General features: G+C 55.1%; 103 protein-coding genes and 7 pseudogenes (2 of these 110 only partly in view). 45 read left to right on the top strand and 65 right to left on the bottom strand.

Annotation, left to right across the window (positions count from 1 at the left end; genetic code table 11):
- Positions 1-1,274, bottom strand: the 5' portion of a protein-coding gene (locus HFK74_RS07260) for an MFS family transporter (protein ID WP_180202927.1). 94 nt of this gene lie to the left of the window's left edge; the window shows 1,274 of its 1,368 coding nt (coding positions 1-1,274); it begins with the start codon at positions 1,272-1,274; its stop codon lies beyond the left edge, outside the window.
- A 784-nt stretch (positions 1,275-2,058) separates the two neighbouring features.
- Entirely contained in the window at positions 2,059-2,982 is a 924-nt protein-coding gene (locus tag HFK74_RS07265) for a LysR family transcriptional regulator (RefSeq protein WP_180202928.1), read from the bottom strand.
- A gap of 356 nt (positions 2,983-3,338) precedes the next feature.
- Between HFK74_RS07265 and HFK74_RS07270 the strand changes: the two genes are divergently transcribed.
- A complete protein-coding gene (locus tag HFK74_RS07270) occupies positions 3,339-4,700 on the top strand; it encodes an MFS family transporter (protein WP_180202929.1) in 1,362 nt (453 codons plus the stop codon).
- Positions 4,701-4,783: 83 nt separating this feature from the next.
- On the opposite strand, the gene HFK74_RS07275 is transcribed toward HFK74_RS07270, so the two are convergent.
- The gene (locus HFK74_RS07275) at positions 4,784-5,461 is read right to left on the bottom strand and encodes a nitroreductase (protein WP_180202930.1); all 678 of its coding nucleotides are present in this window, start codon (positions 5,459-5,461) and stop codon (positions 4,784-4,786) included.
- Between the two features lie 99 nt (positions 5,462-5,560).
- On the opposite strand from HFK74_RS07275, the pseudogene HFK74_RS07280 reads away from it, so the two are divergent.
- Positions 5,561-6,455, top strand: a pseudogene (locus HFK74_RS07280) (LysR family transcriptional regulator).
- Between the two features lie 38 nt (positions 6,456-6,493).
- Here HFK74_RS07280 and HFK74_RS07285 read toward each other — a convergent pair.
- On the bottom strand, positions 6,494-7,783 hold the full coding sequence (locus HFK74_RS07285; protein ID WP_180202931.1) for a dicarboxylate/amino acid:cation symporter: 1,290 nt from the start codon (positions 7,781-7,783) through the stop codon (positions 6,494-6,496).
- A gap of 411 nt (positions 7,784-8,194) precedes the next feature.
- Here HFK74_RS07285 and HFK74_RS07290 point away from each other — a divergent pair, with 411 nt between their 5' ends.
- The 9 genes from HFK74_RS07290 to HFK74_RS07330 all read left to right on the top strand — a co-directional run bounded on the left by HFK74_RS07290 (position 8,195) and on the right by HFK74_RS07330 (position 15,991).
- Positions 8,195-8,725 carry a thiamine pyrophosphate-binding protein gene (locus HFK74_RS07290; RefSeq protein WP_027593331.1) on the top strand — a complete coding sequence of 177 codons (531 nt, stop codon included), beginning with the start codon at positions 8,195-8,197 and terminating at the stop codon, positions 8,723-8,725.
- Positions 8,713-9,309, top strand: coding sequence for a thiamine pyrophosphate-dependent enzyme (locus HFK74_RS07295; RefSeq protein WP_180202932.1), 597 nt, complete (start codon positions 8,713-8,715; stop codon positions 9,307-9,309). Before HFK74_RS07290 ends, HFK74_RS07295 begins: the two co-directional genes overlap by 13 nt.
- A gap of 69 nt (positions 9,310-9,378) precedes the next feature.
- Positions 9,379-10,542: an acyl-CoA dehydrogenase family protein gene (locus HFK74_RS07300; RefSeq protein WP_180202933.1), complete on the top strand. Its 1,164-nt coding sequence runs from the start codon at positions 9,379-9,381 to the stop codon at positions 10,540-10,542.
- 61 nt (positions 10,543-10,603) lie between these two features.
- The gene (locus tag HFK74_RS07305) at positions 10,604-11,806 is read left to right on the top strand and encodes a CaiB/BaiF CoA-transferase family protein (RefSeq protein WP_180202934.1); all 1,203 of its coding nucleotides are present in this window, start codon (positions 10,604-10,606) and stop codon (positions 11,804-11,806) included.
- Between the two features lie 49 nt (positions 11,807-11,855).
- The gene (locus HFK74_RS07310; protein ID WP_180202935.1) at positions 11,856-12,605 is read left to right on the top strand and encodes an electron transfer flavoprotein subunit beta/FixA family protein; all 750 of its coding nucleotides are present in this window, start codon (positions 11,856-11,858) and stop codon (positions 12,603-12,605) included.
- On the top strand, positions 12,605-13,534 hold the full coding sequence (locus HFK74_RS07315) for an electron transfer flavoprotein subunit alpha/FixB family protein (protein WP_180202936.1): 930 nt from the start codon (positions 12,605-12,607) through the stop codon (positions 13,532-13,534). Before HFK74_RS07310 ends, HFK74_RS07315 begins: the two co-directional genes overlap by 1 nt.
- 19 nt (positions 13,535-13,553) lie before the next feature.
- Complete coding sequence (locus HFK74_RS07320) at positions 13,554-14,396, top strand: MaoC family dehydratase N-terminal domain-containing protein (RefSeq protein ID WP_180202937.1); 843 nt, start codon at positions 13,554-13,556, stop codon at positions 14,394-14,396.
- Positions 14,393-15,217 (top strand): CoA ester lyase, encoded by an 825-nt coding sequence (locus HFK74_RS07325; protein WP_180202938.1) that lies wholly within the window; start codon positions 14,393-14,395, stop codon positions 15,215-15,217. Before HFK74_RS07320 ends, HFK74_RS07325 begins: the two co-directional genes overlap by 4 nt.
- Positions 15,218-15,382: 165 nt before the next feature.
- Complete coding sequence (locus HFK74_RS07330) at positions 15,383-15,991, top strand: TetR/AcrR family transcriptional regulator (RefSeq protein WP_180202939.1); 609 nt, start codon at positions 15,383-15,385, stop codon at positions 15,989-15,991.
- 359 nt (positions 15,992-16,350) lie between these two features.
- Here HFK74_RS07330 and HFK74_RS07335 read toward each other — a convergent pair whose 3' ends face one another.
- Together HFK74_RS07335 and HFK74_RS07340 are read right to left on the bottom strand one after the other, a co-directional pair.
- Positions 16,351-16,992, bottom strand: a complete 642-nt coding sequence (locus HFK74_RS07335) for an alpha/beta hydrolase (protein WP_180203306.1) — start codon at positions 16,990-16,992, stop codon at positions 16,351-16,353.
- Positions 16,985-18,148, bottom strand: coding sequence for an MFS transporter (locus HFK74_RS07340; RefSeq protein ID WP_180203307.1), 1,164 nt, complete (start codon positions 18,146-18,148; stop codon positions 16,985-16,987). Before HFK74_RS07340 ends, HFK74_RS07335 begins: the two co-directional genes overlap by 8 nt.
- A gap of 252 nt (positions 18,149-18,400) precedes the next feature.
- Between HFK74_RS07340 and HFK74_RS33090 the strand changes: the two are divergent.
- Positions 18,401-18,682 (top strand): annotated as a pseudogene (locus HFK74_RS33090) (hypothetical protein); the annotation flags it as partial.
- Between the two features lie 54 nt (positions 18,683-18,736).
- On the opposite strand, the gene HFK74_RS07345 reads toward HFK74_RS33090, so the two are convergent.
- The 8 genes from HFK74_RS07345 to HFK74_RS07380 all read right to left on the bottom strand — a co-directional run bounded on the left by HFK74_RS07345 (position 18,737) and on the right by HFK74_RS07380 (position 28,749).
- Positions 18,737-19,525, bottom strand: a complete 789-nt coding sequence (locus tag HFK74_RS07345; RefSeq protein ID WP_180202940.1) for a cyclase family protein — start codon at positions 19,523-19,525, stop codon at positions 18,737-18,739.
- Positions 19,526-19,569: 44 nt separating this feature from the next.
- Positions 19,570-20,553 (bottom strand): fumarylacetoacetate hydrolase family protein, encoded by a 984-nt coding sequence (locus HFK74_RS07350; protein ID WP_180202941.1) that lies wholly within the window; start codon positions 20,551-20,553, stop codon positions 19,570-19,572.
- A 39-nt stretch (positions 20,554-20,592) separates the two neighbouring features.
- Positions 20,593-21,798, bottom strand: a complete 1,206-nt coding sequence (locus tag HFK74_RS07355) for a multidrug effflux MFS transporter (RefSeq protein ID WP_180202942.1) — start codon at positions 21,796-21,798, stop codon at positions 20,593-20,595.
- Positions 21,799-21,807: 9 nt separating this feature from the next.
- Positions 21,808-23,154, bottom strand: a complete 1,347-nt coding sequence (locus HFK74_RS07360) for a carbohydrate porin (RefSeq protein ID WP_180202943.1) — start codon at positions 23,152-23,154, stop codon at positions 21,808-21,810.
- A gap of 97 nt (positions 23,155-23,251) precedes the next feature.
- Positions 23,252-24,478, bottom strand: coding sequence for an MFS transporter (locus HFK74_RS07365; protein ID WP_180202944.1), 1,227 nt, complete (start codon positions 24,476-24,478; stop codon positions 23,252-23,254).
- Between the two features lie 80 nt (positions 24,479-24,558).
- Entirely contained in the window at positions 24,559-27,015 is a 2,457-nt protein-coding gene (locus HFK74_RS07370; RefSeq protein WP_180202945.1) for a glycoside hydrolase family 3 protein, read from the bottom strand.
- 1 nt (position 27,016) lies between these two features.
- Entirely contained in the window at positions 27,017-27,634 is a 618-nt protein-coding gene (locus HFK74_RS07375; protein ID WP_180202946.1) for an NADPH-dependent FMN reductase, read from the bottom strand.
- Positions 27,635-27,654: 20 nt separating this feature from the next.
- Entirely contained in the window at positions 27,655-28,749 is a 1,095-nt protein-coding gene (locus HFK74_RS07380; protein ID WP_180202947.1) for an LLM class flavin-dependent oxidoreductase, read from the bottom strand.
- 409 nt (positions 28,750-29,158) lie between these two features.
- Here HFK74_RS07380 and HFK74_RS07385 point away from each other — a divergent pair, with 409 nt between their 5' ends.
- The gene (locus tag HFK74_RS07385; protein ID WP_180202948.1) at positions 29,159-29,797 is read left to right on the top strand and encodes a TetR/AcrR family transcriptional regulator; all 639 of its coding nucleotides are present in this window, start codon (positions 29,159-29,161) and stop codon (positions 29,795-29,797) included.
- Between the two features lie 76 nt (positions 29,798-29,873).
- Here HFK74_RS07385 and HFK74_RS33095 read toward each other — a convergent pair.
- From HFK74_RS33095 to HFK74_RS07400, 4 genes and pseudogenes are all read right to left on the bottom strand, one after another.
- A pseudogene (locus tag HFK74_RS33095) lies at positions 29,874-30,047 on the bottom strand (cyclase family protein); the annotation flags it as partial.
- 50 nt (positions 30,048-30,097) lie between these two features.
- On the bottom strand, positions 30,098-30,418 hold the full coding sequence (locus HFK74_RS07390; RefSeq protein WP_368738155.1) for a Rieske (2Fe-2S) protein: 321 nt from the start codon (positions 30,416-30,418) through the stop codon (positions 30,098-30,100).
- Between the two features lie 17 nt (positions 30,419-30,435).
- On the bottom strand, positions 30,436-31,365 hold the full coding sequence (locus HFK74_RS07395) for a VOC family protein (protein WP_180202949.1): 930 nt from the start codon (positions 31,363-31,365) through the stop codon (positions 30,436-30,438).
- A 27-nt stretch (positions 31,366-31,392) separates the two neighbouring features.
- A complete protein-coding gene (locus HFK74_RS07400; protein WP_180202950.1) occupies positions 31,393-32,550 on the bottom strand; it encodes a S9 family peptidase in 1,158 nt (385 codons plus the stop codon).
- Between the two features lie 686 nt (positions 32,551-33,236).
- Here HFK74_RS07400 and HFK74_RS07405 point away from each other — a divergent pair.
- The 3 genes and pseudogenes from HFK74_RS07405 to HFK74_RS33100 all read left to right on the top strand — a co-directional run.
- The gene (locus tag HFK74_RS07405) at positions 33,237-33,935 is read left to right on the top strand and encodes a pentapeptide repeat-containing protein (protein ID WP_180202951.1); all 699 of its coding nucleotides are present in this window, start codon (positions 33,237-33,239) and stop codon (positions 33,933-33,935) included.
- Positions 33,936-34,276: 341 nt separating this feature from the next.
- Positions 34,277-34,779 (top strand): annotated as a pseudogene (locus tag HFK74_RS07410) (VOC family protein).
- 17 nt (positions 34,780-34,796) lie between these two features.
- Positions 34,797-34,998, top strand: a pseudogene (locus HFK74_RS33100) (deoxyribonuclease I); the annotation flags it as partial.
- Between the two features lie 143 nt (positions 34,999-35,141).
- Here the strand turns inward: HFK74_RS33100 and HFK74_RS07415 are convergent.
- From HFK74_RS07415 to HFK74_RS07425, 3 genes are all read right to left on the bottom strand, one after another.
- A complete protein-coding gene (locus HFK74_RS07415; RefSeq protein ID WP_180202952.1) occupies positions 35,142-36,596 on the bottom strand; it encodes a sodium:alanine symporter family protein in 1,455 nt (484 codons plus the stop codon).
- Positions 36,597-36,754: 158 nt separating this feature from the next.
- Positions 36,755-37,573 (bottom strand): alpha/beta fold hydrolase, encoded by an 819-nt coding sequence (locus HFK74_RS07420; protein WP_180202953.1) that lies wholly within the window; start codon positions 37,571-37,573, stop codon positions 36,755-36,757.
- 155 nt (positions 37,574-37,728) lie between these two features.
- The gene (locus HFK74_RS07425; RefSeq protein WP_180202954.1) at positions 37,729-38,622 is read right to left on the bottom strand and encodes a LysR family transcriptional regulator; all 894 of its coding nucleotides are present in this window, start codon (positions 38,620-38,622) and stop codon (positions 37,729-37,731) included.
- A 105-nt stretch (positions 38,623-38,727) separates the two neighbouring features.
- Between HFK74_RS07425 and HFK74_RS07430 the strand changes: the two genes are divergently transcribed.
- Genes HFK74_RS07430 through HFK74_RS07445 form a run of 4 tightly spaced genes read left to right on the top strand, consistent with a single transcriptional unit; the run spans position 38,728 to position 41,904 of the window.
- A complete protein-coding gene (locus HFK74_RS07430; protein WP_180202955.1) occupies positions 38,728-39,393 on the top strand; it encodes an RraA family protein in 666 nt (221 codons plus the stop codon).
- Positions 39,393-40,058 carry an RraA family protein gene (locus tag HFK74_RS07435; RefSeq protein ID WP_180202956.1) on the top strand — a complete coding sequence of 222 codons (666 nt, stop codon included), beginning with the start codon at positions 39,393-39,395 and terminating at the stop codon, positions 40,056-40,058. Before HFK74_RS07430 ends, HFK74_RS07435 begins: the two co-directional genes overlap by 1 nt.
- A complete protein-coding gene (locus tag HFK74_RS07440) occupies positions 40,055-40,693 on the top strand; it encodes an RraA family protein (protein ID WP_180202957.1) in 639 nt (212 codons plus the stop codon). Before HFK74_RS07435 ends, HFK74_RS07440 begins: the two co-directional genes overlap by 4 nt.
- Positions 40,690-41,904, top strand: coding sequence for a pyridoxal phosphate-dependent aminotransferase (locus HFK74_RS07445; protein ID WP_180202958.1), 1,215 nt, complete (start codon positions 40,690-40,692; stop codon positions 41,902-41,904). The genes HFK74_RS07440 and HFK74_RS07445 overlap by 4 nt, the downstream gene beginning before the upstream one ends.
- A gap of 183 nt (positions 41,905-42,087) precedes the next feature.
- Here HFK74_RS07445 and HFK74_RS07450 read toward each other — a convergent pair whose 3' ends face one another.
- The 3 genes from HFK74_RS07450 to HFK74_RS07460 all read right to left on the bottom strand — a co-directional run bounded on the left by HFK74_RS07450 (position 42,088) and on the right by HFK74_RS07460 (position 43,751).
- A complete protein-coding gene (locus HFK74_RS07450) occupies positions 42,088-42,573 on the bottom strand; it encodes a LysR substrate-binding domain-containing protein (protein WP_180202959.1) in 486 nt (161 codons plus the stop codon).
- A gap of 39 nt (positions 42,574-42,612) precedes the next feature.
- Entirely contained in the window at positions 42,613-43,008 is a 396-nt protein-coding gene (locus HFK74_RS07455) for a hypothetical protein (protein WP_180202960.1), read from the bottom strand.
- 290 nt (positions 43,009-43,298) lie between these two features.
- Positions 43,299-43,751 (bottom strand): Lrp/AsnC family transcriptional regulator, encoded by a 453-nt coding sequence (locus HFK74_RS07460; RefSeq protein ID WP_180203309.1) that lies wholly within the window; start codon positions 43,749-43,751, stop codon positions 43,299-43,301.
- 147 nt (positions 43,752-43,898) lie between these two features.
- Here HFK74_RS07460 and HFK74_RS07465 point away from each other — a divergent pair, with 147 nt between their 5' ends.
- Genes HFK74_RS07465 through HFK74_RS07475 form a run of 3 tightly spaced genes read left to right on the top strand, consistent with a single transcriptional unit; the run spans position 43,899 to position 45,890 of the window.
- Positions 43,899-44,516 (top strand): LysE family translocator, encoded by a 618-nt coding sequence (locus HFK74_RS07465; RefSeq protein ID WP_180202961.1) that lies wholly within the window; start codon positions 43,899-43,901, stop codon positions 44,514-44,516.
- Between the two features lie 24 nt (positions 44,517-44,540).
- On the top strand, positions 44,541-45,374 hold the full coding sequence (panB, locus tag HFK74_RS07470) for a 3-methyl-2-oxobutanoate hydroxymethyltransferase (RefSeq protein ID WP_180202962.1): 834 nt from the start codon (positions 44,541-44,543) through the stop codon (positions 45,372-45,374).
- A gap of 30 nt (positions 45,375-45,404) precedes the next feature.
- Positions 45,405-45,890 (top strand): MaoC family dehydratase, encoded by a 486-nt coding sequence (locus HFK74_RS07475; protein WP_180202963.1) that lies wholly within the window; start codon positions 45,405-45,407, stop codon positions 45,888-45,890.
- Between the two features lie 96 nt (positions 45,891-45,986).
- Here HFK74_RS07475 and HFK74_RS07480 read toward each other — a convergent pair whose 3' ends face one another.
- From HFK74_RS07480 to pyk, 7 genes are all read right to left on the bottom strand, one after another.
- Positions 45,987-46,703 carry a TerC family protein gene (locus HFK74_RS07480; protein WP_180202964.1) on the bottom strand — a complete coding sequence of 239 codons (717 nt, stop codon included), beginning with the start codon at positions 46,701-46,703 and terminating at the stop codon, positions 45,987-45,989.
- Positions 46,704-46,861: 158 nt separating this feature from the next.
- On the bottom strand, positions 46,862-48,385 hold the full coding sequence (gene gpmI, locus HFK74_RS07485; protein ID WP_180202965.1) for a 2,3-bisphosphoglycerate-independent phosphoglycerate mutase: 1,524 nt from the start codon (positions 48,383-48,385) through the stop codon (positions 46,862-46,864).
- Positions 48,386-48,393: 8 nt separating this feature from the next.
- Positions 48,394-50,019, bottom strand: a complete 1,626-nt coding sequence (locus tag HFK74_RS07490; protein WP_180202966.1) for an NADP-dependent glyceraldehyde-3-phosphate dehydrogenase — start codon at positions 50,017-50,019, stop codon at positions 48,394-48,396.
- A 76-nt stretch (positions 50,020-50,095) separates the two neighbouring features.
- Positions 50,096-50,893, bottom strand: a complete 798-nt coding sequence (gene tpiA, locus HFK74_RS07495; protein WP_180202967.1) for a triose-phosphate isomerase — start codon at positions 50,891-50,893, stop codon at positions 50,096-50,098.
- A gap of 3 nt (positions 50,894-50,896) precedes the next feature.
- Complete coding sequence (gene eno, locus HFK74_RS07500) at positions 50,897-52,198, bottom strand: phosphopyruvate hydratase (protein ID WP_180202968.1); 1,302 nt, start codon at positions 52,196-52,198, stop codon at positions 50,897-50,899.
- Positions 52,191-52,361, bottom strand: a complete 171-nt coding sequence (locus tag HFK74_RS07505; RefSeq protein WP_180202969.1) for a hypothetical protein — start codon at positions 52,359-52,361, stop codon at positions 52,191-52,193. Before HFK74_RS07505 ends, eno begins: the two co-directional genes overlap by 8 nt.
- Positions 52,362-52,375: 14 nt before the next feature.
- Positions 52,376-53,824, bottom strand: a complete 1,449-nt coding sequence (gene pyk, locus HFK74_RS07510; protein WP_180202970.1) for a pyruvate kinase — start codon at positions 53,822-53,824, stop codon at positions 52,376-52,378.
- A gap of 318 nt (positions 53,825-54,142) precedes the next feature.
- Between pyk and HFK74_RS07515 the strand changes: the two genes are divergently transcribed.
- From HFK74_RS07515 to HFK74_RS07525, 3 genes are all read left to right on the top strand, one after another.
- Positions 54,143-55,765, top strand: a complete 1,623-nt coding sequence (locus HFK74_RS07515; protein WP_180203310.1) for a methyl-accepting chemotaxis protein — start codon at positions 54,143-54,145, stop codon at positions 55,763-55,765.
- A 155-nt stretch (positions 55,766-55,920) separates the two neighbouring features.
- Positions 55,921-56,886: a GntR family transcriptional regulator gene (locus tag HFK74_RS07520; protein WP_180202971.1), complete on the top strand. Its 966-nt coding sequence runs from the start codon at positions 55,921-55,923 to the stop codon at positions 56,884-56,886.
- Complete coding sequence (locus tag HFK74_RS07525) at positions 56,883-57,521, top strand: aldolase (protein WP_180202972.1); 639 nt, start codon at positions 56,883-56,885, stop codon at positions 57,519-57,521. Before HFK74_RS07520 ends, HFK74_RS07525 begins: the two co-directional genes overlap by 4 nt.
- A gap of 438 nt (positions 57,522-57,959) precedes the next feature.
- On the opposite strand, the gene HFK74_RS07530 is transcribed toward HFK74_RS07525, so the two are convergent.
- The 3 genes from HFK74_RS07530 to acnA all read right to left on the bottom strand — a co-directional run bounded on the left by HFK74_RS07530 (position 57,960) and on the right by acnA (position 63,619).
- Positions 57,960-59,285 (bottom strand): APC family permease, encoded by a 1,326-nt coding sequence (locus HFK74_RS07530; RefSeq protein ID WP_180202973.1) that lies wholly within the window; start codon positions 59,283-59,285, stop codon positions 57,960-57,962.
- 110 nt (positions 59,286-59,395) lie between these two features.
- A complete protein-coding gene (locus tag HFK74_RS07535; protein WP_180202974.1) occupies positions 59,396-60,211 on the bottom strand; it encodes a carbon-nitrogen hydrolase family protein in 816 nt (271 codons plus the stop codon).
- A gap of 723 nt (positions 60,212-60,934) precedes the next feature.
- Positions 60,935-63,619 (bottom strand): aconitate hydratase AcnA, encoded by a 2,685-nt coding sequence (acnA, locus tag HFK74_RS07540; protein WP_180202975.1) that lies wholly within the window; start codon positions 63,617-63,619, stop codon positions 60,935-60,937.
- Positions 63,620-63,835: 216 nt separating this feature from the next.
- Between acnA and HFK74_RS07545 the strand changes: the two genes are divergently transcribed.
- Positions 63,836-64,576, top strand: coding sequence for an ABC transporter substrate-binding protein (locus tag HFK74_RS07545; RefSeq protein ID WP_180202976.1), 741 nt, complete (start codon positions 63,836-63,838; stop codon positions 64,574-64,576).
- Between the two features lie 37 nt (positions 64,577-64,613).
- Here HFK74_RS07545 and HFK74_RS07550 read toward each other — a convergent pair whose 3' ends face one another.
- The 5 genes from HFK74_RS07550 to HFK74_RS07570 all read right to left on the bottom strand — a co-directional run bounded on the left by HFK74_RS07550 (position 64,614) and on the right by HFK74_RS07570 (position 70,084).
- A complete protein-coding gene (locus tag HFK74_RS07550; RefSeq protein ID WP_180202977.1) occupies positions 64,614-65,654 on the bottom strand; it encodes an AbrB family transcriptional regulator in 1,041 nt (346 codons plus the stop codon).
- Entirely contained in the window at positions 65,651-66,715 is a 1,065-nt protein-coding gene (locus HFK74_RS07555) for a lactonase family protein (RefSeq protein WP_180202978.1), read from the bottom strand. Before HFK74_RS07555 ends, HFK74_RS07550 begins: the two co-directional genes overlap by 4 nt.
- A 41-nt stretch (positions 66,716-66,756) precedes the next feature.
- On the bottom strand, positions 66,757-67,638 hold the full coding sequence (locus tag HFK74_RS07560) for a LysR family transcriptional regulator (RefSeq protein WP_180202979.1): 882 nt from the start codon (positions 67,636-67,638) through the stop codon (positions 66,757-66,759).
- Positions 67,628-68,896 carry a 3-oxo-tetronate kinase gene (gene otnK / locus HFK74_RS07565; RefSeq protein WP_180202980.1) on the bottom strand — a complete coding sequence of 423 codons (1,269 nt, stop codon included), beginning with the start codon at positions 68,894-68,896 and terminating at the stop codon, positions 67,628-67,630. The genes HFK74_RS07560 and otnK overlap by 11 nt, the downstream gene beginning before the upstream one ends.
- Positions 68,897-69,013: 117 nt before the next feature.
- Entirely contained in the window at positions 69,014-70,084 is a 1,071-nt protein-coding gene (locus tag HFK74_RS07570; protein ID WP_180202981.1) for an isocitrate/isopropylmalate dehydrogenase family protein, read from the bottom strand.
- Positions 70,085-70,346: 262 nt separating this feature from the next.
- Here HFK74_RS07570 and rraA point away from each other — a divergent pair, with 262 nt between their 5' ends.
- Complete coding sequence (gene rraA / locus HFK74_RS07575) at positions 70,347-70,829, top strand: ribonuclease E activity regulator RraA (protein WP_180202982.1); 483 nt, start codon at positions 70,347-70,349, stop codon at positions 70,827-70,829.
- On the opposite strand, the gene HFK74_RS07580 is transcribed toward rraA, so the two are convergent.
- Positions 70,822-71,760: a GntR family transcriptional regulator gene (locus HFK74_RS07580; protein WP_043302255.1), complete on the bottom strand. Its 939-nt coding sequence runs from the start codon at positions 71,758-71,760 to the stop codon at positions 70,822-70,824. The genes rraA and HFK74_RS07580 overlap by 8 nt on opposite strands.
- A 228-nt stretch (positions 71,761-71,988) precedes the next feature.
- On the opposite strand from HFK74_RS07580, the gene HFK74_RS07585 reads away from it, so the two are divergent.
- The 4 genes from HFK74_RS07585 to HFK74_RS07600 all read left to right on the top strand — a co-directional run bounded on the left by HFK74_RS07585 (position 71,989) and on the right by HFK74_RS07600 (position 75,801).
- Positions 71,989-72,648 carry an aspartate/glutamate racemase family protein gene (locus HFK74_RS07585; RefSeq protein WP_180202983.1) on the top strand — a complete coding sequence of 220 codons (660 nt, stop codon included), beginning with the start codon at positions 71,989-71,991 and terminating at the stop codon, positions 72,646-72,648.
- Positions 72,649-72,678: 30 nt separating this feature from the next.
- Positions 72,679-73,467 (top strand): hydroxypyruvate isomerase family protein, encoded by a 789-nt coding sequence (locus HFK74_RS07590; RefSeq protein WP_180202984.1) that lies wholly within the window; start codon positions 72,679-72,681, stop codon positions 73,465-73,467.
- Between the two features lie 133 nt (positions 73,468-73,600).
- Positions 73,601-74,344: an acetoacetyl-CoA reductase gene (gene phbB / locus HFK74_RS07595; protein ID WP_180202985.1), complete on the top strand. Its 744-nt coding sequence runs from the start codon at positions 73,601-73,603 to the stop codon at positions 74,342-74,344.
- 119 nt (positions 74,345-74,463) lie between these two features.
- Positions 74,464-75,801 (top strand): CitMHS family transporter, encoded by a 1,338-nt coding sequence (locus HFK74_RS07600; RefSeq protein ID WP_180202986.1) that lies wholly within the window; start codon positions 74,464-74,466, stop codon positions 75,799-75,801.
- A 310-nt stretch (positions 75,802-76,111) separates the two neighbouring features.
- On the opposite strand, the gene HFK74_RS07605 is transcribed toward HFK74_RS07600, so the two are convergent.
- The 8 genes from HFK74_RS07605 to HFK74_RS07640 form a co-directional block, all read right to left on the bottom strand.
- Positions 76,112-76,858, bottom strand: a complete 747-nt coding sequence (locus HFK74_RS07605) for a fumarylacetoacetate hydrolase family protein (RefSeq protein WP_180202987.1) — start codon at positions 76,856-76,858, stop codon at positions 76,112-76,114.
- Positions 76,855-78,291, bottom strand: a complete 1,437-nt coding sequence (hydA, locus tag HFK74_RS07610) for a dihydropyrimidinase (protein ID WP_180202988.1) — start codon at positions 78,289-78,291, stop codon at positions 76,855-76,857. The genes HFK74_RS07605 and hydA overlap by 4 nt, the downstream gene beginning before the upstream one ends.
- Before the next feature lie 39 nt (positions 78,292-78,330).
- Positions 78,331-79,227 (bottom strand): allantoinase PuuE, encoded by an 897-nt coding sequence (locus HFK74_RS07615; protein WP_180202989.1) that lies wholly within the window; start codon positions 79,225-79,227, stop codon positions 78,331-78,333.
- 54 nt (positions 79,228-79,281) lie between these two features.
- Entirely contained in the window at positions 79,282-80,160 is an 879-nt protein-coding gene (locus tag HFK74_RS07620; protein WP_180202990.1) for a MurR/RpiR family transcriptional regulator, read from the bottom strand.
- A 36-nt stretch (positions 80,161-80,196) separates the two neighbouring features.
- The gene (locus HFK74_RS07625) at positions 80,197-81,432 is read right to left on the bottom strand and encodes a cysteine desulfurase-like protein (protein WP_180202991.1); all 1,236 of its coding nucleotides are present in this window, start codon (positions 81,430-81,432) and stop codon (positions 80,197-80,199) included.
- A gap of 20 nt (positions 81,433-81,452) precedes the next feature.
- Positions 81,453-82,187, bottom strand: coding sequence for an amino acid ABC transporter ATP-binding protein (locus tag HFK74_RS07630; RefSeq protein ID WP_180202992.1), 735 nt, complete (start codon positions 82,185-82,187; stop codon positions 81,453-81,455).
- Positions 82,184-82,861 carry an amino acid ABC transporter permease gene (locus HFK74_RS07635; protein WP_180202993.1) on the bottom strand — a complete coding sequence of 226 codons (678 nt, stop codon included), beginning with the start codon at positions 82,859-82,861 and terminating at the stop codon, positions 82,184-82,186. Before HFK74_RS07635 ends, HFK74_RS07630 begins: the two co-directional genes overlap by 4 nt.
- 64 nt (positions 82,862-82,925) lie before the next feature.
- Positions 82,926-83,702 carry a transporter substrate-binding domain-containing protein gene (locus tag HFK74_RS07640; protein WP_180202994.1) on the bottom strand — a complete coding sequence of 259 codons (777 nt, stop codon included), beginning with the start codon at positions 83,700-83,702 and terminating at the stop codon, positions 82,926-82,928.
- Between the two features lie 436 nt (positions 83,703-84,138).
- On the opposite strand from HFK74_RS07640, the gene HFK74_RS07645 reads away from it, so the two are divergent.
- The 10 genes and pseudogenes from HFK74_RS07645 to HFK74_RS07690 form a co-directional block, all read left to right on the top strand.
- On the top strand, positions 84,139-84,816 hold the full coding sequence (locus HFK74_RS07645; protein WP_180202995.1) for a GntR family transcriptional regulator: 678 nt from the start codon (positions 84,139-84,141) through the stop codon (positions 84,814-84,816).
- 311 nt (positions 84,817-85,127) lie between these two features.
- Positions 85,128-85,991 carry an ABC transporter substrate-binding protein gene (locus tag HFK74_RS07650; protein WP_180202996.1) on the top strand — a complete coding sequence of 288 codons (864 nt, stop codon included), beginning with the start codon at positions 85,128-85,130 and terminating at the stop codon, positions 85,989-85,991.
- Positions 85,992-86,010: 19 nt separating this feature from the next.
- A complete protein-coding gene (locus HFK74_RS07655; protein WP_110752431.1) occupies positions 86,011-86,730 on the top strand; it encodes an amino acid ABC transporter permease in 720 nt (239 codons plus the stop codon).
- Positions 86,727-87,485 carry an amino acid ABC transporter ATP-binding protein gene (locus tag HFK74_RS07660; protein ID WP_180202997.1) on the top strand — a complete coding sequence of 253 codons (759 nt, stop codon included), beginning with the start codon at positions 86,727-86,729 and terminating at the stop codon, positions 87,483-87,485. Before HFK74_RS07655 ends, HFK74_RS07660 begins: the two co-directional genes overlap by 4 nt.
- A gap of 275 nt (positions 87,486-87,760) precedes the next feature.
- Complete coding sequence (locus HFK74_RS07665) at positions 87,761-89,101, top strand: aspartate aminotransferase family protein (protein WP_180202998.1); 1,341 nt, start codon at positions 87,761-87,763, stop codon at positions 89,099-89,101.
- 236 nt (positions 89,102-89,337) lie between these two features.
- Entirely contained in the window at positions 89,338-90,507 is a 1,170-nt protein-coding gene (locus tag HFK74_RS07670) for an acetyl-CoA acetyltransferase (RefSeq protein ID WP_180203311.1), read from the top strand.
- On the top strand, positions 90,504-92,144 hold the full coding sequence (locus tag HFK74_RS07675; protein WP_218953597.1) for an acyl-CoA synthetase: 1,641 nt from the start codon (positions 90,504-90,506) through the stop codon (positions 92,142-92,144). The genes HFK74_RS07670 and HFK74_RS07675 overlap by 4 nt, the downstream gene beginning before the upstream one ends.
- 287 nt (positions 92,145-92,431) lie before the next feature.
- Complete coding sequence (locus tag HFK74_RS07680; RefSeq protein ID WP_180202999.1) at positions 92,432-93,268, top strand: AraC family transcriptional regulator; 837 nt, start codon at positions 92,432-92,434, stop codon at positions 93,266-93,268.
- Positions 93,269-93,367: 99 nt separating this feature from the next.
- Positions 93,368-93,856 (top strand): helix-turn-helix domain-containing protein, encoded by a 489-nt coding sequence (locus tag HFK74_RS07685; protein WP_180203000.1) that lies wholly within the window; start codon positions 93,368-93,370, stop codon positions 93,854-93,856.
- Positions 93,857-93,909: 53 nt separating this feature from the next.
- A pseudogene (locus HFK74_RS07690) lies at positions 93,910-94,782 on the top strand (transposase); the annotation flags it as partial.
- A gap of 129 nt (positions 94,783-94,911) precedes the next feature.
- On the opposite strand, the gene HFK74_RS07695 reads toward HFK74_RS07690, so the two are convergent.
- The 11 genes and pseudogenes from HFK74_RS07695 to cysK form a co-directional block, all read right to left on the bottom strand.
- The gene (locus tag HFK74_RS07695) at positions 94,912-95,358 is read right to left on the bottom strand and encodes an antitoxin Xre/MbcA/ParS toxin-binding domain-containing protein (RefSeq protein WP_180203001.1); all 447 of its coding nucleotides are present in this window, start codon (positions 95,356-95,358) and stop codon (positions 94,912-94,914) included.
- 798 nt (positions 95,359-96,156) lie between these two features.
- Positions 96,157-97,407 carry a hypothetical protein gene (locus HFK74_RS07700; protein WP_180203002.1) on the bottom strand — a complete coding sequence of 417 codons (1,251 nt, stop codon included), beginning with the start codon at positions 97,405-97,407 and terminating at the stop codon, positions 96,157-96,159.
- Positions 97,391-97,882, bottom strand: coding sequence for a hypothetical protein (locus HFK74_RS07705; protein ID WP_180203003.1), 492 nt, complete (start codon positions 97,880-97,882; stop codon positions 97,391-97,393). Before HFK74_RS07705 ends, HFK74_RS07700 begins: the two co-directional genes overlap by 17 nt.
- Entirely contained in the window at positions 97,879-100,071 is a 2,193-nt protein-coding gene (locus HFK74_RS07710; RefSeq protein WP_180203004.1) for a hypothetical protein, read from the bottom strand. The genes HFK74_RS07705 and HFK74_RS07710 overlap by 4 nt, the downstream gene beginning before the upstream one ends.
- Complete coding sequence (locus HFK74_RS07715) at positions 100,068-101,951, bottom strand: hypothetical protein (RefSeq protein WP_180203005.1); 1,884 nt, start codon at positions 101,949-101,951, stop codon at positions 100,068-100,070. Before HFK74_RS07715 ends, HFK74_RS07710 begins: the two co-directional genes overlap by 4 nt.
- Before the next feature lie 71 nt (positions 101,952-102,022).
- Positions 102,023-102,532, bottom strand: a pseudogene (locus HFK74_RS07720) (EamA family transporter); the annotation flags it as partial.
- Positions 102,533-102,912: 380 nt separating this feature from the next.
- Positions 102,913-103,791 carry a glucose-1-phosphate thymidylyltransferase RfbA gene (rfbA, locus tag HFK74_RS07725; protein ID WP_180203006.1) on the bottom strand — a complete coding sequence of 293 codons (879 nt, stop codon included), beginning with the start codon at positions 103,789-103,791 and terminating at the stop codon, positions 102,913-102,915.
- Positions 103,792-103,793: 2 nt separating this feature from the next.
- A complete protein-coding gene (gene rfbD, locus HFK74_RS07730) occupies positions 103,794-104,690 on the bottom strand; it encodes a dTDP-4-dehydrorhamnose reductase (RefSeq protein WP_257230269.1) in 897 nt (298 codons plus the stop codon).
- On the bottom strand, positions 104,687-105,757 hold the full coding sequence (gene rfbB / locus HFK74_RS07735; RefSeq protein WP_180203008.1) for a dTDP-glucose 4,6-dehydratase: 1,071 nt from the start codon (positions 105,755-105,757) through the stop codon (positions 104,687-104,689). Before rfbB ends, rfbD begins: the two co-directional genes overlap by 4 nt.
- 321 nt (positions 105,758-106,078) lie before the next feature.
- Entirely contained in the window at positions 106,079-107,017 is a 939-nt protein-coding gene (locus tag HFK74_RS07740) for an aspartyl/asparaginyl beta-hydroxylase domain-containing protein (RefSeq protein ID WP_180203009.1), read from the bottom strand.
- 232 nt (positions 107,018-107,249) lie between these two features.
- The gene (gene cysK, locus HFK74_RS07745; protein ID WP_180203010.1) at positions 107,250-108,224 is read right to left on the bottom strand and encodes a cysteine synthase A; all 975 of its coding nucleotides are present in this window, start codon (positions 108,222-108,224) and stop codon (positions 107,250-107,252) included.
- A 129-nt stretch (positions 108,225-108,353) separates the two neighbouring features.
- Between cysK and HFK74_RS07750 the strand changes: the two genes are divergently transcribed.
- Positions 108,354-109,430 carry a DUF748 domain-containing protein gene (locus tag HFK74_RS07750; protein WP_180203011.1) on the top strand — a complete coding sequence of 359 codons (1,077 nt, stop codon included), beginning with the start codon at positions 108,354-108,356 and terminating at the stop codon, positions 109,428-109,430.
- Here the strand turns inward: HFK74_RS07750 and HFK74_RS07755 are convergent.
- Together HFK74_RS07755 and HFK74_RS07760 are read right to left on the bottom strand one after the other, a co-directional pair.
- Positions 109,427-109,927: a DUF2442 domain-containing protein gene (locus tag HFK74_RS07755; RefSeq protein ID WP_180203012.1), complete on the bottom strand. Its 501-nt coding sequence runs from the start codon at positions 109,925-109,927 to the stop codon at positions 109,427-109,429. The genes HFK74_RS07750 and HFK74_RS07755 overlap by 4 nt on opposite strands.
- Positions 109,915-110,145: a DUF4160 domain-containing protein gene (locus HFK74_RS07760; RefSeq protein WP_033047627.1), complete on the bottom strand. Its 231-nt coding sequence runs from the start codon at positions 110,143-110,145 to the stop codon at positions 109,915-109,917. The genes HFK74_RS07755 and HFK74_RS07760 overlap by 13 nt, the downstream gene beginning before the upstream one ends.
- A gap of 218 nt (positions 110,146-110,363) precedes the next feature.
- On the opposite strand from HFK74_RS07760, the gene HFK74_RS07765 reads away from it, so the two are divergent.
- Together HFK74_RS07765 and HFK74_RS07770 are read left to right on the top strand one after the other, a co-directional pair.
- The gene (locus HFK74_RS07765) at positions 110,364-111,209 is read left to right on the top strand and encodes a MoxR family ATPase (protein ID WP_008055443.1); all 846 of its coding nucleotides are present in this window, start codon (positions 110,364-110,366) and stop codon (positions 111,207-111,209) included.
- A gap of 18 nt (positions 111,210-111,227) precedes the next feature.
- Positions 111,228-112,406 (top strand): VWA domain-containing protein, encoded by a 1,179-nt coding sequence (locus tag HFK74_RS07770; RefSeq protein ID WP_046816791.1) that lies wholly within the window; start codon positions 111,228-111,230, stop codon positions 112,404-112,406.
- A 107-nt stretch (positions 112,407-112,513) separates the two neighbouring features.
- On the opposite strand, the gene HFK74_RS07775 is transcribed toward HFK74_RS07770, so the two are convergent.
- From HFK74_RS07775 to HFK74_RS07790, 4 genes are all read right to left on the bottom strand, one after another.
- Positions 112,514-113,440 (bottom strand): biotin-dependent carboxyltransferase family protein, encoded by a 927-nt coding sequence (locus HFK74_RS07775; RefSeq protein ID WP_180203013.1) that lies wholly within the window; start codon positions 113,438-113,440, stop codon positions 112,514-112,516.
- Complete coding sequence (pxpB, locus tag HFK74_RS07780) at positions 113,437-114,141, bottom strand: 5-oxoprolinase subunit PxpB (RefSeq protein WP_180203014.1); 705 nt, start codon at positions 114,139-114,141, stop codon at positions 113,437-113,439. Before pxpB ends, HFK74_RS07775 begins: the two co-directional genes overlap by 4 nt.
- Complete coding sequence (locus tag HFK74_RS07785; RefSeq protein WP_180203015.1) at positions 114,138-114,890, bottom strand: 5-oxoprolinase subunit PxpA; 753 nt, start codon at positions 114,888-114,890, stop codon at positions 114,138-114,140. The genes pxpB and HFK74_RS07785 overlap by 4 nt, the downstream gene beginning before the upstream one ends.
- 73 nt (positions 114,891-114,963) lie before the next feature.
- Positions 114,964-115,343, bottom strand: partial view of an MFS transporter gene (locus HFK74_RS07790; RefSeq protein WP_180203016.1) — the final stretch only. 907 nt of this gene lie beyond the right edge of the window; the window shows 380 of its 1,287 coding nt (coding positions 908-1,287); its start codon lies beyond the right edge, outside the window; it ends in the stop codon at positions 114,964-114,966.

Genomic DNA, 115,343 nt, shown 5'->3' on the forward strand with positions numbered 1-115,343 from the left:
TCGGGCATCAGAACAGCCGCCAGCAGCGTCAATGCGCTCATTACTGCCACATAGTAGTAGAAGTAAGATTCAACACCTGCCCCTCTGAGTATTAGAGCCGCATATTCTGCGGTACCACCGCACAATGCATTACCTATCGCATATGGCAAGCCTACGCCTAATGCCCGAACCGTTGCAGGATAAAGGTCAGCTTTCAATACGCCTGTCACAGGTGTGTAAAACGCAGCAATCAACAGGCCACCCATCACCAATGCGAAAGCTTCGTACGGGCTAGAAACGTTTTTTAGGCCAGTCAGCAGAGGAACGACAAAAATACTGGACAGCAAGCCGAACGCAATCATGCTGTTTCGCGCGCCAATCCGGTCGGCCATCATTCCAAAAACTGGTTGCAGGCACATGAAGACAATCAGGGCTGCCGTCATAATGAAACTCACGGTGGAAGGCTCGAAACCAGCCGACACAACCAGGTACTTTTGCATGTAAGTGGAGAATGTGTAGAAGTGCAGCGAGCACCCAGCAGTGATGGCCATCGTGAGCAGAATGGCCTTCTTGTGGCGCATCAGTGCCTTGATAGAACCCGCTTCTTTGTGCGTGCCGCCTTTAGTGTTCCCGGTTTCTAGCATGGATCGGCGCAGGTACACGACCACCAGCGCACTCACCGCGCCGATCAGGAACGGAATACGCCAGCCCCAAGCGTTAAGATCATCCAGCGGCAGCAGGTTCTGCAGGACAACAATGGTCAACAGCGCCAGGAGCTGCCCGGCGATGATCGTGAAGTACTGGAACGACCCAAAGAAGCACCGCTTACCTTTGCGGGATATTTCACTGATGTAGGTAGCACCAGTACCGTATTCAGCACCGACCGAAAGCCCCTGCATCAAGCGTGCGATCAGCAAGAGCACGGGCGCCGCCATGCCGATGGTTTCGTATGTAGGCAACACGGCGATCATTAATGAGCCACCACACATCAGGAACACAGAGATGATCATCGAAAAACGACGTCCCCGTGTATCTGCGAGATAGCCAAATATCCAACCACCCAAAGGGCGCATGAAGAAGCCGACAGCAAAAATGCCAGCAGTTGCTAATAGCTGTGTTGTTTGATCACCTTTCGGAAAGAATAGCGCAGCGAAATAGATCGATGTATAGGCATAGATAAAGAAGTCATACCACTCAACCAAGTTACCTGAGCAAGCGCCTAGAATGGCACGGATACGTTGGCGATTTGTTAGATTTTGAATATCAGGCGACGCTGTATTGTTCTTAGTATTCACTTCAGACTCCAGTCAATGACAAGCACAAGACAGAAAGTTATGACGATCAGTAGCCTGAAAGTGATAAGAGCAAAAACCACGATCTGAGATCACATGAGGTAATAAAACGAACATCTTTGGACACCTTTGCAGATATATTGTTTTATAAGTCAATCAAGGGAAACCGACTTTTATTCTTTATCTACACTACGCTTCAAGTCCCTACGCACGCTAGAGCGAACAAGCTCTAACTGCTATGCCTGAATTGAATAGCTGTCTTTGCGTAGCATCGCGTCTCATGTGGTACCTTGCAGCCGTCAAGATGCCCTCCCCCCAATTCGTGAGGTACTGGGCTGAAGCAAGCCACCCCATCATTGAGTTCAGTGCGGTGACGACAACAGGAATCTCAATACGGAAATTCAGGTAACCCTGGCCTGCATCAGGAACTCGCCGCCGCGCATGGGCTCGATGGTCGGGTGATTCTGGTACGTCAACCTATTGATCCAGTAGATGCCTCTGGTTACACCGTGCGCGTAGACAGTTGTTAGGCATTTACCGATGCTATCGCGCGCCCCCCCCCTGGAACGAGTGGGGAAGCCCAGCGAAGTCATGTCGTAAACCCTGCTTTCGAACAGCCGAGGCCACTCAGCGTGATTCGATCGGGCGGTGATCAATTCACCTTTGTGAAAAGCTCAAATGCTTACCGGCTGGGTTTCCGAGTTGCGTCAGTTGGAAGGTCTTGGCAACACAGAAGGCCTACATGTCATCGCTCTTGCCTAACATGGTATACGTGGTTATTTCTTGCTCATAGCATATGGCCAGCCCAAATCCCCTGCTCTACCAACTCCGACGCCAAGTCCACAAAGGTTTCACCAACATAGCGCGTGCCCTGGCTGACCTTTCTGTCGGCCGGGGACACCATCACCAACTTCCGCATAGGGGTGGGCTCTACCAAAGGCGCAGCGCAAAGCGTACCGCTCTGAAGATGGCCGTAGATTGACGCCAGTGGCAGCGCGGTTAGGCCAAAGTCATTCCGGACGAGGTCTATCATTGCACCAAAGGAGTCTGCCTCAACGTTGGTAACAAACTTGAAACCGACATCGGCAGCGCAACGGTCCATGATCTTGCGCAAACCGTGCCGCGGGCTAGGCAGCACCATATGCTCATGGGCCAGGGTTGAGAAGTTGACCGCTTGATCCATTTTCAGACCTGCTCTGGGCGGCCCAACCAAGACAAGATTTTCCATCATGACAGGCACGATGCGCAGGGTATGCAAAGGCTCTAAATCGTAGGAAACAGCCAACTCCAGTTCGCCACGCTGAATCCAGTCGAGTAGATAGCCGCTGAATGCAGAAGATACGCGGATTGATAAATCGGGATTTTCTTCTCGAATGCGCTTCACGAGGCGCACCGTCATGATCTCGGCGATGGTAGGCGTGGTACCGATCGCGACTGCCCCACGGAAAGAACCTTGAGCACCGGAGACCGAACTGCGAATCGCATCAAGCTCATCCATGATGCGGGTAGCATGTTGCAAAACCCCACTTCCTGCTTCCGTGATGATCATGCCGCGACCATGACGTTCAAACAGATAAACGCCCAGTTCCTTTTCCAACTGACGTATTTGGCGACTCAGTGCCGGTTGGGCGATATGCAGGCGATCAGAGGCCTTGCTGAGACTGCCGAGCTCAGCAACATGAATGAGTGTTTTGAGCTGTACGACGTCCATAGGCTGACCATAATGAATGAGAGGTGGGAAGCTGTAGGCAGTCTAAAGAGCCCACTCGCGACCAGCTATAGCATTTCAGCATATCAGATAGACGCCAATAGCCCTTATTGAAGTGCTCAGTCTGGAGTAGCTTGAAAGCTAGGCCGCATCTCTTATGCGACTCCTCACAAAAATAAGACTAGAGGACTTCATCATGCTACTCGCCTTCCCACCCCCTCTTGGCAACACGCGATCTCAATCTTAGTAGCCCAAGTGATATCAGCGGCTTCGCTGAGTCTCTGACCCCCCCCCTATCGCCGTGCACGGAGCGCAGTTTCGCTTCGTGATGTCTCTCGCTTTGCCAGAGGTAGACTGCCATGCCAATTCCAGCTCACGTCGACACCGCTCTGAATGATGCCAACTCCAAGCAACCTAATCGCGTCAGGGCGATCATGGGCGCTTGCTCGGGCAACCTCGTTGAGTGGTACGATTTCTTCATTTATGCGTACACCGCGATCTACTTCGCTGCTTCGTTTTTCCCCAAGGGAGACACTACGACCCAGTTGCTGGCAACCGCCGGAGTATTTGCCGTTGGCTTCTTCATGCGCCCGCTGGGAGGATGGATCTTTGGCTGGCTGGCTGACACTCGCGGCCGCAAGTTCTCAATGATCATTTCTGTGTTCATGATGTGCGGCGGGTCGCTGTTGATTGCGGTGATGCCCACCTATGAAACGGTGGGCATTGCTGCACCGATCATGCTGGTCGCAGCACGCTTGATTCAGGGATTGTCCGTAGGTGCCGAATACGGTACCGGCGCCACCTACATCAGCGAAATCGCAACACCCGGACGGCGCTGCTTCTATGGCTCGTTCCAGTATTTCACGATTATCGCAGGTCAATTGCTGGCGCTGTTCACCGTCGTTATCCTGCAACAGACGCTCAGTGATGAGCAGCTACGCGAATGGGGCTGGCGCATTCCGTTCTTCATCGGCGCGGTCAGTGCCATCGTCGTGGTGTATCTGCGCCGGTCGATGCACGAAACCGCGTCTAAGAAAGACATGCACCGTGAAGGCGCTGGATCGTTGCGAGGGATGTTCAAGCACAAGCGTGCGGTAGCCTTGGTAATTGCCTTCACCATTGGCGGCTCACTGTACTTCTATACCTTCACCACCTATATGCAAAAATTCCTCGTCATTTCCGCAGGTTTCGATGCTGAGACGGTGAGTTTTATCATGACCTCGGCATTGATCGGATTCATGATCTGTCAGCCTTTGTTTGGCTTACTGGCTGATCGACTCGGCATCAAGACACACATGCTGCTGTTTTCAAGCCTGGGCGTTCTACTGGTTATCCCACTGCTGTTTGCTATCAAAGGCTCGCATAATCCTTTTGTAGCCTTTGCCCTGGTATTCGCCGGTTTGGTGATCGCTTCGCTGTATACGCCGATCGCAGGTATCGTCAAAGCCGAACTTTTCCCGCCTGCCGTGCGCGCACTGGGCGTTGGATTTCCTTATGCCGTTGGCAACGCAGCATTTGGAGGCACTGCAGAATATGTTGCGCTTTCGTTCAGGTCCCAAGGGGTGGAAGATTATTTCTTCTTCTACGTCGCGGCAGTGCTCTGCGTGACCTTCATCGCGTCGATGCTCATGCCCAATCTGACTCGTCATGGCTACATCAGCGGCGATGGCAAGATCGAAGAGAACACCGGTACGCCGCGCAGTAAAATGCAGGCCGCTTAGAATTGATAAGCGCCGCCTGTACTTAGTATAAAGCGAGGCTGGCAGCTCCCAGGCTGTCAGCCTTGTTCGACATCAGCCCCGAATCAACAGTGCTGAATCACGCTCTCACTCAGTGGCGCTCTACCAACCGCTACAAAGTTGGCAAGCGATTGGGGGTCTGCATAGCCGAAAGATATACCGAACATGAGTTTCATCTCCTCCCGAATGCCCAGTACCTCGCGTATTGTCCGGGCGTACAGGCCCAGCAGGGTTTGCGGAATACCAGCCAAGCCCCGTGCATGCAATGACAGCAGAAACGTCTGTGCATACATACCAACATCACTGGCGCTGCGCACGTAATCATGAATGTGTGGCATGAAAAGCAACGCCACGTGGGGTGCATCGAAGAAGCTCAGGTTGTGCTGCATAGCCGCGAGCCTCCCCTGCTGATCATCGCGAGCCACATTGATCGCTTCATAGCATGCACGACCGCTGAATTGGGCGCGTTGCGCATGGACGCCCGTGTAGGACTGCATATCGAACTCAAAATCAGGCGTGAGATCACCACGCTCATCAGCGGCGGGAAGCGCGTTGCTGAGCAAGTCGCGCGCAGCGCCGCTGACAATATGGACAACCCAAGGCTGCGTATTGCAGTTTGATGGGCTGTGCTGCGCATCCAACAAAAGCGCGACAAGCAGTTCACTGTCGACTGGCGTGGGGAGAAATTGTCGAGCTACCCGGCGCGTACGCACGAGTTCCTGAAAATCGGCTGGGGTAATCACGAGTGGGCCTCCTGAAGAAAAAAATGCTAGCCCATTCGCTCATTTGAATAGGAAAAACCCACGCATGGTTGCGGCATTCGAAACTCAAAATTGCGAATCATGAACCGTTTGCGTGCCATGGAAGTATTCGTCGCCACTTGTGAAGCCGGTTCTTTCGCGGCAGCGGCTAACCGCCTGGAGATGTCGCCGCAGATGGTCGCGCGCTATATCGCGGATCTGGAAGCGCACCTTCAGGTACGACTGCTCAACAGGACCACTCGCCGCCAAAACCTAACCGAAATCGGCCGAGCTTACTTCGACCGTTGTATCGCCGTCCTGGCCTAAGCCAAAGCGGCCGATGCCATCGTGCTGGAAACCCGTGGCCAGCCGGCCGGCGCATTGAAAGTCAGTGCACCGCAAAATTTCGGCGGGCAGAGCCTGGTGCCCTTTGTGACCGGCTTTTTGAATGCACATCCGCTGGTCTCGATCGACCTGGATCTTACCGATCGATTTGTCGACCTGATCGCTGACGGCATTGAGGTCGCTTTCCGCATTGGTGAACCCAAGGTCTACACCAGCAGTAGCCTGGTCATGCGCTCACTACGCCCCTATCGTCTTGTCGCTTGCGCCGCCCCCCGCTTACCTGCGTGCAAACGGCACGCCTCGAACGCCAGCAGACCTCGCCGAACACGTTTGCTTGGGCTACGTATTCTGGGAGCGAGTAATGGACAAACAGTGGATATTCACCCGCAATGGCGTGGCCTACCCGGTGAGTGTGGGCAGCCGTTTGCGTGTGAATGATGCGGGAGTTCAGTTGAGCGTTGCCTTGTGTGGCTTTGGCATTCTTCTAGCTGCCGATGACCTCATTGCGCCGGCACTGGCGAATGGTGCGCTGGTGCCACTGCTGCCGGGCTTCGATGGCCCGTCCAAGCCCATGAGCCTGCTTTACCCTGCCGACCGGCTACGGCTGAAGGTCCGCCGGTTCATTGATGCTGCTGTTGAGCGTTTCGGTTGAGGCAGGCCGCCCCCCCATGGGAACGGCCATCAACCCTTCTATCCAACTACGCGCTCATTGATCTGAAAAGGCTCGGTGACCAAAGCGTCGACAGGCTCTTCCGACAGTTCGCCTTCCCACTTGGCAACCACTGCTGTAGCAATCGAGTTACCAACCGCGTTGGTAGCAGATCTGCCCATGTCCAGAAACGTGTCGATCCCAAGGATGAGCAGGAGGCCGGCTTCGGGGATGTCGAACTGCACCAGCGTTGCAGCGATGACTACCAGCGAAGCGCGCGGTACGCCGGCGAGCCCTTTGGACGTCAGCATCAGCGTTAGCAACATGAGTATCTGTGTTCCGAGCGACATCTCTATGCCATATGCCTGGGCAATGAACAGAACGGCAAAGGTGCAGTACATCATCGAACCATCAAGGTTGAATGAATAGCCCATTGGCATGACGAAGCTCGATATCTTCCGTGAAACGCCGAAGCGATCCAGCGCTGCCAACAACTTCGGATACGCTGACTCCGAACTGGCTGTAGCAAACGCCAGCAGGAAGGCTTCTTTGATCAAACGCAGCAAAGAGAATACCCTGCGCCCCAGGAACATCGCACCTGCCAGTATCAGCAGGCACCAGAGCAGCGACAGGCCGATATAGAAGTCGCGCATGAACACGGCAAACGTCACCAGAATCGACAGGCCGTTGATCGCAACAGTCGATGCCATCGCGGCCATCACCGCCAACGGTGCCAGCTTCATCACATAACCGGTGATCGTCAGCATGGCCTGCGCCAGCTCATCGGTAAGCCGCACCAGCCCTTTGGCTTTTTCTCCCAATGCCGCCAGCGCAACACCAAAGAACATGGAGAAAACCACGATCTGCAGGATCTCATTGGTCGCCAGCGCTTCGGCGAACGATCTTGGCACCAGATGAGTGACAAAGCCTTTGAGGGTGAAGGCTGAGGTCTGCAGGGACGTGGTGGCATTGACATCGGGCAGTGGCAGGGCCAAGTGCTGCCCCGGCTGGAGGATATTGGCCATCATCAGGCCAACGGCCAGGGACAACAGAGATGCAGTCAGGAACCACAGCATGGCTTTGCCGAAAACCCGACCGACCGAACCCGCATCGCCCATATGCGCAATGCCAACCACCAAAGTGGAGAAGACCAATGGTCCAATCAGCATTTTGATCAGGCGCAGGAATACATCGGAGACGATCGAGATATAACTGGCTATCTCAGTCGCGGTCGCCTTGTCAGGCGCATTGAGGAAAATGCTGTAGCCGATCAGTACACCCAGCAGCATGGCCAGCAGGATCCAGCCCGCCAGCGGTAAACGATATTTCATGGACCACCTGTAATCGAGTAATAAACGTGATCACCGCGTGAGCGGCGATTACGGAACGAGGTAGGCAAGAGCAAGTTGCCCGCAGGGGCATTTAGAGGGGAACTGCAGTACAGCGGGAGGCGAAAGCCAGCGAAGTACGCGATCAAACATTGTGGTGCCCTCATATTTTATTGTTGTGGGTCCAGCGCGGTATCTGCAGGGAAACCGAATGATCACGCTAGCGCAGTTGGTCAGCTTGATTAAGCGCAGTTGTGGCCTAGCAGCTATCTGATTTCGTGATACCTCGCGAGTCACCCACGACGTCCGCCGAGGTATATCAATACGGCATATCTAAAAGTGAAAAATGGTAGTCGTCGCTTTCGCAAGCTCGCTTCATGATGAGGCAAAACAAGAGCAGCACTGGAGACAACCATGTCATCGCAAGAAGCTGAACAAAGCTGGCAAGAAGACGTGTTCCGCGTCCTCAAGGCCCACGACGTCAAGCATGTCGTATTCGTCCCGGACGCTGGCCACTCGGCCGCCATCCGCATGTCCTATCAGGATCCTGATATCAAGGCCGTAGTGCTTACCACTGAGGAAGAAGGCATTGGCTATCTGGCTGGCGCCTGGCTCGGTGGCGAGCGTGGCGCGCTGCTGATGCAGTCCAGTGGTGTGGGTAACTGCATCAACACATTGGCACTTCAGAACTGCGCCGGATTCCCACTGCTGATGGTTGTGACCATGCGTGGCGACTGGGCTGAATTCAATGCCTGGCAGAATCCGATGGGTCAAGCTACCGAAGCTTCCCTGCAGTTGATGAAAGTGATGACCTGGCGTGCAGACGTGCCCGAAGACGTGGCACCGCTGCTCCACGGCGCCGCCACCATGGCGTTCAACGGCGATTCTGCCACTGCCCTGCTGCTCGGCCAGCGCCTGATCGGAGAAAAGAAATGGGTGAAGTAAGCGCTAACCACACGCTGTGCCGCCGTGAGGTGGTACGCACCCTGCTCGCCGATCGTAAGGACGTGCTGGTGGTGACAGGCCTCGGCTCCGCGTCCTACGACGTGATGGCTGCCGGTGATCACGACGGCAACTATTACCTCTGGGCGGCCATGGGCAGTGCCATCACCGTTGGCCTTGGGCTGGCAAATGCTCAGCCAGACAAGTCGGTAGTGGTCATCACCGGCGACGGGGAGTTGCTGATGGGCTTCGGTGCCCTGGCTACTGTCTCCCTGCAGAAGCCTGCCAACTTGACCATTGTGGTACTGGACAACGGCCATTTCGGCGAAACCGGTATGCAGGTCAGCCATGCTGGCTTCGGTATCAAGCTCGACCAGGTCGCGCAGACCTGCGGCTTCAGCTGGACGAGCGAAATTCGCGAAATGGAAGGCGTACATGACCTGCGCGAGCGCTTCGCTACGCGTGAAGGCGTAAAGCTTGCAACTGTGAAAATCAAGGCAGAGAACCCCCCGAGGGTGTTGCCGCCGCGTGACGGTCATTACATCAAGAACCGTTTCCGTGCTGCCCTGGGCTTCCAGCCTCTTTGACTGTGTTTGGTGTGGGCTGGCAACCGAGCCACGACAAGGCTGCCAGCTTGCACCGCTTGGAGAACAATAATGAGCGACTACGAAAACGAAGAACTCAATGCCATCCGCGAAGGTGTTCGCGCCTTGTGTGGTGACTTCCCTGCCGAGTACTGGCGCAAGATCGATGAGGAGAAGGGGTTTCCTGAAGCCTTCGTCAAAGCCATGACGGACGCCGGCTGGCTGTCGGCGATGATCCCTGAAGAGTACGGTGGTTCCGGCCTGGGTCTGGCCGAGGCCTCAGTGATCCTTGAGGAAGTCAACCGTTGCGGCGGTAACTCCGGCACCATCCACGGCCAGATGTACAACATGTTCACCCTATTGCGTAACGGCAGTGAGGAGCAAAAGAGCCACTACTTGCCTAAGTTGGCGAGTGGCGAACTGCGCTTGCAGTCCATGGGTGTTACCGAGCCCACCACAGGCACCGATACCACCAAAATCAAGACCACTGCGGTACGCAAGGGTGACAAGTATGTCATCAACGGGCAGAAAGTGTGGATCTCGCGCATTCAGCACTCTGACCTAATGATCCTGCTGGCCCGCACCACGCCGCTGGCCGAGGTGAAGAAAAAGTCCGAAGGCATGTCGATCTTCCTGGTCGATCTGCGCGAGGCCATTGGCAACGGTCTGACTGTGCAGCCGATTGCCAACATGGTCAACCATGAAACCAACGAACTGTTCTTCGACAACCTCGAAATCCCTGCCAGCAGCCTGATTGGCGAAGAAGGCAAAGGTTTCCGCTACATCCTCGACGGCCTCAACGCCGAGCGCACGCTGATCGCCGCAGAATGCATCGGTGATGGTCGCTGGTTCGTCGAAAAAGCCAGCCAATATGCCCGCGATCGCGTGGTATTCGGCCGTCCCATCGGGCAGAACCAGGGCGTGCAGTTCCCGATTGCCGAAGCACATATCGAGATCGAAGCGGCCGACCTCATGCGCTGGCGCGCCTGCGAAGAATACGACAGCGGCCGCAATGCTGGTGCCGCTGCCAACATGGCCAAGTACCTTGCAGCCAAAGCAAGTTGGGAAGCGGCCAACGCCTGCCTGCAAACCCACGGTGGTTTCGGTTTTGCCAATGAATACGACGTCGAGCGCAAGTTCCGTGAGACCCGTCTGTACCAGGTAGCCCCAATTTCCACCAACCTGATCCTGTCGTATGTGGCCGAGCACCTGCTGGAACTGCCACGCTCCTTCTGACCGAAGTCGGCCCTTGTCACCAAGACGGCAAGGGCATGCCATGACAAAAGAGATAAAAGCCATGAGCCAGCTCACAGGTATCCGTCCGCTCGACGGCATCACCGTCATCAGCCTTGAACACGCTATCGCCGCCCCCTTCTGCACCCGTCAACTGGCCGACCTCGGCGCGCGGGTGATAAAAGTCGAACGTCCGGGTGTCGGCGACTTTGCCCGTGGTTATGACCAGCGCGTAAATGGCTTGGCCTCGCACTTCGTATGGACGAACCGCTCCAAAGAAAGCCTGTCACTGGACCTAAAGCAGGACATCGCTGGTGACATACTCGACCAGTTGCTGGAGCAGGCCGACGTGCTGGTACAGAATCTGGCGCCGGGGGCCGCTGCGCGTCTGGGCCTATCGTTCGAAGCACTGCATGAGCGCTTTCCAAAACTGATCGTCTGTGACATCTCAGGTTATGGTGCGGGAGGGCCGTATGAGCAAAAGAAAGCCTATGACCTTCTGATCCAGAGCGAAGGCGGTTTCCTGTCGGTAACAGGAGGCCCCGGCGACGATCAGATGGCAAAGGCAGGCAACTCAATCGCCGACATCGCCGCGGGCATGTACGCCTACACCGGCGTATTGTCCGCCCTGATTCTGCGCGGCAAGACCGGTAAAGGCAGCCATGTCGACGTGTCCATGCTTGAGAGCTTGGTGGAGTGGATGAATTATCCGCTCTACTATGCTTATGATGGAGCTCCGCCGCCTCCACGTGCAGGTGCTGCCCATGCCACCATTTATCCCTATGGCCCCTTCCCCACCGGTGACGGCAACACGGTGATGCTCGGGCTTCAGAACGAGCGCGAATGGCGTTTGTTCTGCGAACAGGTCCTGCAAACTCCCACGCTGGCTGACGACGATCGGTTTTCTGCCAACTTCAAACGCGTGGAAAACCGCGAACAATTGCGGGCGCTGATCGTCGAGGCCTTCGCCAGTCTCGATTTCAATACTGTGATTGCGCGCCTTGACGGCGCAAGCATTGCCAATGCCCGGGTCAATGATATGCAAGGTGTGTGGGAACACCCACAACTTCAGGCGCGCGAGCGCTGGCGGAACGTGGAGACCGCGAGCGGCAGCATTCCAAGCTTGCTTCCCCCGGCGAGCAGCAATGCTTTCAGCCCACGCATGGACCCAGTACCAGCCTTGGGCGAGCACAGTGAGCGCATCCTCGCCCAACTAGGCATGTCTGCCGAACGTATTCAAGAACTGCGCACTTGTGGGGTCATCTGACCCCTTTTTTTAAGCTGCTGCCGAAGAGTAATAGGGAGTAACACAGCCCATGAAAGTGCTGGTCGCAATAAAGCGAGTAGTCGACTACAACGTCAAGGTTCGCGTCAAAGCGGACAATACGGGCGTCGACCTTGCGAACGTCAAGATGTCCATGAACCCTTTCTGCGAAATCGCCGTGGAAGAAGCCGTACGACTGAAAGAAAAGGGCGTGGCGAGCGAGATCGTGGTCGTCTCCGTCGGCCCGACCACTGCCCAGGAACAGCTGCGTACTGCGCTGGCGCTGGGTGCCGATCGTGCCATCCTGGTCGAGGCCGCCGATGAACTGAACTCCCTGGCCGTGGCCAAGGCGCTCAAGGCTGTTGTCGATAAAGAGCAACCGCAGCTGGTCATCCTCGGCAAGCAGGCCATCGACAGTGACAACAATCAGACCGGCCAGATGCTGGCCGCGCTGACCGGCTACGCCCAGGGCACCTTCGCCTCCAAGGTCGAAGTCGCTGGCGACAAGCTGAATGTCACCCGTGAAATCGATGGCGGCCTGCAGACCGTTGCCCTGAAAATGCCGGCGATCGTCACCACCGACCTGCGCCTGAACGAGCCGCGCTACGCATCGCTGCCGAACATCATGAAGGCCAAGAAGAAGCCGCTGGAGACGCTGACTCCGGATGCGCTGGGCGTATCGCTCTCCTCCACCAACAAGACCCTGAGAGTCGAAGCGCCGGCTGCACGTAGTGCGGGCATCAAGGTCAAATCGGTGGCCGAACTGGTCGAGAAACTGAAAAACGAAGCGAAGGTAATCTGATGGCCATTCTGGTAGTAGCAGAACACGACAATCACACGCTGGCCAGCGCCACGCTCAACACGGTCGCTGCTGCACAGCAGATTGGTGGTGAGATCGTGATAGTGGTGGCGGGCCATGATGTTTCCGGCGTGGCATTTGCCGCCGCAGAGATTCCAGGTATCAGCAAGATATTAATTGCCGACGATGTCGCTTATGCGCACCAGTTACCAGAAAACATCGCTTCGCTGCTAGCCAACCTGGGCCGTGACTTCACTCATGTTCTGGCGCCGGCAACGAGTAATGGCAAGAATATTCTGCCACGCGTGGCCGCTTTGCTGGATGTGGACCAGATCTCCGAAATCATCGCGGTCGAAGCCCCCGACACCTTCAAGCGGCCAATCTACGCGGGTAATGCCATTGCCACAGTGCAATCCAGTGCAGCGGTCAAAGTCATCACGGTGCGCAGCACCGGGTTCGATGCCGTACAGGGCACTGGCGGTGGCGCAATGATCGAGGCACTGAAAGGCGGTACGGATTTGCATCTGTCGTCCTTTGTAGGCGAAGAACTGGCTGCGTCCGATCGGCCGGAGCTGACCGCTGCGAAGATCGTCGTTTCCGGCGGCCGCGGCATGGGCAACGGTGACAACTTCAAGCACCTGTACAACCTAGCCGACAAGCTCGGCGCCGCCGTCGGCGCCTCGCGCGCTGCGGTCGACGCAGGCTTCGTGCCCAACGACATGCAGGTCGGCCAGACCGGCAAGATCGTTGCGCCGCAACTGTACATCGCCGTAGGTATCTCCGGCGCGATCCAGCACCTGGCCGGCATGAAAGACTCCAAAGTGATCGTCGCGATCAACAAGGACGAGGAAGCGCCGATCTTCCAGGTCGCCGACTACGGCCTGGTCGCCGACCTGTTCGAAGCCGTTCCCGAACTCGCCACTCATATTTGAAACCTTGAGGACAACCACAATGACAACACAGGACCTCAGTAGCTGGATTGGCCGCAGCGAAACCACCCAAGACCGCATTTCTCATAACCTGGTCAAGCGTCTGGCTGCCACTTTGAGTGAACCCTCACCTTGCCCTGACGATCCGCTGCCGCTTCTCTGGCACTGGGCATTTTTCCAGGAACCGGTCGATGCTGCCGGGCTGGGTACCGATGGGCACCCAGCGCGCGGTGGTTTTCTCCCGCCGGCGGACAATCGCAACCGTATGTGGGCAGGCAGTCGCATCGAGTTTTTGGGCTCGCTACGGGTAGAGGCGCAAGTATCCCGCCGCTCCACCATTCTCAACGTTGAAGAAAAACATGGGCGCACAGGTTCGCTGCTGTTCGTCACGGTCAAACATGAATACGTCCAGGATGGTCGTAATGTGCTGATCGAAGAGCAAGACATCGTTTACCGCGAACCTACCCCACCCAAGTTAGGCGGTACAGACCCAGCTCCGACCGCCAGTTGGCAAGAAACTGTGGCGCCGAACGCGACGCTGTTATTCCGGTATTCGGCCGCGACCTTCAACGGCCACCGCATCCATTACGACTGGCCGTATGTGACCGAAACCGAAGGATATCCAGGGTTGGTCGTGCATGGACCGTTGATTGCAACGCTCAACTTGCGTGCCTTCCAGCGCGCTAACCCGGCCGCACGCGTGCGTCGCTTCAGCTTCCGCGGCCTGCGACCTTTGATTTCACCTGATACCTTCGAAGTTGGTGGGCGCCTCCTGGAAAGTGGCAAGGCGCAGCTTTGGGCAACCGCTGAGGCCGGAATGGCGCAAGTGGGTGAAGTCGAATTCAGTGGGGAGAATGCCCGATGAACTCGACCATCGTTCGCTCCGCTCTGTTTGTGCCTGCCAGTCGCCCTGAACGCATTGCCAAGGCATTGGCCAGCTGCGCTGATCGCGTCATCGTCGATCTGGAGGATGCTGTCGAAGAAACTGCAAAGGAACAAGCACGGGACAACCTGCGTGACTTCCTCACAAATAATCCGTTGGCCAATGTGCTGGTGCGTGTCAATGCACCAGGGCATTGGGCGCATGAAGCCGATCTTGCCCTGTGCAAGCGTTTTGCGGGAGTCAGCGGCATTCTGCTGCCAAAGGCCGAAACGGCGGAACAGATCCAGCTCGCTCACGCCACAGGAAAGCCTGTTTGGCCAATCATTGAGAGCGCCCGCGGACTGGTTGCCCTCCCTTCGCTGGTCAATTGCCCAGGCGTTGAGCGCCTGTCATTCGGTAGCCTCGATCTGGGCCTGGATCTCAATCTGCGCACAGCCAGCGAGGCAGCTGAACAGGTTTTGGCGCACGCGCGTTATGCAGTCTTGCTCCACAGTCGCGCTGGCGGCCTTGCCCCTCCTCTTGATGGTGTTTATCCAGCCATTCAGGATGTCGACGGCCTCCATCGGCATGTCCAGTTCGCACGCGATATGGGCTTTGGCGGTGCGTTGTGTATTCACCCCAACCAAGTCGATGTCATTCACCGCGCCCTGAAGCCCTCGGCTTCCGAACTTGATTGGGCACGGCGTGTTGTCGCCGGTGCCGAGAGTGGTGCCGGAGTGTTCACCCTGGATGGCCAGATGGTCGATGCTCCGGTAATCCTTCGGGCTCGCGCCATTTTGCAAGTTGCTGGCCAAGCCGACTAGTCGAGTCTGCCCCTGGGCAGGCTGCTACTGTTCTGACGGACACAGCCGCCTGCCCAGGGTTTTTCTTTCTGTTGCAGCTGAGTTCGATTGCTATGAGACTTAACCCAAGACGCTGCCGCCGAGTGTTGTGTCGGATGTTGCGTGCATTATCCAGGCTCCCGGCTTATGCGTGACACCACTCAAGTTTTGCGAAGTCCTGAACGGTTGCTTTGTGCGGCCCGTGACTTGATGGCCGAAGTCGGCTATGGCGCCATGAGCATGCGCAAGCTGGCCGCGCGGGCAGGCATTCAGGCTGGGAGCTTGTATCACCACGTGGCCAGTAAGCAGGACCTGCTGCTGGATGTTTTGCTAGACACTCTTACTCAACGCCTTGCGGCATGGCAACAAGGCGCTTACAGCCGCGACTTGCGCGGTTACCTGCGGTTCTTGCTGGCGCGTCAACGCTCACACCCCTTTGAAGTGACGATGCTACGTCACGAGTCGAGGCATATAGAGCCTAGCAAGCGTAAATGGCTGGAACAGGCACTGGCCTGCTCTCAGGCACCCTTGCTCACTATCATTGAGCAAGGCCAGCTAATAGGGCATTTCTACGTTCAGGATCCAGCAGGGACGGTCGAGGCAATCCTGGCCTTGGTCGAGACCGCAGATGGCATGCGGCATCGTCCGATCCCGGTCGATGAAGTATGGATCGAAGCATGGATTACGCAGATGAGCCTGGCGCTGCTGTCGGCGCCCTGCGCCGCAGGTTCAAGCGATTGTGAAGGCCCTGAATGACTCAATTGTGTTGGGAGCGCTTTGCAACGCTTCGTCAGGTTTGATGACCCTGCCGAGTATGACTAGGTCATCAGGCCCACATAGGCTATCGTGCGATAAGTTGTGTGCTGTGAACCGATGCCCGTAGCCGTTGAAGGAAACGTGGAAAGACTTCTGGATTGACCATACGCAGCCCTTTCCGCCCACCCAGAACATCAATGATTTTCTGCGCAGTCTACAGCCCCATACGCTGTCTAACTTCACGGGTAACGCCTGCGGTGTGGTAAAGCCCCACAACACTCTCAAGCACAAGCAAAGGATGAGATTCGGGCCTAACAGATATGCCGAACGCTATGGCTGTAACTTCATGAAATGGGGCGTCAACCCGGAAAATTCAGATGCCTCGATACCTGTGCAGCGACTTCGGCCAGGCATCCTTTAAAAAAGTGATTGGTTCCCGGATACACCACCACGGGGCGTCGATCTGGTCGAGCCCACTCCAACAGGTTTTCCAAAGGCGCCATCTCGTCCTGTTCTCCATGGAGCAGCAGGCAGTCCTGCGGTATGGCAACGGGTGCGTAATACCTGCCCCCAGGAACATGGCCAATGGGCAATCCGAGCAACACAACCGCTCGCAATGAGCCTTGCAGAGCACAGGCTGCACGCGCAAACACATGGGCGCCAAAGGAGAACCCTACCAGCGCAACCGGTATATCCGGATACTGACGCTTAATGTACTCGACAACAGCTAGGCTATCCTCGCACTCACCGACGCCCTCATCATGCGGCCCCGTCGTCTTGCCTACACCGCGAAAGCAGGGGCGTACCGTCGTCCAGCTTTCGGCGACCAGTTTGCGCGCTATCGTCACCGGCACAATGTGCTGGGGGCTGCCACCTAGCAGTGGTTGAGGGTGGCTGATCACTACCACCCCCTTCGCAGGCGCTGAGGGTTCATCGACAATCAATTGGATTTGGCCAGCAGGCCCGTCGATCATGCGCTCGACGCGTCTATCTTCAGTCATCATCGCTTCTCTGTGCCAGACTGTTTGAGGCAGCATCAGTAATGGTTTGCAGAGTCCGGAGCACCAACCCCACCAAAACCACATTGATCAACGCCAGGCTGCATAACGCAACCAGCACACCGTAAGCACCGAAATGCTGCATCAGGTAGCCACCTACCAAGGGCGTCAAGGCTTGGCCAATCAAGGACGGACGGGACATTTTGCCCATCAGTGCAACGTATTGGGATGCAGGCATCATCGCCAGCGGCAACAACCCCCGCACAATCGCCCGTAAACCATTGCCAAGTCCATAAAGCAAGAGCCCCAAGGCCGCAGCGCCAGGCGCTGCCGCGACCAGCAGCATACCGACGGCGACCAGTACAACGGACACCAGCGCGGTCCAGATGGGATGGCGCTTGCTGGCAAGCATCTGCAAGACACGTGAGGCCACTTGGCTGGGCCCCAGCAGAGTAGCCAGTGCAATCGAAGCGGCCAGTGAATAGCCGAGCCCTTGCAAGACAGCCACCAACTGCACGGAAATGGCAGTCATGATGATGGCCCCCAGAGCGAAGATCCAGGTCAGGAGCTGATACATGCGCCTGTCCACTCCGCATGCCTCCAACTCTGCCGTGCGCTGACGCTGCTGCAAGCGACCTCCGCGAGGAAGCACCCAGAGGTACAATGGCGCCACCACGATGAGCAGCACACAGGCATAGGCGGCACAGGCCGCACGCCAGCCCACCTGTTCGATAGCCAGTGCCACCACGGGCCAGGACACCGTCGTCGCAAATCCGGAAATCAGAGTAATACCGGTGATCGCTTTACCGGCGCGCTCGGCATAGAGCGCACCGAGCGTGGAAAACAGCGCCTCGTAGAGGCCTGCTGCCATCCCGACCCCAATCACCACCCAGGCGAACAAAAACACGGGCAGCGTCTGGCTCCAGGCCATCACCAATAGGCCAGTGGCGACGATCGCGCCACTGCTCGCCAGTTGAACACGGCCGCCATACTGCGAAACCAGGCGGCTGGAGAGCGGTGCGAGCAACGCCGAGACCATGAGGCTCAGCGACAGTGCGCCATACACCCACTGGCTACCCCAGCCGGTATCGCGCATGATCGGCTCGCCCATGACCGCCAACAGGAAGAATGAACCGCCCCAGACCAGTATTTGCAACAGGCCCAGGCAAAAGACACCGGTTGTACCGGGAAGACGAGCATCGACGTGCACGGATTAACCTTCAGTAAAACAGTAGATATCGCTGGCACAGGTTGTTCCGTCGAGGCGCGCCGCGATGGTCGCGCCCCACGTGAGCTGACAGTTTAAAGAGCGCGGACTTACGCTGCTATATAGTCTGGGGCATATCAGCTATGTCCTGGCCTGGAGCAGGATTAGCGGCGGTTTGCGCTTGGGCTTTGATACAGCCCAAGCGTCGCCCTCAGCCGTTTCGTTAAGAAGGGATGTTAGTCGTTCTGGGGGCAGGGCCGTCATTAACTGTGGTCGAATTGGTTCTGGTACTTCAACAGTCCGCTGGGCTGCCACGTGGAGTACGACGCGGATATGGACTTGCATGATGACGAATGGGATCCACGCGAGTCGCTGCGTGTCGCGGACAAGTCGCAGTACTTCTTGTTCAGTTACCAAGAGAAATTGGCCCCGGGTGGACCACCACCTAAACATAGATCGACGGTAAGTAGAAAGGGCCAAGTCTGAACTCCAGACTTGGCCCTTTCTACTTACCCGCGGCCTTTTTACTAGGCCCGATCACTACTGTTCGAAAATTGCCACCGCACGGACAAAACCTGCCGAAGCATGCTTGATCTTGTAGGGGAAGCACGACACGAGAAAGCCATTGGCCGGCAACGTCGCAAGATTTGCCAGTTTTTCCATCTGACCATAACCAATGTCCCGGCCGGCCTTATGCCCTTCCCAGATTAGCGAGGGATCACCGCTTTCAGCAAACCGTTCGCGGGTGTACTTGAACGGCGCATCCCAGCTCCAGGCATCGGTGCCAACCACCTTGACTCCTCGATCCAGCAGGTAGAGCGTAGCCTCGCGCCCAATGCCTACACCAGCGTCAAGATAACCAGGCTGTCCAAACAGCTCACCTGCCCGGGTATTGACCAGTACGATCTCCAGTGGCTGCAGGTCATGCTTAATACGCTGCAGCTCGGCCTCGACTTGCGCCGCGGTTACTACATGCCCATCCGGCAAATGGCGAAAATCCAGTTTCACTCCCGGCTGCAAGCACCAGTCCAAGGGCAACTCATCAATGCCGAAAGCCGGCTTGCCGCCGTCGGTAGTCGAGGCATAGTGCCAAGGTGCATCCATATGGGTGCCACTATGCGTGGTTATGGTCAACCGCTCCGCCGCCCATGACTCTTTGCCTGGTAACTGATCGAGGGTAAGACCAGGGAACATCGCCGCCATCTCTGGCCATCCTTGCTGATGGTCCATGTAGTCGATACGCGGCAGCAACGGCAGAGGGTCAGTGTACGGGTTGTTGTCCAATGTCACGGAGAGGTCGACGAGGCGGCGTTTGCCTGTAAGCTTCATGCGGCGAGTCCTTGAATAAGCGGGTTAGTGTTGCCAGCGATAAGTCAGTTACTGGCGTGTACCACCTGTTGATCGATCGCGCCGAACAGGGCTTGGCCGTCCAGGCCACGTGCTTCCATGCGCACCCGGTCACCGAAGCGCATGAACGGAGTCTGCGCGGCGCCGCGCTCGATCATCTCGATGGCGCGGCGCTCGGCGATGCAGGCGGAGCCGACACTGCGATCGACATTGGACACGGTACCGGAGCCCAGCACCGTACCCGCACTTAACCGGCGAGTCAGCGCTGCATGAGCGATCAACTCATGAAAGCCGAAGTTCATCGCGCCACCGTGAGGATGGCCGAACCAGTTGCCGTTCCATTCGACGCTCAGCGGCAAGTGGACCCGCCCTTCGCGCCAGGCCTCCCCGAGCTCGTCAGGTGTCACCGCCACCGGCGCGAAGCTTGAGGACGACTTGGCCTGCACGAAACCGAAACCGGTCTTCATCTCCCTTGGTCCTAGCGCACGTAAACTCATGTCGTTGAGCTGGACCAGAAGGCGGATATGGCCGAGTGCCTGTTCGGCCGAACAGCCCATGGGCACGTCATCAACCACTACGCCAAACTCGCCTTCGAAGTCGATGCCGTGAGCATCATTCGGCAGCGCCACGTCTTCCGTGGCCCCCAGGAAGTGATCCCCTGCCCCTTGGTACATCAACGGAATCGACTGAATGCCATCGATTGGGTCGAGCTTGTAGGCGCGTTGCATCAGATCGGCATGATTGAGAAAACACGACCCGTCCAGCCATTGCCAGGCCCGAGGCAGCGGCGCCATAGCGTTGTGCGTGTCAAAAGACAGGGCCTCATCCAGAAGGCCCGCATTGAGGGCTTGGTAGCGTGCCTGCATCGCAGGGCTGACGACGTTCCAGCGGTCTATGGCCGCTTGAAGCGTAGGGGCGATATCCGCAGCGCTAACCATGAACCTGAGGTCTTGAGAAATCAGGTGCAGACAGCCGTCGCGGCTGCCATCTCGTAGAGTTGCCAGTTTCATTGCAAGGAACTCCCTGTCATTTGAAAAAAGGTTGATTTGTCATGAGGGGGTCGCAGGTACTCGTTCGGTAGGCCGTCGTAGCGCACCCGAACGCACCGTGACGTAGCCGCTCAGCAGCACGGCGAAGAACAGTGCCGCCGCCAATGCCGTCGCGCTCGGCGCCAGGGCGGGACACAAGAATGCCGTGACCGCGGCAAAAAACAGCGTCTGCTCGAACGACAGCAGCGAATTGGCCATGCCTCTGCAACCGGGATGGCGCTCGACCGCCATCAAGCAGATACACGGGTTGAGCAGGGCAAAACCGAAGCTCGTCAGCCCAAGCGCCATCACGGCGAATGGCACCTCGGGCGTGTCGGCGAAAATGAAGTACACGCCATTGCAGGCACTGGCACTCAGCATCAGCGCATAACCCACTTTCAGCTGCCTGCTGCGCGACCAGCGCGAAGCCTGCCGCGCACTGACTGTGGCGCCGAGCATTGCCCCTGCCACCAATGGCATGAACACCCAGCCGAACTGGGTAATCTGCAGGGCTAGTACTTGCAGAACAAACCAGGCGGCTGCGCCGATGTAGAGTGAGAACACCATAAACGTCAGACTGCCGGCCAGCACCATGGCCTGATACTGCACGTCCTTGGCAACTGTCAGGTAGCTTGCGCCCATGGCGCGCAAGCTAAGCCGCGCGCGTTGCTCCTGTTTCAGCGTTTCGCCAAGCTGCAGCTGCGCCCAGATAAACAGGACGGCACCGAACACGAACTGCGCCACGAACACTGATCTCCATCCAAGTGCATCCAGAAGGTAGCCACCGATCAGCGGCGCGATGGCAGGTGCTAGCACGAACGCCATGATCACCTGCGACATCGCGCGCATAGCCGCTGCGCCTTGCAGCGAGTCCTGAATCATTGCCCGCCCGACGACGCCACCGGCGCCCGCAGAAAGGCCCTGCAAGATGCGAAAAAACAGCAGTTGTTCCGCATTCGCCGAACACGCCACGGCCAGTGAACAGAGGCTGAACGCTGCCGTGGACCATAACAGCACCGGCCGCCGGCCAAGGCGATCAGAAAGCGCTCCGTACACCAACATCATTGCTGCCAGCCCGACCAGATAAGTGCTGAGCGAAAGCTGGATGACCCAGTTCGCAACGCCTAATTTCTCGCTGATGGTCGGCATCGCAGGCAGGTACATATCGATGCCAAGCGGGCCGAGCATGCTCAGCCCGGCCAACAGCAGGATGTGGGTGAACTTCATTCAGACTCCTCAGAACGTCAGATTGAGACCCGTTTGAAAGATCAATGCGTCATCGCGCGCAGGCGCGAAGGACGGCCCCTCCTGATAGGTCAGCCCGTTTACCCAATACAGACCACGGGTCACCTGCGCCGCATAGGACACGGACAGAGCAGTAGAGGTGCGCTCGGCGTCGCCCCCGCCTGCTTCAACCGCATCGTGTGCGTACTTGCTGAAGTAGCTGCGGGTGAAACCGATAGACGCCATGTCGCGCTGGCGACTCTCGAACGGCCCGATGTAGAAAGTGGTGAGCTGGAAGTCCTTGGTGTAGAGGTTGCGGTCTTCCGGCGCGTAGTTGATCTTGGCATCGAGGTACAAGCCGCGAGGCCCGGACTTGTTCGGTTGTGTCAGTTGATGTGTAACGGCTGCATACGCACCATAATTGTCGTCGGTCATACCGCCGTTTCGAAAGTCACTGTAGTGACTGGTGTTGTAGATGGCCCCTGCCCTTGCCCAGAATGCACGCCGTTCAGCCCCCGCATCGATCTTGTAGCCGATCTCGTCCACCAGCAGTGCGCGCGAACCCTTCACCTTGATTTCAAAACCGCTCGGGTTCTCATCAAGGTCATACTGGAAGCGATTTGGGCTGGCGCTGCGCGCCACAGACGCGCGGTTGTACCAACGCTTGCTGGAGTCCTTGATACCGACGGTGAGCGCCGGGCTTGGGGTAAACAACGACAAACCCACCTGCACCGGAATCACACTGGTCGGGCCCAGTGCCGCCGCTGAGGAGTTACCGCCCAGGACCATGCCGTAGTATTCACGGATCAGGTTGTAGTAGCCGTATTGAAGTTCCAGTCGGCCGTCGTAGAAACGCTGATTGACGGCAAAACTGGACATAGTGGCAAAGTTGGGGTTACCCGACTTGTAACTGCCAGACTCCCACGTACCTCCCAGTACAAACTGTGCATCGCCGCCCCAACCCATGCGTGTCAGGTCGTAAGTCAACTTGAAAGATGTGGACTGGCGGTAGGTTGGATTCTGACCGTTATACAACTGCGGTTTTTCATTATGGCCGAGGACGTCATAACGGTAATTCGGCTGGACGTTGATCGCCAATCCCATCCCGTTTTCGGCCAGCGTCTGGCGCAGGCCGAACAGCTCAGGGGCAATCGTGTCGCAGGGTTGGGTTTGATGCAACACCGCTTCGGTGCGAGGTATGTATTTGGCATAGGTCCGACAGTCATCATCTGCGACAGGCAGGGCGCTTTGCGGTAGGTTACCCGGGCCGCGGCTCTCGGCCGCCATCGGCGTAGCCGCAAAGGCCACAGGACAAGTTGCAACACACAGCAAGGCAAGCAGCATCTTCGAGGACTGCATCGTTCCATCCTTTTCTTGTTTTCGAATAGATAAAGTTTTTCAGGCGCGCACGTGCTTCCGCTGCCTGTTTCCAGGCAGTGGAGTCATAAGGTTTTAATCAGCTTGTTTGAGTGGACGGCTGGCGCACGTTTCGTGGGATAAGCCAGACAACCAGTAACGCGACCAACGAAACCCCACCCAGCGCAACGATTGCCGCCGCCAGGCCGCCAAGCGCAGACGCCAGCAAGGTGACAGTGAACGGGCTGATGAATTGGCCGATGAAGAACGCGCCCGTCCAGATGCCGACCCCACGCCCGCGGTACTGAGCACTCAGGCTCCCCAGGCACCAGTTGATCAAGGCCGGGATCAACATGCCGCAACCCACCTGCGCGACAAGCGCGGCAGCAACAGCCCAAGGCACACTGCCGGCTTGGCCAAGACCGATCAGGCCTATGGCAAACAGCGTCAACACCATGACCACATGCACATGGATGTCCTGTTTCGACAGTTTCGCGAACAGTACCGCGCCCAGGGGCACACCCAGCCCGGCGATAGCGCCAGCCATGCCGATATCTGCCGTGTTGGTCAAACCGAGAAGATGGAATACCTGGCTGACCTGTAGCACTTCAACGTAATACAGCACTGCACAGAACAGCGTGACCGAGGCGATGATGCCCATTTGCCGCACCGGGAAGCGCTCGTTGCCAACGACACCTGAAGGCTCACGGTGGGACACTGGTTCCCATGTGAAAATCATCAGCAGTGCAAATATCGGGAACGCCAACAGGTAGAGCAAGAACGGTCCTTGCCAGCCGTAGCCGCCGAGAATCCCGCCGACGAACAACAGCGCAGTGCCCGACAACGAGCCCACTGCGCTCTGCACCGCTAACCACTTGCGACGGGGCTCAGGCGGATAGAAGTCCCCCATGAGTGTGTTTGCGACTGTCATAATGATTGCTTCCGTAATTCCCAGGCAAAAACGACTGGCGATAATGCCTACCAGGTCCTCCAGGAAAAACGGTGCGAAACCACAAACCCCATAGCCCAGCACAGCCCCTAGCAACAGGCGTCGGCGCCCTAGTCGATCGGCGAGAAATCCTGCCATCGGCGAAAGCAACGCGATACAGACGCTGGGCGCAGTGATCATCAATGGGATCAGGAACTTTGCATCTGGATGCTGCCCGAATTGCTGGATCAATATCGGAATAATGGGAACGAGAGACAACAGCCCCATGATCGGCAATTGCGTAGTGAACACCAAGATCAGCGCCTGCAACGCACCAGCTTGACGTGCTTCGTGATTCTCTGGGAATGGTAGAGGGGCCAGAGACTCAACATTTGACATGGTCTACTCCTCGACGCCGCTTGAGGCGCCCTATTGTTTTTGTAATTTGGATGACACGCAAAACCTGAAGCTGATGAGTCTTAAGGTGCTCGAATTCCTCCCCCTTTCTCGACATCCAGCTGCAGGCGAACAGAAATGTCATCCACTGAGTGTCCAATCAGGAGTTCATAGCGACCACAGACCAGGACCTTGCGATTCAACACGGCGTCCCATCGAGAAAACGCGTCAGCACCCAGTTGGAATCGCACCGTTTGCTGTGCTCCGGCCTTTAGATGCACGGACTCAAACGCTTTCAATGACAAACGTATGGGCAGATCTTCTTCCTGCGGTTCCAGCAGATAGAGCTGAACAACTTCCTTGCCCGCTCGACTGGATATGTTGCTCAGCGAGATAGCGACTTCAAGATCGTTCACACACTCCCCGTTAACGCCCAAGGAGGCATAGTCGAATAGTGCGTAACCCTGGCCGTAACCGAAACCGAAAGCAGGATGGATATCTCGGGCGACGAAGCTGCGATAACCTACCCACCAGCCTTCGTGATATTCCAGATCACCATTAGCTGCGGGGGTCAGCGACCACACCGGATAGTCTTCCTCCTGACGCGCGAAAGTCACCGGCAAGCGCCCGCCTGGCTCTCGATCGCCTGACAACACAGAGGCCAGCGCCGGTCCGAACTGCTGGCCGGGGTACCAGGTGAGCAAGACCGACGCTGCCTCCTCCATACAAACGATGTCCACCGGGTGGGCAACGTTGAGCACGACGACCGTTTTGCTGTTGGCAGCACATACTCGTCGAACGAGTTCTTCCTGATTACGCGATAAATGAGTTGTGGCCCGATCAACACTCTCCAGGCCTGCATCTGCCGTTTCACCAACCATCAACACCACTGCATCAGCCACTTGTGCCAGGGCGACTGCCTGTTCCAGCAGGTCGTCCTCCTGCGGAGCCTGACATCCGAACCACAGGCCATGGGCAAGGCTGCGAGCGATACCCATTTCGAACTCAAGCTCTACCTTCTGACCGGCCTCAAGCCAGCGATTGGCAGTGATATGCGGCGTCTGCATCAGTTTGCCCATGATGTCGGCTTCCAGGCTCATGCCATCGAAGGTCGCCAAACACTGTCCATTGACGTTGAGTACCACTTCACCGGTACCACCCACATAAAACCGATACTCGCCACAGCGTTCGGCGACAAAGTGGGTTCGTGCCTTGATAGTTGCCTTGCCATCAAGCATCAGCAGATTTCCTATCCCGGGCATGTCCTTGAACCAGATCAACGACGACGCATGACGAACTTCATGGTGCACGGCTGGCTTATCTAATTCCGGGTAAAAAAACAGGTCAATCCCTGGCAACCCTTGGTCAGTCAGCAGTGCAAGTTCGGTCAGGGGTGGAATGCGATGTTCGGCGGCTACGCCTTGGGCAAACATGACCTGCTTGCCTTGCCCTTCAAAGCGATCGCGCAGTGCTTGCAGCGGCGAGGTCACACCACTGGAGAGGGCAACTTTGGCGAAGGTCCCCCCCTGGAAGCAGGGTGCCGTGGCATTAGGGCCGATGATGGCCAATATCCCTGGTTTTTCATCCGCCAGCGGCAGCATTGCACCCTCGTTGCGTAACAACACCATGCCAGCCGCCGCGGCGTCTTCCAGCACCGCCAATCGTTGGCTCTGAGCCTGGGCGGTTGCCTGGTAGAACTTGGGATTGGCGACCCGCCCCGCGAGACGCACCAGCCGATCCACAGCATCGTCTACACGCGCCTCGATTACCGTGTCGGCACCTGCAGCTTCCAATAACGCTGTGCCCATGTGCCTTGCCGGCCCGGGCATTTCCAGATCCAGGCCATTGTTTAAACTGGCGGCACCATCGCGCGTACCAAACCAGTCAGACATCACCAGTCCATCCCAGGCAAGATCGCCTTTGAGCCAATCGGTCAATACCTGCCCTTGCTCGGCACAGGCAGCACCGTTGACGCGGTTATAACCGGTGAGCATTGCCCAGGCACCCTGGCGGGCGGCAACCTCGAATGGCCAAAAATACACATCGCGCAAGGTGCATTCATCCACCACTGCGTTCATGCCCCGCCGGTTGGTTTCCGAGTCGTTGCACACCACATGCTTGATGACAGAAGCCACGCCCCTGCCTTGCACACCTTGTGCCCAAGCTGAACCCAGCTCCGCGATCAAGTGCGGGTCTTCCCCGAACAGCTCGAACGCCCGACCGGCGAGCGGGCTGCGCATCAAATTGAGGTTTGGCGCCAGAACCGCCTGCACCCCCATTCGCAATGCCTCATCACCGATCACTTCGCCCACTCGACGAACCAAAGACCGATCCCATGAAGCTGCCAGCGAAAGACCACACGGAGTCAGCAAGGCAACATCTCGCTCATCGACCCGCCCACCCGTAACGCCCATCGGCCCATCGGCCATGCGAACTGCCGGCAGCCCGTACTGAGGCAACGCACAGGTCGACCACATGTCGTTGCCAGCGGTCAGGCGCACCTTCTCCAGCAGAGTCAATGTCGCATGCTCCTGACCCATATCAAGCGCTCCGAGTCAGGGGGGCAGCGGGTACGGCCAGGGCTTGTTCAGCCAACATCTCCAGCGAGCGTTGTACGTTCTGCTCGATGCATTCTCCGGTGCCGCCAAACAATGCGACGCCCGCGGTATTGAGGGTCACACCCAACGGAGTCGGCCAACCGCGCATGGCATGAACGATTGAGCGCAACGCACCCAATGTGGTGTTGCATCCTTGCCAACCTGCGGCGGTGACAATGCAACCTACCGCGCGTCCGTCAAAGTACACACGCTTGTCATCACGCAGGTCTTCGAGTAAATCGAGCGCGTTTTTTACAAGACCCGACACACCACCGTGATAGCCAGGTGTTGCGATGATGATACCGTCCGCCTGACGTACGGCTTCGACAAAAGCGCGCTCTTCAGCAGTTCGCTCGCTCACTTCCGGGTTGAAACCTGGTAACGCGGACAATTCACTACCGCCGAACAACAGTGTCCGGGCGCCACACTTGCGGGCATGCTCAAGGGCACATTTCAATGCTTTTTCAGTGCTGGAGTTCGCCCGGGTAGTCCCGCCAATTCCCACCAGCAAGGGCCGCGCGTCCGGCTCGTTTTTCACGTAGTTCTGGTCGTGCTGAATCATGACATTTTCTCCGGCCGGCACTATTGAAAGCGCGGCATGACTTCGCGTGCGAACAACTCGATTGACTGGTTGGTGTACTTCAGCCGCTCGGTAGTCAGCGGACCATTGGTAAAGCCCATCAGCACGTTTCCGATGCCCAACTGCCGATGTTTTTCCAATTCAGCTGCGACCGTGTCAGGGCTACCGTGCAAGCACCAGGTTTTGATCCATTCGCGGCTGAAACAGTCAGGATGCGGATGCAGTTCAACGCCACTCAGCTTTTCTGCACGCTTGTTGTAGGTGTGCTCGCGGTCAATCGCCTGCTTGTAGGCAGACAGGATGATTTGCAACTCTTCCTCTGCCTGCTCATCCGTAGGGGCTACATGCACGCACTGATAGGTGTGCGTGGTCCAGGACAGACAATGGTTCACCACTTCCTGCGTGTGACCCGCGGCTTGCAAGGCATCGCGGTAACGCGTGAAATAACGGGTCAGATGCTCGAACGGTTCGGCGCTGGCTGGAACAGGTGGCGTAAACGCCGGGATAAAAGCTGGCCAGCCCATATCGGCGGCGCGTTGCATGCTGGTCTCGCGCAAGGCTACTGGCATGATGCGATTGAATGGACGTTGGTAGGCTGTTGGCACGATGCGCTGAACGACTGCGCCTTTGTAATGGCTGGTTTCAAAGCTGATAGGCTCATCTTCTATCTGCTTGTCCCAAAGTTTGAGCACCAGATCGAGGTTTTCCTGCATCAGCGCTGAGGCTTCTTTGTAGTTCACTCCAAAACCAATCATCTCTTCGGGCGTCGTACCGCTGCCAATCCCGACCAACAATCGACCCTCAGTCAATTGATCCAGCAGGTTTACACGCTCTGCGAAACGGACCGGATGGTGCAGCGGAACGGTCGTCACCGACATGCCAAAGTGGATGCGCTTGAGCTGGCCGGCCAGGTGCGCGGCGAACATGAACGGGTCACTGGACATAGGCGCGTAACCGGTGAAGTGATGGTCAGGCATGAACACGGCATCGAAGCCCAACGCCTCAGCTTGACGTGCATGGTTGACCATCGCGTCCATAACCGGTTTGTCTTCCTGAGGAGCAGTCGAGCGACCGACTAGAAATACTGAAAAGCGCATGGTGTAACTCCTATTATTGTGAGAATACCGACATTTTATTAGAACGCGAATGCCAGTTCTATTTTTTATGCAAAAAAAAGCCTACACGCCATCAAACGATCCCGGCTGACGGCCAGCAACTCAGTGCCGACGCAAGCTCAACGTAAGGCGCCCTGCAAACTGAAGTCTTTAAAAGGGATAAGCCCAGACACTTGATGAGGGGAACAGTCATGGTGGTTACGGCTCTTGTTATTGTGTGTCGATGATTAGATAATATTTAGAATCACCGTTCTAATAAAGGTAAAATCTACCAGCCCATCTGCTGTCCGTCAACGACATTCAGTCGTTCTTTAAAAGCACTCTCCTCAGACCCACAGCAGAGGTCTTAAGAGGTTAAACTGCACGCGAAACACTCATTAGAGGTCGCTTAATGCCCACCGAATCAGCTTCTCGAACACCCAAGCAAGATCGCAGCCGCGCTTCACTGGAGCGCCTGATGGCAGCGTCTCGTGAAATTCTGAGTGAAGGCACCTTTGAACAACTAACGATCGTCGGCATCAGCAAGCGCTCCGGTGTTTCTGTAGGATCGATCTATGCACGTTTCGAGGGCAAGGATGAGCTGTTTCTTGCGGTGATGATGGATGTCCTTGGCGAGCTAGACTGCGAGTGGGCGGAGTTGATTGAGGGGCTACGTAAACGCAGCCTGCCATTGGCAGAGCAGGTTCCGGAACTGATCAACACCCTGGCAGAGCACTTGCGACGTCATGCCAGTATTCTGAAGCCGTTCATGACCCGCGCCTTCGATCCACGAGTCGCAAAATGCGGCAAAGCGACTCACCTGAAGGCTGCACACGCATTTCAGAGCCTGCTCTTGCATTCTCGTGAAGACATCCAGCACCCCGACCCTGAACATGCCGTGAGCGCTTGCTTCTCGATCGCGTACGCAGCGCTTGCGCGCTTCCTGGGCCTGGGATCTGCTGCTGACGCTGCCGGCGAAGGTGATTGGGACCAGTTAAAGCACGACTTGGGCATCATGTGCTTTGGTTTTCTTCGCCAACCTGCCAGCTAATGGCAAACTGGCGACTGCATCACGATTCCAGAATGGCAACTGCTCGCACAAATCCTGCGGAGGCCTGCTTGAACTTCTAGGGAAAGCACGACACCCAGAAACCAAAGGCAGGCAGAATTTCCATATTGCCCAGCTTTTCCATCTGGCCATAGCCAATTTCTCTACCAGCCCTGTGCTCTTCCCAAATCAGTGAAGCGTCACCGCTTTGAGCCAAACGCTCACGCCTGTACTTGAAGGGAACATCCCAGCTCAGGGGGGCGCTTTTAAAAGCCCAACATCACGGCACGTCCCGCACAGGTACTACTGAAGATGGATCATGCCGTCGTCATCCACAATAACCTGCAGCACGTGCAGTGATTGCCCAAGGCAAGGGCCAAGCACACAACGTCCGGTTCGAATTTCAAACAGCGCTCCATGTGCGAAGCAAACGATTCGATCTTGGGCAGCGTTGAGGTAAGCATCCTTGCGCCAGGCCAGCGGCGTATCCAAATGAGGGCAGGCATTGCGATACGCAAATACCTGCTGCTCATGGAGTATAACGACCACACTATCCTGACCGATGCCATGAGGGTCGAATCCTCGCGCTGTGCCCTCGATCAATGCATTGATATGACAAAGCACGATGGACCCCCGATCGCTCAGTTCTGCACCTTGGGCAGTGGGCCTCCCGGCGCCCACTTCTCGTGGTAGGCAAATAGGAAATACTGGGAGTTGTCAGCGCCCGGCGTGGAGACACGCGCAGTCCAGGTTTCGTCGTGCAGGTCCATGTCGGCGTCGTACTCCACATGGCAACCCAGTGGGCTGTTGAAGTACCAGAACCAGTTGGAGCCCAACTGATGACGCCCAGGCCCCCAGAATGACTGATAACCCTTCTCCACCATCCGGGTGCCCGCCATCATCACTTCGGTGGGCCCTCCCATGTGGAAGGTGAAGTGCTCAATCCCTTTCATGAACGGTGGCGTCTGGATGAGAAACAACGTGTGGTGATCCTGTGTACCGGCCGGGCGCAGAAATGGCCCAACCCCAACAAAGCGATCTGTGCACACAAAACCAATACGCGCGTAGAACGCTTCAGCTTTGGCGTAATCCGGCACGAAGTAGACCACGTGAGACAGGCTGCGAGGCAACGCTGGCATGTCAGCACGGGCCCCCAGTTGATTGATCGCGCGGCCCGCAGTGTCACCAGGAGCATTGGATCTCTCTCCCGGCAAATCAATGACACACCGGCAACTGATCTGAAATCCCAGCGCGAAACCCATATCATCCACACAACGCAATACGCCATCAGCACCGCGAATAACTTCGCGATCCTTTTTCAGCTCAATTTCGATTGCCTGCAAGCTGCCTTCATCAGCAACCCCATATACCGTCTCACGCAATTGAGAGGCGGTCTGCATAGACGCAGGCAAGCCAGGATCGTCGCGATGACAGAGACGCACACCGGTACCATCCAACGCCGCAAAGTAACCTTTTCCATCTGAGACGAGGCCATAGTCAGTCAAATACTGAGCGCAGGACTCAACGTCATCAACGCCGAACACCAAGTAATCTGGTCCGATAATTTTCATGTTGTTGTTCTCAAGATCTAAAGTGAATCAGAACGTGCGGCCGCCCAATGTCTCGGCCACCCAATCAGCGATGTAATGACCAGCATTGATGCTGTTATCGAAGCTCGAATGCTGCACGCCCCCTTCCCGCTCGGTGAAAATTTTTAACTGACGATCTGGACTGTTCACCAGCTGCTCATAGGTGCGATGCGCCCATTTAAGGGGAATTTGAGAGTCTTTTTCGCCGTGGGTAACCAGAAACGGCACCTTGATGCGCTCCAGCACCCCATCAAGATGAACACTCTCGGCAATCGACATGAAATCATCGATGTCCCTGGCGCCCCACACCCAGCAGACATGGGACCAATAGTGCGGTACAGGGAAATCGCCTTCCTTCTCTAAACGTCGCTTTTGTACATCTCGCCAGTCGTGGTTGGCGCCCCATACAACACCGCAAGCAAAGCGAGGCTCAAAGGCGACGGCACGGGGACAGTAGTAGCCCCCGAGAGAGACACCTTCCATGCCAATACGGCTGGCATCCACTTGAGGACAAGTCTCGAGATAGTCGACGACACGACTCGCCCAATGCTCGCTGTCATAGCGAGCAGTCAGGCCTTGCAGGCGCAGCGCTTCACCCGTTCCTGGCTGGTCGACAATCAGGGACGACACTCCACGTTTGGCGAGCCAGGCTGGCAAACCAACGCGATATTTCATCTCCTTGGTCGAGTCAAGACCATTAACCTGTACCAGCACAGGGGCCGGACCACTCACTCCTTCTGCTTGGACAAAGAGCGCTGACAAATGCGTGCCCTCATAGGGAATTTCAACGCGCTTACAATTCTCGCCAGACAACTGGATACCTCGAGCAAAGGTATCCAGAAATCGGAAATAGAGCGCTTCCCGGCCCGGCGCACCATGAGCCTGCAGTCGTTCGCAGGTCAGGTAGTAAGTCGCTGCCCGGTTGTATTTTTCGCCCGCGGAGAACAAGCGCTGTGCAGCCTCGTCTTCCCGTGCCAGACCACTCAACTTGTCAGCCATGCTCGACCAGGTGTCTCGAAAGGCCTGAGTGCCGGCAGCGTCAGGCTGACGCGCAGCATCGTGCAGCGGAGCGCACATCGCCTCGATCTCGCCAATGCGCCCGCCCATCTCGAGCGCCAAATCCACGGACAGATTCCAGACATAGTTGGTGGGAAAGTAGCGAAACATGATGTGTCCTGTTGGTAGATTTATAGACGGATCGAGCGACTCAATTACGAAGCCCGATCAAGGCGCATTTTATAGAATTAAAATTCTAGTTCGTCAAATGACATTTGCTCACATGGTCCCTGCATCACATCAAGAGCGACAATAACGTGGGTTAATACGAACGAGTCGGCGAATCAAAAACCACTTGAGAGACAGCCCCCTTTGAGTGCAGCACGGCTCCAGAAAAGAGGGATTGAGATGAGTGCAACGAATGCACCGCCCCCCAAAACAATACTCAAGGCCCCCAAGCGCTCAATCTCGCCTACCCAGTGCGTTGACTTTGAGTGACAGACCAACCGAGATGGGTGTGAACAGTGCCGAGGCATTCCCTGCAATGCCAACGAAAAGTCCTATGGCATAGAAGCGAGGCGGCTTACTGGTTAATTCACGGTTGTGCTCACCTTCGCTCCGACTGGGCTCACGGAAGGCTTCGTTTCGTACGTCAGCGCCTGCGGCGCTGGACGCCTGGAGGGGTAAAATCAAGCTTGGACCTTTTCATTATTTTTGGAAATTCTCGCGGCTCAAGCACTACCACACACTTGAAGTGGCACGGAAATATAGTCGAACTAGAATTCTAATATTACAATGCGCATCGAACGATCTGCTGGAATTCGACGTGATAAATCTCATTCAGAAAGGAAAGACGCATGCATGACCGGCTGACGCCACACATCGTTACCACCGAGCGCCTGAGCCGCCCTGAAATTCAGTCAATCCTGGAGCGTCGGACACTTCCTATCTGCTTCGTTGGCGTGGATCTTGGAGAATTGGATCTGTCCAGACTCGATTTCAGCGACTGCACATTCGAGCGCTGCCAAATAGGACATGCTGACTTTACCGCTGCCCAGCTTGAAAATACCCTATGGGTGGGATGCCGAGGCACATTGGTGAACTGGAGCTCGGCACGTGTGACCGACAGCCAGTTTCGCAGCTGTGACCTGAACAACAGCACGTGGTATTGCTCAACGCTTTCTCAAGTCCATTTTGAAGGGTGCAAACTGACAGGAGCGAATTTTTCCTCTGCATCCACACTGGGACTGAGCTTCAATGACTGCTTGCTCGTCAGCAGCGCCTTAACAGGGATTTCATTCTACAAATCAACCCTGAGAAACTTGGACTTTTCCGATGCCGACCTAAGCGATTGCGACTTTCGCGAGGCCGTATTTATTGAAGGTGGAAGCCTCAGTCATACGAGGGTCAATGGTGCGAAATTCTTCAATGCAGACTTGCGCGAGGTAAACCTGCAAGGCCTACATTTGAAGAATGCACAGCAGTTCAAGGGAGCAATCATTTCCAAATTACAAGCAGCAGTCCTGCTGGCAGAGCTAGGCTTACGTATTGCTTAACCGATTGCAGGGTTCGAGTAGCGCGACTTCAGATGAGATTGGAGACGATGCTCACTGCGCGCTGACCGCCCTTAGCAGGAATGAAGGACTCATGAATATAGTGCTCGCGGTGTTGATGACACCGGAATGACTTCTTCCTGACAGGCCGCAATCAGCGAAATGCAAGGCTCGTGACAGACAGCAAACGACCAGAGTAGTCATTCGTTGACTTCACAATCAGAGGCTATGCAGATACCACTGGAGTGGCGCCTCAACATCAACAAAGGTTTCTCCACGAAAACTCATCGAACTCTGAGCATGTGGTGTTTACTATCGTCGCGGGTTCAACAGGAGGGCTGCAAATGGATCTGAAATTGAGTCACCTAGATGTACTGGTCAAGAATCTCGACGAAGCCTGTGCTTTCTACGCGTAGGTACTTAACGCTAGGACCTCCATAACGTCGTCTGGGAACGAGATGGTCTGCATGTGCACAATGCGATTGCGCTGATCGGCCAAGAGCGGTTCATGTTGGTACAGCCGTTGGCGGGAAACCTGAAAGAGCTATTGGATACGTCGGGTGAAGGAATGATTCACCGCCACTGCTACTCGACATCGAACATCGAGAAAGCCTATGACGAATTGATGGCTGCAGGCGTTCAGCCAGAAGACGAAAATGGAAAGCCATTAGCTCGTGCGAACCTGCAATCTCTGTCTGGGGCACGCATCATTTGGTTGCCCAAACGCTTCGGCCACGTCTCTATTGAGATACTGGAAGACAAGGCGCTGGAGGCATTTATCGAAGTAGCATTTTCCTTAGCAAATACTGCAGTGGGCGTGGGCGTCGTGTGCACAATGTCCCCCTGATTAGCTAGTACTTACCAATGAAAAAACTGCTTTCCGTAATAGCACTGACCCTCTCCGTAATTTCCCTCGCCTTTTCAAGCCTTCCATAGACCTTTTCCGAAGCCAAGGTCATCGCAAAGCAGAAGATCTATCTCGACCTGGCGAACAGCCCCATGGGCGAGCTGTATTGCGGCTGCAAATGGACAGCATCAATTTTCAATCGGCAGGGGTGGGGGCCGGTTTTTCAATCAGCGCCGACAAAATAGCATTCAAAAACTAACAAAAAGGGCCGTTCAAGGGCCCTTTTTGCGTGTATCACCTGCTCAGCCAAGGCTCGAGATTGGCCAAGGAAGAACCTAGTTACCCGAATGGAACGCCTGAATTCATCTGTGCAATGCGGATGCAACTGGCTGAGTTGCAGGCTCAGAAATATTGTTGTTCAGTGTTGCCCGAGGCGGCCATGCCTGAAAATCTAAGTCAAGATCCTTGAACTTACTGGAATCGAAAACTGGCGTCTTGATACCGGCTTCACGTTGCTGATCATAGTCACACAGCAAACGCAGGCCGACGTTGAACAACAACGCGAGGGCGATCAGATTCACAAAGGCTAGCAACGTCATGGTGATATCGGCGAAGGCGAAAACCGTATCCAGATTCTGGACAGCCCCCCAGAGGATAAGCAGCAACACCAAACCACGATAAACAATAATCGCAGCGCGCTTGTCACCCAGCAAAAAACGCAGATTGTTCTCGCCCAAGTAGTAGTTGTATAGGATCGAAGTGAAGACAAATAGAGCCAACGCCACGCTGATGAACGTGCGCCCCCAGTCTCCGACCACTGCCGAGAGTGCGTTCTGTGTCAGTACCAAGCCGTCACCTTCGAAACCTGGCGTGTAAAAGCCCGACAGAAGAATCAGCAGCGCCGTGCAGGTACAGATCACAAAGGTGTCTAGAAAAACGCTGAACGCTTGAACCACCCCTTGTGCAGCTGGGTGATCGACGTTCGCCACAGCGGCTACATTCGGAGCACTGCCCAGTCCCGCCTCGTTGGCAAACACGCCACGCTTCACGCCCATGACAATGGCACTGCCGACCAGGCCGGCAAATGCCTGATCTAGACCGAAGGCGCTTTTAAAGATTGTCATCAGCATGCCAGGGACATGATCAAACTGAAGCACAATCACATATACGGTAACGCCGATGTAGGCCAAGGTCTTTACAGGCACCAACAAGTCCGAAACGGCAGCGATACGTTTGATTCCGCCGATAAAAACTAAGCCAAGCAATACTGCAATCACCACACCGGAGTAAGTAGTGGAGAAGCCGAACGCATTATTCAGCGAGTGAGTCACGGCGTGAGATTGCAGCCCGTTGAATGCAAAACCGAAAGTTACCAGCAGCAACAAGGCCATAATTTTTCCGAGCCAAGCTTGTTTCAATCCGTACTGGATGTAATACGACGGCCCACCGCGAAACTGCCCCTTTGAATCGCACCGTTTATACAGCTGTCCCAAACTGCATTCAAAGAAACTTGTGGACATGCCCACTAGCGCGGTCACCCACATCCAGAATACCGCGCCAGGACCACCCAACGTCACCGCCAATCCTACACCGGCTATATTGCCTGCACCTACGCGGCCCGCCAGGCTGAGCATCAGTGCTTGGAATGAGCTGATCTGACCAGCACTCTTCTTTACGCTATCGCCAAAGGCGCTGAACATATGCAAGAAGTGTCGAAACTGGACAAAGCGCGAACGAACGGTAAAGTAGCCACCCAAGCCTACGATGAGCACGATCAGGAGCTTTCCGGAAAGAAAGCTATTAATGACTTCAAGCATGATTTGAACCTCTTGTTGTTATAGATTTCAAGCGTGCACGCTCCCTTACGAGGCACCGCAAGGGGGCACGTGAAATAGCAAAACTTGCTTTTTGAGTTGCAGGCGCCAAGCCTGTAAGACTCCCGCGAAAAACTAGGGAGCGTTCAAGACGACCAGACTTATCCGGATTGATTGCTGGTCTGGAAATCAGCGATTTGGCTCCACATCGCGATAGGGTTGGAATACATGGGAAAGTGTCCGCAGGCGGGAATTTGCGCTAGGCGTACGCCCTGAGCCTGGATATGCGGAAGATAGGACAGTGAAGCGTTCTGCTCGCCGTACATGAACATTCGCGGGCACTTCAAGCCAAGAAATTTACCCATCAGATCGGCGTTGTCGGACAGATCGACCATCGACTCGAAAATCCCTCGCACTGCCTCTGCACGCACCTTGTGTCTCAAACTCGCCGAATACAATGCGCTGGCATATGCCGGGGTGTGCCTGGTACGTTCGATGAAGGCCGCGAAAAATGTCTCAGGATCATTACTCGGATAGTCGACGATCTGACGGCTGAGGAAGCAATCCTCCGGAGCAATATTGCCCTCTATATCGACGAAAGTGATTACCCGCTCCGGGAACTGATGGGCCAGCATCAGAGCAGTCAATCCACCCATGGAGTGACCGACCAGATGGAAGCGCTCGATATCGAAAAGCTCCAGCACCTGCAGTGCCACCTGCATCAAAAATGGGATGGAAACCTTGGAAAGGTCACTACACTGGCTTTCACCGCATCCGGGGGCGTCGTAGGCTATGAAGGGATGACCGATAAACTCCGCCTGCAGCACGATATCGGCATAATCCTCTTTAGTCGAACCGAAACCATGCAGGAATACAATCGGCGCCAAGTCACCCTTCCTGTGAATGGCGGCGATGTTCAGCTGGACACCCTCTACCGTCAAAGGGAGTTGCGTGTGAGTGAACGTTTCGGATGAGGACACGTAAATAGCTCCTTGAACGAAAAAAATACCGCCACATGAGAGTTGCTGACAGTCAGGTATGCAATTTCAAGGGATTCGTACGTTCTGTAAAATCCTGATTGTGGAAGGCTTTGATACGCTAAACCTATCAGCAAGTTTTCGCGTTCCTTATCTCCTCACGCCTTCGCCCGAAACCGTGCAACGACTTCCTCTACCAGTGGATTGGGCCGAACTGCATTCCAGGCCACCGCAGTGGTTACGACATTTAGCTTCTGGCTCAGCGGTCGAAATACGACGTTATTGGGTGCCATTTTTTTTAGTGACGCCGGTACCAATGCGATACCTTGGCCATAGCTGACAAAAGCAATCTGCGAAGCGACTGAACGTACTTCATGCAACACGCGAGGGGAAAAACCGCTGGCTCGGCAGGTGGCGATCAAATTGTCGAAATACACCGGACTTACTTTTCGGGCAAACATCACCAAGGGCTCGTTGGACAAACTGGATAGGCTGATTCGCGTGCGTGAAGCTAAGGCATGATCGCTCGGTAAGGCTACTACCAGGCGATCTTCCAGAAGCGGCAGTGAATCGACCGACCCGCCGAGATCACCGTCCAGTCGGGCGAATGCCAGGTCGATGTCTCCAGCCTCAAGTGCTGGAACAGCCTCGACGCTGTCGATTTCCCGCACGGATACCGTCAAGTGCGGGTAATCGTTTTTCAATTGCTCGATCAGGCCCGGTAAAACGTCGAACATCGCTGTGGATATCGCGCCAATAGTCAACATCCCCGACTGCCCCGCCACTGCTTCTTCCACCGCCAACTCCAATCGCTCGAGTTGCTCAGCGAATTTGCGCACCGCAGGCAAAATTGCCGCCCCCACTGGCGTTAATTTCGCTCCGCGTCGAGATCGCTCGAATAGCGTGACCTTCAGCGCTTGCTCCAGGACCTGTATCTGTTCGCTCAGGGGTGGTTGAGACATGCCTAGGCGCTTGGCAGCACGCCCAAAGTTCTGCTCTTCGGCAACGGCAAGAAAAAGCCAGAGGTGACGGATCAGACGGAAATTGATCATGATTAATCCATAGGTTTAACGTATCTGATACTTCTGTGATTAGTAATATACCTATCAAATTGTCTAACTGACACTGGAAGCCTCCGCCACTAAAGGGGCTTCCCCATGACCAATAAAAGTTTGCTGGATCGCTTGGCAACTCTAGATACCAATACGGTGTCCGACGCGCTCGACTTCCTCGGCCTGCCGGGTGCCACCGTCGGGCTACGCCCGCTGTGGAATTGCCCGAAAATCGTCGGTCGAGCCAGTACCGTTTTGCTCGCACCTAAATCTGACAACGCCCCCACTGTCCACCTGATTACCCCCGTGGTTGAACAGATCGACACCGACGATCGTGTGTTGGTGATTGCCGGTGGTATCGAAGGCATATCCTGTTGGGGCGATATTCTCGCCAATGCGTCGGCGTGCAAGCAGGTACGCGGCACTGTCATCGACGGTTTCAGTCGTGACATCGACGGCAGCGAATCGATTGGATACCCGGTTTTTGGCCGTGGGGTCACCATGATCAGCGCTCGTAACCGAGTGGTTCAGATCGACGCCGCCGTGACGATCAACGTCGCCGGCGTCGAGGTCAGTGAAGACGACTACGTCATCGCCGATCAATGCGGCACCGTGTTCGTGCCCCAGGCTTACATCGAGAAGGTTGTGGATCTCGGCGAGCGTATTGCCCGCCGCCAGGACGGCATGGTTGAAGCTGTTCGCAGCGGACGCTCAGTGGCCGAAGTCATGCATGACACCCAGTTCGAAGCTATTCACGTGGAGCGTTCCTGATGAACAACGATGATCTAGCACTGATTGCCATGTTCAAGGGGCTCGACACACCTGGGGTCTCCGATGCCATGGACAAGCTCGGCCTACCAGGTCAATGCCTCGGCATAGCGCCACTCGACAACTACAGCAAGGTCATCGTCGGCCAGGCGTTCACCGTGCAGTACGTCTCGGCGAGCGTGCCACCCGGCACCGTAGGAGACTTCATCGAAGACGTAGCCGTAGGCGATGTAGTGGTGATCGACAATGGCGGCCGCACTGACTGCACGGTCTGGGGCGACATCATGACCCAGTACGCCGGTAGCCGAAAAATTGCCGCCACGGTAATCGATGGTGTGTGCCGTGACGTTAACAAAGCTCTGGGCGACGGTTATCCGATATTTAGCAAGGGCCGTTTCATGCGCACAGGCAAAGACCGAGTACAGGTTCAGTCGGTCAATCAGCCAGTGTCGATTGGCACTGCACGGGTCTGCGCCCGAGACATCGTTGTCGCTGACGCAAATGGCGTAGTGATAGTGCCGCGCGATCGGGCCGCTGAAGTGGCGGCCTGTGCCCGCCAAATCGAAGCTGTTGAAGCCGACATTCGCACGATGATTGGTCAAGGAAAAACCCTTAAAGAAGCCCGCGATGCGCTGGGCTACCACGGCCTGCAGAGGAAAATCAGATGACAACGCTCACTCTCCCCCTGAATTTCAACGAACGGGCAAAAGTGTTGGGCAGTTCAACACTGTTTGAAGCCTCCCATCTACCGTGCGCGGTGGACAGTGCAATTCGCCCTGTCTGGGATGGCGCTTTTATCGCCGCGCCGGCTTACCCGCTGGAGTGTTCACCAGGTGACAATCTGTCTCTGCACCTGGCCATGGAGCGCGTACCTCGTGGCAGCGTGCTGGTCGTCGGTACTGGTAATTTTATCGCAGGCTACTGGGGCGAAGTGCTCACCGTAGCGGCCGAGGCGGCTGGAGTGGTCGGCTTGATAATTGATGGTGGCGTTCGTGATATCGCGGCCTTGAAAAAGCGACAGTTTCCCGTATTCGCCCGCGGTATTTCAGTCAAAGGCACTGTCAAGGCGAGCGCGCCGTCTGTCGGGCAAGCTTTCAATTTCGCAGGAGCCTGGGTGGCTCCGGGCGATGTAGTGGTTGCCGACGATGATGGCGTGATCGTCATCCCGATTGCAGATGCACCCCGTACCTTTGCTGAGGGCGAAGCTCGAGCTAGCAAGGAAGCTCAGATGATGCAGTCATTAACCGAAGGCCGATCGACTCTTGAACTGATGAACCTGACAGAGTGGAGAACTCGCGCATGACACCCGATATCCAGCGGCTCAATCAGCGACTGGCGGATGCACAACCTTCCGCAACATACCGAATCATTGATCGGGTGGCTGAGCGCCGGGCGCAAGGTGCAAAAATCATTTCACTCTGCGCCGGAGAGCCTGACTTTGATACACCTAAACATGTGCGTGACGCGGCGATTCAAGCTATTGAAAACGGCCATACTCGCTACACCCAAGTCGCCGGCGTGCGTTCACTGCGAGAGGCGGTAGCCGCCAAATTTCGTCGCGAGAACGGCCTGGACGTCACCTGGCAAGACACCCTCGTCTGTAACGGTGGCAAGCAGGTGATCTATAACGCCTTGGCCGCGACCCTCAACGAAGGTGACCAGGTCATCGTGCCGGCACCGTACTGGGTCAGTTACCCGGAAATGGTTCAACTGTGCGGCGGTGAAGCACGGATCGTGACGTGCGATGCCGAAACTGACTTCAAATTGACACCCGCCGCACTGGCCGAGGCGATCAACCCGCAGACCCGCTGGCTGATCCTCAATTCGCCGTCTAACCCGACAGGCGCGGTGTACAGCCGGGATGAGTTGCACGCCCTGGCCGATGTCTTGTTGGCACACCCTCACGTGCTGATTCTGGCTGATGACATCTACGAACATCTGATCTTCGACGATCAAGCGTTCCTGACCCTGGCTCAAGTCGAACCGAGACTAGCATCGCGGACTTTGACCATGAACGGTGTTTCCAAGGCGTATGCAATGACCGGCTGGCGCATCGGTTTTGCCACAGGGCCGAGTTGGTTGTTGGAAGCGATGGAAAAGCTGCAGGGGCAACAAACCTCTGGAGCCAGCTCGATCTCGCAGCAGGCTGCACTCGCCGCGTTGGAAGGCCCGAAGGATTTCATCCAAGAAAGCCGTGCTGTTTTTCAGAAGCGCCGTGATTTGATGGTTGCGCTATTGAACGACACGCCAGGTCTTAGATGCGTTAGTCCCGCCGGGGCGTTCTATGCGTTCGCTTCCTGTGCAGGACTAATCGGCCGTACCTCTCCAGGTGGTCGCGTGTTGCATACCGATGAGGATGTCGCTCACGCATTGTTAGACGAAGCCGATGTGGCGGTAGTTCATGGCAGTGCATTCGGCCTTGGCCCCTATATTCGCATTGCCTATGCTCTGGACGACACCTCGTTACGCAAAGCTTGCGACGCTATTCACGCATTCTGCAACGCATTGCAATGAGTTGAACACAAACAAACAAAATCCGGCCATGAGCGGGTTTTGTTTGCCCACCTAAGAGATGAAATCGTTTACTTGCAAGGTAGCTTTGTTTCCTCAAAGAGTGAGCGAAACCCCAATGCAACCGACTGCCCCGGCGCAGACTACGGTCACCAACGCCAAGGTGTCTAGAGAATCCGGGGCGATTCAAACAGGTAGGTCCATCCAGCCATTTTTGTAGAACGCCAGGAACTGATTAGAAAACTCCTCTGTTAACGCCTGCTGAGAGCTTTTGCTGGAACGGATGACAAGGAAGCCAGTATCAACCTTCACCGAGAGCGGGCGCATTTCGAGTCCCTTCCCCACAAAATCAAACGCTGTGGGTGGATCAACGATACTCACGCCGAGCCCTTGGGCAACGAGTGCGCAAGCGGTATAAGACAAACTCGTCTCCAGCTGAGTGACTCGAGGGACTTGAGCCAGGGCAATCTGCACCCCGGAAGAAAAAATTGACACTGGACGCGGCGCGACAAATCGCTGCCCTTCAAAATCGCTTGGCGCCACGATCTCCAGCTTGGCCATGGGGTGGTTGCTGGGCATCATCACAGCAGCCGCATCCATGTCCACAGACAGCATTTCGACGCCGTGCGGATTGAGCGGTCCTTCGGCGAAGTCGGGGCATTGCTCGTCCATGAAATGACTGGCATGCACCGACCCGACACGAACCGCAGATCATGGCTTGAGCTTCAAGTGGGCATTGACTTTCCCACTTTTCGGGTCGACAAACCAGTACTCATTATTAGCCACCTTCACCTCGCTGCATTCCTTGGGGTAGTCTTTCGGTATGACGCAAACAACACCCTTGCTGAGCGTCCAGCGTTCTTTTTCCGGTGGGTTTGGCGCCATCTCGAACACGTCTGTTCCATCAGGAAAAAAGCTGATCGAATACGGATGACTGCCTTCCCGAGTGGTTCCGTACAACTTCTTGCCCATCATGGTGCCGTGGATTTGCTCATCATTGAGCGTCACTGCGGACGCAGGCACTGGTGGCGGTTGGTAAGAGCCGCTGGTCGAGCAACCTGCCAGAGTAAGCAACAAAATGGACGTGCAGAACTTCAATAATGTCATGCCACACCTTCCTTGAATTACCCGGAGTAATTTCCGGTAAATCAGAGCTTAGACAGCACTGGTGTGACAGGTCGATGCAAACGCCGAATGGTTGGCGCTCGCTGGGCGGCTTTTATTCAGCCATGAATATACTCGTAACTTTCTGGAGTTATCAAATTGTTGATATGGGTCGCTCAGCGTCCTTGTCAGGCAGAAAACGGCCGTTTTCAGCCGGTCGCGACAGGCAACAAACGGCCAAAAGCGGACCTTCGGCAGATTAAGGTCGCAGATTTCTTCAACCGCATTTCATGCTACAGCGGCAGAGGTCGATCCTGTACGACACGCTTCATAACAAGCGTTGAGGTCAATCGTTGAACATTAGGCAATGCCGAAAGGCTCTCATCGTAGAGCCTTTGAAAGGCCGGCAGATCCTGGGTGATGACGTGCAGCAGGTAGTCCGGCTCGCCAAATAACCGCTGGGCATCGACCACTTGCGGGATATCAATGAGCGCCGACTCAAATGCTTCGACAGCCTGCCTGCCCCCCTCACGCAACGTGGCAAATACCATGGCAGAGAAGTTGAGACCCAATGCACACGGGTCCAGTTGTGCCCGGTAGCCGAGCAAGACACCCGACTCTTCCAATGCACGTACCCGTCGATGACAAGGGGAAAGGCTCAGCCCCACGCGTTCGGCAAGCTCCGTGACAGATAGGCGACCATCCTTTTGCAATTCAGAAAGAATCTTGCGATCAATCCTATCCACGTAGAAGAATCTCCCATTTCCAAACAGCTTCATAACTATTTTTGAAAACTAATTCTAACAAGATTTACTTATTCTTCCTCGTACCAATACTTACTGGAGCGGCACGATGCAGAACGCTGTTTGTCATCTGCGGGAATGGCAAGCGCCATGTCCTTAAGCATTCTCTTGGCCTTCTGGGCCGTGTCGATTTTGTTCGTCATCACACCGGGCGCTGATTGGGCGTACGCCATTTCGGCTGGGTTGCGGGGCCGGGTGGTTATACCCGCCGTGGGCGGGCTATTGTCCGGTCACTTGATCGCAACGATGATTGTTGCCGGTGGCGTCGGCACGCTGGTGGCGAACCACCCTGTTGCCTTGTCGACACTTACCGTTACTGGTGCAGGTTATCTACTGTGGTTGGGCATCAACATGCTTGCCTGCCCCGCTACACCCCACGCAGATGACATTCAGGCATCGGGCTCATGGAAGCACTGGGCGTTCAAAGGGCTTTGCGTGAGCGGTCTCAATCCGAAGGTGTTTCTACTGTTCCTGGCGCTACTGCCTCAATTCACCAACGCTGCCGATGACTGGCCTGTGTCGACGCAGATGCTTGCATTGGGGCTTGTCCATACCGTCAGTTGCGGCGTGATCTATCTGCTGGTCGGATTTGGCTCTCAGGCCGTACTGCAAGCACGTCCCGCCGCGGCTCGATTCGTCAGCCGTATCTCCGGAGCGGCCATGATCATCATCGCCGTCGTTTTGCTCAGCGAGCAGATGCTCGGTTAATTCATTTTTCAGCGAGAGAACCACATGAGCGATCAGCCCTCCCCCTATGGCAACGCCGAACCGACGACAAGAGTCCGAATTCCGCATCTGAAGCAGATGAAAATTGAAGGTCAAAAATGGGCGATGCTCACTGCGTATGACATGTACACCGCCGCAATTTTCGAAGAGGCAGGAATCCCCGTCCTACTGGTGGGCGACTCCGCCTCCAACAATGTCTACGGCAATGACTCAACGCTATCCGTCACCGTAGACGAACTGATTCCTCTGGTTCGCGCCGTCAGCCGCTCGACACGGCGGGCACTGGTGATTGCCGACCTCCCTTTCGGCTCTTATCGGGCATCTGCGGAGCAATGCTTCCACACGGCAGTGCGCTTCATGAAAGAGGCCGGTGCGCATGCGGTCAAACTCGAAGGGGGCATCGAAATGCTGCCTCAGGTCGAGAAGCTTGTTAGCTCAGGCATACCCGTCATGGCGCACATTGGTTTCACACCTCAGATGGAACATCAACTGGGTGGCTACCGCGTTCAGGGCCGGGGCGAAGATGCACAGCGTCTGATAGACGTTGCCAAGGAATTTGAAGCAGCGGGCGCATTCGCTATTTTGATTGAGATGGTACCGGGAGATGTGGGTCGAGCGATCACTGAAGCAGTTTCAATTCCTACGGTCGGGATTGGCGCAGGCAACCAATGCGATGCTCAGGTGCTGGTGTGGCAGGACATGGTGGGCTTGCGTAGCGGGCGCATGCCACGGTTCGTTAAACAGTACGCCGATCTCCGTTCAGTGCTTCACACAGCAGCAAAGGACTTTGCAATTGAGGTGAATGCGGGAACATTTCCAGGTCCCGAACATACCTTTTAACCGTCTACCTGCATCATCCAAGGTGTCGTCATGAAAAGTCTAAGAGAACGTGCTGTCGAAGGCCTCCAGGTCGGAGACAGGTTCGCGATAGTCCGCTTTTTTTCGGATGATGATATTCGTCAATTCGCGCAGATTTCGAGAGACTACAATCCAATCCACTTCGATGAACGCTACGCGAAGCTTCGCAGTTTCAAGGCGCCCATTGCCCATGGACTTCTGACAGCCAGTCTCCTCACCGAAATAGGCGGGCAAATCGGGTGGCTGGCAACCGGAATGAGTTTCGTGTTCAAACGACCGGTTTACGCGGGAGACCAGATCACCTGCAACTGGCTCATCGCTGACATCGATGATCGCGGCCACGCAAAAGCAGAAGTCCGCATAACGAATGCAGAAGGAATGACTGTGATGGAGGCAACGACTTCTGGTCTGTTACCTGGAATTGAAGAGCGTGAATGTCTCAAGAAAATGCTTTCTGAAGGGGATCCTACCAACGGTGCCGCCAACCCCATGAATTGATGGCTTGGAAATAGCGATAGCTATTGCCCTCGCTGTCCGATTTCTATCGCAGACAAGGCTTGCTGAAGTAGGCGTCCATGCCCTGTTGTCGCGTATTTATGCAGGTTTAAGCGTTCTGAAGCGAATGTTCAAAGCCTCCACCGCAAGCGAAAAAGCCATGGCAAAGTAAACATAACCTTTGGGCACATGCTGCCCCATTGCATCTGCGATGAGTACGAAACCAACAACAATCAAAAACGCCAACGCAAGCATTTTCAAACTAGGATGCTTATCGATAAACGCGCTGATCGCGCCAGCTGCCAGCATCATGATCAGCACGGCGACGACAATGGCCGCGACCATCACTGGCACGTGGGAAACCATACCTACCGCAGTGATGACCGAGTCCAGAGAAAAGACGATATCGATGATCGCGATCTGAATGATGGTGCTCAGAAAGCCAGCACCCTTTTTACCAAACTCGGACTCCCCTTCTTCCCCACCTTCGAGTTCTTGGAAAATTTCGCTGCTGCTTTTCCACAACAGAAATAATCCACCAAAGAAGAGAATCAGGTCACGGCCGGATACCCCTTGATCGAAGACATGAAAGAGATCAGCAGTCAGACGCATGATCCAGGTGATGGAAAGTAGTAAAAGAATGCGAGTGACCATGGCCAGGGCCAAGCCAAAAAAACGTGTTTTCGGCTGCATTGCTTTCGGCATGCGGCTGACCAGAATTGAAATCATGATGATGTTGTCGATACCCAAAACAATTTCCAACACTGTCAGGGTAAAAAACGCGATCCAGATTTCCGGATTGAGAAACCATTCCATAACTTCATAACTCTCGATTGCCCAGAAAAAAAGGCACTACCAAAACTGGCAATGCCCGCATGCTCAAATGAGCGAGTCGTGTTAAGCCACATCGCCTCGACGGGGGCGACCAAACCAATCGTCGGTGCGGCGATGCACTGATGGCACCTGTAAGCCAATCAGACGGTAAGAAGTGAGTTGCCATCCATCTCAGACGGAATCGGCAAGCTCAGCATCTGCAACAAGGTAGGAGCGATATCGCACAACCGGCCATTCTTCAGTCCCTCTCGGCCAGGTTGTTCACTGACCAGAATCAGCGGAACGGGATTCAAGGTATGAGCTGTGTGTGCTTGGCCAGACTCGGTGTCGAGCATTTGTTCGACATTGCCGTGGTCAGCTGTAATCAGGCATTCACCGCCGGCGGCGAGGGTTGCCTCCACCACCCGACGCAGACACTCATCGAGCACCTCAACCGCTTTTACGGCAGCATCAAAGGAGCCGGTATGACCCACCATATCGCCGTTGGCATAGTTGCAAACGATCAGATCGAATGCGCCGCCAGCGATAGCGTTGACCAACTTGTCCGTCAACAGGGGAGCGCTCATCTCAGGCTGAAGATCGTAGGAAGCAACGTCAGGAGAAGGAATCAAGATTCGCTCCTCCCCCTCAAAAGGCTGCTCTCTACCGCCGTTGAAAAAGAACGTCACATGGGCGTACTTCTCGGTTTCAGCAATGCGCAATTGCGTCTTCCCAAGAATGGCCAAGTGTTCCCCCAAGCTGTTGCTGATCGCCTCCGGAGCGAATGCGCATGGGCAGTCCAGCTCTTCGGAATACCGGGTCAATGTCAGCAGCCGGTCCTTTGGCAAAACAAAAGGTCGTTCAAACCCTTCGAATTCGGGCTTGATCAAGGCTTGGGTCAATTCGCGTGCTCGATCAGGTCGAAAGTTCATGAATATCATCGCGTCATCGGGGCCGACACTGACAGGTTGCCCAATCGTTGTCGGCTTGACGAACTCATCCGATTCACCACGTTCGTAGGCCGCTGACAAAGCTTCAGTAGCGGTTGCCACTTGATGTTCAGCATTCGCCGAAACAATCAGGCGGTAAGCGGTTTCGATCCGCGGCCAGCGGTTATCGCGATCCATTGCATAGTAACGACCGACCAACGAGACAATCCGTCCCGCGCCCAAGCGAGCGAACTCACTCTCCAATGCATCCAGCGATGTCTGCGCGCTCTTAGGCGGAGTGTCTCGGCCATCTAGAAATCCATGCACATAGATTTTTTCGACACCCTGCTCAACGAGGCAACCGCATGCCGCGACAATCTGATCGATATGGCCATGAACACCGCCAGGGGACAGCAAGCCCAAGACGTGCACAGCACCATCGCGCGCCTTTACTCCCTGGAGCAATTCCAGCAACGGTGGGTTGCTAGAGAACTCTCCATCCGCGAGCGCTTTATCAATCCGGGTCAGGCTCTGGTACACCACCCGACCTGCTCCCAGGTTCATATGGCCTACTTCGGAATTCCCCATCTGCCCCTGAGGTAGGCCTACTGCAAGACCTGATGTTTCGATCTGGCTGTTCGGATAGCGCTCAAGCAGCGCATCAAATGTTGGCTTTTTGGCCGCTGCAAAAGCGTTCGAGTCAGTTGCCTGACGAATGCCGACACCGTCGAGAATAATCAAAGAGCGCGTAGTCATCACTCCCCCTAGAAGATGTAATCAGTGGTCAAGAAACTCGACTCACGATTTCGGATGATGTCGCTGACCAGCTCTTTGTTGTTCTCCTGGAACTTAGTGGCGACCAACGTTCGGATGGAGAACACCCGCAAGGCATCGTCGACGGACAGCGTCCCTTCGGCTGAGTTTTTACGCCCGTTGAATGGAAAGCTGTCCGGCCCACGCTGGCATTGTGCGTTGATGTTGATACGCCCCACCTGGTTTGCGAACGCATCTACTAGGCGTCCAACCTGCGCCGAGTTGTTGCCGAAGATACTCAGCTGCTGGCCGAAATCTGAGTCAAGGACATAGTTGATGACTGTCTCCAGATCACGATAAGCCACCACCGGCACTACAGGCCCGAATTGCTCTTCGTGGTACACCCGCATGTCGGAAGTCACTGGGTACAGCAAGGCAGGGTAGAAAAATGTTTCGCAGACCTCACCGCCACCAGCATTGACTACTTTGGCACCTTTACTCACGGCATCGTTTACCAGACCAGTGAGAAAATCAGTCTTGCCAGGCTCCGGCAGTGGAGTTAATGCCACACCTGCTTCCCAAGGCATGCCCGGCTTCAGTTGGGCAAGCTTCGACTGAAATTTATCCAGGAAAGCGTCCACGACGTTTTCATGAACGAACAGGATTTTTAGTGCGGTACAACGCTGACCATTGAACGAAAGCGACCCGGTCACAGCCTCCGCGACTGCATTATCCAAATCGACCTCAGGCAGGACGATTCCTGGGTTTTTCGCATCTAGCCCGAGCGCGGCACGCAGGCGGTGCGGCTTCGGATGCAGTTTCTTGAGATCACTTGCAGCCTTGTTGGTACCGATGAAAGCGAAGACATCGATCTTACCGCTGGCCATCAAAGCACTGACGGTTTCTCGGCCGCTACCGTAGATGATGTTGATGACCCCAGCCGGGAAGCTGTCGCGGAATGCTTCAAGCAAAGGCCGGATCAGCAACACACCGAACTTTGCGGGTTTGAACACGACGGTGTTGCCCATGATCAAAGCCGGGATCAACGTAGTGAACGTCTCGTTCAGGGGATAGTTATAAGGCCCCATGCACAGCGTCACGCCCAAAGGAACGCGGCGGATTTGTCCCAACGTGTCTTGCTCAAGCTCGAAACGACTGGAGCGACGATCCAGTTCCTTGAGCGCATTGATGGTGTCAACGATGTAATCGCAAGTACGGTCGAACTCTTTCTCTGAGTCCTTCAGGTTTTTGCCGATTTCCCACATCAACAACTTCACCACGGCTTCGCGTTGTTCGCGCATACGCTTGAGGAAAGCCTCGACGTGGCGAATACGCTCAACCACACGCATGGTCGGCCAAACGCCTTGACCACGATCATATGCCTGTACCGCAGCATCCAGTGCGGTCATGGCAGTCTGTGCATCCAGAAGCGGTGTACTACCCAAAATGACGGACTCGTGTCCCGACTCTTTCTTCAGGCACACAGGGCTACGAACCGGAGCTAATGGACCGTCCCACAACAGCAACTCACCATTGACGAGATAGTCGCGCTGTTCGATAGCCGGTCCTGGACGGAAAGCGGCAGGGATTTCGTCAGCGCTCGGAAACAGTGCTTCAAGTCGATTGTTTAAAGACATTTTTTATACCTCTGTGCCTGCACTTGGCACTGCCCTAAAGAAATGAAGGAGGCAGCACCTACACATTGAAAAGAATTCAGACCGCAATAGATTCTGGTGTGGGATTGGCCTGAGCCGCCCAGCAAATGGCGGCGAAAGACATCGAGTCCAGAGAGGCTCCGCCTATCAAGCCGCCATCAATATCGGGTTGTTTGAACAGTTGTTCTGCGTTGTCGGCCTTCACACTTCCACCGTACAAAATCCGGCAATCAGCGGCGGCTGCGCGGTCCTCGTTAGCCAACCACTGCCGAATGTGTCGGTGCACTGCTTGCGCCTGCTCTGGCGTCGCAGTTTCGCCAGTACCTATGGCCCAGACAGGCTCGTAGGCAATAACGCCTTTAGCCAAATTCTGAATGCCAACAGCCTTCAGTACCGCACTCAGCTGACTAGTGACGATCCCTTCCGTTTCGCCGCACTGACGCTGAGCGAGTGTTTCGCCGACACACAAAACCGGAATGAGCCCAGCACGAAGCGCCGTAGCAAATTTCTTTGCCACAAGGTCATCGTCCTCTGAATAAAGTGCGCGGCGCTCCGAATGTCCGACCAACACGAAGCGGCAGCCGATGTCATGGAGCATCGAAGCACTGACCTCACCAGTATGAGCGCCTGAAAGCTGGGAGCTAAGATTCTGAGCGCCTAGCGAAACGTCTGAATCATCAAGTAGATCAGCCACGGTGGTCAGGTAGGGAAACGGCGGGCAAATTGCAATTTCGACACCTTCAAAGCGTGAAATCACAGGAAGTACGCTACGCAGCAATGACGCATTGGCAGCGCTACTACCGTTCATTTTCCAATTGCCGATCACCAATTTTTGTTTGTTCGAAGAGGTCTGCATGATTCAGGCTTTCCTGTTCAGAAGCGCGGCCGTGTTGTAAGGCGCTCGCTCCTGCAAGGCCTCTTCAATGCGCAACAAACGGTTGTATTTACCCACACGATCCGAGCGGCTCAGAGATCCTGTTTTGATCTGACCCGCGCAAGTGGCGACGGCGAGGTCGGCAATTGTGGTGTCCTCGGTCTCACCCGAACGATGGGAAATCACTGCGGTATAACCGGCATCCTGCGCCATGCGGATGGCGTCCAGCGTCTCGCTGAGTGTTCCGATCTGGTTGAACTTGATCAGAATCGAGTTACCGATCCCTTTCTGAATTCCTTCGCGCAGTATTTTGGTGTTGGTCACGAACAGGTCGTCACCCACCAATTGCACATGACCAAGCTTTTTAGTCAGGCCTGCCCAGCCGTCCCAATCGCTTTCGTCCATCCCATCTTCAATAGAAATAATCGGGTATTTGTCACAGAGCATCGCCAGGTATTCGGCGAAGCCTGCCGAGTTGAATGCCTGATCTTCACCGGCAAGCACATATTGACCGCCCTCGTAAAATTCCGAGGCCGCACAATCGAGTGCCAGGGTAATGTCTTTGCCCAGTTCGTAACCCGCTCTACTCACTGCCTCCTTGATAACAACCAGTGCTTCTTCGTTGGAGGCCAGTGACGGAGCGAAACCACCCTCATCCCCCACCGCAGTACTCAGGCCACGTTCCGACAAAACTTTCTTCAAGGAATGGAACACCTCGGCGCCCATGCGAAGCCCTTCCCGGAACGACGATGCTCCGACTGGCTGAATCATGAACTCCTGGATGTCGATGTTGTTATCGGCGTGCTCACCACCGTTGATGATGTTCATCATCGGAACCGGCATGCTGAATTTACCCGGCGAGCCGTATAGCGCAGCCAAGTGTTCGTACAAGGGAATGTTCTGAACCTTGGCAGCCGCCTTAGCTGTCGCCAGCGAAACGGCAAGAATCGCGTTAGCGCCCAGAATGCTCTTACTCTCGGTGCCATCTAGCGCGATCATGACATTGTCGATTTCGCGCTGATTCAATGCATCCAGTCCGATCAAGCATTCGCGAATCGGGTTGTTTACATTCTCGACCGCCCGCATGACACCTTTGCCCATGTAGCGCGATGCGTTGTCTCGCAACTCAAGTGCTTCACGTGAACCAGTTGAGGCACCGGAGGGGACGCTAGCGGTAGCAGTCACTCCATTCGCGAGAGTTACCACAGCTTCAACAGTCGGGTTTCCTCGCGAGTCTAGGATTTCCCGAGCACTGACTTGTTGAATTTGGCTGTTCTTGTTAAGCATGTTTTTCCCCCTTCGGATGGTTCGGAGCTAACGTGTCATCGCTCTGCGGCTTGAGTAATTCCTGCTGCTCCGCGTACTGCTCACGAAAATCGAAATCTCTTGGCCACGATTCACTTTCAAGGCGATGTGTCGCGCCCTGGTCTGCTGAATTGATCTCACTCATCAGTGCTTCCTCACTCAGCGAATGGCTTCACCGACACACACGACTCGAAGGGAGTTAGTGCCGCCTTGGGCGTTGGCGTAGTCGCCTTTGGTGATCAGAACGTGATCACCAGCCTTCACCACGCCCCGTTGGGTCAGTTCCGCAACCGCCTTCTCGTTCACCAACTCTGGGGCGAAATCATCGCTGTCGAATGGAATGGTGGTGACACCTCGAAAAAGCGTGACCCGATTCTGAGTAGCCAGGTTGCGAGAGAATGCGAAAATTGGAAGGTGTGAACGTATGCGCGACATCAAACGAGGTGTATCGCCGCTTTCCGTCATGCAGATAATGGCTTTCACGCCATGCAGATGGTTCGCTGCATACATTGCCGACATGGCGATGGACTCATCGATCTTGTGGAACACTTGATCAACGCGATGCTTGGAACGATGGGACTGAGGGTGCTTTTCGGCGCCGATGATAATCCGGTGCATTGCCTCAACCGTCTCAATCGGATAGGCGCCGGCTGCGGTTTCAGCTGAAAGCATTACTGCATCGGTGCCATCAAGCACCGCATTGGCGACGTCGAATACTTCAGCGCGCGTCGGCATCGATTGAGTGATCATCGACTCCATCATCTGCGTCGCAGTGATTACCACGCGATTGAGTGTGCGAGCACGGTCGATAATCAGCTTTTGCACGGCAACCAATTCTGCGTCGCCAATCTCAACACCGAGATCGCCACGAGCGACCATTACACCTTCCGACGCCTCAATGATCGCATCCAGAATACTTAGATCATTGACGGTTTCTGCGCGCTCAATCTTGGCGATCAGACCTGCCTGCCCTCCTGCTTCATGCAGCAGCCGACGAGCCAGCTCCATATCAGAGGCATCTCGCGGGAACGACACAGCCAAATAATCCACCTGCATTTCTGCGGCAGTCTTGATATCGGCGAAGTCCTTTTCGGTCAGCGCCGATGCAGACAACCCTCCGCCTTTGCGGTTGATCCCTTTGTTGTTCGACAGCGGCCCGCTGACCAGAACTTCGCAGATCAGTTGCGTGGCCTCGACCTTCAAGACCTTAAGCTCAATTCGTCCATCATCGAGCAGCAGTATGTCGTCTGGACGGCTATCGGTAATCAGCGCTTCGTAGTCAATTCCGACTCGCTGCTTGTCCCCTGCATTCTTGTCCAGGGAAGCGTCGAGAACGAACTGTTGACCCTTATCGAGGATCACTTTTCCTTCCGCAAAACGTGCAATTCGAATTTTCGGACCTTGCAAATCCGCCAGTACCGCCACGAAGCGACCGTGTTTGGTAGCCAACTCACGGACTAATCTGGCACGAGCAATGTGATCCTCAGCCTTGCCGTGGGAAAAATTCAGACGCACGACATCGACGCCAGCTTTCACCAATCCCTCGATGGCTTCGAATGATTCTGTTGCTGGCCCTAATGTGGCCACGATCTTGGTTCTGCGCTGCATGACAGATGCTTCCTCGAACAGGGTTTTATTATTGAATGCAAAGGAAAATCTTGATTCTGCTTATGGCTATTAGCGTGCAAATAACCAATCAGAGCAAAGCAATCCAATTGGTACCCCTAACAACCTCGGCTCGATTAAATCCTTTAAATCTCAGCGTTTCTGCCTTGATCACAAATCATTGAGGTGAGCCGTCTCGAAAAATCGTCCAAAAAATATTGGCACATTGACACACCAAAATGCAATGCTATTTTAGTCAGCACAAATACACGCATCCGGCCAAGACCCGGATCGCACTACTCTGCCGAAGGGAAAATGCTCATGCTGCCAAGACACCTCTCAATCGCCAGTCGAATGGTTCTCGGGTTCTTCATCATTGCCGCGCTGAGCATTGCTTTAGGGGTATTCGCGTTACGGCAGATTGACGAGGTTCAAGATCAATCGATCCAAATCAAGGACAACTGGCTCCAGCGAGTCCGTGCGTTGGGTGCCGCTAATACCGCGCTGAATCGTTATCGGATGGGATCGATGCAGCACATTCTTTCGGTCAGCGAAAAAGACATGCAGTCCTACGAGGACAAAACTGCCGGGCGGTTGCAGCAAGTCCGGGAGCAAATGCAAACCTATGCTCAGTTGCTGACCAGCGATGAAGACAAAGGCCGTTTGAGCGCGTTCAACGCCAGCCTAGAGGTGTATGCAAAAAATCACCTCGAATTACTCAAGCTATCTCGGCATGGCGATAAGACCGGTGCAAGGGAGTTTTTGATGACCATCAGAGACTCGTACGATCAGATGACCAAAAACTTTGATGACCTGAGTGATCGCTCGAACCAAGGGGCAGAAGCCGCAGGTAATCAATCAATCGATGCCTATCAACGCGCTGTCAGAGGAGTGGTACTGGTCATCATTTTGGTTGGTATCGGCACAATCCTGGTGGCGTGGTTACTGACCCGCAGCATCACTGCACCGCTGAATGAAGCCGTAAGAGCGGCGAGAACAATTGCCGAAGGTGATTTGAGTAAGCCCATCGAACCGACCGGTAATGATGAAGCCACTCGCCTGCTCGAATCCCTGTCGACGATGCAGAACAACCTGATCAAAACCCTGAGCCAAATCTCCGGTTCGTCGAAGCAACTGACCTCCGCTACCGCTCAACTAAATACGGTTACAGAGGCGTCAGGCCAGGACATTCACCAGCAACATGCGGAGATTGAACAGGCAGCCACGGCGGTCAATGAGATGACAGCTGCCATTGAGGAAGTGGCGCGTAATGCGCTGTCTACTTCAGAGTTGTCGCTGGCTTCCCGGGACATTGCTCTTCGTGGTCAACAGCGCATGGTGGAAACCCTCGGTGCAATCGAAACACTCACCCGAGACGTGCAACTCAGTTCAAAACAAGTGGAAGGTCTGGCCGATCAGGCACAAGGCATCGGTAAGGTTTTGGACGTGATTCGCACGATAGCCGAGCAAACCAATTTGTTGGCGCTGAACGCTGCCATTGAAGCTGCGCGGGCGGGTGATGCGGGGCGGGGCTTTGCTGTGGTCGCCGATGAAGTCCGCGCGCTAGCTCACCGTACCGCGCAGTCCACACGAGAAATTGAAGACATGATCAGCGGGATTCAGAACGGCACGGATACTGCCGTGTCGACCATGCTCAGCAGCAGTGAAAACACCCGCCTCACACTCTCCCTAGCCCAGTCCACCCAAAGCGCATTGGCAGAAATCGTGGCCGCCAACGACGACATCAACCAACGAAACTTGATGATCACCACGGCGACTGAGGAACAAGCCCATGTGGCACGCTCGGTCGACCAGAACTTGCTCAACATCCGAGACCTGTCTGTTCAATCAGCGACAGGCTCGCAACAAACCACCAGTGCGTCTCAATCCCTTGGTTTGCTGGCCCTTGAGCTGAATTCGATGGTGCAACACTTCAAGATGTAGCGATATCGACAATGCAATTTTTTGCATAATGGCACGTTAAAAAGTAGTCAGGCGCGACAAAACCTGATCGAATTGAGGTATGCCTCATTTGATCTCACATTCCGGTTAAATCGGTTTGTATTTGTCGCCACCCCATTTCGTAAGTGATCACAGATATGGCCTCAAGCGCCCTCGTACAACGAATCGCTGCCGAGATCCGGCAGAAAATCCAGACAGGTAAGCTATCACTGGGCGCTCACTTGAGCGCACAAAAAGTCGCCGACGAATTCAACGTCTCTCGCTCTCCGGCGCGCGAAGCATTGGTATTGCTCTCGGAACAAACTGTGCTTGAGCAGCTGCCCAATCGCGGGTTCTTCGTACTGGAATCAGTGCAGGATCCTTCGCAGATCCAAGACGAGGTCCTTCCTCTTGAAGAGCCGGATGAATACTACCGACTCTCGGAAGACTGGTTGAACAACGCAATCCCGAGTGAAGTGACAGAGCAGTTTCTGCGCACTCGCTATGACCTGACCAAAGCCCAGGTCATCGACATTCTGAATCGCGCCGCCAAAGTCGGGTGGGCTGAACCGAAACCGGGTTACGGCTGGCGTTTTCTCGATGTGGCGAAGACACCGGAAACCCTCGAACAAATCTACAAGGTGCGCTCGCTGATCGAGCCCGCGGCACTGCTGGAGCCGACTTACCTGCACGACTTGGCCAAGCTCCAACGTCTTAAAAAAGAGCAGCAGGACATGCTCAATGGAGGCATCGATAACCTGCCGGCAGATGTCCTTCTAAAAAATGGTATTCGCTTCCACGAAGAGTTCATCAAGCTCTCTGGCAACCCGCTTTATCACATGATTCTGGTCCAGATGAACAACATGCGCCGGCTCATCGAGTACCGCTCGATGATCGACCGCAAGCGCCTCTATAAACAATGCGCCGAACACATTCGGATGATCGAGCTGGTGGAACAGGGCAATAACCTGGAAGCCGCGCATTTGATGAAGCAGCACTTGAGCGGCTCTTTTGCTCACAAATCGCCGATCCTGAAACTGCGATCAGAATCTGCCGAAACCACCCCTTCAATTTCTGGCCTCAGCACTGGCCTCGCATCACTTCTCCAGGAGAGCACAAGTTGAGTACCGAAGAACAACTACGTGAAGAAATTTGCATCGTCGGAAAAAGCCTCTATGAGCGCGGTTATACCGTGGGCAGCGCAGGCAACATTAGCGCACGTCTGGAAGATGGCTGGCTGATCACCCCCACCGACGCCTGCTTGGGAAGATTGAAGCCAGAAGAGATCGCAAAAGTCAGCAAGGACGGCACTTGGGTTTCGGGCAGCAAACCTTCGAAGACCCTGGAATTGCATCGCCAGGTGTACGACCGCAACCCTGAAGTCAACGGAGTTGTTCACACTCATTCGACCTCGCTCGTAGCTTTAACGCTCGCTGGGGTCTGGGCCAAGGACGACATCCTTCCACCATTGACCCCTTACCAAATCATGAAGGTTGGCCATATCCCATTGATCGATTATCAGCGTCCCGGCTCTCCCGATGTGGCAGCGCAAGTGGCGCAATTGGCCACCAACGTTCGGGGCGTCATGTTGGAACGCCTGGGTCCTGTTGTTTGGGAAAGCTCTGTCTCAAAAGCTAGCTTTGCGCTGGAGGAACTTGAGGAAACGGCAAAGCTCTGGATGATGAGCAATCCCAAACCTGCGCCACTGGGTGAAGAGGCTATTGAAGATCTACGACAGGTCTTCTCTGTTAAGTGGTAACCCTCCTGATGGCCAAGACAAGGCGTTCGATTAAGCAAATGACTAGTCGTTCGCCTTGCTACTCATAATGCCCAATCAGCTCACTACTGAAGCGGCTAATTAACCGCGACCGGCAGCCATGGGTTGGTTGCAGACCGTGACCACAGAAAGCAATGGAAGTGTGGATTCAACCGCTCAGAAAACTTTCACTCTACCTTTGTATAGAGCGATTCCACAGCAACGCGATGTACTTCGCCAAGGTGCTCGACGACTTTGCCGAAACGCCAAATCGAGCCGATCTTCGCTTCAATGATGTTCGTTGACCAAATCCAAAAAAAAGCCGCCCCATAAACTGGAGCGGCTTTGAGGCGAAAAAAACCTCTCACCCTTTGTTTGCTTTGCTTGTGCCAAGGGAAATAAAAACTTGTTGAGCCCAGTAATGTGGCCCTCTGCTTATTTCTAGGCCGCTTCCTGGAAGTCCATTTCCGGTGGCTGTTGCGAATAGCCGCGCGTCAAGATGCCAAGATACACCAGACCGATAACCAGCCAGCTCAGGCCCAGGTAAATGGCTCGTTGATCAAGGCTGACCATAAGCCACAAGTCCGCCAGCAAGCCGATTGCCGGGAACACAAGGAACAGCAGCACGGCACGCAAACCGCGTTGTTTGCCAGCGATCCAGTAATGGAAGATCACCGAAAGGTTGACCAGACTGAAGGCAAGGAAGGCGCCAAAGTTGATAAACGAGGTCGAGGTGGCCACATCGAGTTTCAATGCTAACAAGGCCACCACCGCGCACAGCAGGATGCCGTTGACTGGAGTGCCGAAGCGCACATGCAACGTACCGAAGAATGACTTGGGCAACACCCCGTCACGGCCCATCGCGTAGAGCAATCGCGAGCAACTGGACTGCGCCGACACACCAGAGGCGAACTGGGCAACGATCATGCCCATCATGAAGATCGAGACAAACACGTCGCCACCGATATTGAGCGCGATCTCATACGCAGCGGAGTCCACGCTAGCGAACTCAACCGAGGGATGCGCGACCTGCATAAAGTACGAGCCGCCGACAAAGATCAGCCCGCCGAACAGGGTGCTAAGCATGATCGCCCGGGGGATGGTACGGCGCGGGTCCCGGGTTTCTTCGGTGAGGGTGCTGACCGCGTCGAAGCCCAGGAACGAATAGCAGGCGATGGCCGCTCCACTCATGATCAGCGGTATTTGCATCTGGCCGTTCAGGAATGGAGTGATGGTCCATAAAGGCTTGCTCGCATCTCCACCGATGTAGTGGATACACAGCACGATAAATATGATCAGCACCAGCATTTGCACCAGCATCAGCAAGGCGTTGATGCCATTAGCCAGCTTGATGCCGACGATGTTGATGACACTGGTGATGCCGGTAAACACCAGTATCCAGACCCACTGCGGCACAGAAGGAAATGCCGAGTTGAGGTACGCAGAACCGATCAACCAGATGGCCATTGGCAAGAACAGGTAGTCCAGCAACACTGCCCAACCGGCGATAAAACCCAGTTTGTGGCTGATGGTCTTGCGCACATAGGTGTACGCGGAGCCGGCCACCGGGAAGGCCGCTGCCATGTGCCCGTAGCTCATGGCGGTGGCCAACATGGCCAGTAGGGCCATCAGATAAGCGGCGGGCACCATCCCGCCAGTGGATTGCGCCAGGATGCCGAAAGTAGCGAGGACAATCATCGGTGACATATAGGCGATGCCGAAGAGCACCACCGCTCCTAACGACAGGGTACGTTGCAAACTAGCCATGAGCGGTTCTCCGCGTGTAATTATTAGATTTATGGCAGAACTGAAAATCAGCGAAGCAGATGTGTTTTTATTGATCGTTCCCACGCACCGCGTGGGAACGGTGGTCAGGGTTACGGGATCATCAATTCGCGGGTGCCGTCGTTGTGTTCGATCACCTCACCCGGCAATTTAATGCGCTGATCCTTCAGGTAAACGTAATCCTTGCGGGCCGCCAACAGTTGCTCAAGATCCAGCTCGACACTGAATTGCCCCTCATCACGCCCGGCTTCGAACAGCAGCGTGCCGAACGGATCCACTAGGGCGCTGCCGCCAGCAAACAACAGGCCGCCCTCGCCCAACTCCACCCGGTTAACCATCATCGCGAACATCTGGTTTTCCTGGGCTCGGGCCATGATTGCGGTGCGGTGAGTCGGCCCGTAAGGGTCCATGTTGCCGTTGGTGACAATGAGCAAGTCGGCGCCCAATTGCGCCAAGGCGCGGGCGGTTTCCGGGAACTCGATGTCGTAGCAGATCAGCAGGCCGACCCGCACGCCGTTCCACAGACACGTGGCATAACGATCACCCGGGGTGAACATCTCGCTCTCCAAGGGCCACAAATGGGTCTTGCGGTAGCGCAGAGCAACGCCATCGGGGGTGATCAGTAAGGTGGTGTTATAGAACTGGTCGCCATCGCTTTCGGCCAGGCCAATCACCACAGCGATAGAACGCTCTTGAGCCGCCTGCACAATGGCCTGTACAGCCGGACCATCCACCGGTTCTGCGTAGTCCGCGACTGTATCAGCGGTGGGGAACCCCATCAGGTAAGTTTCCGGAAACACGATCAGTTGTGTATCGACGGCACACGCAGCAATCGCCGCCAGGGCTCGATCAAGGTTCTGAGCTGTACCGTTATCACGGCCTGCCAACTGGGCAAATTCGACCTTCATGGGGTTTTCCTTGTTATGTGTTTGTGACCCAGTATGCGTAACTACAACCGGTCATAAAATTACGCGGTGGGGGTACCTCGATAGGGGTAGGTCTATGACAATGACGTCGCAAAACATCGCCTGCCATCTCTGGGTTGGGTAAGTGAAAAACGCAACGTGGCAAGCCAACTTTGAACCCGGCTGGGCGCATGTTGGACCAATCCATGCGGTTCTAAAGTTGAGTGGCTATGCTGTTCAGCAGTGAGCACCGCCTCTGGTGCTTGCTGAATGCCCCAAGCAGACGATACGCCGGACTATCGGTTTCAGGACATACCTCGACGGCCTGTACCTACTCCCTTCTACTTCGCAGCCACAGGCGCTTGCACACCGGTGTGGTGGCCAGTGAAATCCAGTTCAATTGACAATTGAGGGAAGTCGCACAAAATGATTTATTCCGGTTTCCCCCGCATCTGCCAATGGTCACCGGCAGCTATAGGTCGGAGACAGCCCTTCACAACAAGATGATTTCGACCAAGGTCGCTGTTTTGTAGGCTAGCTGCGGCAACAATGGAACAGCCGTTCCGGAGCCTCGGCGGCTGTCATCCCTGGCAACATTCCGCGAAGCGGGTTTCGGGTATTTGAGCCGCTGCGCGGAAGCAGGCCATTGTTGCTCGGCCGTAGGGCTCAATCCGCGAGAGTCAGCGACCGGCCTTATATAGTCTGAAGAGAACCCTCTTGGTTAGGTTAAGCCTGCGCTTGCGCGACAACCTTGCGCACGACATAGGGCAAGATCCCACCCTCCTCCAAGTACAGAATTTCCTGCTGCGAATCCAGTTGTAGAATCAATGACACCGACGTCTGGGTTCCCTCAGCACGAATGATCGTCAAACTTATCGCGTTTGCCCCTACCTGCAATGCCTCCAGTCCATTGAACTCCAGCGATTCATTGCCCGTCAGTGTCAGGCTTTGAGCGTCGACCCCAGCTGCAAAGGTAATAGGCAGGATGCCCATACCGATCAGGTTGCTTCGGTGTATGCGCTCAAAACTTTGCGCAATGACGGCTTTGACACCCAGGGTCGCTTGCGCCTTGGCGGCCCAGTCACGACTGGAGCCAGCCCCGTAGTTGAAGCCGGCAAAAATCACTAGTGGGACATCCTTTGCGACATAGCTCAGTGCTGCGTCGTATACACGCTGAGTTGAGCCGTCATAAGCCGTGGCAAAACCACCCTCTCCCGGCTGTTGGTCAAGCAGCTGATTTCTCACCGCCCGGTTGACGAATGCACCGCGCATCATCACTTCGTGATTGCTGCGACGGGTAGAATATTGATTGAGATCATTCGGGCTTTCACCGCGCTCAGTCAACCATTGTCCAGCCTGGCTTTCGAGTGGAATCGCACTGGCGGGTGAGATGTGGTCGGTGGTGACGTTGTCGCCAAGCACCATCAACGCGCGAGCGCCGTGAATCGACAATTCAGAGGAGGCCTGGGGTTTGACGTTTTGCAGATAGATTGGCCGACGCAGATAAGTCGAATTCGGCGCCCAGGGAAACTGCACACTACCGCTGGCCGACAGTGCCTGCCAGTGATGAGTACCGTCCCACAGCATGGCGTTGCGCTTGCGGAACAGATCAGGGCGAACGGTCTGGCTGACCAAAGCCTGAATCTGCTCTTCGGTTGGCATCAGCTCGTGCAGGTACACATTTTTGCCTGCCGCATCCTGGCCCAACGGCTCAGTCTGGATGTCCATGTCGATGGTGCCAGCCAACGCGTAGGCGACGACAAGCGCCGGCGACGCCAAGTAACCGACCTGCACCCGAGGATTGACGCGCCCTTCGAAGTTGCGATTTCCGGACAGCACGACCACGGTTTTGAGGCCCTGATCCGAGAATCGCTCCATATGTCCTTCAAGGCTGCCGGAGTTACCGATACAGGTCATGCAACCGAACCCAGCTAGGTCAAAACCCAGAGCCGAGAAGTCGCTCAGCAGGTCGGCTTGTTCCAAGTAGTCCGCCACCACCCGCGAACCTGGGGAGAGCGAAGTCTTGACCCAAGGCTTGCTGCGCAAACCGCGACGCTGGGCGTTACGTGCCAGCAACCCGGCCTGAATCATCTGGCTTGGATTCGCGGTGTTGGTGCAACTGGTGATCGCTGCTAAAGAGATTGCACCATGGGTCAGAACCTGACCAAACGAAGGCTCGAAGTACTCGGCTTCACTGTTCGAGGAGCGCGCAATCACGCCCTCCTGCTCACCCAGAACGTCCTGGCGAAAGGATGGTGCAGCGTCCGCCAGCTTGCGCCACTGATGCGGCTGATGGGGCCCTGCAACACTTGGCTCGATTTCCGCGAGGTCCAGTTCGATCAGGTCATCAAAATGTGGCTCGGGCAATGAGTCGTGGCGCCACAGACCTTGAGTTTTAAGGTACGTTTCAATGCGTGCAATAGTGTCCTCGCTACGCCCGGTCAGATGCATGTATTCCATCGTGCTGTCATCGAACGGGAAGAACACCACCGTGGCGCCGTACTCAGGGGCCATGTTCGACAGCGTCCCTCGTGCCGCCCAACTGAGCCCCGACAGACCAGGTCCACAGAACTCAACGAACTTACCCACCACGCCTTTCGCACGCAGCATCTGAGTGATGCGCAATGCCAGATCGGTAGCTGTAACACCAGGCCGCAGTTCGTTGCTCAATCGAATACCGACGACCTCGGGAAAGCTGATCGGCACCGGTTCGCCCAGCATGGCAGCCTGCCCCTCCAGTCCACCCACGCCCCAGCCCAGCACACCGATGGCGTTGATCATGGGCGTGTGGCTGTCAGTCGCGACGATATCGTCAGGATGCAGCAGCGGCTGGCCGTCAGCCGTCTGGCTTTCCCAAACGACAGTAGCCAGTGACTCCATGTTGACCTGGTGGATGATCCCGGTGCCCGGCGGCACCACCTTGAAATTAGTCAGGCTCTTTTGTGCCCACTTGATGAACTCATAACGTTCGGAGTTCCGGCGGTAATCAATGTCGAGGTTCTTCTCGACGGCATCCGCCTCGGCGTAGCGCTCGACAATCACCGAGTGATCGATGACCAGCACCGCAGGAATCATCGGGTTCATGGTTTCCGGTGAGCCACCCATTTCAGCAACCATGTCGCGCATGCCGGCAAAGTCAGCCAACGCCGGCAAGCACGTTGTATCGTGGAACATCAGTCTGTTGGGATAAAAAGGCACTTCACAAGCGGGGGTACCCTCGCGTATGCACGCGATGAAATTGTCCAGAGCCGTAGGTGAGCAACGAGCCACATTCTCCAGCAGGATACGGATCGAATAGGGCAAACCGAGTAGTTCGTCCGGGGTCAGTATCTTGTACAGATCGACGTAGGCATAACGGGTGTCGCCTACTTGCAGGTGACCTTGATGGCGTGCATCGATGGCTGAAATCATGGGCTTATCATTCACCGGTTGAGTGCATGAGCAAACGACTCTATGCGGTCGTTCAGTTGGACCCCAGAGTAACCAAAGGCAGGCCCGAGTAAAATTGAGCGTTGAGCAAGCCATCGTTCGTCAAAGAAGAACGCAGCCTTGGCGAGCCTGAAATTGTCAGGGCCTGCGCACTTCCCTACGCTCAGGGCCGATGACATTTTTCCTTGGAGAACCTGTATGCCCGCCCCTACCGCAGAAGTCCTCAACGATCTTGCCCCAACTGGCGTACTCAGAGCCGCCATCAACTTCGGTAACCCTGTTCTTGCACAACGCAACACCGAAACTGGACAGCCTCAAGGAGTGTCCGTCAGCCTCGCCGTGGAATTGGGCAAGCATCTGGGCGTCCCTGTGGAATTCATCACCTTTGACGCTGCCGGCAAGGTGTTCGAGGCATTGGCGAATAAGCAATGGAATATCGCTTTCCTGGCCATCGAACCCGTGCGTGAAGCCCAAGTCGCCTTCAGCGAACCGTATGTGATTATCGAAGGTACCTACCTGGTCAAGAACAGCTCCACATTCTTCAAGATGGAAGATCTGGATCAGCCAGGCGTGCGGATCGCCGTCGGTCAGGGTGCAGCTTACGACTTGTACCTGAGCCGAAGCCAACAGCATGCTTCGCTCGTTCGTGCACCGACATCAGCCGCCGCAGTAGAACTTTTTCTCGATCAAAACCTAGAGGCGGCCGCGGGCGTACGCCAGCCACTGCTCAAGGTTGCCGAGTCTAATCGCGAATTACGTGTGTTAGAGGGTTCCTTCACGTCGATTCGACAAGCGATGGGCGTTCCCGCGCAGTGCGTCGCGGGTGCGGCCTACATCAGAGCGTTCCTGGAAGAACAGAAAGCCAGCGGCTTCGTACTCAAAGCACTTGCCGACAGCGGTCAGAGCGACGTCACTGTCGCCCCCTTGCAGGCCAATTAAGACATCGCCCATGGTGGGTTGAAACGCACTTGCCCGCTTAGCGGCGAAGGCGTTTCAGCCAGACTTTGTGTACTGGTTCAGCACATAGCATCACCACCACCAAGCGCATGATCTGCATCGCCGTGACAATACCGACTCCTAGGTTCAGGGCTTCGGCCGTCAGATACATCTCTGTACTACTGCCCGGCATCATGCCCAATGCCAGGGTCAACACGGGAAAGCCCAGTAAATATCCGATTCCAAGCGCCAGAACCAGGGTGCAGAAAATCATGATTACGTTGAACAGCGAAACCTTGAGCAGGAAAGTCGGTGAGGCTCTGAAGAACTGGCGATCAAAGTAACCGCCGAGTGCGCAACCGATCATGAGCTGCCCGTAATGACTGAGTTCCACGGGCAGTGCCGTTTGAAGATTAAAACTGGCAGTGAACAGAGCACACAAAGCCATCGGACCGAACATCCATGGATTCGGTAATTTGTACCGCTTCCAGATCATTGCCGTCAGCGCTCCTCCGATCAGCAACGGTAGCAACCAATACCAGTCACTCGGCAAGCGGGCATGGACCACTGCCGGAGAGATTTTCGCGGTAAAAAACATTGCAGGCGGGACGCAGAGAACGATCACGACCAAACGCACACTATGCGCCGCAGCGATCTGACTGACGTCGGCCTTATGCCTGATACCGGATTGAATCATTTCTGCAAAGTTGGCTGGCATGAACGCGAAGAATGCAGTTGTCAGATCCATTCCACGACGCCGCATAAACTCTACACCGAGTAGTGCAAGGAACAGGGTGAGAAACGCCGCAAACAGCATCATCGGAAAATGCCCGAGGATCTGCTCCAGCACTGCAGGCGTGAAGTGCAAACCGATGGAAGTTGCGATCATCCACTGTCCGGTCAGACGGCCATTGGGAATCTCTCCCACGCGCCAACCCAGGCAACGCACCAGGATCACCGCTAACATCGATCCGATAATCCATGGCAAAGGCCAATTTAAGTAACTGGCGATCAGAGCACCGGCAATGCCAACGAGCGGTGTCGCCCACCACAATCCCATTGAGGTGAAAAACGCCTTCATGTCCTCGGACCACCGAAGACCATGCACACCGGGCTCCCCGTCTCGATCACGTTACCCGTTGGGGTCAGGCCTCCGGTTGCAGGGTCAACTCTGAAAACCACGATCGTATGGCTGTCCTCATTGGCGACGTACATGAACTGTCCGTCGGGTGAGAGCGCGAAAAATCGCGGCGTGCGGCCTTTCGTTGGCGTCGCCGACACGAACGTCAGCCAACCCGTTTGTGAGTCGATGCTGAAGATCGCAATGCTGTCATTGCCTCTATTGGAGGCATACAAGAATCGGCCAGCTCCATCGACTTCGATCTCGGCGGCGGTGCTGTCGCCGGTAAAAGAATCAGGCAACGCTGAGATCACCTGCTGCGGCAGAAGCTCTCCGCTTTCGCTGTTAAAGCGATAGGTGCCAACGGTGGAATCCAGTTCATTGACCGAATAGACCACTGGCAACCCGGGATGAAACGCAACATGCCTTGGCCCTGCCCCTTTGCGAGTTGCCACAAACGGGCAGGCTGCCGGCATCAGCTTGCCTAGTAGAGAGTCAAAACGATAAGTGAAGATCCGGTCGAGCCCTTTGTCGGGCACGACCACTAGCGTTCCACTCGGATCGAATGGATTGAAATGAGGTTTCGGGCCTTTTTGTTCCACTCGATGGGGTCCGATTGGCCCCTCGGTCAGTACTTGATCACAGAGTTCGCCCAGTTCACCTGAAGCGAGTATCGGAAGCACAACTACTGAACCGCTGTAATGATTGCTCACCACCAAGAAACCACCGTCCGGTGAAATCGCAAGATGAGCGGGATTGTGGCCATGGGTACTTTGGCTATTGAGATAGGTCAGCGTGCCGTCGGCGCTGATGCTGAATGCACTGGCTTGATCTGTATCGCCATGGACGCAATACAGGAAATTCTGTTGTTTGCTGATGGCCAGGAAAGACGGATTCACCAAGCCATCGACGAGTTGCACGTGAGACAGCTGCCCCGTTCGCGAGTCGACGCTGTAGACGTTGATCCCATTACCGCGAGCATTTCTTTCACGAGTGGTACGACAGCCGACGTAAATAAACATGTACTCATCTCAAGAGTGAACAGGTGATTGAACAGCGCCTGTTACGCGGTCAAGTGTGCGACGAACGCACGGGCAGTAGGTGGTAGAGCCTCAAATCGTCGAGCAACGATCTGCAACTGACGTTTGGCCCAGGGCTCAGCCAATGTCACAGCTTGCAGGTGAAAGGGACGCAGATAAGGGCGCAGCACATCACGAGGCAAAATGCAGATGCCCAGATTGGTCGAGACCATCCGGCACATGCACTCAAAACTGGAAACCCGAACCCGCTGCCTGACTGCTTTCCCTAATAATTGGGCTTGTTCAGTCAGTAGCAGGTGCACCGAGCTTTCCACGTGGGGACCAATGAATTCGTAGAGCAACGCCTGCTCGAAACTAGCTTGCGCTTGCCCCGCCAAGGGGTGGCGTTCTGGGACAGCGATCACCAACTCGTCCACGCGATAGGCCAGTGTTTCCAACCCAAGAGACGGCGTCTGTTCCGCGATGATGCCGACATCCGCACGCCCATCCGAGACGGCCCGTATGATTGCGGCACCGACGCGCTCCTCGATATCGAACTTGATATCGGGGTACGTTTCCAGGAATGTCCCGATGTCCAAGCTCAGCTGTTGCGCTAACGCGGATGTAATGGCGTGCAAACGAACATGGCCTTTGATTCCTGCGCCATATTCACTCAGTTCCTGATCCATCTTCTGGAGCGTTTCATTCACCTGCAACGCGTAATGACGAAGCGACTGCCCTGCCGGAGTCAGCTCCATTCCGCGGGGGTAGCGAACAAACAGAGGTGAGCCGACTTTCTCCTCAAGCTCGCTGATCCGTTTACTGACCGCGGACGTCGCCAAGTGGCAGAGTTGCGAAGCCTTTGTCAGGTTCCGCTGCTCCGCCACTGCCATAAAGATTTCCAGGCTGAGCAGATCATGGCGCATTGGCCAATGCCTTCTCGAAGAAGTCTACTGTTCCGAAATTGCCGGACTTGAGTGCCAAGGCAACTGGGTCATCCCGCAAGCCAAGCGTCCAAGGCACACCGGGATCAATTGTCGCGCCGATTCTCAGCGCCTTGACCTTTAGTGCCTTGACCACAGCACCCGATGTTTCGCCACCGGCCACCACGAGTTTGCGAACGCCCATTTCATACAGGCCAACGGCTACGGCGGACAGCGCGTCTTCAACAATCTGACCTGCGGCTTCAACACCGAGCTTCTGTTGAGCAAGCTTGACGGTTTCTGGTTGCGCGCTGCCGTAAATCAGAATCGGCCCTTGCTGAATCAAGTCCTTCGCCCAGGCGAGTGCTTCGGCTACCTGATCATGACCATTTGCCAGGAGCAGTGGGTCAAGAGAGAAACTCGGACGGCTCTTTTGCCAGTGCTCGACCTGGCTATTGGTCGCAACTGAACAACTGCCGGAAACCACCGCGCCCAAGCCTTTAATGGCGGGTAGTACCGAAGCCGTCTCGGATTTGCCGAGCAAACCTGCACGGCGGAAGTTTCCAGGTAGACCTAGCGCAACGCCCGAACCGCCGGTAACGAGTTTATGGTCAGCAATGGCCCCACCGATCGCATACAGATCCTCGTCGTCGATCGCGTCGACAATGGCGTAACCCTGGCCCTGCGCCTCAAGGTTACTGAAGGCCGTCGAAATGGCTTGCGCGCCCTTGCTTACGACCGAATGCGCAACGAGCCCAACTGGCTTGAGCGTCTGCTGTTGCAGCACTCGAACCAGATTGGAATCAATCATTGGCGTCAACGGATGATTGCGCATTCCGGATTCGCTCAACAACACATCTCCGACAAACAAATGACCGTTAAAAATCGTGCGTTTGTTCTCTGGGAATGCAGGGCAAGCCACAGCGAACGAGACATTCAAAGCTTCAGCGAGTGCGTCGGCGACAGGACCGATGTTCCCGCGAGAAGTCGAATCGAACGTCGAGCAATACTTGAAAAAAAACTGTTGGCAACCCGCAGCACGCAACCACTCCAACGCTTCAAGCGATTGAGTAACGGCCTCTTCGGGGCTCACGGTGCGGCTTTTCAGGGCGATAACGACAGCATCAATATCATCTGGCAAGGGCCCTTCAGGTACACCGATCACTTGCAGCGTTCGCATCCCGCCACGTACCAAAGTACTGGCCAAGTCAGTACCGCCGGTGAAGTCGTCTGCGATGCAACCGAGTAGTAATTGACTCACTGTTCTCTCCTCGCGCCCCTCCCTAGGTTCTCCCCAAGGAAGAAAGGCATTCTCTTGTTATTGATCCAGCAATACTCCAAACAACGGGCGGCATGACATTCATGCCGCCCGTGTCGATCAGCCCAGGATGACCTTGGCGACAGCCTCACCAAAAGCTTTGGTTCCGCTAGAACCGCCCAGATCAGGGGTGCGTTGCTTAGGATCTTTCAGGACGACATCCACGGCCTTATCCATTTCCAGACCGGCTTTGATAAATGCCTCATTGTTGTGGTGCTCACCCATCCACTGCAGCAGCATGCCAACGGAGAGGATCATCGAGACCGGGTTGGCCTTGTCCTGACCTGCGATATCCGGCGCGGAGCCATGTTGTGCTTGGGCGCAGCAGTGAATATCGCTGGCCATCATGGAGCCGGCGAGACCCAGGCTACCCGACAGTTCACTGGCGAGGTCACTGATGATGTCGCCATAGAAGTTCGTGGCGACCAGCACGTCGAAACGCTCAGGGCTGCGCACCAGGTGAGCAGTCGACGCATCGACCAGCAGATCGTCCAGAGCCACTTCTGGGAAGTCCTTTGCCACATCACGGACGCACTCAAGGAACAGGCCATCAGTCATATGGAAGCTGTTGGCTTTGTGAATGGCAGTGACCTTCTTGCCACGCTTCATAGCCAACTCGAACGCACGGCGGGCAATACGCTCACTGCAATGGCGAGTGATTTTACGCGTGGATAAAGCCATATCAGGGGTCGGCATCACTTCGCCCCAGCCGCGGCTCATGTTGCGGTCTGGATAAAAGCCTTCAGTCGCTTCGCGCATGATGACCAGATCCATCGTCTTGCCTTCCTTCATGTTCGAAGTCAGGAACGAACGAGTACGTGCGGGACGTACGTTGGCATAGAGATCCAGGCCAATACGGAAACCGGCGGAAACGTTACGACCGCCCTTTTCAGGTACTGGATAGTCGGCGTGTGATTGGGTGCCGAGAATGATGCCGTCGTAGCCCTTGGCCTTTTCCAGCACTTCATCACGCAAGGTGGTGCCATATTTATCCAGGCTCGCGAAACCTACATCCTCGTAATCGAAGCTCAGGTCCAGATCGAATTTTTTGTTGGCTGCTTGCAGGACCGACATCGAAGATTCAACGATTTCCGGACCGATACCATCACCAGGAAGAACCAAAATACGCATCGCACACCCCTTGCTTATTGTTTGAGCTGAATTTTTTGAAGCAGGCCTGTCTGAAAACCGCTCCATTTATGTACATCGTAAATACAAAGTACAATATTGGCGAGGCGAAGTCCTTAACCATTTGCTCCCGTTCGTCCTGAAATTTTTCCTGGAGCAGCGTCGTTATCGCCTTCGACAGATTGCATTTTATTGCACGAATATTCAGTTTGTGCAATCTTTTCGCTCAACGGTCATCCATCAATCGAACAAGGCGACTCATTCCATGACAGTTAAAACATCTGATTTGTGCGACCAATACCCGGAAAGCGTTCGGGTTCTGGCCCCGGTGTTCAGGGACTTTGGCGGGAAAAATGATTTCGAGGGCCGTGCTTTCACCCTCAAATGCTTTGAGGACAATTCCAGGATCAAAGAAATAAGCAGTTTGCCGGGTCAAGGCAGAGTGTTGGTTGTGGATGGCGGGGGTAGTGATCGGTATGCGCTGTTTGGCGATGTGATCGCTGAGGACTTGGTGAAGAACGGCTGGGCCGGCGTACTGATCTACGGTTACATCCGCGACAAGGCGGCACTGCGCGACATGCCGATTGCCATTAAGGCACTGGGTACATCACCGCGAAAGACCGTCAAGCGCAACGAGGGTCAGATTGGCATAGCGGTGGAATTCGCCGGGCACACCATCGCAGATGGCGACCAGTTATACGGTGATGACGATGGGGTGGTGCTGCTGAACGAGCCGCGGCTTAGCTGACCACCGAGATCTCAAGGCTGCGCTGGTATTCCAGCTCATCCTTGGCTTCTTTGTCCGTTTTCTGCCGCCCGACGACATCGAGATGGTTGCGCAGGAACTCCGCAGCCGCTTCTCGCTGCCCACTTTCGATGAGATCGAGAAGATGGATGTGCTCTTTACACTGGTTGATCAAGCGAGGCCGATCCACGTTGGCCTTGTAAGCCATAAATCGACGCAACTGGTTTTGCCGACGGATAGCTTCGAGAAAAAAAGCGTTGCCCGAACAACGGACTACCAACTCATGAAGCTGTGCGCCGATCTGAAACAGCTGAGATCGCGACAGGTTGAAAATGTCTCCATCCAACATTTTTTGCTGGGTCTCACGAGCCTTGGCAAATGCGGCCTTATCCACCTCGTAGCCGGGCTCAAGTACGGCAGCAGGCTCAATAGCCATCCGAAAACGGTAGCTCTGAATATGAGCCTTGGAGTCATGCAGAAAGCTATTGATCTCCCAACCCTGCCCAGGCTTGCGCTCAATCATCGCCTCATTGGCCAACCGATTCAGTACCTTCATGAGCTGCCCTCTAGGCACCTCATATTTGCGCATCAACTCGGCTTCAAAAAAAGTCGTAGGGATGTCGCCGCGAAGTACATCATCGACAACGCGCAAATAGAAATCTTCAAAAGGGTCGACTTCCAAGGGGAGCTTACGACTGTCGATGCCTCGCGCGTCAGCCGTCAGAAAATATCCTCGATTCGGCTCCTTGGTCGCGAGACCCAACTCAGCCAACAACGCGAAACCACGTCGAATCGGCGAACGGGAGACCCCCAACTCTTTGGCAAAAGACTCCTCGCGCAGCGGATCACCGGCGCGCATCGACCTGGCTCTCGCCATATCGATGATCTTGGGAGCCAACTGCTCCGCAAGGTCTTTTTTTATCTTGGGCTTCATTTTGGATTGTTCGCCCGCCAGTAGTTGTGGAGGAGTCAATTCTGCTGAATTCATGGAAACCGGTTATCAGAGGAGGATGGATTCGATGCAAAGGTCTGGGGTGGAGCCATGACACCCAAATCCGAGACTTGAAAGAAAAATAACACACCTGATGCGTATCAACACGCCACCGAAATGCCGAGGCTTCACCGTCCATCAACTTGATCTACTACAAACCAGGAATACGCCATGACCGCACCACGTATCTATTTGATCCATGCAACGCCTGTAGCAATCGCCCCCATCACTGAAGCTTTCACTCGGCTCTGGCCCGAGGCCAAGCTCGCAAATTTGTTGGAGGACTCGCTCTCCAGCGACTTGGCGGAAGCCGGTGAACTCACTCCAGCATTGAACGAACGTTTTTTGAAACTGGCTAACTATGCGGCGGAGTCAGGGGCTGATGCGATCTTGTTCACGTGCTCCGCTTTTGGTGACGCCATTGATCTGTGCAAGCGCTCGTTAAGCATCCCAGTGCTCAAACCGAACGAAGCCATGATTGAGGAGGCCATTCAACGCACCCAAAGGATCACCATCCTTGCGACCTTCAAACCAGCCATTACATCGATGACTGAGGAGTTTCAGACCTACGCACGACAAAAGGGTGTCGAAATTGAACTCCATACCTATGTCTGTCCTGAAGCATTCGATGAACTGCGCAAGGGAAATGCGGATCGTCACGACGCACTGATTGTCGACTCGGCTCGTAAGCCAACGAACAGCGAACTGCTGTGTTTCGCGCAATTTTCAATGATCAGCGCAGCACAACAGGCAAGCCAGGTGAGCGGCCTGCCAGTATTGACCACACCTGACAGCGCTGTGATGAAGCTGCGTAGCCTCCTGCAAGCCTGAGGCAGTTTCGAGTATTTGAAGGAATAGGACATGACCAGACTAAACGCACACATTGGATTCCAATTTACGGAATTACCCTTTCTGGAACGGTTTGCAGCGGCCGCGAAATCAGGATTTCGAGCAGTCGAGTTCCCCTCGCCCTACGAATACGAAGCGACGCAAATTGCGGAGCTTCTCAATGAGCATCAGCTGGAGATGGTGCAATTTGCCGCGCCATCAGGTTCAACAAAAGGTACCACTGGCATTTGTCGCTCAAAGCAGGAGTTCCTGGCAGACGTGAGCCAAGCGGTTCAATACGCAAAGGTGCTCGACTGCAAAATGGTGCACCTGATGTCTGGTGTGTCGCTTGCTGAGCTTGGGGTAATTGCAGAAAGCGGCATTTATCAACGTAACCTGAAGTACGCGGCTGAGTTCTTGTCTGGAGAAGGCATTGAACCCTTGATTGAAGTCATCAGCTCGACCGAGGTTCCGGGATACCTGATGAGCCGCTTCGACTTTGCTGAGGAAATGCTGGAGACCCTTCCCAACCTCGGCCTGATCCTGGACACCTACCACACGGAGCTACTGGGCGAGGATTGTCTGCGAAAGCTAAGTCAATGGTGGCCGCGCGTTAGTCATGTCCAAGTGGCCGACTTCCCGGGCCGGAATGAACCTGGCACTGGCAATATCGATTTTCCAAAACTGCTTTCCATGCTTGAGGACCACGCCTATCAGGGCTGGGTGGGATGCGAGTATCGCCCTCGCGCCTCCACGTTCGACGGGCTCGAAGCCCTATGGAGGACGATGAAACCCAACCCGCATGAATATGACCGTTGGTAAGAAATCGTTTCTTTTTGGAGAAATTGTACTGCGTTACCTTGCAAAACAATTTCGAGTGGAGTTTATTAGGGGTCAGTAGCCCTTGAAGGTTGCACGCAATGCTCCCCACAAAAAACACAAAAGGAGTTAACGCATGACCAAGAAGATCGCCTTTGTTACTGCTGGCATGGGAAACCTGGGCACAGCAGTTTGCCAGCGACTCGCCCGAGACGGATTTACCGTTGTTGCAGGATGCGGTCCCAATTCCCCATTGAAAGACACTTGGTTAGCTCAGCAAAAAGAGCTTGGTTTCAACTTCATCGCCTCTGAAGGGAGCGTTGCTGATTGGGACTCTTGCCGCCAAGCCTTTGAGCAAATCAAGAAGAATGTTGGCCCAGTCGATGTCCTGATCAACAATGCTGGCACAGCCCGCAACGTTGTCTTCCACGACATGCAGCCCAACGACTGGACCACCGTCATCGACACCAACCTCAATTCTCTGTTCAATGTGACCAAGCAGGTTATCGATGGCATGGCTGAGAGAGGCTGGGGGCGTGTGATCAACATCTCCTCGGTCAACGCTCAGTTGGGTCAGGTGGGTCAGGTCAACTACTCCACCGCCAAGTCGGCCATCCGCGGCTTCACCCGCGCCCTGGCACGAGAAGTAGGGTCCCGTGGCGTCACGGTGAACACCGTGTCCCCTGGGTACATTGCCACGCCCAAACTCAAGTCCGTTACAACTGCGGACGTCATGGACCGCATCATCCAGGACATTCCGACACGACGCCTTGGAACACCCGAGGAGATCGCCGCCGTGTGTGCCTGGCTCGCCTCCGATGAGGCTGGGTATGCAAACGGTGCTGACTTCTCGCTGAATGGTGGCCTTCACATGAGTTGATACTCGTGTGAGACTCAGCGGCAACCCGCTGGATCAAACCAAAAATACAGCGGGAACCTTGATGCGCTTTTTGCGCAGATCCCATAAAAACAATTGTACTTTACGTCAAGGTGATACAAATGCTCTCATTTCTCGGCTACGGGATGATCGTGACCTTTATGGCACTGATCATGACCAAGCGGTTGTCGCCGTTGGTAGCGATGACAACAGTTCCGATCGTATTCGCGCTCTTGGCGGGATTCGGTCCGGATATGGGCGACATGATGATCGAGGGTCTGCGCAAGGTTGCTCCGACCGCGGTCATGGTAATGTTCGCGATCCTCTACTTCGGCGTGATGTTCGATACCGGTCTGTTCGATCCGATCATTCGCAAGTTCATCAAACTGATCAACGGCGACCCGATGAAGGCCGTGGTGTTTGCCGCGCTGCTGGCAGGTTTGGTGTCGCTGGACGGCGACGGCTCAACGACCTACATGATCACCGTCACCGCGATGCTGCCGCTGTTCAAGCGTCTGCGACTTGAACCATTGTCGCTGACCTGCGTAGTGATTCTTGCGGCGAGCGTGACCAATCTGTTGCCGTGGGGCGGTCCATTAGCTCGTGCGGCCGCGTCTTTGCAGGTCGACACTTCCGAGCTGTTCATCCCACTTATTCCAGTCATGGTGGTGGGCTTCCTGGGCGTTCTGGCACTGGCTTATTTCATCGGTATTCGCGAGCGCCAGCGCTTGGGCACTCTGCGCTTATCGGTCGGTGCTGCCGCTACTGTCTTTGACGATGAGGCTGACGACGAAGGTCTGCCGTCCATGTCAGACGAAAATGCTGAGTTGCGTCGCCCTAAACTGTTCTGGCTGAACGCCAGCCTGACCATTGGCTTGATGGCCGGTCTGGTAACAGAGATCTTGCCACTTTCCATCTTGTTCATGGTCGCGTTTTCCATTGCCCTGGTAATCAACTACCCGCACATGAATGATCAGCGTCGTCGTATTTCTACTCACGCCCCGACGGCTTTGAACCAGATCGCGATCTTCCTGGCGGCCGGCATCTTGGCAGGCATCCTGTCCGGAACGGGCATGGTCAATGCGATGTCAGCGAGCTTCCTGGCAATGCTTCCAGCTACCTGGGGCCCTTACATGGCACCAATCACAGCGTTGGCGAGTATTCCGGGCACCTTCTTCATGTCCAATGACGCCTTCTACTATGGCGTGCTTCCAGTGCTTGCTAAGGCTGCCGAAGTTTATGGCATTACCCACGCTGAAATTGGCCGTGCCTCGCTGGTTGGCCAACCTGTTCACCTTCTGAGTCCTCTTGTGGCGTCGACCTACCTGCTCTGTGGCTTGGCAGGTGTCGAGTTCAGCGACCATCAGAAATACACCATGAAATGGGCGTTCGCGCTGAGCTTCCTGATCTTGCTCGCCTGCCTGCTGCTGGGATTGTTCCCTCTGGCGGCCGGTGTCTGATGTAAGAAGCCTCACAGTTCAAATCAATACTGCGTTAAAACGAAAAATCCCGGAATCTAAATAGACTCCGGGATTTTTTCTAAATACAGAGCCAAAAACGACTACCACTTCAATGAAAATCGAACATCCATTAGGTTTATAGCGGCCACCAGCACTGGTTCCATTCCGCATCGCGGGTTCCCAACAACCGAACCGCTGCGCGGAAGTGGCCACCGATACTCAGCTATTGGTTCTGATCTGCTGTAGGAAGGAATGGGACGTTTGCTACGCGGCCTGAAAGGCAGCAATCGGCCAAAAGCGGCCTTTAAAATCAAGTCGACAAGGCAACCCGTCCTATCCCGGCAAACTCAATTTCCACTTGCACCCCGGCCGACGCCCAGTAGATTCCGGTCCAGCTACCACTAGCCACCAGGTCACCGGCTCGCAAGGGGCTGCCCATTGCTGCAGCGTGACGCGCCAGCCACGGCAGCGAACTCAGCGGCTCACCGAATGGATGGCTGCCAACGCTGACGAACTCAGGCTCCCCGTCCAATCGCAACGCCACCTGTTGTCTTGACCAATCCGGCATGTCCCCCAGCGTTTGCGGTGCACCGAGTACCAGCGCGCGATTGAGTTGCTGGTCGGCCAACCGAAGCAACGGCGCGGCCTGATCGCCCTGCAACCAGCGTGTGCCACACAGTTCGATGCCCGGCATCCACGCATCGACCGCCGCACGGGCCATGGCCAGATCAGTGTGCTGGTCGAGGTCGCGCGACAGCCGCACGATCAACTCTCCCTCGATCCCGAAACCGAAGGCATCGCCCGACGGAACCTGCCAACCCGAGGGGTGTACAGCCGTTGCCGGTACCCCGGCTGCGCTGATCAACCCTCCAGGAGCACCGCCCAGTTTCCAGGCCGCTGGCGGCCCGGAGGCGAACCAGCCGAGAGCATCCGCTACCTGGTGCTGCACGGCATAGGCTTCGGCTTCGTTAGCCAGATCCAGGGTTGGCAACGGTTGTTGGCGTCCCTCACGCCAACCACGAATCAGGGTAGCGGCCACCTGCGTGACCGCACTCACAATGTCAACTCAGTCTTGCGCCGACGCAGTTGCGCGGGCGCCGGGCGCTCGCACGGCAGAAACCGCCCGCGACCCGCCTCACCGCGCGGCTCGCCGTCCCACACCACCTCACCGCGAGACAGGGTCATCGCCGGCCAGGCGCTCAGAGTCATGCCGGCGTAAGGCGTGTAATCGACGTTGTGGTGCAGCATTTCGTTGCACAGGTGCACCGGTTCACCCTCGTTCCAGATCACCAGGTCGGCATCAGCACCCACAGCGATGCTGCCCTTGCGCGAATACAGCCCATACATCTTGGCGGCATTGGTGGAGGTCAGCGCAACAAAGCTTTGCGGGGTGATGCGCCCACTGCGCACGCCTTCGGACCAGAGCAGTGCCATGCGGGTTTCGACACCGGGAATGCCATTGGCGACCTGGTCGAACGATACCTTTTCACCGTGAGCCTTCTTGCCATCAGGGCCATCGAAGCGAAAGGGTGCGTGGTCTGACGAGAAAATCTCGAACGAGCCATTCTCCAGGCCATCCCAGATCACCTGCTGGTTTGCGACATCGCGCGGCGGCGGGCTGCAGATGCACTTGGCACCTTCGAAGCTGTCGTCACACCCCAGCGAGTCGGCGGTCAGGAACAGGTATTGCGGGCAGGTTTCGGCGTACACCTTCAACCCCTGGCTCTGGGCCCAGCGAATCTGCTCCACGGCCTCGCGCCCCGACACGTGTACGATCAGGATCGGCACGTCCACCAGCTCGGCAAGGGCGATGGCGCGATGGGTCGCTTCGCGCTCGACCAGCATCGGCCGCGACGCGGCGTGGTAGCGCGGCGCAGTCAGCCCGGCCGCCAGTAGTCGCTCGGTCAGCCAGGCGATGCAATCGCTGTTCTCGGCGTGGAGCATCACCATGGCGCCCTCACGGCGCGCGACCGACAGCGTCTCGAGAATCTCCCGGTCGCCCAGCTTCAGCGCATCGTAGGTCATGTAGATCTTGAAGGATGTATAGCCTTCAGCAATCAAGGCCGGCAGTTCTTCACGCAGCACCTGCGGGGTGGGATCGGTGACTATCAGGTGGAAGGCATAATCGATCACCGGCTTGTTACCGGCCCGACGATGGTAGTCATCGACGGCAGCGCGCAAGCTTTCGCCCTTCTGCTGGCAGGCGAACGGGATGACGGTGGTGGTGCCGCCGCAGGCCGCCGAGACCGTGCCGCTGAAGAAGTCATCGGCCATCACCGCCCCGTCGCCAGTCGGCTGGTCGAGATGCACGTGGCTGTCGATGCCACCGGGGGTGACATGACGGCCCGCCGCGTCGATTTCCTGGTGACCTGGCGGCAAGTCCAGGCCAAGGGAGACGATACGCCCATCACGAATACCGATATCGCTGGTGAACGTGTCCGCGGCGGTTACCACCCGGGCGTTGCGAATCACCGTATCAAAAGGTTGCATATCAAGGCCTCTTCGAGAAGTAACCGGCTGCGGCCAAGCTCAAGTTCGCTCAAGCCAGGCACGGGCGATCTCTTCCCGCGTGGCAAACCAGACACCACCGTGTTGCTTGGCATACTCGATGAATTGCTTGATCGCCCTGACCCGCCCGGGACGGCCTACCATGCGTGGATGCAGCCCGATCGACATCATCCGTGGCCCTTCGGCGGATTCGTCATAAAGGACTTCAAAGCTTTCTTTCATGTACTCGAAAAAGTCCGAAGCCTGGGAAAGCCCTGGAGAATTCCAGTAGCGGAAATCGTTCACATCGGCCGTGTAAGGCACCACGAGGTGCCGCTTGCCCTCGACCTCGACGAAGTACGGAACATCATCGTTGTAGGCATCGGAATCGTAAAGAAAACCGCCCTCCTCGGCGACCAACCGCCGTGTGTTGACGCTGGCGCCATAGCGGCAATACCAGCCAACAGGACGCTTGCCACAGGTGCGTTCAAATGACTCGATGGCTAAACGCATGTGTTCACGCTCCTGCTCTTCAGTCAGGCGAAACACTTCCTCCCAGCGATAACCATGACTGCAAATTTCATGTCCTGCGGCCACGGCAGCACGTGCAACATCGGGATTCTGCTCAAAGGCCACAGCGCAGGCATGAAACGTTGCCCTTACCGATTGCTGATCGAGAATATCCAGAATCCGCCAGATCCCCACGCGCGAGCCGTACTCATACATGGACTCCATCGCCAAATTGCGAGTGCCGTCGGGTATCGAATAGCTCCCCCATTCGGTCATTGACTCCTGGTCCGGGTCGCCCATGGCGAGTGAGCGTTCGGAACCTTCTTCGTAGTTGATCACCAGGCTGATAGCCAATCGTGCGCCATTGGACCAGGTGCCTTGCGGGCGTTTTCTACCGTAACCCACTAAATCGCGTGCAGGTGAAACCATCGGGATCTTCTCCTGAAGTGACTGGTTAAATAAGTACGTAGCGAAGGTAGCGACTTAGCAGTCGATGTCTTTCAGTCGGTCATGACTGAAGGTGCTATCAGACTGCCACTCGCTGAAGGCCAGCCCCATCGCCAGGGTTTGCGCAATACAGAACGAAGCGGTGAGCGAACGAAAGCCCAGCAGTTCGGCATCGTTGACCTCAATCACCGTATCGGCCATCTGCCCGATAGGGCTCAGCACGCTGTCAGTGATCGCCACCAGCGTCACGCCTGCCTGGCGCGCCTGGCGACAAGCTTCAACGGTGTCATTGGCATACGGCGGAAAGCTGACAGCTATCAACAGATCATCATCGGCAATGGCACTGACCTGCTCCGGCAAAGTTCCACCGGCACCACTGATGTGCACGGTTCGCCGCCCCACCCGACTCAATGCGTAGCTCAGATACGCAGCAACCGGAAAGGCGCGGCGCATGCCGATAACGAAGGTAGTACGCGCCACTTGCAGATGAGCGATAGCCGCTTCGATATTGGCCTGCTCACCACCATCAGCCAGGTGTTCCAGGGAAACGATATTGGCCTGGCTGAACTCACGCAGAATCCCGCCGACGTCACTCGGATCTTCCAGCAACGTCTCACCGCCGTAGTGTCGAATGCGCTCACTGCGTTCGCTGTGAGAGTCGGCAGCCTGTTGCAGCGGTGCACGGAACAGGCGCTGCAAATCCTTGAAACCTGCAAAGCCGAGGGCCTGAGCCAGCCGAATATAAGCGGTAGGCGCGATACTCGAGCGCTTGCCCAGTTCGGCCACCGTGCTGAGTGCGATCTCATGCGGGTTGTCGATCAGAAATCGAGCAGCATCACGCAAGCGACCGGTCAGGTGTTCGTGCTGAGCCGCAATACAGTCACGCAGCTCTGCAAGGGTTTCAGGTAAGGCCATGATGAAGGCTCGTCAAATTAGAAGTGTGTAGGCCTGTCAACGCAACGCATCGATTGCTTGATCCAGCGCCGTGATGAGGCGGTCGACTTCTTCCAGCGTGTTGTAATGCGCCAACGATACCCGCACTACCCCGCCAAACCGGTCAAGCCCAAGGGCTTCGATAAGTCGTCGCGCATAGAAGTCACCAAAGCGAATGCCGATCCGGTGCTCATCGACCCTGCGCACAATAGCCTCTGACTGAGTGCCCTCGACAACGAAACTGATCGTAGGCACCCGATTGCGCGCATGGGTCTTGCCGATGATTCGAACGCCCTCGCGCTGGCGCAAAAATGCCAACAGCCGCTCGGCGAGCAAATCCTCCTGCACCTCGAAGGCATCAAACGCAGCTTGCATGCACTGGCGCTCACTGCCTTGAGCGCCAAGCCTGGTGCTGACGTCGAGCAGATAGTCGGTGATGCCGATGCAGCCGAATGACAACTCGTAGTTGACGTTTCCCGGCTGCAATTTGTAGGGCACTACATCCTTGCCTATGAAGAAGTGGTTAAGGCTCGGCAACTCCAGCAACAGATTGCGCCGCCCCCAGAGCACGGCAAAGTGCGGGCCAAAAGTTTTGTAGAAGCTGTAGACGTAGAAATCGGCTCCGCTGGCCTGTACATCCACCAGACGGTGTGGCGCATAAGCGACGGCGTCCACGCACAACCTGGCGCCCACTGCATGGACACGACGCGCCACTTCGGCGACCGGATTGATCGAACCGAGAATGTTCGAAGTATGTGTCATCGCCACGTAGCGGGTGTTGTCATTAAGCAAAACCTGTAGGTCATCCAGCTCAAGTTCACAGCTCTCGAGATTGACCTGCCACACACGCAAAGTCGCGCCGCGGCTTTCGCACAATTTGACCCATGGACCGATATTCGCTTCGTGATCGCAATTGGTGACGATGATTTCATCGCCCGGAACGATTGACGGGGCGATGGCGCGACACAGGATTTGCAACAAGTGGGTGGTCGAGCCGCCCATGATCACTTCTTCGGGATGCTCGGCGTTGATCAATTGCATGACCGAGTGACGTGCCTGCATCACGCGCTCGCCAGCGTTGACGGAAGCCTGGTAGGACGCGCCCAGTTGCACACTGTTGTTTAGCAGGTAATCGCTGACCCGCTGGGCCACGGTGCTCAGCACCATCGACCCACCGGCGTTATCCATGTAGGCAAAGGCACCGGCCAGGCCTGGAAATTGCTTGCGAACGTAATCGATATCGAGAGGATCCACTCTACTTTCTCCAGCCTGATTCAATGATGCAAGATGGCCTGCAGGAACGCTTTTGTGCGGAGTTCCTGGGGCGCAGTAAAAAACGGCTCTGGGATGTTCTGCTCAACAATACGTCCGCTTTCCATGAAAATGACTCGATCGGCGACCCTACGGGCAAAGCCCATTTCATGAGTGACCACGACCATCGTGACGCCGGAGCGAGCGAGGTTTTGCATGACATCGAGTACTTCGCCAACCATTTCCGGATCCAGTGCGGAAGTCGGTTCATCGAACAGAATCGCCCGAGGCTCCATGGCCATGGTGCGGGCGATTGCCACACGCTGCTGCTGGCCACCAGACAATTGGCTGGGGTACTTGTGCGCGTGATCGGCCATGCCGACCTTGACCAATAATTCCTTGGCCCGGGCATGCGCATCCCGCCGACTCAAGCCCCTCACCCGGATCGGCGCCAGCGAGACATTGTCGAGGACACTGAGGTGCGGATAGAGGTTGAAACTTTGAAATACCATGCCCACTTCGCTGCGAATGGCGGCCAGTCGGGGTCCGTTTTCAACCCGCTCACCCGCCACGCGGATATGGCCTTGCTGGTAGTCTTCAAGCAGATTGATGCAGCGAATCAAGGTCGACTTTCCCGAGCCCGACGGGCCAAGAATCACCACCACCTCACCCTCTTCAACCTGCAGATTGATATCGCTCAACGCTTTGAAGTTGCCGTAGTACTTGTCGAGCTTTTCGATGTCGATCAACGTGCTCATGCGGTTTTTCCTCCCGAAGCGTTACGGCGCTCAACCCAGCTGACCATTTGTACCAATGGCAACAACAGCAACAGGTACAGCAAGGCAGCCCCTACCAGCGGTGTTGGGTTGGCAGCCAGTGCCTGCGCCTGGGTTGCCTGCTTGAGCAAGTCAGGCATCGCGACCACCGAGGCGAGCGCCGTGTCTTTCATGACGTTGATGCAATTGCTCGTCATGGGCGGCATTACGATGCGTATTGCCTGGGGTAAAACGACGTCGCGCATGGTGTTGAAAAAGCTCATGCCTTGAGAAGCCGATGCTTCAAACTGGCCACGGGGAATGGCTTCGATGCCTGATCGAAAAATCTCCGCGCTGTAGGCGCAGGAGACAAGCGAAAGCGCGCTGGCGGCGGCCGCAAAGGACGACAGTCGAATGCCCACAAAGGGCAGCGCGTAATAGATGAGTACCAGCAAAACCAGCAATGGAATGGAGCGCATGATATCGATGTAGATACGTGCGAGCGCTCGAACGGGTGCGTAGGAATACAACCTCAACAGCGCCAGCAACAGCCCGCCCACCAGGCCCAGGGCAATACTCACCACCCCAAGCAAAATGGTGACGCCCAGACCACGCATCATCAGCGGAAGCGACTCGACGAGCACATTCCAATTAAAAAATGTCTGCAAAAGATCCATGGGATACCTCGGTCAATACAAGTGGCGAACGGGTGTCGCCACTTACATGCAACAGCAGCAAGGCTTACTTGAGAACAGCGGTCACTTGCAGGGTGCTCGAGTCTTTAGCCGCGTCGGTGCCGAACCATTCTTTGTGGATCTTTCCAAGTGTGCCGTCTTCTTTCATCTTGCTGATGATGTCGTTGACCTGATCGCTCATCGCCCAGCCTTTGGCGTGCATCAACGAATAGCGTTCACCGGTGGGAATACGAGCCACGATGGAATATTGCGGTTTGTCCTTGATGTAGTAGAGCACCGCGGGAATGTCGCTGAGGTAACCATCGATGCGCCCGGAAGCCAGGTCGAGCATGGCCGGCGATAGCCCTTCATAGCGCGAGACGTCGGCGATTTTGTACTCGTCCTTGTGTTGGCCAATCCACATGTCGCCCGTCGAGCCAGTATCTACGCCAACGACCTTATTGTTCATATCAGCCAGGCTCTTGACCTTGGACGTGGTCAGCGCGGTAAGAGACTGGTCGCTGTCGAAATAAGGCTGTGCGAAGGCGACTGACTCGAGGCGTTTAGGGGTAATGGTGATGGAGGAGATAGCGATCTCGACACGCTTGGATTGCACGGCGCTGAACAAGCCGTTGAATGGAATATTGATGAACTCGACGCTTTTCCCTGCGCGCTTGGCCACCTCTTTTACAACATCGACCTCAAAGCCGACGAACTCACCTTTGGCGTCCTGAAACTCCCAAGGCACGTTGCCAACGTTAGCTCCTACAGTCCAGTCAGCTGACCAGGCTGGCAGCGCAGCTGCGGCGGTCATGATCAATCCCAACATCACTTTCGCTTTCATGTTTGCTCCCGATTGTTTGTTTTTTTAGGTGCTAACAACGGTTGATCTCGTGCAACGTGGGATCGAGAGTAATTCAATGGATTATTTACTTCAATACCACTCATCTATGAATTTTTTACTCCATAGCCGAGTTCAGTTTTTTTAGAACGTCACGTCAGAAGGGCTGGTTACGTCGTAACCGACCAGGGTGGTCACGTACAGTAGACCTGGTGGCAGGCATAAGCCCGCCGGTTCCCGCTTGCCTTCACCGGCCAATCAGAGTTGGTCGCTGCGTTGGGTGACTAGGCGAACGTCCGCCGCGCACAGCTCGCTGCATCACTGGATCGACGTCAGCATGTTTGACGTGACAGACGGAGTTGAAGCCAACATGTATATGTGTATACTGAAATACATTCAGCACCGAAAGCTCGTCAATTTGGTCATCAGGTAACGGTTTATGGCAGTCTCGAAATTCCCAGTCGTAGCCAATGAGCGGTCCCGTACCTTGGGGGACCAAGTAGCTGACTCTATCGTCAGTGCTGCTATTTACGGGCATCTCGCACCCGGCGCTCGATTGATTGAAGTGGAACTGGCTGAAGCATTTGGCGTGAGCCGGGTACCGGTACGTGAAGCTCTCAAGACCCTGGAGAGCCAGGGCATCGTCGTGACGACAAACCGCGAGGTGTGCCTGCTTCATGTGGATCGCGAGTCGTTGGAGCAAATGCTTTCTGTAAGGGTCGTGCTGGAGACTCATGCCGTTGAATTGGCGATGAAAGCGATCGCCCAGGACCCTCGACTGCTCGAACCTTTTGAGGACGCCTTGCACAATTTACAGGGCGCAATACGCAAGGGCTCGGCATTTCTGGCGGCACAGGCCGATATGGACTTCCATCGTGCCATTTATCTGGCCAGCGGCAACCGCACGCTGCTGGATATTTGGGACAAAATGTCGCGCAAGATACTGATCGCCGTGGGCTTGAGGGTTCCGAATACCAAGGTGTACGAAGACCATGAACGGTTGCTGGGCATTCTGAAAACCAACGATTTGGCCAAGTTTAAGGAGGCTCTCGTACCGCATGTATTGGAGGGTCTAACCCCCGAGTCACCGACCAACCAAGAAGAAATCACCGCGTGAGGTGATTTTTTTGGACCCCCAATGTATACAAGAGTACAGGAGGACAAACCTAGAACGAGCCCCTGAATTGACGTTCAGGTCGCTGGTCGTTCTACCCACCTGGCAGGAGCGCCTGTCAACGGATCACGCTCTCGATCGGATGGTCCTAGCCAGCCTCCCGGCGTAGCTTGAGCAAGTAGTAATTTCGCAGGGTAAAGCGGTCTGTAGAGCCGCCTCCCTGGAGCTCTGCGTGTATCGCAACAATGCCTTTGTAACTGCCACCCAACGGTTCCAACAACTTCAATTAATCACGTTCGGTAGGGAATTTAGTCATGAAAGCTTCCAAGTGTGTCTTGTCGGCACTGTGTATCGCCGCCGCAAACCTCGCAATGCCAGCCATGGCCTATGAAGTTGCCCCCAGCTACGAGAAATGTGGCGACGACTCCTTCAGTCAGTACATAAAGGACGGCGTCACTCTCGGCATCGTGTCCGCCCCTCCTCACTCATACTTAAATACCACCACCGGCAAGGCTGAAGGCATTGACGTGGAGATCAATGAGGCAGCGTTCAAATGGATGGGCATCCACTCGGTAAAATACGAAGTCACGCCTGTAGGTCAGCTCGTGCCCGCTCTCCTGTCCAAGCGTATTGACGTGATCGGTACCAACATCCACGTGACCCCAGATCGGATCAAAGCCATCAGCTTTACCGGCCCATCCTGGTGGTACGGCCCGATCATCGTATTGCCGGCAAACTCCGAGTTGAAGGTGAGCTCATACGCCGACCTCAAAGGGAAGAAAGTCGGTGCCGTCGTGGGATCCGCCGCTGACGAATACCTGCGCAAGATCGGCGCCGAGTCCATTGCGTTCCCCGGCGCCGAGCAGGAAATCGGCGCGCTCAGCACCGGACGCGTCGATGCAGTGCTTGAAGACGATGTGACCGTCGCCGACTGGATCAAATCCAACCCCGCACTTCAAATCAAGCAAATGAAGGACGTCCCGGTTCCGGAAGAAATGATTAACAAATACGGGTATGGCTACGCACGCTATGGTTTACGCAAGGATGATTGCACGTTCAGGGCTGCGTACACCCAGGCGTTAGCTGAAGTACGAGGAACGGGTGAGGTCGCTGCGATCCTGAAAAAATACGGCTTGAGTAATCGCAACCTGTTCCTGCACCCGCTTGAAAAAAACTGACAAAGCCAAGGGGTGACGTATGAATCTATTTAATTTTTCAGTCGTGCTCGAATATTGGCCAGTGTTCCTGAAGGGTTTAGGTCTAACGGTACTGTTGACGGTTATCGTATTCAGCTTGAGCGCAGTATTGGCAGTGCCTGTGGCACTGGCTCAGTTATCCCGGTATCGCCTCTTGCGCACGTTAGCCCACATCTACGTGGAAGTGATGCGTGGTACGCCCGTCATCCTGCAATTGATTTATGTGTACTACGTGTTCCCGATCATCGGCATCAAAGTTGCCCCGTTCAGCGCAGCGGTCATTGGTCTATCCATGAGCATGATTGCCTACCTGAGTGAGGTCTATCGCGGGGGTATCAACGGTATTGCGCAAGGACAAAGGGAAGCCGCCGCCGCAATGGGCATGAGTGACTTCCAGGCATTCCGTAGAGTCATTCTTCCCCAGGCGATACGCCTGACACTGCCTTCGCTTGGCAACTACCTGATCGCGTTGTTCAAGGACAGTGCCCTGGCATCGGTTGTCACGTTGCAGGAGTTGATGTTCGCGGGCCAGATCATCGCGGTACGCAACTACGAATACTTCACCGTTTATACCGTATGTGGCGTGCTCTACCTGGCGGTCAGTTATCCCTGCGCGTTGCTGGTTCGGCGCTTGGAAAAACGCACGCAAGGCGGATATCGACGCAACGTCGCGCGAGTGGCCCCCGCCCCGTCAGGATCAGCAGTAGGAGAAAGCTCATGATCGAACTGAAAAGTTTGAACAAGGCTTATGGTGATCACGAAGTATTGCGCGGAATCAACCTCACCATAGAGACCGGAAAAGTGGTCGTCATCATTGGCCCGTCCGGCAGCGGCAAGTCCACGCTGCTCAGGTGCATCAACTACCTTGAACAGCCGGACTCCGGGACAATACTTCTGGACGGTCAACGCATTTTCTTTGAGTCAACATCGGGTAAAGCCAAGGCTCACAGTCCCAAAAAGATCGCAGCCGTGCGCGCCCGGCTCGGCATGGTGTTTCAGGAGTTCAATCTCTTTCCTCACATGAGCGTACTGCAGAACGTGATGGAGGGACCGGTTACCGTCAAAGGCTGCCGCAAGAAAGAGGTTGAGGCGCTGGCGCACGAGTTGTTGGCCAAAGTCGGATTGGCCCAGCGTGCAGACTACTTTCCTGATGAAATTTCAGGAGGGCAAAAGCAACGGGTGGCGATTGCCAGGGCACTGGCGATGCAGCCGGATGCCATGCTGTTTGACGAGCCGACGAGCGCCCTGGATCCAGAACTTGTCGGGGAAGTGTTGAATGTCATGCGCGATCTGGCCAAACAGGGCATGACCATGATTGTGGTCACTCATGAAATGGCATTTGCCCGTGAAGTGGCCGACGAAGTGGTGTTCATGGATGGAGGAAAGATTATCGAGCAAGGGCCACCTGCACAGTTATTTGATAATCCGCAAAACGAACGAACAGTGCGTTTTCTGCAGCGCACTGCTAATCGCTGAGGATAATAAGCCGCAAATTTAATACCCGGTAAACCCGTGTAGATCTTCGGATATACAGACTTCAGGCAAGTTCTGCTACCGCATGATCAGGGCGCTCTTTCAAGAGATCGACAACTGATTAACGGTGCGGTGGGTTCTTACCTGTTTGCTGTAAACATTGAAAGCTGCAAGTGCGCTGCCAGCTTAAACCTGAGGCGGCAGCTTTAAAGCTCATCGTGATTGATTGTCCAGCCGATAGTTCGGCCGCTTACTCGTACTCAAATAGAGGGCTAGTCATGGCTTTGCGATATCAACATTTCATTACTCCTGCCGGTTCTGCCGAATTCCCGAAAGTTATTCGTGGCGAGGGTGTTTATATCTGGGATCATACCGGGCGGCGTTTACTGGACGGCTCTTCCGGCGCTGTTTCCGTCAACATCGGCCATGGTCATCCCAGAGTTCTGGAAGCCATGCGTGAACAGATGAGCAAAATCATCTACGCCCACAGCATGCGCTGGGATAACGACCCAAGCCAGGAGCTGGCCGAGCGTCTTGCGCGCTTGAGCGGCTGGAATTTTGAAGCGGCGTTCTTCGTTTCAGGCGGTTCCGAGGCCAATGAGGCGGCGATCAAGTTCGCTCGCCAGGTGGCTGTCTCCAGGGGTCAGGCCAGTCGCTACAAAATCATCAGTCGAATCCCCTCCTACCACGGCGCCACGACCGCTCTGCTCGGCATAACCGGTGACACGGACTACGCCAAAGCCTACAAACCCATGTTCGTCGACATGCCGAAGATTGATGCGCCGTTGCTGTATCGCCGGGCGGCCCATGAGTCCGTTGACGATGTCCTTGACCGCTGCGTTCGCCAGCTCGAGGAGACCATCATTGCTCAAGGCCCTGAGACGGTGCTCGCGTTCATGATCGAGCCGGTAGGGGGCGTTTCGACGGGCGCACTGGTGTCGCCTGCAAGCTACTACGATCGCTGCCGCCGGATATGCGACCGTTACGGCGTGTTGATGATCTACGACGAGATCATGAGCGGTGCCGGCCGCACCGGAAAATTTCTCGCCGGACACCACTGGCCCAACTGCCGTCCCGACATTGTCACGCTGGCAAAAGGTGTCAGCGGCTCTTATGCCCCCTTGGGCGCGGTTCTCGCGTCTTCAGTGATGGTCGAAGACGTGAGACGTGCCGGCGGGTTCAAGCATGGCCACACCTACTCCGCCAATCCGCTTGGGTGTGCGGCGTCAAACATGGTGCTTCAAGTGCTGGAGGACGAGGGACTCATGCCACGGGCCGCTGTGCTTGGCGAACGAATCCGGGCCCGACTGGAAGAACTGAAACAAAGGACCCACGTCATCGGCGACATCCGCGGTATAGGTTTACACATGGCGATCGAGATTGTGGTCGATAAGGACACCAAGGAAATTTTTCCCGATGAAGTGCGAGCCAGTGAAAAAATCGGATTGATTTGTCGAGAGTATGGATTGCTGCTTTTTTCACGGCGCACAGCAGGAGCTGCCTACGGAGAATGGCTGATGTTTTGCCCTCCGTTAACTATCTCCGATGCCGAAGTGGATGAAATGTTGGCGTCCTTCGAGAAAGGCGTCATCGCTTTCCAGAAATCCATAGGTTCATAGGTCAATGACTGCGCAGCCCAATGCCAAACGGCTGGAAGCTGGGTGAGGAGATCGAGTGCTGAAATCGAAAGTTTGTTTTTGCGATCTAGTTATTGAATTGTCGCAATCGCTACGCAACAGATGGCAAAGTTAAAGCAACTTCCGAAACACTCAGGAAGTTTGCCTCCTATCGCCTGGCTTCTGGCAACAACTTGTTATTGGTTGAATTTATAGATACGCACTTGGGAGGGTTTCATATGTCTAAGCGGGCCACTATTGTGGGTTGGGCTCATACGCCTTTCGGTAAACTTGAGGATCCGGATATCGAGTCATTGATGTCTCGCGTTTCGAGGGCCGCTCTGGATCACGCTCAGGTCGCGCCTGGGGAAGTGGACATGATTTCTGTCGGCGTCTACAACAACGGCCTCACTCCACAAGGTTTTGAAGGTGCGCTGGTCTCGTTGGGCGAACCTGCCCTGCGCTTTACGCCGGCGATCCACGTTGAGAATGCTTGCGCAACAGGCACCGCGGCCATCCATGCGGCTGCAGACTTCATTGAAAGTGGTCGCGGCCGCATTGCATTGGTGATCGGTGCAGAAAAGATGACGGCGGTGACGCCCAGTCTCATACCGGGCCTCTTGCTCAGCGGATGCTATCGCCGCGAAGAAGAAAGCCCGGAGGGTTTTGCCGGCATTTTCGGTCGAATCGCCAGTGCGTACTTCGACCGATACGGTGATCGCCGAGAAGAGCTGGCACTGATCGCAGCAAAGAATCATGCCAATGGCGTGCACAACCCCTACGCACACATTCGTAAGGATCTTGGTTTCCAGTTCTGCAATGAAATATCTGACAAAAACCCTCTGGTGGCCGGGCCGCTTCGCCGCACCGACTGCTCGTTGGTGTCTGACGGTGCAGCAGCGATCGTGCTGGCGGATGAAGAGACGGCCGCGGCGTTGGGTCGGGCAATCAGCTTCCGAGCACGCACGCACGTCAATGATTTCCTGCCAATCTCTCGCCGTGATCCGCTCGTGTTCGAAGGCGCCCGGCACGCTTGGGACAAGGCGCGTGAAACCGCTGGCATTTTATTGGATGACCTGAGCCTCGTGGAAACCCATGACTGTTTCACCATAGCCGAGATGCTGCAGTACGAGGCAATGGGGCTCGCAAAGCCCGGAGAAGGATGGAAAGTCGTGCGTGAGGGTGTCGCGCAGAAGAATGGCCGACTGCCAGTGAACGTCTCTGGCGGTCTCAAGGCCAAAGGGCACCCTCTCGGAGCGACGGGTGTGTCGATGCATGTGATGGCTGCCATGCAACTGGTCAATGAAGGCGGTGACATGCAAATCGCGAACGCTCAATTGGCAGGCGTTTTCAACATGGGAGGCGCGGCAGTGACCAACTACGTCTCCATTCTGGAGCGAACGAAATGATGATGGCAGCTCAGATTCCAGCAGTCTCCGAAAGGGTCATGAACCTCGCAAACTGGGTGACGCAAAATGCGCGACGCCTGCCCGATCACCCAGCGATTGTTTTTGGCGACAAAAAATGGACATGGGCGCAGTTCGACGCACGCGTCGGCGCACTGGCGGCAGGGCTGGCCGAGCGAGGAGTCGGGCTGGGCGACAAGGTCCTGGTTCATTCGAAAAACAGCAGCGAGATGTTTGAGTCACTATTCGCCACCCTCCGTCTGGGTGCGATATGGGTGCCCACCAACTTTCGCATCACCCCTGACGAAGTGCTCTACATGGCCTCCGTGGCGCAGAGCCGTGTTTTCCTTTGTCAAAGCGATTTCCCCGAGCATGCCGCGGCCGTTTGCGAAGCGGTACCGCAGACGGACCTGATCTGGCTGGAGGGAACGACCCCATTCGTTCAGGATCATCGCCCGTTGGCCAATGAACTTATTCTTAAACACCTTGGTAAATTCGTTGCAAATGCCGAGGTAGGCCGAGATTCGCCGTGCTGGTTCCTGTTTACCTCCGGCACGACTGGCAAGCCGAAAGCGGCCGTATTGACCCACGGCCAGCTCGCGTTTGTCGTCAACAATCACTTGGCTGATCTCCTGCCCGGCACCACTCATCAAGACGGCTCCCTGGTTGTCGCGCCTCTGTCCCATGGCGCAGGCATTCACCAACTGAACATGGTGGCGCGAGGAGCCACAACGGTCGTGCTGACCTCCGACAGATTCGACATCGACCTGGCTTTTGAGCTCATCGAAAAACATCGCCTGACTAATATCTTCACAGTGCCTACCGTTCTCAAAATGATGGTAGAGCACCCCAGTGTGGACAAATGGAACCATAAAAGCCTGCGCCATGTTGTCTATGCCGGCGCCCCCATGTACGAAGCCGACAAAAAACGCGCACTTGAAAAGCTCGGCCCTGTACTGGTTCAGTATTACGGCCTGGGCGAAGTGACGGGAAACATCACCGTTCTTCCACCTTCCGAGCATGAAAACGCTGCCAGTCCCTCGCGCCCGTCGACATGCGGCTACGAACGCACCGGTATGCAGGTATCGATTCAGGATGATGAGGGCAACGAACTGCCGTGTGGCGTCACGGGCGAGGTCTGTGTGGTGGGCCCGGCGGTATTCGTGGGCTACTACAACAACCCCGAGGCGAACGCGAAGGCATTTCGCAACGGTTGGTTCCGTACAGGTGACATGGGGCACATGGACAACGAGGGGTTCATCTACCTTACAGGCCGCTCCTCGGACATGTACATATCGGGCGGTTCTAACATCTATCCCCGGGAGATCGAAGAAAAGATCCTCCTGCACGAGGACATTACCGAGGCCGCCGTTCTGGGTTTGCCAGATGCTCATTGGGGCGAAATCGGCGTCGCTGTCTGTGTGCTCAAGGAGGGTGCGGTATTAAGCGAAGACGACCTGCTTGAGTGGATGGCTGCACGGATTGCGCGCTACAAGATGCCAAAGCACGTTTATTTCTGGGATGCCCTCCCTAAATCCGGCTACGGCAAGGTCACCAAACTTCTGGTCCGGGATGAATTGGCACGACGTGGCGTTGCCGTAAAACTTCAGTCCGTGGAGGTCGTCCATGGGAAAGGTTGAGCGTCCAGGGGCTTGTTAGCAATATGCAGGCATCTCGAACGTATCAGCCAAAAGTCATCAGTAATCGCACTGGTAGAGCCAACGAAGTACCCATTAAACAGAGCCGATCGTTACCGAAAACCAAGGGGCGACGCTAGAGCCTGGGTCGTGGCGCGTGGCGCGTGGCGCGTGGCGCGCGGCAAAACATGTATGATAATGATAAAGATTATTGTCACCAATAATCTTTATCCGCCTAGACCCGTTACGACGAGGCTATTACATCGATGAATTTGTATTAAGGGGTGTTGATGGCCTATATGTCCCCCAAGCTCAGTGGCAAGTCGCCCGAAGTGTTTCACTTGGAGACCAGCGACACCAGTCGCTACGCTGTGGATTGGCACGCCCACGACTGTCATATGCTGCTATTACCACGCCAGGGTGGGCTATTTCTTTCGACCGAAAGTAGCCACGCCTGTCACGTATCGAGCCAATCGTTTTCCTTTGTGCCAGCAGACTTTGCACACGCCACTCAAGCGGCTCCGGGGCGGGAGAAACATATGACTTTGTATGTCGACCCCTCTTACGTCAAACGCCAAGGACAGATAGCCGGTTACCGCAATTTCGCTAAACGGGTAAATCGATCGGGGATATGGCAAGTAACCGAGGCGCTGGACAGTATCTTGCGCCTGCATGATCAACTTCAGGGATGTGCATCTGCGGAGGCCTTTGAGCGCCAATTACCCTATCTCAATCATCTGCTCTTCGAGGAATGCACTCGGGTTATCGCTTGTCAGCAGGCACAATTGCAGCCGAGTGAGCATCAGCAGCAGGCCACTCTGGTGCGCGACATACAGCGATACGTTCGGGAGAACTTGGAAACAGATTTGAATATTGAGTCGATTGGAAATGAATTTCACCTGTCACGGCGTCACCTTACGCGTATTTTCAAAGCTACTACGGACGAAACCCTGCTGGATTTCACCAATCGCACCCGAGTGGAAACTGCCGCCCGGCTTGTATCATGCACTTCACTTTCGATTCTCGAAGTCAGCCTGGCGGTAGGCCTGGACTCCCCCTCTTACCTTGCCCGACTTTTCAAGCGTTACCTGAATCTAACTCCAAGCGAGCTACGCAAACCCCGTTAACGATCTGGCCCAAACGGACGCATGTACGGCCCGATCAAGTGCTTTCGACAAACTGATGCTGGCCACAATAGCCCTCTTCTCCACCATTAAGAGGTCACAATGAGAGACGTGGACGCTGTAGAAGTCTTCAAGTCCAGCCAGGGCGGTGGCAACCCGGCTCCGATCGCCATCGACGCTCTTGGGTATGACCCTGAGCAGATCATGACGATCGCAGTCCCCTTTCCGCGACTGGCGACCAGTAACGAGCGGGACAGGCTAAGTTACTGGCAGGAGCGAAAAGCAAAACAAGTGATGAGGGAAAACCTCGATTGTGGCATTCGGATTTCGGTTGTCGCCAAAGAGTGTTCCTTGTCACGAAGCCATTTCTCCCGAGCTTTCAAGAAAGCTACGGGGCACTCTCCACGTGATTGGTTCCAGCTTGCAAGATTGACACGAGCCCAAGAACTCCTTGAGCAAACCGACTTTTCAATTTCTCAAGTAGCTTTGGAGTGCGGGTTTGCTGATCAACCGCATTTCACCAAAATATTCTCTAGGAGTTTTGGAATGCCCCCTGGAAAGTGGCGTGCAAAGGAAAAGTCCTACATGTAGGTTTTGACGCCCTTTCGCTTTGGAAATCGTTTGATGATAGGGGCAAGAAAACCGTCAACTGGAGCGATCCAGCCCTGATCACCCGAGCCGTGCGTGAATATCTTGAGGTACTAGACGAAGAGGCTCTGACCGAAACGCTACCGAAGCGCCTATCGCTGACTGATCCTCAAGCCCGCTGGACCGCTGCTCCAGGTGGCCCAGCTTTCTACGCTTACTCCACGAATTATCTGATTGATACCGAGCACGGCGTCATCATGGATGTGGAACCCACACCGGCTCATCGAACCGCAGAAGTCGAGACCAAGACCATGATCGATCGGGTCGAAGCGCAGTTCGACATCAAGCCGGAGCGCCTCATTGGCGATACCGCTTACGGTACCGCGCCGATGCTGGCCTGGATGGTGGAGGAAAAAGACATCGAGCCGCATGTGCCGGTGTGGGACAAAACCGAGCGTAAGAACGACAGTTTTTCGAGCAACGATTTCCACTGGAATGAAGAGGCTGAGGAATACCGCTGCCCGGCCGGCAACCCATTGCGCAGCGAATGGCGAGCCTTCAAGAATGAGCGCTCACACGTCACCAAGGCCAACACCATCATCTTCCGATCCCGGCAGACCGACTGCGCTGCTTGCCCGATGAAAGCCAAGTGCTGCCCGAACACCGCGTTCCGCAAGATCGCTCGCAGCGTCCATGAAGCCGCGCGTGATGTGGCTCGGCGCATCGCAGCGACAGCGCGGTACGTGCGCTCTCGCCACGAACGTAAGAAGGTCGAAATGTTGTTTGCCCACCTCAAACGCATCCTGAAACTGGATCGCTTGAGACTACGTGGCATGAGTGGCGCGACTGATGAATTCACGCTGGCCGCCGCGGTGCAGAACCTGCGACGGCTGGCCAAATTTACATCTCAAGGGCCACCTGCCACGGGAGCGCTCGGAAGCCGGTGCCTACAAGATTGTTATCAAAAAATAGGTCGGCACCGGAGATCAGACGCATGCGGTGTCGCTACCGAGGCGGGTCCTGTGGCGTCCCTGTGAAAGCTCTGACAAGCAACACCGTTAAAACGCCCCCTCTGCGACCTGAATCAACATTTCTTCAACCAAGCGAGTGCCCGGGCTGGTGGAGAGCAGTGCAATGGGATTTTCACCTGAAAAACGCGCCTTGGATTTGTTCAGCCATCGCTGGGCTTTATGGGTGTCCCCAAAGACTGCCTCGGCCATGGCCGTGATATGCGCAAGACGAAACAGGCGATCACTCTCAGCCACGCTCAGGCGCTGGCCGTGAGTCAAGCGGGTTTTAAAGGCCTTGAGCGAAATGATGTGATTGCACGCATCGGGGTTGAATACACCCAAGTCGCAGAGCGTCTGAATACTCCCCGGCGAGAACCCCGCTTCGATCAGCGCATGGATGTCCAGGTCAGAGGCATCGGTGGGAATAGGCAAAAACATTTCCAGCCGGACCCGGTAGGCTCGGTAAACATCATTGGGCATGACTTGAGCAAACATGAGTCGCCTTTTGGGTTTGGCATCGGGCTTGAAGCTTCGGCTATCTTCACTCAGTGTGAAGATGGGGTGGTCGGAAATCCACGGTGGTCATCCTTTCTAATGCTCAGACCGGATCCCTTTTAATTGTTAAACGTCTTTTGCTGGCTGCCTTCGCTGGTGAATTTAGGCCGATGTGGCAGTTCGGTTACCTGCTAGCAATCCGACCGGTTCCACGTCTCTACCCGCCGACAGTGCGATATCCAAGAATCGACTTGCACGGGCCGTGCGCGCCCTGAGCACTGCTTGGGCTTCGAGCTGAAACTGCTCAGCGAGCAGCCATTTGTTCGTTTTGACTTTGCGCTTACCTTTCATCACGGCTCTCGTAGTGGGTCACACATGTCTATGCCTTGGCAGATGTAAAGCAATGAGCAGAGTGCCTTGGATTCCTGCAGTTCTACTCCCGTCGTCCAAAGGATATCACGCACTATCTGTTCAGGGTGGGCCGCGTATCTCTTAGTCGCACGCTTCGGACCTATTTATAAATTTGATAATCAACGGTGGGTCATACTACCTCAACCAATTGAAGATGGTGATGAGAGATGATGAGCGTCGTTGAGATATGTTCGCGACACTTATGGGCTCATGGCGACCATCACTGCCTTGATTGCGTCGACATAGCGCATCGAGGGTTTGCATACTGTTTTAGCCCATATTCCATCAAGCCCTGCCCCCCCCTGGTTAGGATATGCCAATAACGCTGGAGCTCCGTTATTATGTCAAAACCTTTTTTCACGGAAGCTAATCAAATGATGTAGCGATTCAGGAATTTTTAATTTTTTCCTTTAGATCGTCTAATTCTGACTGCAACCTAAAATTTTCCTCATTAAGTTTTTTAATAATTTCATTCTTTTCCTTATACCGCTTATTTACAAGCGTTTGTTGGGTACGAGCGACATACGGCTTTATTGAATCGGGGTTACGCTGGCCCAGATCCATTGCTACAGATGCAGAAACTGAAGCGTCCGAAGTATCCAACCTCAGCTCTGCGCGCTGTTCAAAGTTCGTTTGAATCCTGTGCTCAGCAAACATTCGCCTAAAGGCATGTATTGAGGTTCTAGCTTGAGTATTACCAATTGCTCTAAACGCTTTCCCGAATATATCAGATACACTTGTATCGTTCAGAGGTTGCCCAGTGCGCATTGACAGAAAAACCCTATCAAGGGTGACTGCCTCGTTGAACCCTTTCTCCTTGAGCATACTTTTACGTACAGTAGTTATAAACTCACTAATTCTGTAAGCGAGTAAAATAGGGATTCGATAGTTAAGATTTGCGTCAAACTTCTGCTTATCTGGGTTAACTATAATATAGTCATCAAGATTTTTTCCCAGCTCTTCTTGAGAAAACTGTGAGCAACGGAGGGAGTTTATGGACCCTCTGCGAAAGCCTACAGTACCGGCGATAGCCATCATCAAACTGTTTCGCTCTGAAATATATTTATTTCGTTCTTTGCGAAAGTAATCTTCGAGCTTACTAACGTCTTCTTCGGTAGCTGAGTACTCAGTAGCATGCTTACTAGATCGACCGATTCGTCTGTAATTTAAAGGGTACATACGGTGATAACCCTCTGACGATTTGTTTTTTTTAGCTTTCAAAGTAAAATCAGAAGTTATTGCACACTCATGCGCACCAATAAATCCGCATAGCTTATGGCGACTTTGGTACCAGTGATAAAAACAATAAATTATGGTGAGCCTACTATTAACGACCCTCTTAAGCTTTTTTTCTACGACTGAGCTTTTTGCCTTAAGTCGTTTTAGGTCTTCATCCCTGAAATTTCTGAGCGTACTATTTGTAGCACTTGTTATTGAAATCCTCTCGGACTCTATATAATTAAAATAAAGCACCAGATGATACATTTCATTTTTTACATACGTAAACGACCAACACTCATTCCGCTGCAAATGGATTGCGTAATCCATCAAGTCGTCGACAATCAGAAGATTCTCCGTATCAAAAGGAATTGGAATTTTAAGATCTGTCTCACCACTCCATCTAATTTGAATTGGCATCTCTTAACCTCCTCTTCAACTCTGTGATCGCACAACTCAAACTATTAACCTTATCCTCGAGCAACTCATTAACCCGAACAAGCTCAAGTTTTTGGCTCGCTGTGTAGGACTCAAGTACATTGATATATTTTTTTAGCCTTAAAATCTCCTCCTTGAGTTTTCCTATTTTATCTGTACGATCAATCGATGAGCTTTTATTTCGAACCAGCATTAACGCGTGCAAAGAAGCAACCACTTCACTCTTGAGATCAGGATACTTGTTTAGCGTATCGTTTGCGTTACGAGATATCGGGGCAATATCATCTCTGAACTTTAAGGTATTTTGAGAAAGATCCCAGCTATTAAATTGCCGTATGGTTTTTGGATAATACTCATCAGTTTGGAGATCAGAATTACTAAACACTTCCTTGAGCAGAGAGATTTTCAGCCGAATATTTCGAATAGCTTCGTTTCTGTTGCGTTCCGAAATTTTCATTTATGTTTCCCAAGATACGACTTATGATATATCAAAGTATTCTCTAAGTCCGCAATTTCATACTCCATATTAATCCTCGCAATAGAGGCCTCAGGCATTTTGACGACTTCCAATCTCATGTCAGCAAGATCCATTTCCATACCATAGACGTGCTCTTCAGAGGTCCAAGAAAACAGGCAGCCTCGACAAAGTTTTGGAGATGCTTTTTCCTTATTTAGCTTATTTTCACTTCGTTGCCAGCACTTAGACTTCGATTTGACCCGATTAGATCCAGCTAGGCACTGTGCATGTTTGAATGGTTGCGGAGCATGCCCTCTATTCTTGAGTCGCTCAACCAGCGTTTCAATTTTATCTTGGTCCGGCTCAGCATACTCGACAGATGAAAACATTTTCTTATAAAGAGCACGCATTAGCTTAGTGTATCCGCCGGACGTATTTTCACATGAAATGCTGCGATATATAATTTCGCTAAACTTTTCCCTGGTAGCGTCCGCCATACTCATCATTATCTCATCATTATGTATAATATGAGCTTCGGACTGTACTGATAAGTCCCAATCGTACAACTTACTAATTTCCGCAGATTCTGTTTGGGTTTGAGGGTTGGACACATATATTTGTGTGGTAGCAATATCCTCATGCTGAAGTTGATAAGATAAAAATGGCAGCATAAAATATTCGTATCTATTGATAAAAATTTTACAATACAGCCTTCGAAACATGTGTGGAGTAAGCCTAATCTGCTTGCCGATCGCAGAATATATAAAATTACCCGACATAGTTGGCTCAAAGCATTCAAAGTCAAACTGAGAATACTTATCCACCAACCCACTAGAATTAAATTGCTTGTAACGAAACAATGTTAAGTCACGATCTGTCAGCCTTGAATAATTATGATTCCTGAAGGGTTTTCCTGCGAATATCAACTGAAGCTTCTCTAAAATTGTAATTGCCGTCTTTGTCGCCGAAGCAATGAAAAAACCCACATAGTTCTTTACCGTTTTTTCTACATAGAACTGCTGAAAAAATATTCCCGCCTTCTCATTTATTACAACACCGCTACCCAATGAAATACCATATTTTTTATGAGTAAGTTCGCGCTTTCTCCTCGCATTAAAAATTGCAATAACGACGAAACATGAATTTAGAACTTCTTTTACCGAAGAGTTTAGAAATCTGAACCCATCTTTAACACTCGCTGACTCAATTGCATCAGGGTTGATAAGCCCAACTCTGCGTGCAAAACGCATAACCCTTGAAAATTTTTCTCGCACATCGCCAACTGTAGATAATTGTTTTAGCGCAAATGCTATAAGGTGTAGCGTTCGATTGCTTTTAGTGTTGATACATTCAAGAGAGTACTCTAATAGCATACCTGCGTCATAACTGTTAATATCTGCAGTCGTACCTGGGTTTTCTGTTAGCTTTTTTGCTAATTGAACATAGTTTTCATACGGAACAACTTTAGCTCTATAGTCATCTAGCGAGTGATAAAGTAGATTAATTGACTCTAGAGTTTGGCGTAACAGGCTATATTTCATACCACTAGCAGTCTTATTATTGGGCCGAAAAGTTGCTCGCCAACCTTTTGCTACTTGAAAATTCCGTACCCTATCAAAATAAATCGCAACCTCATTCCCACTAATATTTGTAGCTATAGCTGCTTGAAACCCGGCAGAGCTCAAACTCACCTTTGAGTTTGTGGACGTAAATATTGATTTAGAGGGATCTACAGCTGTATCTAAAAACCCGGTCAACCGCAAATCTATATCCAGGGCCTCATGCCAGCCATTTCTAGCTAGAACTCTCGCTAGCTTTAGCGCGAAAGGAGCTGAAATAGTGCTCAAGTCGAATATGTTGTTAAGCCAACAATATTCAAGAAACTTAATTATGCTAGAGAGCATGAAACATATGCGATTGCATTTGGAATTGCTGGGTGTATTAGAGACAGCGAAATAGTCCAAGGAATATAGCAACGCTACAAGGTAAGGCGTAAACCCAACGAATCTAGACGGTATTTCGTATACGGCGTTTGCAGGCAACCAATATCTTTTAAGATCTATCGGCTTCGCCTTTCTTTCGTCTGCGCGCGCGTCATGCTCTTTAATATGCAATACAAAATTTGAATCAAGAAACAAATCCTCTGAAAGGGGATTACACTTAATAATTTCAAATATGTCTTCACTCATGGACTGCCACCTAGCAATGCGCTTTCAATTTTATTCAATACATATCCAAACCTCGAACTTTTCACATAATTGTATAGCGCATCATTGAATGCGATTTTTGTACTAATAACAATATTGAAGCGCTCTTGATTTTCACTACGCAATCGCTGCCAGTTTTTAAAATAGTACTCTCTCGTCCTAACAATATTTAGAATCTCCTCCTCAGTTATTAGGATTCTTCTTTGAGGGCAGCCATCGTTTTTATGGCAGTTTTCAGCTGAGCAAATTAAATCTGCCCCTCTATCACTGTAAAGTCCCGTGTAGGGATCAACACATAATGAACCATCTCCAATACTCTTCCATTTATTTACATTGTTTTTTCTTGAGGCTATATTGAAGACAACTTTATTCTCAAGATCAACTTGAAACTGCAAATTTATTGAGGATGAAATATTCCTTGTTATAAATTGATCAAGATATCTCCCGGTAGTTCCAAGGCTGCTATGCCCGCCTCGCCGCCTAGCCGTTTCGAAGCTTTTCGATTTATAGGCATCAAGGCATAATACAGTTCTACGAATTTGGCTTAGTGAAAATTTAAACAAATCATTTCTTTTAATAAATCCTTCCGGCGTCATTAGAATAGTTGTAGACTGCCTCTCAGAAAATTTATCTCTAGTAGTCCAAGAATTCCAGACCTTCCTACTACCAACCGGTAACAACTCCAGTAGGTGCAGCTGATCGAAGTTCCAAATCAGTAATTCTATGGCATAAACCACATCAATTTCAGTTTTATCAATGAAAATAATAGGAGTATCATCATCTGTTTTATCTTTGAAACCTTGTAATGAATACGCGAAACCATCTTTGTTGCTGACTATCCCATCTCTGTCCATAGCGACGAGCGCATCTTGGTTCCACCCAGTCCTGCAAAGCAATAATATAAAAATCGCCTGTAACTCGATAGTTGTTAGGCGCTCCGGAGAAAAGAAAGTCTGGCGCGCACTATATCCCTCACGATCCAATATTCCTATTTCCAATAAGCTTCTCTTTAACCTATCCACTTTAAAAGCACCATAACCAATCATTGACTGATTACATTGAAAAACCCCCCTTCTAAAAATCGCTAAAACGTTCTCTGCAGTGTTATTACTTAATACTTTGCTTGTACCAGGCGAAGAAAGCTTTAACAATCTACTCATAACATCAGTCTCTTGAAAGCTTGTTAGGCTTTCACTTTCGAGGCCTTTTAACTTAAGTCGATTTTGCTTCGAGAAAAACAGATCTTGGTTGCATGCATCAATTATCTTAAACAAATCAGCCTGCAATATATTTGCCGAACTCTCGATTAAGTCTAGGTAATTTTTGTGAGGCACTGCACCGAGTGGAAATTCGCTTTCCAACATTTTTAGGTGACCTTCCATATTCAATATGGGTTGGAGTTTATGTTCGCGCCCCCCTAAATTTGCTTTGTACTTTACCGAATCTACGGTGATCTCTTCGGCAGCGAGGAATTTAGTATTGAGTACCGCGCGCCTAAACTTTGCAGAAATCTGTCGCATGGACTCGGATGTATGATCGGTTTCGCTGAGTCGATTTTCCAGAATTTTGAACAATGCATGTATTACTTTCGGTGTTATTTCCTGCTCACAAAGTTGACAAATTGCCCATCCTTGTAGATCCAACTTTAAACAAATAATTGCAGTTTTGATGAAATAAATCACATCAGTCCTGATTCGTTCTTCTAACGATAAATCAGATAATCTCCGCAAGACTGTAACCAACCATGAGTCGTCGCATAGTTCGAGCTCATCGAGATCGAAAAACCTCTCACTGTGATAGACATGATTGAAACTCTTGTACTTAACTAAAACTTTTAGAATTCGACCATTTTGCGTATCCAAGGTTGGCTCCTCCCCGAAAAATCAAGCGTAGCAGGGCCTTCGTTACCTTGCTCATGGCGTCACACTACATTGACGAGCGAACCCAAGGTCATGCTTGCCAGCGCCAGCAGGCCGAAGAACATCCCGGCCAGCGACATGCCCGCCAGGCCTATGCCCTGATAGACCACCATGATCAAACCAGTCAAGCCCAGCGACAGGCCGAACATTCGGCTGGCTGAGCGCTGGCGCTCCATGAGCACCACCGTGAGAATCGGTTGCACGCCCATGAGGGTCGCCATCACACCGGGTGTGACCTTGAGGTCGAGCGCCAGCAGATAAAAAATCTGATACGCCCCCAGTAACACCACACCCGTGGCCATCGCATACCGCATCGCTTTGCCGCCCTTGGGCAACTTCAACTTGAGCAACGGCATCAACAGCACCAGGCCACACAACGCGATGACGAAGCGAATCAACAGAAAGGCAAAGGGTGATGCGTGGGCCAGCCCCCACTTGGAGAAGATCGCCCCGCTGCTCCACAACAGGACGAACAGGCTCGTGGAAGCCGCCGCGAGCGCGGATTTTTTCGAAAGGACAAACATGAATACCACCTGTAGTCAGGCAAAAAGCCAACTCAGCCGAAGCTGAAATTCAGTAGTTTTTTTGCGGGCGTATTTGCAGGCAGGGAAACAGCGGAAAAACGCTGATCAGCCCGAAATGCCAACACCCGGCGGTGCTGCGACTGCGCACACCGGCGTGCTACTGACAGGTGGAGGGTAATGACTGATCTGCACAGGCTGCTGGTTCCCGCACGGCACGACGCCAGCGTTGACCGCTGAATCGACTACCGCGTTGATGAGGGATGCAGGCATTGGGCTGATCTTTTTCGAGAGGTTGAGAAAGCAGGTCACTGGGACCTGCTTGTGTTGACTATAACCAGAGCTCGACAGCCTTGGCAATGGGTTGGAGGGCGTGACAGGCATCAACCCGCTTGCAACAGACGGTTGAGGTACTGGCCGTAACCATTTTTTGCCAAGGGGGCCGCCAGTTTTTGCAGTTGATCGGCATCGATCCATTTCTGCCGGAAGGCAATCTCTTCAGGACACGCGACTTTAAGGCCCTGGCGACGCTCGAGCGTGGCAATGAACAGGCTGGCATCGAGCAGTGAGTCGTGAGTCCCGGTATCCAGCCAGGCGTAACCGCGCCCCATGATTTCTACCGACAGCCTGCCCTGCTCAAGGTAAAGACTGTTGATATCGGTGATTTCCAGCTCGCCCCGCGCCGATGGCTTGATGCTCTTGGCCATCTCGACCACGTCCTGGTCATAGAAATACAGCCCGGTGACCGCAAAGTTCGACTTGGGCTTGAGTGGCTTTTCTTCGAGGCTGATCGCCTTGCCCTGGCCGTCGAACTCGACCACGCCGTAACGCTCCGGGTCATTGACGTGATAGGCGAAGACACTCGCCCCGGCCTGGCGCGCCATGGCACTTTGCAGGATGTTGATGAAGTCGTGGCCGTGATAGATGTTGTCACCCAGGACCAGGGCGCTGGGGTCGTTGCCGATAAAGTCTTCGCCGATGATGAAGGCCTGCGCCAGGCCATCGGGCGAAGGCTGCACCGCGTAGGAAATGTTCAGGCCCCAGCGGGCACCATCCCCCAGCAGCTGTTCGAAACGCGGCGTGTCTTGCGGCGTGGAAATGATCAGGATATCGCGGATACCCGCCAGCATCAGGGTGCTCAGTGGGTAGTAGATCATCGGCTTGTCGTAAACCGGCAGCAGCTGCTTGGAGATGGACAGGGTCGCCGGATGCAGTCGAGTACCGGAGCCGCCGGCAAGGATGATGCCTTTACGATTGAGCATATTCATTTCTCCAGTATTTCTGCGAGCATCCGTGTCACGCCGACTTTCCAGTCAGGCAAGCTCAGCGCAAAGGCCTTTTGCAGTTTTTGCGTATCGAGTCGGGAATTGCCTGGGCGTCGTGCCGGCGTCGGGTACGCCTCGGTGCCGATCGCGTCGACCATTGCCTGGGTAACCTTGAGGTTCATGCCTGCCCGCTCGGCATGTTCGAGTACAAATCGAGCATAGCGACACCAGGTGGTTTCGCCAGTGGCGGCAAGATGGTAAATCCCGCCCAAACTCGGGTCGGCCAATACGCTACGGATGGCATGGGCGGTCACATCCGCCAGCAATTCGGCACCGGTTGGCGCGCCGAACTGGTCATCGATCACGGCCAGCTTTTCACGTTCGCGGGCCAGGCGCAGCATGGTCGTGGCAAAGTTGTTGCCCCGCGCGGAATACACCCAGCTGGTTCGCAAGATCAGATGCGCGCAGCCGCTGACGGCAATCGCCTGTTCGCCGGCCAGCTTACTGGCGCCGTAGACACTCAATGGCGCTACTGGATCGTTTTCCTGCCAGGGCCTGTCGCCAAGCCCTGCGAACACATAATCAGTGGAGTAATGCACCAGCAGGGCGTTGAGCCGCAGCGCCTCTCGAGCCAGCACTGCCGGCGCTTCGGCATTGACCCGATAGGCCAGCTGCGATTCGCTTTCGGCCTTGTCGACAGCGGTGTAGGCCGCCGCGTTGACGATAACGTCAGGCTTGATGCGCTGCACGGTGGCGGCCAGCCCCGGCAGATCATTCAGGTCGCCGCAGTATTCCTGGCTGGCGGAGTCCAGCGCCAACAGTTCGCCAAGGGGCGCAAGGCTGCGTTGCAGCTCCCACCCCACCTGGCCGTTCCTGCCGAGCAATAGCAGTTTCATGCGCTGCGCCCGGCATAGTTTTTCTCGACCCATTCGCGGTAGGCACCGGACTGGATATTGCGCACCCAATCCTGGTTGTCCAGGTACCACTGGACGGTTTTGCGAATGCCGGTCTCGAAGGTTTCTGCCGGCTTCCAGCCCAGCTCACGTTCGAGTTTGCGGGCATCGATGGCATAACGCCGGTCGTGCCCGGGCCGATCGGTCACGTAGCTGATTTGTGCATGGTAGGGCTGGCCGTCGGCGCGCGGACGCAACTCATCGAGCAACGCGCAGACGGTGTGCACGATCTCCAGATTGGTTTTTTCGTTCCAGCCACCGACGTTGTAGACCTCACCCACGCTGCCGGCCTCCAACACGCGGCGGATAGCGCTGCAGTGGTCCTTGACATACAACCAGTCGCGAATTTGCTGGCCATCACCATAGACCGGCAATGCCTGGCCGGATAGAGCGTTGACGATCATCAGCGGAATGAGTTTTTCCGGGAAGTGATAAGGCCCGTAATTGTTCGAACAGTTGGTGGTCAGTACCGGCAGGCCGTAGGTGTGATGATAGGCGCGCACCAGGTGGTCGCTGGCGGCCTTGCTGGCCGAGTAAGGGCTGTTGGGTTCATACGCGTGGCTTTCGTTGAACGCCGCTTCGTCCTTGGCCAGCGAACCGTAGACTTCGTCGGTAGACACATGCAGGAAGCGAAAGGCCTGCAGCGAATCGCTCGCCAGCCCCTTGGCATAGGCGCGCACCGCTTCCAGCAAACGGAAAGTGCCAACGATGTTGGTGTCGATGAAGGCTTGCGGCCCGTGGATGGAGCGATCGACATGCGACTCGGCGGCAAAGTTGAGAATGGCCCGGGGCCGGTGCTCTTCGAGCAAGCGCTCGACCAAGGCACTATCACCGATATCGCCCTGCACGAATACATGCTGCGCATTGCCCTTCAGGCTGCTGAGGTTATCCAGGTTGCCGGCATAGGTCAGCTTGTCCAGATTGACTACGGTTTCATTGGAGTGAGCCAGCCAGTCCAATACAAAATTTGCCCCAATGAAGCCTGCACCGCCAGTTACCAGGATGGTCATTGATTCAGACCTTTTTCAGTAAGGTTGCGAGGATCGGACCCAGGTTCTCAAAGACGCATTGCCCATTCAAACCGGCATGCTTGAAACCCGCGCAGCCCGGTTAAACCCAATGGCGTATTGCCAAGGTAATTCTGCTGTCGCAAGGATTGAATAAGGTTTTGAACAATCAGCGCACGCCAGTTCTGCGACCGGCTCCATATACTCTCTGGGCGCCCTGACGGCATTTACGGGCGACATTTGTAATATAGCAAAGCTCCAAAAAATAAAAAAAAAGATCGCCTGATGGCGATCTTTTTTCCTGTTCTTGTGGCCAACAGGTGTTCAGCCCAGCAGCCAATGGGCCAGCAAACCCAGCACGCCGATCGCCAATACCGGCCGCATTACCCGGTACACCTTGGGATAACGACGTTTCCACTGCTTGATCGCCCCACTGAACCTGTCGCTGAATTTCTTGCTCCAGGCATAGGCCTGATTGATCCCGCCCACGCGTTCATCCGCAAGGTTCTGCGGCGCGGTCGCGCGCCCCAGGAGGCTGCTGATCCGGCGGTTGATGCCGGTGATCAAGCGGTTACTGAGCGGTCGCTCGATGTCGCAGAACAGGATGACCCGGGTCTTGTCGGTTTCATTTTTGACCCAGTGCACATAGGTTTCGTCGAACATCACGTCTTCACCATCACGCCAGGCGTAGGCCTGACCGTCGACGTAGATGCGGCAAGCGTCGCTATTGGGCGTCGCCAATCCCAGGTGATAGCGCAGGGAGCCGGCGAAGGGGTCGCGATGCGGATTAAGATGACTACCACCCGGCAGCAGGGCGAACATGGCCCCTTTGACGTTGGGTATCGCGCTGACCAGCGCCACGGTTTGCGGGCACAGCAGCTCGGCCGAAGGCAAGGGTTCGTCGTACCACTTGAGGTAAAAGCGCTTCCAGCCCTTCTTGAAAAACGAACCGAATCCGGCATCGTTGTTCTTTTCCGCCGCGCGGATGTAACCCTCGTCAAACAGGTGCATCGCTTCGTCGCGGATAACTTCCCAGTTGTCCCTGAGCACATCCAGTTCGGGAAACCGGCTGCGGTCCAGGTAGGGTTTTGAAGGCACGCCGGAGAACAGGTACATCAGGGCGTTATAAGGGGCGAACAGGGCCGAATGGTTGACGAATTGACGCAAAACCGGCAAGCGCGCCTTGCCACGCAAATGCACATAGAGGGTACTGCCCAGGAACAGCAGCAACAACGACGCTTTCGCGGCAACCGAAATGCTCATCAACAACTCCTTGATCGATAGACATCTGCGCAACGCCATTCCCCGACGCGGCCGTTGGCATGATAACCACTACCAATCACGGGAAAAACCCGTTTAACCCGAGATACAGTGTCAAGCAATGCGTAACAAAGCATTTATTAACACAAGGTGCCTGAACGCTTGCTGATCCGCGTCACTCACACCCGATGAAGAAGGGAGACCCCCCTCTCCATCATTTGGAGCTAGCCGCCCGTTACTGCTGATTCTCCTGCTCGGTAAACAGATCGCTGAACAGCATGCTCGACAAGTAGCGCTCACCGGAATCCGGCAGGATCACCACAATGGTCTTGCCCTGCATTTCCGGGGTCTCCGCCAGGCGCACCGCCACCGCCATTGCCGCACCGCAGGAGATGCCGCACAGAATGCCTTCTTCCTGCATCAAGCGCAGGGCCATGGCCTTGGACTCCTCGTCGGTAACCAGCTCGACCCGGTCGACGATCGACAGGTCGAGGTTCTTCGGCACGAAACCGGCGCCGATGCCCTGGATCTTGTGCGGGCTCGGCTTGATTTCTTCACCGGCCAACTTTTGCGAAATCACCGGTGATACCGCAGGTTCCACTGCCACCGAGACGATAGGTTTGCCCTGGGTATTCTTGATATACCGCGAAACGCCGGTAATGGTTCCGCCTGTTCCGACCCCTGCCACCAATACGTCCACAGCACCGTCGGTATCGTTCCAGATCTCGGGCCCGGTGGTTTTTTCGTGGATGGCGGGGTTGGCCGGGTTGTCGAACTGCGCCGGCATGAAATAGCGCGCCGGATCACTGGCGACGATGTCCCCAGCCTTCTCGATCGCGCCTTTCATGCCCTTGGCCGGCTCGGTCAGCACCAGCTCTGCCCCCAGTGCCTTGAGCACCTTGCGGCGCTCGATGCTCATGGATGCCGGCATGGTCAGCATCAATTTGTAGCCACGGGCGGCGGCAACGAAGGCCAGGCCGATGCCGGTGTTGCCGGAGGTCGGCTCGACGATGGTCATGCCCGGCTTGAGTCTGCCTGTGCTTTCGGCGTCCCAGATCATGTTGGCGCCAATCCGGCACTTGACCGAGTAACCGGGGTTGCGCCCCTCAATCTTGGCCAGGATGGTGACGCCGCGCGGCGCGATACGGTTGATCTGCACCAACGGCGTGTTGCCGATGGAATGGGCATTGTCAGCGTAGATACGGCTCATGGCTGGGTCCTTAACGACAGCATTGAAATAGGGCATCAAGGTAAGCCTCTTGCCCGTGGGCGTCCAGTCAGGTCGAACGTCCGGATGTGAGCGCAGTCAATGGCTTTAGAACGCCAGAGAATTACCGCCATGAAACGTCGATACCGCTGGCCGTTGTGGAGCTTTGCCGGCCTCGTTGTGCTGCTGGTTACCCTGCACTTCGCCCTGCCCTACCTGGTGCGCGACTACCTCAACGACCGGCTGGCGAACATGGGCGATTACCGTGGCCAGATTGCCGACGTGGACCTGGCCCTGTGGCGCGGTGCCTACAAGATCAACGGCCTGAAAATCGTCAAGGTCGAGGGCAAGGTGCCTGTTCCCTTCGTCAGTGCGCCGCTGATCGACCTCTCGGTCAGCTGGCATTCCCTATGGTACGACCACGCGGTGGTCGCCGAAGTGAAGTTCGTCAAGCCTGAGGTCAACTTCGTCGACGGCGGGGCCAACAAGAAAAACTCGCAAACCGGCGAAGGCACCGACTGGCGCGCCCAACTGGGTAAATTGCTGCCGATCACCCTCAACGAAGTGCAGATCGACGATGGCAAGATCAGTTTTCGCAACTTCAACTCCAAACCACAGGTGAACATGAATGCCACCAAGGTCGACCTGAACATCTACAACCTGACCAACGTGGTCGACTCCAAAGGCAAGCGCGACGCCCGCTTCGAAGGCAAGGCGCTGCTGCTGGGGCACGCCCCCCTGGAAACCACGGCCACGTTCGATCCACTGAGCAATTTCGAGGATTTCGAGTTTCGCATGCGGGCCCGGGACATTCAGCTCAAACGCATGAACGACTTCGCTTCGGCCTATGGCAAGTTCGACTTCAATGCCGGCCACGGCGATGTGGTCATCGAAGCCGAGGCGAAAAAAGCCAGATTGACCGGTTATATCAAACCGCTGCTCAGGGATGTCGATGTGTTCAACTGGCAACAGGATGTGGAAAACAAGGACAAAGGGATTTTTCGTTCCATCTGGGAGGCTCTCGTCGGCGGTTCCGAAACCGTGCTGAAAAACCAGGCCAAGAACCAGTTTGCCACCCGGGTCGAGCTACGCGGCAACGTCCATCAAAAAGATATCAGCGCGTTCGAGGCGTTTTTGCAGATTTTACGCAATGGTTTCATCCAGGCATTCAATGCACAATATGAACGACCCAAGCCGGATGCCGGTTAACGTTTGCGCGTGACGGTGTAGCGCCCGGTTTCTTCGGCTGCCCGTGGCGGATTTGCTTGCTGTTGCAAGAAGTCCCATCCCAGGCAGGCCAGGGCCAGTGAGCGCGGTACCGCCTCGCGACCACTGCTGTAGCGGCTGATACTGCGGGCGCTGACCCCCAGCGCCTCGGCGGCCTGATTGAGCGGCAATCCGGTGCGAGCACGCCAGTCGATGAAGATCCGGGTATTTTCGTCCGAAGCGTTTTGCGCAAGCGCATCCAGGTACAAGGTGTCGGCACCGATCTGGATGTCCTGCTCAGGCCACTCCACACACCAGCCGTCATCCCCCAGAGCGGCCCCCTCGAAAGCGCTTCCCAGCAGGGGTTGCAAGCCCGCAAAGGCCTGCAGGTCGCGACTCAGGTCCAGGGTCAGTCGTTGACCATCGATGAACGTCAGCGCCAGCCGATAGTCCGGCAATACTTCCACTGCCGATAGTCGTGGTCGCTTCATGGGTAACATCGTTTCCAATCCTCCAGCAATTGCACCTGATGGGCCCTGACCCACTCCAGCGCTTCCTTGATAATCAGCGGCGGTGCCTTGCCCACCATTACTTCGACGGTTTCCAGGCTCAGCATGACATCCAGCCCGCCACCGGTCAGATGAACGTGGGGCGGTGGATGATCTTTCTCGCGCAGTTGAATGCGATACGTATCTCGAAATCGATATTTGGTAGACATGCCCGGCAAGCTATCGCCATTATGGCGATAGCTCAATACTGGCCAGCCGCCGAGACTGAGTCAAGATGTGACGCTCCATTCAGAGACTGAATAAGCCGTCTGCGTTCACAGTCGACCGGCCACCGCGTTATAGTCAGGCCTGACCATTTTATTGCACCTTTTATTGCACCCCGCGCCCTGCCTCGCTCAGGCCGGCGTTACCGTTCGAGGATTAGCAGATGAAGTTCGAAGGCACCCAGGCCTACGTCGCCACCGATGACCTTAAGCTGGCGGTCAACGCCGCCATCACCCTGGAGCGGCCGCTGCTGGTCAAGGGCGAACCAGGCACCGGCAAGACCATGCTCGCCGAGCAACTGGCCGACTCCTTTGGCGCCAAGCTGATCACCTGGCACATCAAATCCACCACCAAGGCTCATCAGGGCCTGTACGAGTACGACGCGGTCAGCCGCCTGCGCGACTCGCAGCTGGGCACGGAAAAGGTCCACGACGTTCGCAACTACCTGAAGAAGGGCAAGCTCTGGGAAGCGTTCGAGTCCGAGGAGCGGGTGATCCTGCTGATCGATGAAATCGACAAGGCCGACATCGAGTTCCCCAACGACCTGTTGCAAGAACTCGACAAGATGGAGTTCTACGTCTACGAGATCGACGAGACCATCAAGGCCAAGAAGCGCCCGATCATCATCATCACCTCCAACAACGAGAAAGAGCTGCCGGACGCCTTCCTGCGCCGCTGCTTCTTCCACTACATCGCGTTCCCGGATCGCACCACGATGCAGCGGATCGTCGACGTGCACTACCCGGACATCAAGAAAGACCTGGTCAGCGAAGCGCTGGACGTGTTCTTCGACGTGCGCAAGGTTCCGGGCCTGAAGAAGAAGCCTTCGACCTCCGAGTTGGTGGACTGGCTGAAGCTGCTGATGGCCGACAACATCGGCGAAGCGGTGCTGCGCGAACGCGATCCGACCAAGGCCATTCCGCCACTGGCAGGCGCCCTGGTGAAGAACGAACAGGACGTGCAACTGCTTGAGCGCCTGGCGTTCATGAGCCGTCGCGGCAGTCGTTGATCATCTGGGGCAAATGCCATGCTGCTCAATCTGTTCAATGAAATGCGTGCAGCCAAGGTACCGGTCTCGGTGCGCGAGCTGCTGGACCTGATCAACGCGCTTAAACAGCGCGTGACCTTCGCCGACATGGACGAGTTCTATTACTTGTCCCGGGCGATCCTGGTGAAGGACGAAAAGCATTTCGACAAGTTCGACCGGGCCTTCGGGGCCTACTTCAATGGCCTGGAAAAGCTCGACGATCACCTGCAGGCGTTGATTCCGGAAGACTGGCTGCGCAAGGAATTCGAACGCTCCCTGACCGATGAAGAACGGGCGGCGATCCAGTCCCTTGGCGGCCTGGACAAGCTGATCGAGGAATTCAAGAAACGCCTGGAAGAACAGAAGGAACGCCATGCCGGCGGCAACAAGTGGATCGGCACCGGTGGTACCAGCCCGTTCGGTTCCGGCGGCTTCAACCCGGAAGGCATTCGGGTTGGCGATGCCGGCAAGCGCCAGGGCAAGGCCGTGAAAGTCTGGGACCAGCGCGAATACAAGAACCTCGATGACTCGGTCGAGCTGGGCACGCGCAACATCAAGGTTGCCCTGCGCCGCTTACGCAAATTCGCCCGCCAGGGTGCCGCCGAAGAACTCGATATCGATGGCACCATCGACCACACCGCCAAGGATGCCGGGCTGCTGAACATCCAGATGCGTCCGGAACGGCGCAACACCGTCAAGCTGTTGCTGCTGTTCGACATCGGCGGCTCGATGGACGCCCACGTGAAGATCTGCGAGGAGCTGTTCTCGGCGTGCAAGACCGAGTTCAAGCATCTGGAGTACTTCTACTTCCACAACTTCATTTATGAATCGGTGTGGAAGAACAACATGCGCCGCACCTCCGAGCGCACCTCGACCATGGACCTGCTGCACAAGTACGGGGCCGACTACAAGGTGATCTTCATCGGTGACGCCGCCATGGCGCCCTACGAAATCACCCAACCGGGCGGCAGCGTCGAGCACTGGAACGAAGAAGCCGGCTATGTGTGGATGCAGCGGTTCAAGGAGAAGTACAAGAAGCTCATCTGGATCAACCCGTACCCGAAAGATACCTGGGGCTATACCTCGTCGACCAATATCGTGCGGGATTTGATTGAGGACCAGATGTATCCGCTGACGTTGCGGGGGCTTGAGGAAGGGATGCGGTTTCTTTCCAAATAATCTCGGTTGTCTGGACTGGCGCCATCGCGGGCAAGCCCGCTCCCACAGGTCTCGGTGTGCATGCGCCGTGCACTGAACCTGTAGGAGCGGGCTTGCCCGCGAAGCTTTTATCGGTTCAAAAACCGCTGCAAATACTCGACCTGCTCGCGATGCGCAACCTCCTGCACCACCGGCCGCAACCGCACCTGCGCCCCCGGCAGGCACTGCGCCAACCGCGCCAGTGCCAACGGCGTCAACGCCCCCAACCGCGGATAACCGCCAATGGTCTGCCGGTCATTGAGCAGCACAATCGGCTGCCCGTCCGGCGGCACCTGCACAGCGCCCAATGGAATGCCTTCGGAAATCATCGGCTTGCCCTGGTACTGCAATGCCGTACCCAACAGGCGAATACCCATGCGGTCGGCACGGCTGTCGAGGCTCCACACGCTGTTGAACGCATCGAACAGACTCTGCCCGCTGAACTCACCTATCTGCGCACCGAGCACCAGGTCCAACGGCGTATCAAGCTTCAGGTCCGGGCGCTGTTCTGCGCTCAATTCGCGCAGCAACATCACCGAATTGCCCGAATAGCTCAAACTTGCGCCTTTATCCAACGCACGCCCCATGCCATCCAGGCCGCCGAGTTCCTCACGAACCACCGTCGCGCTGCTGCCCAGGACTTTCGGCGCATCGAAGCCACCCGGCGCGGCCAAGTAGGCCCGGGCGCCGAGCAGTGGCTGGGTGAATTGCAATTGCTGGCCCTTTTGCAGCCTGAAGCTGCGCCACGGCGCCAGCGGCTCGCCGTCCACCTTCGCCCCCAGATCGGCCCCGGCAAACGCCAGTACGCAATCGTCTTGCGCCACCACGGTGAACCCGCCGAGGGTGATTTCGATCACCGGTGCATCCAGCCCGTTACCCAGCAACCAGTTGGCCCAGGACATCGAACGCCAATCAGCCGCGCCGCCCTGGGTCACGCCCAGATGCCGCACGCCGAAACGGCCGGCGTCCTGCAACAGGCACAGCGGTGTGCTCGCTTCAATCGTCAGACGGCTCATGCCTGCGCCTCCAATGGCGTATCGTCACCGCCCAGGTTGATGAATTCGGCATGGCCGACCGCTTCGAAACGCACGGTGTCGCCCGGTTGCATCAGGCTGTAGCCGTCACGGTTACGGTCGAACAATTTGGCCGGTGTGCGACCGATCAGGTTCCAGCCACCGGGCGATACCACCGGATAGGCGGCCGTCTGCCGCTCGGCGATACCGACACTGCCGGCGGCGACTTTCTTGCGCGGTGTGCTCAGGCGCGGTGCGGCGAGTACTTCTTCCACCAGGCCCATGAACGCGAACCCCGGTGCGAAGCCCAGGGCGAACACCTGATACTCGCGCTCGCTATGACGGCGAATCACCTCGTCCACCGCCAGCCCGCTGCGTTGCGCCAACAAGCTCAGCTCCGGGCCGACACTCAAGTCGTACCACACCGGCAGCACATGGCATTTGCCACGGGTGCGTGCATTAGGCGACAGGTCGATCAGTGCCTGGGCAATCAATTCCTGGGCCTGGGTCGGGCTCAACGCGGTCAGGTCGTAATGCACCATCAAGGTCGTGTAGGACGGCACCAGGTCGATCAGGTGTTCACCAAACGCCGCCCGCAGACTTTCACTGGCGGCGAGCATCCATGGCATGTTGGCTTCGGCGATTTCATCGAACAGACGCACCATCAGGCAATCGAGCGCGACCACTTCTACCCGCAGTTTCATGACGCGCCCTGCTGATTCAAGGCATCACGAATGCGCCGCACGGCGGCCACCGAACTGGCATTGTCGCCGTGCACGCACAGGGTGTTGGCCTGCAGGTGCAAGGCGCTGCCGTCATTGGCGGTGAGGTGATCGCCACGGGCAATGATCAACGCCTGCTCGATAATTTTTTCCGGCTCGTGATGCACCGCCCCCGGCAGTTGCCGCGAGACCAGCATGCCGGCGCTGTCGTATGCGCGGTCGGCGAAAGCCTCGAACCACAGGGTCACGCCGTACTCTTCGCCCAACTGCTGCGCGGCACTGTTGTCGCGGGTGGCCATCAGCATCAACGGCAGGCTGCGATCATAGGACGCCACCGCTTGCAGTACGGCGCGCAGTTGCGCGGGGTTGGCCATCATGTCGTTGTACATCGCGCCGTGGGGTTTGACGTAGCTGACCCGCCCGCCCTGGGCCCGGCAGATGCCGTCGAGGGCGCCGATCTGGTAATGCAGGATGTCCTGCAGCTCCTGGGCGGTATAGGCCATGGAGCGGCGGCCAAAACCGACCAGGTCCTGATAGGCCGGATGCGCGCCGATCTGCACACCGTGGCTGAGGGCCAGGCTGACGGTCTTGCGCATGATGCTCGGGTCGCCGGCATGGAAACCGCAGGCGATGTTGGCGCAATCGATGAAGGGCATGACCTCCGCGTCCAGACCCATGGTCCAGTTACCGAAACTCTCGCCGATGTCGCAGTTCAATAGCAGGCGGCTCACGATGAACACTCCTGTAGGCTTTATTCTTTTTAGCTGCCGGACATATCCGTAGGACATGCCCGCAGGTTATCAGTTACTGGGCGTCGAGTTGCTTGCCACGGGTTTCCGGCAAACTCAGGGCGGCGAGGATCACCACGCCGTAGGACACCGCCGCAAAGGCACCGATCCCCACGCTCAGCGGCACGGTCTGGCTGAGCAGGCCGATCAGCAGCGGGAACAACGCCGCCAGCGCCCGACCGATGTTGTAGCAAAAGCCTTGGCCCGAACCGCGAATCCGCGTTGGAAACAGCTCGGTCAGGAACGAACCCATGCCGCTGAAAATCCCCGAGGCGAAGAAGCCCAGTGGGAAGCCCAGCCACAGCATCACGCCGTTACTGACCGGCAATTGGGTGTACAGCAGCACGATGGTGAACGAGCCGACGGCGAACAGGATGAAGTTCTTCTTGCGACCGA

Source organism: Pseudomonas sp. SbOxS1 (assembly GCF_013416725.1).
In the GTDB taxonomy this organism is placed as follows: domain Bacteria; phylum Pseudomonadota; class Gammaproteobacteria; order Pseudomonadales; family Pseudomonadaceae; genus Aquipseudomonas.

Coding starts and splice junctions, on each gene's coding strand:
- HFK74_RS07265 (WP_180202928.1), bottom strand. CDS start 2,982: ATGGACGTCGTACAGCTCAAAACACTCATTCATGTTGCTGAGCTCGGC.
- HFK74_RS07270 (WP_180202929.1), top strand. CDS start 3,339: ATGCCAATTCCAGCTCACGTCGACACCGCTCTGAATGATGCCAACTCC.
- HFK74_RS07285 (WP_180202931.1), bottom strand. CDS start 7,783: ATGAAATATCGTTTACCGCTGGCGGGCTGGATCCTGCTGGCCATGCTG.
- HFK74_RS07290 (WP_027593331.1), top strand. CDS start 8,195: ATGTCATCGCAAGAAGCTGAACAAAGCTGGCAAGAAGACGTGTTCCGC.
- HFK74_RS07295 (WP_180202932.1), top strand. CDS start 8,713: ATGGGTGAAGTAAGCGCTAACCACACGCTGTGCCGCCGTGAGGTGGTA.
- HFK74_RS07300 (WP_180202933.1), top strand. CDS start 9,379: ATGAGCGACTACGAAAACGAAGAACTCAATGCCATCCGCGAAGGTGTT.
- HFK74_RS07305 (WP_180202934.1), top strand. CDS start 10,604: ATGAGCCAGCTCACAGGTATCCGTCCGCTCGACGGCATCACCGTCATC.
- HFK74_RS07310 (WP_180202935.1), top strand. CDS start 11,856: ATGAAAGTGCTGGTCGCAATAAAGCGAGTAGTCGACTACAACGTCAAG.
- HFK74_RS07315 (WP_180202936.1), top strand. CDS start 12,605: ATGGCCATTCTGGTAGTAGCAGAACACGACAATCACACGCTGGCCAGC.
- HFK74_RS07320 (WP_180202937.1), top strand. CDS start 13,554: ATGACAACACAGGACCTCAGTAGCTGGATTGGCCGCAGCGAAACCACC.
- HFK74_RS07325 (WP_180202938.1), top strand. CDS start 14,393: ATGAACTCGACCATCGTTCGCTCCGCTCTGTTTGTGCCTGCCAGTCGC.
- HFK74_RS07330 (WP_180202939.1), top strand. CDS start 15,383: ATGCGTGACACCACTCAAGTTTTGCGAAGTCCTGAACGGTTGCTTTGT.
- HFK74_RS07335 (WP_180203306.1), bottom strand. CDS start 16,992: ATGACTGAAGATAGACGCGTCGAGCGCATGATCGACGGGCCTGCTGGC.
- HFK74_RS07345 (WP_180202940.1), bottom strand. CDS start 19,525: ATGAAGCTTACAGGCAAACGCCGCCTCGTCGACCTCTCCGTGACATTG.
- HFK74_RS07350 (WP_180202941.1), bottom strand. CDS start 20,553: ATGAAACTGGCAACTCTACGAGATGGCAGCCGCGACGGCTGTCTGCAC.
- HFK74_RS07355 (WP_180202942.1), bottom strand. CDS start 21,798: ATGAAGTTCACCCACATCCTGCTGTTGGCCGGGCTGAGCATGCTCGGC.
- HFK74_RS07360 (WP_180202943.1), bottom strand. CDS start 23,154: ATGCAGTCCTCGAAGATGCTGCTTGCCTTGCTGTGTGTTGCAACTTGT.
- HFK74_RS07365 (WP_180202944.1), bottom strand. CDS start 24,478: ATGTCAAATGTTGAGTCTCTGGCCCCTCTACCATTCCCAGAGAATCAC.
- HFK74_RS07370 (WP_180202945.1), bottom strand. CDS start 27,015: ATGGGTCAGGAGCATGCGACATTGACTCTGCTGGAGAAGGTGCGCCTG.
- HFK74_RS07375 (WP_180202946.1), bottom strand. CDS start 27,634: ATGATTCAGCACGACCAGAACTACGTGAAAAACGAGCCGGACGCGCGG.
- HFK74_RS07380 (WP_180202947.1), bottom strand. CDS start 28,749: ATGCGCTTTTCAGTATTTCTAGTCGGTCGCTCGACTGCTCCTCAGGAA.
- HFK74_RS07385 (WP_180202948.1), top strand. CDS start 29,159: ATGCCCACCGAATCAGCTTCTCGAACACCCAAGCAAGATCGCAGCCGC.
- HFK74_RS07395 (WP_180202949.1), bottom strand. CDS start 31,365: ATGAAAATTATCGGACCAGATTACTTGGTGTTCGGCGTTGATGACGTT.
- HFK74_RS07400 (WP_180202950.1), bottom strand. CDS start 32,550: ATGTTTCGCTACTTTCCCACCAACTATGTCTGGAATCTGTCCGTGGAT.
- HFK74_RS07405 (WP_180202951.1), top strand. CDS start 33,237: ATGCATGACCGGCTGACGCCACACATCGTTACCACCGAGCGCCTGAGC.
- HFK74_RS07415 (WP_180202952.1), bottom strand. CDS start 36,596: ATGCTTGAAGTCATTAATAGCTTTCTTTCCGGAAAGCTCCTGATCGTG.
- HFK74_RS07425 (WP_180202954.1), bottom strand. CDS start 38,622: ATGATCAATTTCCGTCTGATCCGTCACCTCTGGCTTTTTCTTGCCGTT.
- HFK74_RS07430 (WP_180202955.1), top strand. CDS start 38,728: ATGACCAATAAAAGTTTGCTGGATCGCTTGGCAACTCTAGATACCAAT.
- HFK74_RS07435 (WP_180202956.1), top strand. CDS start 39,393: ATGAACAACGATGATCTAGCACTGATTGCCATGTTCAAGGGGCTCGAC.
- HFK74_RS07440 (WP_180202957.1), top strand. CDS start 40,055: ATGACAACGCTCACTCTCCCCCTGAATTTCAACGAACGGGCAAAAGTG.
- HFK74_RS07445 (WP_180202958.1), top strand. CDS start 40,690: ATGACACCCGATATCCAGCGGCTCAATCAGCGACTGGCGGATGCACAA.
- HFK74_RS07450 (WP_180202959.1), bottom strand. CDS start 42,573: ATGGACGAGCAATGCCCCGACTTCGCCGAAGGACCGCTCAATCCGCAC.
- HFK74_RS07455 (WP_180202960.1), bottom strand. CDS start 43,008: ATGACATTATTGAAGTTCTGCACGTCCATTTTGTTGCTTACTCTGGCA.
- HFK74_RS07465 (WP_180202961.1), top strand. CDS start 43,899: ATGTCCTTAAGCATTCTCTTGGCCTTCTGGGCCGTGTCGATTTTGTTC.
- panB (WP_180202962.1), top strand. CDS start 44,541: ATGAGCGATCAGCCCTCCCCCTATGGCAACGCCGAACCGACGACAAGA.
- HFK74_RS07475 (WP_180202963.1), top strand. CDS start 45,405: ATGAAAAGTCTAAGAGAACGTGCTGTCGAAGGCCTCCAGGTCGGAGAC.
- HFK74_RS07480 (WP_180202964.1), bottom strand. CDS start 46,703: ATGGAATGGTTTCTCAATCCGGAAATCTGGATCGCGTTTTTTACCCTG.
- gpmI (WP_180202965.1), bottom strand. CDS start 48,385: ATGACTACGCGCTCTTTGATTATTCTCGACGGTGTCGGCATTCGTCAG.
- HFK74_RS07490 (WP_180202966.1), bottom strand. CDS start 50,019: ATGTCTTTAAACAATCGACTTGAAGCACTGTTTCCGAGCGCTGACGAA.
- tpiA (WP_180202967.1), bottom strand. CDS start 50,893: ATGCAGACCTCTTCGAACAAACAAAAATTGGTGATCGGCAATTGGAAA.
- eno (WP_180202968.1), bottom strand. CDS start 52,198: ATGCTTAACAAGAACAGCCAAATTCAACAAGTCAGTGCTCGGGAAATC.
- HFK74_RS07505 (WP_180202969.1), bottom strand. CDS start 52,361: ATGAGTGAGATCAATTCAGCAGACCAGGGCGCGACACATCGCCTTGAA.
- pyk (WP_180202970.1), bottom strand. CDS start 53,824: ATGCAGCGCAGAACCAAGATCGTGGCCACATTAGGGCCAGCAACAGAA.
- HFK74_RS07515 (WP_180203310.1), top strand. CDS start 54,143: ATGCTGCCAAGACACCTCTCAATCGCCAGTCGAATGGTTCTCGGGTTC.
- HFK74_RS07520 (WP_180202971.1), top strand. CDS start 55,921: ATGGCCTCAAGCGCCCTCGTACAACGAATCGCTGCCGAGATCCGGCAG.
- HFK74_RS07530 (WP_180202973.1), bottom strand. CDS start 59,285: ATGGCTAGTTTGCAACGTACCCTGTCGTTAGGAGCGGTGGTGCTCTTC.
- HFK74_RS07535 (WP_180202974.1), bottom strand. CDS start 60,211: ATGAAGGTCGAATTTGCCCAGTTGGCAGGCCGTGATAACGGTACAGCT.
- acnA (WP_180202975.1), bottom strand. CDS start 63,619: ATGATTTCAGCCATCGATGCACGCCATCAAGGTCACCTGCAAGTAGGC.
- HFK74_RS07545 (WP_180202976.1), top strand. CDS start 63,836: ATGCCCGCCCCTACCGCAGAAGTCCTCAACGATCTTGCCCCAACTGGC.
- HFK74_RS07550 (WP_180202977.1), bottom strand. CDS start 65,654: ATGAAGGCGTTTTTCACCTCAATGGGATTGTGGTGGGCGACACCGCTC.
- HFK74_RS07555 (WP_180202978.1), bottom strand. CDS start 66,715: ATGTTTATTTACGTCGGCTGTCGTACCACTCGTGAAAGAAATGCTCGC.
- HFK74_RS07560 (WP_180202979.1), bottom strand. CDS start 67,638: ATGCGCCATGATCTGCTCAGCCTGGAAATCTTTATGGCAGTGGCGGAG.
- HFK74_RS07570 (WP_180202981.1), bottom strand. CDS start 70,084: ATGCGTATTTTGGTTCTTCCTGGTGATGGTATCGGTCCGGAAATCGTT.
- rraA (WP_180202982.1), top strand. CDS start 70,347: ATGACAGTTAAAACATCTGATTTGTGCGACCAATACCCGGAAAGCGTT.
- HFK74_RS07580 (WP_043302255.1), bottom strand. CDS start 71,760: ATGAAGCCCAAGATAAAAAAAGACCTTGCGGAGCAGTTGGCTCCCAAG.
- HFK74_RS07585 (WP_180202983.1), top strand. CDS start 71,989: ATGACCGCACCACGTATCTATTTGATCCATGCAACGCCTGTAGCAATC.
- HFK74_RS07590 (WP_180202984.1), top strand. CDS start 72,679: ATGACCAGACTAAACGCACACATTGGATTCCAATTTACGGAATTACCC.
- phbB (WP_180202985.1), top strand. CDS start 73,601: ATGACCAAGAAGATCGCCTTTGTTACTGCTGGCATGGGAAACCTGGGC.
- HFK74_RS07600 (WP_180202986.1), top strand. CDS start 74,464: ATGCTCTCATTTCTCGGCTACGGGATGATCGTGACCTTTATGGCACTG.
- hydA (WP_180202988.1), bottom strand. CDS start 78,291: ATGCAACCTTTTGATACGGTGATTCGCAACGCCCGGGTGGTAACCGCC.
- HFK74_RS07615 (WP_180202989.1), bottom strand. CDS start 79,227: ATGGTTTCACCTGCACGCGATTTAGTGGGTTACGGTAGAAAACGCCCG.
- HFK74_RS07620 (WP_180202990.1), bottom strand. CDS start 80,160: ATGGCCTTACCTGAAACCCTTGCAGAGCTGCGTGACTGTATTGCGGCT.
- HFK74_RS07630 (WP_180202992.1), bottom strand. CDS start 82,187: ATGAGCACGTTGATCGACATCGAAAAGCTCGACAAGTACTACGGCAAC.
- HFK74_RS07635 (WP_180202993.1), bottom strand. CDS start 82,861: ATGGATCTTTTGCAGACATTTTTTAATTGGAATGTGCTCGTCGAGTCG.
- HFK74_RS07640 (WP_180202994.1), bottom strand. CDS start 83,702: ATGAAAGCGAAAGTGATGTTGGGATTGATCATGACCGCCGCAGCTGCG.
- HFK74_RS07645 (WP_180202995.1), top strand. CDS start 84,139: ATGGCAGTCTCGAAATTCCCAGTCGTAGCCAATGAGCGGTCCCGTACC.
- HFK74_RS07650 (WP_180202996.1), top strand. CDS start 85,128: ATGAAAGCTTCCAAGTGTGTCTTGTCGGCACTGTGTATCGCCGCCGCA.
- HFK74_RS07655 (WP_110752431.1), top strand. CDS start 86,011: ATGAATCTATTTAATTTTTCAGTCGTGCTCGAATATTGGCCAGTGTTC.
- HFK74_RS07660 (WP_180202997.1), top strand. CDS start 86,727: ATGATCGAACTGAAAAGTTTGAACAAGGCTTATGGTGATCACGAAGTA.
- HFK74_RS07665 (WP_180202998.1), top strand. CDS start 87,761: ATGGCTTTGCGATATCAACATTTCATTACTCCTGCCGGTTCTGCCGAA.
- HFK74_RS07670 (WP_180203311.1), top strand. CDS start 89,338: ATGTCTAAGCGGGCCACTATTGTGGGTTGGGCTCATACGCCTTTCGGT.
- HFK74_RS07675 (WP_218953597.1), top strand. CDS start 90,504: ATGATGATGGCAGCTCAGATTCCAGCAGTCTCCGAAAGGGTCATGAAC.
- HFK74_RS07680 (WP_180202999.1), top strand. CDS start 92,432: ATGGCCTATATGTCCCCCAAGCTCAGTGGCAAGTCGCCCGAAGTGTTT.
- HFK74_RS07685 (WP_180203000.1), top strand. CDS start 93,368: ATGAGAGACGTGGACGCTGTAGAAGTCTTCAAGTCCAGCCAGGGCGGT.
- HFK74_RS07695 (WP_180203001.1), bottom strand. CDS start 95,358: ATGTTTGCTCAAGTCATGCCCAATGATGTTTACCGAGCCTACCGGGTC.
- HFK74_RS07700 (WP_180203002.1), bottom strand. CDS start 97,407: ATGCCAATTCAAATTAGATGGAGTGGTGAGACAGATCTTAAAATTCCA.
- HFK74_RS07705 (WP_180203003.1), bottom strand. CDS start 97,882: ATGAAAATTTCGGAACGCAACAGAAACGAAGCTATTCGAAATATTCGG.
- HFK74_RS07710 (WP_180203004.1), bottom strand. CDS start 100,071: ATGAGTGAAGACATATTTGAAATTATTAAGTGTAATCCCCTTTCAGAG.
- rfbA (WP_180203006.1), bottom strand. CDS start 103,791: ATGCTCAATCGTAAAGGCATCATCCTTGCCGGCGGCTCCGGTACTCGA.
- rfbD (WP_257230269.1), bottom strand. CDS start 104,690: ATGAAACTGCTATTGCTCGGCAGGAACGGCCAGGTGGGGTGGGAGCTG.
- rfbB (WP_180203008.1), bottom strand. CDS start 105,757: ATGACCATCCTGGTAACTGGCGGTGCAGGCTTCATTGGGGCAAATTTT.
- HFK74_RS07740 (WP_180203009.1), bottom strand. CDS start 107,017: ATGAGCATTTCGGTTGCCGCGAAAGCGTCGTTGTTGCTGCTGTTCCTG.
- cysK (WP_180203010.1), bottom strand. CDS start 108,224: ATGAGCCGTATCTACGCTGACAATGCCCATTCCATCGGCAACACGCCG.
- HFK74_RS07750 (WP_180203011.1), top strand. CDS start 108,354: ATGAAACGTCGATACCGCTGGCCGTTGTGGAGCTTTGCCGGCCTCGTT.
- HFK74_RS07755 (WP_180203012.1), bottom strand. CDS start 109,927: ATGTTACCCATGAAGCGACCACGACTATCGGCAGTGGAAGTATTGCCG.
- HFK74_RS07760 (WP_033047627.1), bottom strand. CDS start 110,145: ATGTCTACCAAATATCGATTTCGAGATACGTATCGCATTCAACTGCGC.
- HFK74_RS07765 (WP_008055443.1), top strand. CDS start 110,364: ATGAAGTTCGAAGGCACCCAGGCCTACGTCGCCACCGATGACCTTAAG.
- HFK74_RS07770 (WP_046816791.1), top strand. CDS start 111,228: ATGCTGCTCAATCTGTTCAATGAAATGCGTGCAGCCAAGGTACCGGTC.
- HFK74_RS07775 (WP_180203013.1), bottom strand. CDS start 113,440: ATGAGCCGTCTGACGATTGAAGCGAGCACACCGCTGTGCCTGTTGCAG.
- pxpB (WP_180203014.1), bottom strand. CDS start 114,141: ATGAAACTGCGGGTAGAAGTGGTCGCGCTCGATTGCCTGATGGTGCGT.